This is a genomic window from Anoxybacillus ayderensis (assembly GCF_013761015.1).
Classification (GTDB): domain Bacteria; phylum Bacillota; class Bacilli; order Bacillales; family Anoxybacillaceae; genus Anoxybacillus; species Anoxybacillus ayderensis.
On sequence record NZ_JACDUV010000001.1, the window covers coordinates 1 to 115,343 of the forward strand.

At 41.0% G+C, this 115,343-nt stretch carries 115 protein-coding genes, 2 tRNA genes and 1 rRNA gene (1 of these 118 running past the window's edge); 85 read left to right on the forward strand and 33 right to left on the reverse strand.

What is annotated here, in order from left to right; genetic code table 11:
- The 8 genes from HNR63_RS00005 to dnaA form a co-directional block, all read right to left on the reverse strand.
- Positions 1-76: ribosomal RNA gene (locus HNR63_RS00005) — 16S ribosomal RNA — on the reverse strand; the annotation flags it as partial.
- Between the two features lie 150 nt (positions 77-226).
- Positions 227-1,312 carry an HD-GYP domain-containing protein gene (locus HNR63_RS00010; protein ID WP_042895275.1) on the reverse strand — a complete coding sequence of 362 codons (1,086 nt, stop codon included), beginning with the start codon at positions 1,310-1,312 and terminating at the stop codon, positions 227-229.
- A 46-nt stretch (positions 1,313-1,358) separates the two neighbouring features.
- The gene (gene gyrA / locus HNR63_RS00015; RefSeq protein ID WP_075039596.1) at positions 1,359-3,818 is read right to left on the reverse strand and encodes a DNA gyrase subunit A; all 2,460 of its coding nucleotides are present in this window, start codon (positions 3,816-3,818) and stop codon (positions 1,359-1,361) included.
- Positions 3,819-3,888: 70 nt separating this feature from the next.
- Positions 3,889-5,805, reverse strand: coding sequence for a DNA topoisomerase (ATP-hydrolyzing) subunit B (gene gyrB, locus HNR63_RS00020; RefSeq protein WP_395857449.1), 1,917 nt, complete (start codon positions 5,803-5,805; stop codon positions 3,889-3,891).
- A gap of 61 nt (positions 5,806-5,866) precedes the next feature.
- A complete protein-coding gene (recF, locus tag HNR63_RS00025) occupies positions 5,867-6,982 on the reverse strand; it encodes a DNA replication/repair protein RecF (protein WP_042536407.1) in 1,116 nt (371 codons plus the stop codon).
- A 15-nt stretch (positions 6,983-6,997) separates the two neighbouring features.
- Positions 6,998-7,210, reverse strand: coding sequence for a S4 domain-containing protein YaaA (gene yaaA, locus HNR63_RS00030; protein WP_181519392.1), 213 nt, complete (start codon positions 7,208-7,210; stop codon positions 6,998-7,000).
- 99 nt (positions 7,211-7,309) lie between these two features.
- Entirely contained in the window at positions 7,310-8,446 is a 1,137-nt protein-coding gene (dnaN, locus tag HNR63_RS00035; RefSeq protein ID WP_181519393.1) for a DNA polymerase III subunit beta, read from the reverse strand.
- 157 nt (positions 8,447-8,603) lie between these two features.
- On the reverse strand, positions 8,604-9,947 hold the full coding sequence (gene dnaA, locus HNR63_RS00040) for a chromosomal replication initiator protein DnaA (protein ID WP_042536410.1): 1,344 nt from the start codon (positions 9,945-9,947) through the stop codon (positions 8,604-8,606).
- Positions 9,948-10,416: 469 nt separating this feature from the next.
- Between dnaA and rpmH the strand changes: the two genes are divergently transcribed.
- The 11 genes from rpmH to HNR63_RS00095 all read left to right on the forward strand — a co-directional run bounded on the left by rpmH (position 10,417) and on the right by HNR63_RS00095 (position 19,908).
- Positions 10,417-10,551, forward strand: coding sequence for a 50S ribosomal protein L34 (gene rpmH, locus HNR63_RS00045; RefSeq protein WP_003397591.1), 135 nt, complete (start codon positions 10,417-10,419; stop codon positions 10,549-10,551).
- 63 nt (positions 10,552-10,614) lie between these two features.
- The gene (rnpA, locus tag HNR63_RS00050; protein ID WP_181519394.1) at positions 10,615-10,953 is read left to right on the forward strand and encodes a ribonuclease P protein component; all 339 of its coding nucleotides are present in this window, start codon (positions 10,615-10,617) and stop codon (positions 10,951-10,953) included.
- A 63-nt stretch (positions 10,954-11,016) separates the two neighbouring features.
- Positions 11,017-11,784 (forward strand): YidC family membrane integrase SpoIIIJ, encoded by a 768-nt coding sequence (gene spoIIIJ, locus HNR63_RS00055; RefSeq protein ID WP_181519395.1) that lies wholly within the window; start codon positions 11,017-11,019, stop codon positions 11,782-11,784.
- Complete coding sequence (jag, locus tag HNR63_RS00060) at positions 11,781-12,395, forward strand: RNA-binding cell elongation regulator Jag/EloR (RefSeq protein WP_085788916.1); 615 nt, start codon at positions 11,781-11,783, stop codon at positions 12,393-12,395. Before spoIIIJ ends, jag begins: the two co-directional genes overlap by 4 nt.
- 175 nt (positions 12,396-12,570) lie before the next feature.
- Complete coding sequence (gene mnmE / locus HNR63_RS00065) at positions 12,571-13,956, forward strand: tRNA uridine-5-carboxymethylaminomethyl(34) synthesis GTPase MnmE (RefSeq protein ID WP_181519396.1); 1,386 nt, start codon at positions 12,571-12,573, stop codon at positions 13,954-13,956.
- A gap of 11 nt (positions 13,957-13,967) precedes the next feature.
- Positions 13,968-15,857, forward strand: coding sequence for a tRNA uridine-5-carboxymethylaminomethyl(34) synthesis enzyme MnmG (gene mnmG / locus HNR63_RS00070; protein WP_181519397.1), 1,890 nt, complete (start codon positions 13,968-13,970; stop codon positions 15,855-15,857).
- 13 nt (positions 15,858-15,870) lie between these two features.
- Complete coding sequence (rsmG, locus tag HNR63_RS00075) at positions 15,871-16,584, forward strand: 16S rRNA (guanine(527)-N(7))-methyltransferase RsmG (RefSeq protein ID WP_042534872.1); 714 nt, start codon at positions 15,871-15,873, stop codon at positions 16,582-16,584.
- Between the two features lie 35 nt (positions 16,585-16,619).
- Positions 16,620-17,471: a nucleoid occlusion protein gene (gene noc, locus HNR63_RS00080; RefSeq protein WP_181519398.1), complete on the forward strand. Its 852-nt coding sequence runs from the start codon at positions 16,620-16,622 to the stop codon at positions 17,469-17,471.
- Between the two features lie 101 nt (positions 17,472-17,572).
- Entirely contained in the window at positions 17,573-18,334 is a 762-nt protein-coding gene (locus HNR63_RS00085; protein ID WP_042534876.1) for a ParA family protein, read from the forward strand.
- A complete protein-coding gene (locus HNR63_RS00090; RefSeq protein WP_181519399.1) occupies positions 18,327-19,190 on the forward strand; it encodes a ParB/RepB/Spo0J family partition protein in 864 nt (287 codons plus the stop codon). Before HNR63_RS00085 ends, HNR63_RS00090 begins: the two co-directional genes overlap by 8 nt.
- Positions 19,191-19,203: 13 nt before the next feature.
- A complete protein-coding gene (locus HNR63_RS00095) occupies positions 19,204-19,908 on the forward strand; it encodes a DUF554 domain-containing protein (protein WP_181519400.1) in 705 nt (234 codons plus the stop codon).
- On the opposite strand, the gene yyaC is transcribed toward HNR63_RS00095, so the two are convergent.
- Positions 19,900-20,490, reverse strand: coding sequence for a spore protease YyaC (gene yyaC, locus HNR63_RS00100; RefSeq protein ID WP_042534882.1), 591 nt, complete (start codon positions 20,488-20,490; stop codon positions 19,900-19,902). The genes HNR63_RS00095 and yyaC overlap by 9 nt on opposite strands.
- A gap of 181 nt (positions 20,491-20,671) precedes the next feature.
- Here yyaC and HNR63_RS00105 point away from each other — a divergent pair, with 181 nt between their 5' ends.
- The 25 genes from HNR63_RS00105 to HNR63_RS00225 all read left to right on the forward strand — a co-directional run bounded on the left by HNR63_RS00105 (position 20,672) and on the right by HNR63_RS00225 (position 42,779).
- Positions 20,672-21,547: a mechanosensitive ion channel family protein gene (locus HNR63_RS00105; protein WP_085788912.1), complete on the forward strand. Its 876-nt coding sequence runs from the start codon at positions 20,672-20,674 to the stop codon at positions 21,545-21,547.
- Positions 21,548-21,588: 41 nt separating this feature from the next.
- Entirely contained in the window at positions 21,589-21,765 is a 177-nt protein-coding gene (locus HNR63_RS00110) for a DUF951 domain-containing protein (protein ID WP_178378767.1), read from the forward strand.
- 20 nt (positions 21,766-21,785) lie between these two features.
- Positions 21,786-22,886 carry a redox-regulated ATPase YchF gene (gene ychF, locus HNR63_RS00115; RefSeq protein WP_021094404.1) on the forward strand — a complete coding sequence of 367 codons (1,101 nt, stop codon included), beginning with the start codon at positions 21,786-21,788 and terminating at the stop codon, positions 22,884-22,886.
- Positions 22,887-22,990: 104 nt separating this feature from the next.
- Entirely contained in the window at positions 22,991-23,278 is a 288-nt protein-coding gene (gene rpsF, locus HNR63_RS00120; RefSeq protein ID WP_009361077.1) for a 30S ribosomal protein S6, read from the forward strand.
- A 26-nt stretch (positions 23,279-23,304) separates the two neighbouring features.
- Positions 23,305-23,796 carry a single-stranded DNA-binding protein gene (gene ssb, locus HNR63_RS00125; protein WP_085788910.1) on the forward strand — a complete coding sequence of 164 codons (492 nt, stop codon included), beginning with the start codon at positions 23,305-23,307 and terminating at the stop codon, positions 23,794-23,796.
- Between the two features lie 32 nt (positions 23,797-23,828).
- Positions 23,829-24,065, forward strand: a complete 237-nt coding sequence (gene rpsR, locus HNR63_RS00130) for a 30S ribosomal protein S18 (RefSeq protein WP_003397568.1) — start codon at positions 23,829-23,831, stop codon at positions 24,063-24,065.
- 60 nt (positions 24,066-24,125) lie between these two features.
- Positions 24,126-25,058, forward strand: coding sequence for a DUF2232 domain-containing protein (locus HNR63_RS00135; protein WP_181519401.1), 933 nt, complete (start codon positions 24,126-24,128; stop codon positions 25,056-25,058).
- A 21-nt stretch (positions 25,059-25,079) separates the two neighbouring features.
- Positions 25,080-27,053 carry a DHH family phosphoesterase gene (locus tag HNR63_RS00140; protein ID WP_181519402.1) on the forward strand — a complete coding sequence of 658 codons (1,974 nt, stop codon included), beginning with the start codon at positions 25,080-25,082 and terminating at the stop codon, positions 27,051-27,053.
- Positions 27,050-27,499, forward strand: a complete 450-nt coding sequence (gene rplI / locus HNR63_RS00145; protein WP_055440862.1) for a 50S ribosomal protein L9 — start codon at positions 27,050-27,052, stop codon at positions 27,497-27,499. Before HNR63_RS00140 ends, rplI begins: the two co-directional genes overlap by 4 nt.
- 77 nt (positions 27,500-27,576) lie before the next feature.
- The gene (dnaB, locus tag HNR63_RS00150; RefSeq protein ID WP_009361072.1) at positions 27,577-28,941 is read left to right on the forward strand and encodes a replicative DNA helicase; all 1,365 of its coding nucleotides are present in this window, start codon (positions 27,577-27,579) and stop codon (positions 28,939-28,941) included.
- Between the two features lie 116 nt (positions 28,942-29,057).
- Positions 29,058-30,344 carry an adenylosuccinate synthase gene (locus HNR63_RS00155; protein WP_181519403.1) on the forward strand — a complete coding sequence of 429 codons (1,287 nt, stop codon included), beginning with the start codon at positions 29,058-29,060 and terminating at the stop codon, positions 30,342-30,344.
- Positions 30,345-30,441: 97 nt separating this feature from the next.
- Positions 30,442-30,517: transfer RNA gene (locus HNR63_RS00160), tRNA-Asp, on the forward strand.
- A 102-nt stretch (positions 30,518-30,619) separates the two neighbouring features.
- A tRNA-Phe gene (locus HNR63_RS00165) sits at positions 30,620-30,692 on the forward strand.
- Between the two features lie 101 nt (positions 30,693-30,793).
- Positions 30,794-31,498, forward strand: coding sequence for a response regulator YycF (yycF, locus tag HNR63_RS00170; protein WP_085788906.1), 705 nt, complete (start codon positions 30,794-30,796; stop codon positions 31,496-31,498).
- 4 nt (positions 31,499-31,502) lie between these two features.
- Complete coding sequence (gene walK / locus HNR63_RS00175) at positions 31,503-33,317, forward strand: cell wall metabolism sensor histidine kinase WalK (protein ID WP_181519404.1); 1,815 nt, start codon at positions 31,503-31,505, stop codon at positions 33,315-33,317.
- A gap of 5 nt (positions 33,318-33,322) precedes the next feature.
- Positions 33,323-34,651 carry a YycH family regulatory protein gene (locus HNR63_RS00180; protein WP_181519648.1) on the forward strand — a complete coding sequence of 443 codons (1,329 nt, stop codon included), beginning with the start codon at positions 33,323-33,325 and terminating at the stop codon, positions 34,649-34,651.
- The gene (locus HNR63_RS00185) at positions 34,638-35,423 is read left to right on the forward strand and encodes a two-component system regulatory protein YycI (protein WP_181519405.1); all 786 of its coding nucleotides are present in this window, start codon (positions 34,638-34,640) and stop codon (positions 35,421-35,423) included. Before HNR63_RS00180 ends, HNR63_RS00185 begins: the two co-directional genes overlap by 14 nt.
- Before the next feature lie 5 nt (positions 35,424-35,428).
- Positions 35,429-36,217 (forward strand): MBL fold metallo-hydrolase, encoded by a 789-nt coding sequence (locus tag HNR63_RS00190; protein ID WP_021094394.1) that lies wholly within the window; start codon positions 35,429-35,431, stop codon positions 36,215-36,217.
- Between the two features lie 112 nt (positions 36,218-36,329).
- The gene (locus tag HNR63_RS00195; protein WP_181519406.1) at positions 36,330-37,538 is read left to right on the forward strand and encodes a S1C family serine protease; all 1,209 of its coding nucleotides are present in this window, start codon (positions 36,330-36,332) and stop codon (positions 37,536-37,538) included.
- 54 nt (positions 37,539-37,592) lie between these two features.
- Entirely contained in the window at positions 37,593-37,748 is a 156-nt protein-coding gene (locus HNR63_RS00200; RefSeq protein WP_009361064.1) for a CxxH/CxxC protein, read from the forward strand.
- Between the two features lie 83 nt (positions 37,749-37,831).
- A complete protein-coding gene (rlmH, locus tag HNR63_RS00205) occupies positions 37,832-38,311 on the forward strand; it encodes a 23S rRNA (pseudouridine(1915)-N(3))-methyltransferase RlmH (protein WP_039938461.1) in 480 nt (159 codons plus the stop codon).
- Positions 38,312-38,839: 528 nt separating this feature from the next.
- Positions 38,840-39,520: a DNA-methyltransferase gene (locus HNR63_RS00210; RefSeq protein ID WP_181519407.1), complete on the forward strand. Its 681-nt coding sequence runs from the start codon at positions 38,840-38,842 to the stop codon at positions 39,518-39,520.
- Between the two features lie 170 nt (positions 39,521-39,690).
- Complete coding sequence (locus HNR63_RS00215; protein WP_181519408.1) at positions 39,691-40,575, forward strand: DNA adenine methylase; 885 nt, start codon at positions 39,691-39,693, stop codon at positions 40,573-40,575.
- Complete coding sequence (locus tag HNR63_RS00220; protein WP_181519409.1) at positions 40,575-41,615, forward strand: DNA adenine methylase; 1,041 nt, start codon at positions 40,575-40,577, stop codon at positions 41,613-41,615. The genes HNR63_RS00215 and HNR63_RS00220 overlap by 1 nt, the downstream gene beginning before the upstream one ends.
- A 3-nt stretch (positions 41,616-41,618) precedes the next feature.
- Entirely contained in the window at positions 41,619-42,779 is a 1,161-nt protein-coding gene (locus tag HNR63_RS00225; protein WP_181519411.1) for a TRM11 family SAM-dependent methyltransferase, read from the forward strand.
- A 3-nt stretch (positions 42,780-42,782) separates the two neighbouring features.
- Here the strand turns inward: HNR63_RS00225 and HNR63_RS00230 are convergent, their stop codons facing one another.
- Both HNR63_RS00230 and HNR63_RS00235 read right to left on the reverse strand, forming a co-directional pair.
- Positions 42,783-44,192, reverse strand: coding sequence for a hypothetical protein (locus tag HNR63_RS00230; protein WP_181519412.1), 1,410 nt, complete (start codon positions 44,190-44,192; stop codon positions 42,783-42,785).
- Between the two features lie 325 nt (positions 44,193-44,517).
- The gene (locus HNR63_RS00235; protein WP_181519413.1) at positions 44,518-45,987 is read right to left on the reverse strand and encodes a hypothetical protein; all 1,470 of its coding nucleotides are present in this window, start codon (positions 45,985-45,987) and stop codon (positions 44,518-44,520) included.
- A gap of 86 nt (positions 45,988-46,073) precedes the next feature.
- Here HNR63_RS00235 and HNR63_RS00240 point away from each other — a divergent pair, with 86 nt between their 5' ends.
- The 4 genes from HNR63_RS00240 to radC all read left to right on the forward strand — a co-directional run bounded on the left by HNR63_RS00240 (position 46,074) and on the right by radC (position 48,698).
- Entirely contained in the window at positions 46,074-46,616 is a 543-nt protein-coding gene (locus tag HNR63_RS00240) for a hypothetical protein (RefSeq protein WP_181519414.1), read from the forward strand.
- A gap of 67 nt (positions 46,617-46,683) precedes the next feature.
- On the forward strand, positions 46,684-47,256 hold the full coding sequence (locus tag HNR63_RS00245) for a hypothetical protein (RefSeq protein WP_181519415.1): 573 nt from the start codon (positions 46,684-46,686) through the stop codon (positions 47,254-47,256).
- A gap of 16 nt (positions 47,257-47,272) precedes the next feature.
- Positions 47,273-48,142 carry a recombinase zinc ribbon domain-containing protein gene (locus HNR63_RS00250; RefSeq protein ID WP_425485156.1) on the forward strand — a complete coding sequence of 290 codons (870 nt, stop codon included), beginning with the start codon at positions 47,273-47,275 and terminating at the stop codon, positions 48,140-48,142.
- 40 nt (positions 48,143-48,182) lie between these two features.
- Entirely contained in the window at positions 48,183-48,698 is a 516-nt protein-coding gene (gene radC, locus HNR63_RS00255) for a RadC family protein (RefSeq protein ID WP_181519416.1), read from the forward strand.
- A gap of 114 nt (positions 48,699-48,812) precedes the next feature.
- Here radC and HNR63_RS00260 read toward each other — a convergent pair whose 3' ends face one another.
- The 9 genes from HNR63_RS00260 to HNR63_RS00300 all read right to left on the reverse strand — a co-directional run bounded on the left by HNR63_RS00260 (position 48,813) and on the right by HNR63_RS00300 (position 59,422).
- Positions 48,813-50,303, reverse strand: a complete 1,491-nt coding sequence (locus HNR63_RS00260; RefSeq protein ID WP_181519417.1) for a peptide MFS transporter — start codon at positions 50,301-50,303, stop codon at positions 48,813-48,815.
- 174 nt (positions 50,304-50,477) lie between these two features.
- Entirely contained in the window at positions 50,478-51,551 is a 1,074-nt protein-coding gene (locus HNR63_RS00265) for an ABC transporter substrate-binding protein (RefSeq protein ID WP_021094391.1), read from the reverse strand.
- Positions 51,548-52,327 (reverse strand): ABC transporter permease, encoded by a 780-nt coding sequence (locus HNR63_RS00270; protein ID WP_246316690.1) that lies wholly within the window; start codon positions 52,325-52,327, stop codon positions 51,548-51,550. Before HNR63_RS00270 ends, HNR63_RS00265 begins: the two co-directional genes overlap by 4 nt.
- A complete protein-coding gene (locus HNR63_RS00275) occupies positions 52,324-53,121 on the reverse strand; it encodes an ABC transporter permease (protein ID WP_181519419.1) in 798 nt (265 codons plus the stop codon). Before HNR63_RS00275 ends, HNR63_RS00270 begins: the two co-directional genes overlap by 4 nt.
- A gap of 1 nt (position 53,122) precedes the next feature.
- Positions 53,123-54,178 (reverse strand): ABC transporter ATP-binding protein, encoded by a 1,056-nt coding sequence (locus tag HNR63_RS00280; RefSeq protein WP_181519420.1) that lies wholly within the window; start codon positions 54,176-54,178, stop codon positions 53,123-53,125.
- A gap of 71 nt (positions 54,179-54,249) precedes the next feature.
- Positions 54,250-55,281 (reverse strand): Ger(x)C family spore germination protein, encoded by a 1,032-nt coding sequence (locus HNR63_RS00285; protein ID WP_246316691.1) that lies wholly within the window; start codon positions 55,279-55,281, stop codon positions 54,250-54,252.
- 50 nt (positions 55,282-55,331) lie between these two features.
- Positions 55,332-56,432, reverse strand: a complete 1,101-nt coding sequence (locus HNR63_RS00290) for a GerAB/ArcD/ProY family transporter (RefSeq protein WP_181519422.1) — start codon at positions 56,430-56,432, stop codon at positions 55,332-55,334.
- 9 nt (positions 56,433-56,441) lie between these two features.
- Positions 56,442-57,911 (reverse strand): spore germination protein, encoded by a 1,470-nt coding sequence (locus HNR63_RS00295; RefSeq protein WP_181519423.1) that lies wholly within the window; start codon positions 57,909-57,911, stop codon positions 56,442-56,444.
- Positions 57,908-59,422, reverse strand: coding sequence for an FAD-dependent oxidoreductase (locus tag HNR63_RS00300; RefSeq protein ID WP_181519424.1), 1,515 nt, complete (start codon positions 59,420-59,422; stop codon positions 57,908-57,910). Before HNR63_RS00300 ends, HNR63_RS00295 begins: the two co-directional genes overlap by 4 nt.
- 140 nt (positions 59,423-59,562) lie before the next feature.
- Between HNR63_RS00300 and HNR63_RS00305 the strand changes: the two genes are divergently transcribed.
- The 6 genes from HNR63_RS00305 (at position 59,563) to pgmB (ending at position 65,851) form a co-directional block, all read left to right on the forward strand.
- Positions 59,563-60,813 carry a transcriptional regulator gene (locus tag HNR63_RS00305; protein WP_181519425.1) on the forward strand — a complete coding sequence of 417 codons (1,251 nt, stop codon included), beginning with the start codon at positions 59,563-59,565 and terminating at the stop codon, positions 60,811-60,813.
- 90 nt (positions 60,814-60,903) lie between these two features.
- Positions 60,904-61,131, forward strand: coding sequence for a hypothetical protein (locus HNR63_RS00310; RefSeq protein WP_021094383.1), 228 nt, complete (start codon positions 60,904-60,906; stop codon positions 61,129-61,131).
- Between the two features lie 175 nt (positions 61,132-61,306).
- Positions 61,307-63,910 (forward strand): bifunctional acetaldehyde-CoA/alcohol dehydrogenase, encoded by a 2,604-nt coding sequence (gene adhE / locus HNR63_RS00315; RefSeq protein WP_181519426.1) that lies wholly within the window; start codon positions 61,307-61,309, stop codon positions 63,908-63,910.
- 79 nt (positions 63,911-63,989) lie between these two features.
- Positions 63,990-64,469: a Cys-tRNA(Pro) deacylase gene (gene ybaK, locus HNR63_RS00320; protein ID WP_181519427.1), complete on the forward strand. Its 480-nt coding sequence runs from the start codon at positions 63,990-63,992 to the stop codon at positions 64,467-64,469.
- Between the two features lie 16 nt (positions 64,470-64,485).
- Complete coding sequence (locus tag HNR63_RS00325) at positions 64,486-65,193, forward strand: TrmH family RNA methyltransferase (protein ID WP_181519428.1); 708 nt, start codon at positions 64,486-64,488, stop codon at positions 65,191-65,193.
- The gene (pgmB, locus tag HNR63_RS00330; protein ID WP_181519429.1) at positions 65,186-65,851 is read left to right on the forward strand and encodes a beta-phosphoglucomutase; all 666 of its coding nucleotides are present in this window, start codon (positions 65,186-65,188) and stop codon (positions 65,849-65,851) included. The genes HNR63_RS00325 and pgmB overlap by 8 nt, the downstream gene beginning before the upstream one ends.
- A gap of 8 nt (positions 65,852-65,859) precedes the next feature.
- Here pgmB and pflA read toward each other — a convergent pair whose 3' ends face one another.
- Both pflA and pflB read right to left on the reverse strand, forming a co-directional pair.
- A complete protein-coding gene (gene pflA, locus HNR63_RS00335) occupies positions 65,860-66,588 on the reverse strand; it encodes a pyruvate formate-lyase-activating protein (protein ID WP_181519430.1) in 729 nt (242 codons plus the stop codon).
- A 48-nt stretch (positions 66,589-66,636) separates the two neighbouring features.
- Complete coding sequence (gene pflB / locus HNR63_RS00340) at positions 66,637-68,865, reverse strand: formate C-acetyltransferase (RefSeq protein WP_425485157.1); 2,229 nt, start codon at positions 68,863-68,865, stop codon at positions 66,637-66,639.
- Between the two features lie 301 nt (positions 68,866-69,166).
- Here pflB and HNR63_RS00345 point away from each other — a divergent pair, with 301 nt between their 5' ends.
- From HNR63_RS00345 to HNR63_RS00355, 3 genes are all read left to right on the forward strand, one after another.
- Entirely contained in the window at positions 69,167-69,967 is an 801-nt protein-coding gene (locus tag HNR63_RS00345; RefSeq protein WP_181519432.1) for a basic amino acid ABC transporter substrate-binding protein, read from the forward strand.
- A gap of 66 nt (positions 69,968-70,033) precedes the next feature.
- Positions 70,034-70,687 carry an amino acid ABC transporter permease gene (locus tag HNR63_RS00350; RefSeq protein ID WP_181519650.1) on the forward strand — a complete coding sequence of 218 codons (654 nt, stop codon included), beginning with the start codon at positions 70,034-70,036 and terminating at the stop codon, positions 70,685-70,687.
- Positions 70,684-71,406: an amino acid ABC transporter ATP-binding protein gene (locus HNR63_RS00355; protein WP_085788586.1), complete on the forward strand. Its 723-nt coding sequence runs from the start codon at positions 70,684-70,686 to the stop codon at positions 71,404-71,406. The genes HNR63_RS00350 and HNR63_RS00355 overlap by 4 nt, the downstream gene beginning before the upstream one ends.
- Positions 71,407-71,443: 37 nt before the next feature.
- Here the strand turns inward: HNR63_RS00355 and ald are convergent, their stop codons facing one another.
- Positions 71,444-72,574: an alanine dehydrogenase gene (ald, locus tag HNR63_RS00360; protein WP_042894337.1), complete on the reverse strand. Its 1,131-nt coding sequence runs from the start codon at positions 72,572-72,574 to the stop codon at positions 71,444-71,446.
- Between the two features lie 120 nt (positions 72,575-72,694).
- Positions 72,695-73,918, reverse strand: a complete 1,224-nt coding sequence (locus tag HNR63_RS00365) for a PucR family transcriptional regulator (protein WP_181519433.1) — start codon at positions 73,916-73,918, stop codon at positions 72,695-72,697.
- 105 nt (positions 73,919-74,023) lie between these two features.
- Between HNR63_RS00365 and HNR63_RS00370 the strand changes: the two genes are divergently transcribed.
- The 15 genes from HNR63_RS00370 to HNR63_RS00435 all read left to right on the forward strand — a co-directional run bounded on the left by HNR63_RS00370 (position 74,024) and on the right by HNR63_RS00435 (position 87,152).
- Positions 74,024-74,989, forward strand: a complete 966-nt coding sequence (locus tag HNR63_RS00370) for an aminoimidazole riboside kinase (RefSeq protein WP_181519434.1) — start codon at positions 74,024-74,026, stop codon at positions 74,987-74,989.
- A gap of 128 nt (positions 74,990-75,117) precedes the next feature.
- Positions 75,118-76,059, forward strand: coding sequence for a DNA-binding transcriptional repressor DeoR (gene deoR, locus HNR63_RS00375; protein WP_021094370.1), 942 nt, complete (start codon positions 75,118-75,120; stop codon positions 76,057-76,059).
- Between the two features lie 183 nt (positions 76,060-76,242).
- Positions 76,243-77,457 (forward strand): NupC/NupG family nucleoside CNT transporter, encoded by a 1,215-nt coding sequence (locus HNR63_RS00380; RefSeq protein WP_085788594.1) that lies wholly within the window; start codon positions 76,243-76,245, stop codon positions 77,455-77,457.
- Between the two features lie 17 nt (positions 77,458-77,474).
- Positions 77,475-78,143, forward strand: coding sequence for a deoxyribose-phosphate aldolase (gene deoC, locus HNR63_RS00385; RefSeq protein ID WP_412674707.1), 669 nt, complete (start codon positions 77,475-77,477; stop codon positions 78,141-78,143).
- A 15-nt stretch (positions 78,144-78,158) separates the two neighbouring features.
- Positions 78,159-78,329 (forward strand): XapX domain-containing protein, encoded by a 171-nt coding sequence (locus HNR63_RS00390; protein ID WP_003397112.1) that lies wholly within the window; start codon positions 78,159-78,161, stop codon positions 78,327-78,329.
- A gap of 25 nt (positions 78,330-78,354) precedes the next feature.
- On the forward strand, positions 78,355-78,750 hold the full coding sequence (locus HNR63_RS00395) for a cytidine deaminase (RefSeq protein WP_019416459.1): 396 nt from the start codon (positions 78,355-78,357) through the stop codon (positions 78,748-78,750).
- A gap of 97 nt (positions 78,751-78,847) precedes the next feature.
- Entirely contained in the window at positions 78,848-80,044 is a 1,197-nt protein-coding gene (locus HNR63_RS00400; protein ID WP_181519435.1) for an MFS transporter, read from the forward strand.
- A gap of 62 nt (positions 80,045-80,106) precedes the next feature.
- Entirely contained in the window at positions 80,107-80,922 is an 816-nt protein-coding gene (locus HNR63_RS00405; protein WP_181519436.1) for a glycosyltransferase family 2 protein, read from the forward strand.
- Between the two features lie 12 nt (positions 80,923-80,934).
- The gene (locus tag HNR63_RS00410; protein ID WP_181519437.1) at positions 80,935-81,168 is read left to right on the forward strand and encodes a hypothetical protein; all 234 of its coding nucleotides are present in this window, start codon (positions 80,935-80,937) and stop codon (positions 81,166-81,168) included.
- A gap of 234 nt (positions 81,169-81,402) precedes the next feature.
- Positions 81,403-81,966: an alkyl hydroperoxide reductase subunit C gene (gene ahpC, locus HNR63_RS00415; protein ID WP_035050260.1), complete on the forward strand. Its 564-nt coding sequence runs from the start codon at positions 81,403-81,405 to the stop codon at positions 81,964-81,966.
- A 14-nt stretch (positions 81,967-81,980) separates the two neighbouring features.
- On the forward strand, positions 81,981-83,510 hold the full coding sequence (gene ahpF / locus HNR63_RS00420) for an alkyl hydroperoxide reductase subunit F (RefSeq protein ID WP_181519438.1): 1,530 nt from the start codon (positions 81,981-81,983) through the stop codon (positions 83,508-83,510).
- A gap of 353 nt (positions 83,511-83,863) precedes the next feature.
- The gene (locus tag HNR63_RS00425) at positions 83,864-85,246 is read left to right on the forward strand and encodes a glycine--tRNA ligase (protein WP_043967925.1); all 1,383 of its coding nucleotides are present in this window, start codon (positions 83,864-83,866) and stop codon (positions 85,244-85,246) included.
- A 58-nt stretch (positions 85,247-85,304) separates the two neighbouring features.
- Positions 85,305-85,979 carry a uracil-DNA glycosylase gene (locus HNR63_RS00430; RefSeq protein WP_181519439.1) on the forward strand — a complete coding sequence of 225 codons (675 nt, stop codon included), beginning with the start codon at positions 85,305-85,307 and terminating at the stop codon, positions 85,977-85,979.
- Positions 85,954-86,160 carry a uracil-DNA glycosylase gene (locus HNR63_RS13810; RefSeq protein WP_246316692.1) on the forward strand — a complete coding sequence of 69 codons (207 nt, stop codon included), beginning with the start codon at positions 85,954-85,956 and terminating at the stop codon, positions 86,158-86,160. The genes HNR63_RS00430 and HNR63_RS13810 overlap by 26 nt, the downstream gene beginning before the upstream one ends.
- Positions 86,157-87,152, forward strand: coding sequence for a potassium channel family protein (locus tag HNR63_RS00435; RefSeq protein ID WP_181519440.1), 996 nt, complete (start codon positions 86,157-86,159; stop codon positions 87,150-87,152). The genes HNR63_RS13810 and HNR63_RS00435 overlap by 4 nt, the downstream gene beginning before the upstream one ends.
- Positions 87,153-87,169: 17 nt before the next feature.
- Here HNR63_RS00435 and HNR63_RS00440 read toward each other — a convergent pair whose 3' ends face one another.
- Positions 87,170-88,786, reverse strand: coding sequence for a glycoside hydrolase family 13 protein (locus tag HNR63_RS00440; RefSeq protein ID WP_181519441.1), 1,617 nt, complete (start codon positions 88,784-88,786; stop codon positions 87,170-87,172).
- 98 nt (positions 88,787-88,884) lie between these two features.
- On the opposite strand from HNR63_RS00440, the gene HNR63_RS00445 reads away from it, so the two are divergent.
- Both HNR63_RS00445 and HNR63_RS00450 read left to right on the forward strand, forming a co-directional pair.
- A complete protein-coding gene (locus tag HNR63_RS00445) occupies positions 88,885-89,121 on the forward strand; it encodes a YwdI family protein (protein ID WP_181519442.1) in 237 nt (78 codons plus the stop codon).
- Positions 89,122-89,133: 12 nt separating this feature from the next.
- Positions 89,134-89,496: a DUF423 domain-containing protein gene (locus HNR63_RS00450; protein ID WP_042888235.1), complete on the forward strand. Its 363-nt coding sequence runs from the start codon at positions 89,134-89,136 to the stop codon at positions 89,494-89,496.
- A 26-nt stretch (positions 89,497-89,522) separates the two neighbouring features.
- Here the strand turns inward: HNR63_RS00450 and gerQ are convergent, their stop codons facing one another.
- The 4 genes from gerQ to HNR63_RS00470 form a co-directional block, all read right to left on the reverse strand.
- Positions 89,523-89,966: a spore coat protein GerQ gene (gene gerQ, locus HNR63_RS00455; RefSeq protein ID WP_021094358.1), complete on the reverse strand. Its 444-nt coding sequence runs from the start codon at positions 89,964-89,966 to the stop codon at positions 89,523-89,525.
- 14 nt (positions 89,967-89,980) lie between these two features.
- Entirely contained in the window at positions 89,981-90,403 is a 423-nt protein-coding gene (locus tag HNR63_RS00460; RefSeq protein ID WP_181519443.1) for a cell wall hydrolase, read from the reverse strand.
- Positions 90,404-90,525: 122 nt separating this feature from the next.
- On the reverse strand, positions 90,526-91,272 hold the full coding sequence (gene hemQ, locus HNR63_RS00465; RefSeq protein WP_009361007.1) for a hydrogen peroxide-dependent heme synthase: 747 nt from the start codon (positions 91,270-91,272) through the stop codon (positions 90,526-90,528).
- Positions 91,273-91,339: 67 nt separating this feature from the next.
- Positions 91,340-91,903 (reverse strand): YqaA family protein, encoded by a 564-nt coding sequence (locus HNR63_RS00470; protein WP_181519444.1) that lies wholly within the window; start codon positions 91,901-91,903, stop codon positions 91,340-91,342.
- Between the two features lie 197 nt (positions 91,904-92,100).
- On the opposite strand from HNR63_RS00470, the gene pta reads away from it, so the two are divergent.
- Complete coding sequence (gene pta, locus HNR63_RS00475) at positions 92,101-93,084, forward strand: phosphate acetyltransferase (RefSeq protein ID WP_021094354.1); 984 nt, start codon at positions 92,101-92,103, stop codon at positions 93,082-93,084.
- Positions 93,084-93,908: an octanoyl-[GcvH]:protein N-octanoyltransferase gene (gene lipL / locus HNR63_RS00480; protein ID WP_181519445.1), complete on the forward strand. Its 825-nt coding sequence runs from the start codon at positions 93,084-93,086 to the stop codon at positions 93,906-93,908. The genes pta and lipL overlap by 1 nt, the downstream gene beginning before the upstream one ends.
- Positions 93,909-93,933: 25 nt before the next feature.
- On the opposite strand, the gene HNR63_RS00485 is transcribed toward lipL, so the two are convergent.
- Positions 93,934-94,605, reverse strand: coding sequence for an RsfA family transcriptional regulator (locus HNR63_RS00485; RefSeq protein ID WP_009361003.1), 672 nt, complete (start codon positions 94,603-94,605; stop codon positions 93,934-93,936).
- Positions 94,606-94,750: 145 nt separating this feature from the next.
- On the opposite strand from HNR63_RS00485, the gene HNR63_RS00490 reads away from it, so the two are divergent.
- The 3 genes from HNR63_RS00490 to HNR63_RS00500 all read left to right on the forward strand — a co-directional run bounded on the left by HNR63_RS00490 (position 94,751) and on the right by HNR63_RS00500 (position 96,947).
- On the forward strand, positions 94,751-94,975 hold the full coding sequence (locus HNR63_RS00490) for a YuzB family protein (RefSeq protein WP_181519446.1): 225 nt from the start codon (positions 94,751-94,753) through the stop codon (positions 94,973-94,975).
- Positions 94,976-95,099: 124 nt separating this feature from the next.
- Positions 95,100-96,422 carry an HD domain-containing protein gene (locus HNR63_RS00495; protein WP_181519447.1) on the forward strand — a complete coding sequence of 441 codons (1,323 nt, stop codon included), beginning with the start codon at positions 95,100-95,102 and terminating at the stop codon, positions 96,420-96,422.
- A gap of 12 nt (positions 96,423-96,434) precedes the next feature.
- Entirely contained in the window at positions 96,435-96,947 is a 513-nt protein-coding gene (locus HNR63_RS00500; RefSeq protein ID WP_181519448.1) for a YwgA family protein, read from the forward strand.
- A 10-nt stretch (positions 96,948-96,957) separates the two neighbouring features.
- Here the strand turns inward: HNR63_RS00500 and HNR63_RS00505 are convergent, their stop codons facing one another.
- Positions 96,958-97,146: a 2-hydroxymuconate tautomerase gene (locus tag HNR63_RS00505; RefSeq protein ID WP_003397075.1), complete on the reverse strand. Its 189-nt coding sequence runs from the start codon at positions 97,144-97,146 to the stop codon at positions 96,958-96,960.
- 131 nt (positions 97,147-97,277) lie between these two features.
- Here HNR63_RS00505 and HNR63_RS00510 point away from each other — a divergent pair, with 131 nt between their 5' ends.
- Both HNR63_RS00510 and HNR63_RS00515 read left to right on the forward strand, forming a co-directional pair.
- On the forward strand, positions 97,278-97,946 hold the full coding sequence (locus HNR63_RS00510) for a site-2 protease family protein (protein ID WP_021094348.1): 669 nt from the start codon (positions 97,278-97,280) through the stop codon (positions 97,944-97,946).
- Between the two features lie 17 nt (positions 97,947-97,963).
- Positions 97,964-98,470, forward strand: coding sequence for a YwhD family protein (locus tag HNR63_RS00515; RefSeq protein WP_085788611.1), 507 nt, complete (start codon positions 97,964-97,966; stop codon positions 98,468-98,470).
- 138 nt (positions 98,471-98,608) lie between these two features.
- On the opposite strand, the gene HNR63_RS00520 is transcribed toward HNR63_RS00515, so the two are convergent.
- Positions 98,609-100,660 carry a transglycosylase domain-containing protein gene (locus tag HNR63_RS00520; protein ID WP_181519449.1) on the reverse strand — a complete coding sequence of 684 codons (2,052 nt, stop codon included), beginning with the start codon at positions 100,658-100,660 and terminating at the stop codon, positions 98,609-98,611.
- A 175-nt stretch (positions 100,661-100,835) separates the two neighbouring features.
- On the opposite strand from HNR63_RS00520, the gene speE reads away from it, so the two are divergent.
- The 5 genes from speE (at position 100,836) to argS (ending at position 105,224) form a co-directional block, all read left to right on the forward strand.
- On the forward strand, positions 100,836-101,663 hold the full coding sequence (gene speE, locus HNR63_RS00525) for a polyamine aminopropyltransferase (protein WP_009360997.1): 828 nt from the start codon (positions 100,836-100,838) through the stop codon (positions 101,661-101,663).
- A 12-nt stretch (positions 101,664-101,675) separates the two neighbouring features.
- Complete coding sequence (speB, locus tag HNR63_RS00530) at positions 101,676-102,548, forward strand: agmatinase (RefSeq protein WP_181519450.1); 873 nt, start codon at positions 101,676-101,678, stop codon at positions 102,546-102,548.
- A 113-nt stretch (positions 102,549-102,661) separates the two neighbouring features.
- Positions 102,662-103,030 (forward strand): hypothetical protein, encoded by a 369-nt coding sequence (locus tag HNR63_RS00535; protein WP_009360996.1) that lies wholly within the window; start codon positions 102,662-102,664, stop codon positions 103,028-103,030.
- A gap of 89 nt (positions 103,031-103,119) precedes the next feature.
- Positions 103,120-103,557, forward strand: coding sequence for a YwiB family protein (locus HNR63_RS00540; RefSeq protein WP_035049333.1), 438 nt, complete (start codon positions 103,120-103,122; stop codon positions 103,555-103,557).
- Positions 103,554-105,224, forward strand: a complete 1,671-nt coding sequence (argS, locus tag HNR63_RS00545; RefSeq protein ID WP_085788616.1) for an arginine--tRNA ligase — start codon at positions 103,554-103,556, stop codon at positions 105,222-105,224. The genes HNR63_RS00540 and argS overlap by 4 nt, the downstream gene beginning before the upstream one ends.
- A 32-nt stretch (positions 105,225-105,256) precedes the next feature.
- Here the strand turns inward: argS and cls are convergent, their stop codons facing one another.
- Positions 105,257-106,435, reverse strand: a complete 1,179-nt coding sequence (gene cls / locus HNR63_RS00550) for a cardiolipin synthase (protein WP_181519451.1) — start codon at positions 106,433-106,435, stop codon at positions 105,257-105,259.
- Positions 106,436-106,522: 87 nt separating this feature from the next.
- Between cls and HNR63_RS00555 the strand changes: the two genes are divergently transcribed.
- The 7 genes from HNR63_RS00555 to icmF all read left to right on the forward strand — a co-directional run.
- Positions 106,523-108,661: a (Fe-S)-binding protein gene (locus tag HNR63_RS00555; RefSeq protein ID WP_181519652.1), complete on the forward strand. Its 2,139-nt coding sequence runs from the start codon at positions 106,523-106,525 to the stop codon at positions 108,659-108,661.
- Between the two features lie 166 nt (positions 108,662-108,827).
- Positions 108,828-110,009 carry an acetyl-CoA C-acetyltransferase gene (locus HNR63_RS00560; protein ID WP_181519452.1) on the forward strand — a complete coding sequence of 394 codons (1,182 nt, stop codon included), beginning with the start codon at positions 108,828-108,830 and terminating at the stop codon, positions 110,007-110,009.
- Positions 110,010-110,023: 14 nt separating this feature from the next.
- Positions 110,024-110,869 (forward strand): 3-hydroxybutyryl-CoA dehydrogenase, encoded by an 846-nt coding sequence (locus tag HNR63_RS00565; RefSeq protein ID WP_425485152.1) that lies wholly within the window; start codon positions 110,024-110,026, stop codon positions 110,867-110,869.
- Positions 110,870-110,882: 13 nt separating this feature from the next.
- On the forward strand, positions 110,883-112,034 hold the full coding sequence (locus tag HNR63_RS00570; RefSeq protein ID WP_181519454.1) for an acyl-CoA dehydrogenase: 1,152 nt from the start codon (positions 110,883-110,885) through the stop codon (positions 112,032-112,034).
- Positions 112,031-113,170, forward strand: a complete 1,140-nt coding sequence (locus HNR63_RS00575; RefSeq protein WP_009360988.1) for an acyl-CoA dehydrogenase — start codon at positions 112,031-112,033, stop codon at positions 113,168-113,170. The genes HNR63_RS00570 and HNR63_RS00575 overlap by 4 nt, the downstream gene beginning before the upstream one ends.
- 10 nt (positions 113,171-113,180) lie before the next feature.
- On the forward strand, positions 113,181-113,804 hold the full coding sequence (locus HNR63_RS00580) for a TetR/AcrR family transcriptional regulator (RefSeq protein ID WP_009360987.1): 624 nt from the start codon (positions 113,181-113,183) through the stop codon (positions 113,802-113,804).
- A 20-nt stretch (positions 113,805-113,824) separates the two neighbouring features.
- Positions 113,825-115,343: the start of a fused isobutyryl-CoA mutase/GTPase IcmF gene (icmF, locus tag HNR63_RS00585; protein WP_085788620.1), read on the forward strand. Its footprint extends 1,736 nt past the window's final position; only the first 1,519 of its 3,255 coding nucleotides appear in the window; the start codon lies at positions 113,825-113,827; the stop codon falls past the right edge of the window.

The following is a 115,343-nucleotide window of genomic DNA, read 5'->3' on the forward strand; positions in this document are numbered from 1 at the left end:
GAATCGTCCGCTCGACTTGCATGTATTAGGCACGCCGCCAGCGTTCGTCCTGAGCCAGGATCAAACTCTCCATAGAAAAGTTATCCTTAGCTTTTACGCTGCTGTTTTGTTCAGTTTTCAAAGAACATCAAGCACAAGACATATCATACAAGATGCTTTTTTTATTGTCAACACTTTTTATGCTATTTTTTATTAAAAAATTAAATGACAACGGCAATAACCATTGTCATTTTATAATCTCTTCAATGAACAAATCCTTTTTATCTTTGAGTGAAATAATTTTGTTTGTTTCAATTATCTTAACCATCGGATGATTTGGTGAATCTTGTTCAAAAAAGATGATTTCCCCGATTTGTTCATTTGATAATTTCACTCTTGCCCCGATTGAAAGAGTCATTAAAAGAGAAGCCAACGCTCGAACAACAGAAAGATCAAATTTTCCAAAGCAATCTTTATGAATTTGTTCAAATACTTTAAAAGGAGATTGCTTATTACGATAAGGCCGCTCAGAAATCATCGCATGGTAAACATCTGCCACAGCAACAATTTTGCTATACGGGTGAATTTTTTCTTCTTGAACACTAAGTAAATACCCGCTGCCGTCATTGCGCTCATGATGTTGCAAAATAGCGAGCTTCACTCCTTCTTGTAGCGCGGTAATTTTTTGAACCATTTTATATCCATAAACGGTATGTTGGCGCATATCTTTATATTCCATTGGTGTAAGGGCTGTGCTTTTGTACAGTATTTTCGGATCGACTTTAGCCATACCGCAATCGCTCAATAATCCAGCAATTGCGACTTGATAATAGTCTCCTTTTGCATATTGCAATTTTTTCGCCAATACACCTGAGAGAAGGCCAACCGTTACTGCATGATGGAATAAATACTCTGATTTTGTAGAGTAGTGGTGAAAAAAGAGCAATTCTTTTTCCGATTCCAATACTTTTTCGAATAAAGGCATAAACATGTGACGCACTTTGCCGATGTCGATCGGCAACCCAGACTGCCAACCTTGAAACATTTGTTTATACTGCTGAACAGCTTCTAAATATAATGTCAATATATCTTTGTTATCGGTTACTTTTGTTTTTGGCGCATCTTCTTGAATAATTTCACTTGGTCGAAATGTACTCCCATCGACAAGAACTGACTGTACACGCACTTGAGTAACGAGAAACTTTTGTAATACAGTTAAAAGTTTCGGAGTTAACACAGTGTTTTTCGGAACAATGACACGATTCGATTTCCCAATAACATCTTCCGCTAAGATGCATCCTTCTTGCAATTGAGCTGTTTTTACTAACAACACGTCTTTCTCCCCGCCTTTGTAAGAACGTAGAGGGGGAATTTCCCCTCTACTCTTCTTGCAATTGTTCTTGTTCTTTTTCTTCTTCTTTCGGCACTTTGGCTACTGTCGCAACATACTCTTGCTCGTTTTCTCCATCAAGACGCATTAACTTGACTCCTTGGGTGTTTCGTCCCATGACAGAGATATCGCTTACCGCCATACGAATCATCACACCACTTGCAGTCATTAACATTAAATCTTCTTCACCTGTAACTGTTTTTACCGACACAACTTCACCATTTTTTTCAGTAATGTTACACGTTTTAATCCCTTTTCCTCCACGGCTTTGAATACGATATTCTGAAGCTGGTGTCCGTTTCCCGTATCCGTTTTTCGTCACAATTAAAATTTCCTCATTCCCATTCAAACTCTCCATACCAACTACTTCATCACCCGGACATAACGTAATTGCTTTCACACCTGCAGCTGTTCGTCCCATCGAACGAACATCTGTCTCCGGGAAACGAATTAACATCCCATTTTTCGTCCCTACAATGATATGCTTATGACCATCTGTCAGTTTTACGGATATTAATTCATCTCCTTCATGCAAATGAATAGCAATTAAACCGTGGTTGCGAATGTTAGCAAATGACGATAGCGGTGATCGTTTTGCAATTCCTTGCTTTGTTGTGAAAAATAAAAATGCATCTTCACGAAATTGATCAATTGCAATCACTGTATTAATTACTTCATCTTTTTCAATGTTTAATAAGTTAACAATCGGAATTCCTTTCGCTGTTCGGCTAAACTCTGGAATTTCATATCCTTTTGCTTTATACACTTTCCCTTTGTTCGTAAAAAATAAAACAATGTCATGTGTAGATGTAATGACTAAATGTTCAACAAAATCGTCTTCATTCGTATTCATTCCTTGAATGCCGCGTCCACCTCGGCGTTGGCTTCGGTATGTTGAAACAGGGAGACGTTTAATATACCCTCTATGTGTCAATGTAACAACGATATTTTCGCGAGTAATTAAATCTTCGTCATCAATTGTTTCTAAACCGCCATTCACAATTTCTGTACGACGATCATCGTTGAACTTCTCTTTAATTTCAAGTAATTCGTCGCGAATAATTTGTAAAACTTTTTGTTCATCAGCTAAAATGGCTTTTAAATGCGCAATGAGCTTCACTAGCTCCGCATATTCTTGTTCAATTTTTTCGCGTTCCAATCCCGTTAAACGTTGTAGACGCATATCTAAAATGGCTTGCGCTTGTTTTTCGCTTAACTGGAACTTCGTCATTAATCCTTCTTTCGCTACGTCTACAGTCGCAGATTGACGAATAAGCTCAATCACTTCGTCTAAATGATCAAGGGCAATGCGTAACCCTTCTAAAATATGGGCACGAGCTTCTGCTTTGTTTAATTCAAACTGCGTCCGACGACGAATGACAATCTTTTGATGGTCTAAATAATGTTGTAAACATTGTTTTAAGTTCAACACTTTTGGTTGACCGTCAACAAGGGCAAGCATATTAATACCAAAGCTTGTTTGTAGAGCTGTTTGTTTGTATAAATTGTTGAGCACCACATGGGCACTTACATCTCTTCTTACTTCAATAACGATGCGCATGCCGCTCCGATCAGATTCATCACGCAAATCCGTAATACCCTCTATTTTCTTTTCACGTACAAGTTCAGCAATTTTTTCAATCAACTTTGCTTTATTTACTTGATAAGGCAATTCTCGGACAATAATTGTTTCTTTTCCGTTTTCTTTTTGTTCAATCTCTGCTTTCGCGCGTAATGTAATCGAACCCCGTCCTGTTTCATACGCTTTTCGTATACCGCCTCTTCCGATAATTTGCGCGCCTGTTGGGAAGTCAGGACCAGGCAAATACTCCATTAGTTCAGCAATGGTCATATCAGGATCTTTCATCAACTCTAATAAAGCATCAATGACTTCCCCAAGTTGATGCGGCGGAATGTTTGTCGCCATTCCGACCGCAATACCTGAAGATCCATTCACGAGTAAATTCGGAAAACGAGCTGGCAACACAATGGGCTCACGTTCTGATCCGTCGTAGTTATCTTGGTAATCAATCGTGTCTTTGTTAATATCCCGCAACAGCTCCATCGAAATTTTCGACATTCTCGCTTCCGTATAACGCATAGCTGCTGCGGCATCTCCATCAATTGATCCGAAGTTTCCGTGACCATCAACGAGCATATATCGATAGTTAAAATCTTGTGCCATCCGCACCATCGTATCGTACACCGCTGCATCGCCATGTGGATGGTACTTCCCGATCACTTCACCGACAATACGTGCGGACTTTTTGTAAGGCTTGTCCGCTGTCATTCCTAAATCGTGCATCGCATATAAAATTCGGCGATGTACCGGCTTTAGTCCGTCACGCACATCAGGAAGTGCACGCGATACGATGACGCTCATAGCATAGTCGAGAAACGATGCACGCATTTCTTGACTAATACTTATTTCTTTTACACGTTCAGACATATAGACGAACCTCCCTTACTTAACAAAATAATAAAACAAGGGGAGGGTGAACAAACACTCTCCGACATACTTAAATATCAAGATTTTTTACATACTTCGCGTTTTCTTCGATAAACTGTCTACGTGGTTCTACTTTATCTCCCATTAAAATCTCAAATGTTTCGTCTGCTTCCATCGCATCTTGCAAACTCACTTTTAGCAACGTTCTCGTTTCTGGGTTCATCGTCGTTTCCCAAAGTTGTTCTGGGTTCATTTCTCCAAGACCTTTGTAACGTTGAATAATCGGTTTTGGTTGTTCTGGTAAACGTCCTAATATTTCCTCAAGTTGTCGATCACTATATGCATACTCAATTCGTTTCCCTTGCTGAATTTTATATAAAGGTGGCTGAGCGATATAAACGTAACCTTGTTCAATGACCTCGCGCATATAGCGGTAGAAAAATGTCAGCAACAGTGTACGAATATGCGCCCCGTCGACATCCGCGTCTGTCATAATAATAATTTTATGGTAACGAGCTTTTGTAATATCAAACTCTTCTCCAATTCCTGTACCAAGAGCTGTAATAATGGCACGCACTTCATTGTTTGATAAAATTTTATCTAATCTTGATTTTTCAACGTTAATAATTTTTCCACGCAACGGTAAAATCGCTTGAAAATGACGATCACGTCCTTGTTTTGCAGAACCACCCGCTGAATCTCCCTCAACGACATACAGTTCGCATATCGATGGATCCTTCGAAGAACAATCCGCTAATTTCCCAGGCAAACTTGATACTTCAAGCGCATTTTTTCTTCTCGTCAATTCTCGCGCCCGTTTAGCTGCGAGACGTGCCCGTGAAGCTAAAATTCCTTTTTCAACAATTTTTTTGGCGACTGATGGATTTTCAAGTAAAAACTTTTCAAATTGCTCCGCAAAAATAGACTCTGTCGCGGTGCGAGCATCGCTATTTCCGAGTTTTGTTTTCGTTTGTCCCTCAAACTGTGGAGACGGATGTTTTACGGAAATGATTGCTGTTAATCCTTCCCGCACATCTTCTCCTGTTAAATTGGCATCTTGTTCTTTAAACATATTGTTTTTTCGACCATAATCATTAATGATTCGCGTTAACGCCGTTTTAAAACCTAATTCATGCGTACCGCCTTCATGCGTATGAATGTTATTAGCAAATGAATATATATTACTCGTATAGCCATCGTTATATTGCAAGGCGATTTCGACTTGGATCCCGTCTTTTTCTCCCTCAACGTAAATCGGTTCCTCGTGAAGTGTTTCTTTCGTCCGATTTAAATGTTTGACGTATGAAGAAATTCCACCTTCGTAATAATATTCGTTGCGCCGCTTTTCGCCACGTCGATCTTCTAGCGTAATGCGAATCCCTTTATTTAAAAAAGCAAGCTCTCGTAAGCGATGTGCGAGCGTATCATAATCATACTCAGTCGTTTCTACAAAAATTTCTGGATCTGGTTTAAAATGAATGGTTGTCCCTGTCCGATCTGTCTCGCCTACAACTTGCAAATCAGAACAAGGCACGCCGCGCGTATATTTTTGATAGTGAATTTTCCCATCACGATGCACATATACTTCTAATTCTTCTGACAACGCATTTACAACAGATGCCCCAACTCCGTGTAAACCGCCAGACACTTTATATCCACCGCCGCCGAATTTTCCACCGGCGTGTAACACAGTCATAATTACTTCAACAGCTGGTCTCCCCATTTTTTCATGGATGCCAACAGGAATCCCACGGCCGTTATCGATTACTGTAATGCTGTTATCTTCTTCAACAATGACGTTAATTTCCGTACAAAATCCAGCTAACGCTTCATCAATGCTGTTATCAACGATTTCCCAAACGAGATGGTGTAATCCTTTTGGACCGGTTGATCCGATATACATCCCTGGTCTTTTTCGTACCGCTTCTAACCCTTCGAGAACTTGAATTTGGCTTTCATCATAAACGACTTGTTCTCTTTGTTCCATCGTCATTATTGATCACCTACGCTTTCCTTTTCGAACAATACGTTCGAGGTTTATAGAAAAACTATCGTTTCGTCATTTGTCCAGAGACAACTTCATACACATCTGCCTCACGAATGACGCGATGCTCGATTCCATCTATGCTCGTTGTCGTTACAAATGTTTGTACTTTGCCTTGGATAGCATTTAACAAATGCGTTTGGCGAAAATCATCAAGCTCTGATAGTACATCATCAAGTAAAAGAATAGGGTACTCGCCAATTTCTGAAAAAATTAAATCAATTTCAGCTAGTTTCAATGAAAGAGCTGTCGTTCGTTGTTGACCTTGTGAACCGAATGTTTGTACATCTTTCCCGTTAATCGTAAACGATAAATCATCTCGATGTGGCCCAATGAGCGTTGTACCTCGTTCTATTTCTTTTGTTTTTATTTTTGCGAACTTTTCGTTATACACTTCTACTATTCTCGACCATTGTTGTTCGTCTAATACATCAACTGAAGGACAATAATGAATCCCTAATTGTTCATTGCCCCGGCTAATTTCAGCATGGATTGGTTTTGCCCACGTTTGTAACAATTCAATAAATTCATATCTTTTTAGAGTGATTTTTGCAGCGAGCTCCACAAGCTGTTCCGTAAGCACATCAAGAAACGTTTCGTCCGTCTGTTTTTTCGACTGAAGCAGTTTCAAATATTGATTTCTTTGTTGCAACACTTTTTGATATTGTCCGAGCTCGTGCATATAAACAGGTGATACTTGGCCAATTTCCATATCGATAAAGCGTCTTCGAATTTGTGGGCTCCCTTTGACAAGGTTTAAATCTTCAGGGGCAAACATGACAACGTTCATATGGCCAACGTAGCTGCTTAATTTTGCCTGTTCAATATAGTTTAATTTTGCTTTTTTTCCTCTCTTCGACACGATCAACTGTAAAAAAATTTGACCGTTTTTCTTTTCTACTTTACCTTCTATTTTAGCATAATCTTCTTCCCAACGAATTAAATCTTTATCGTTTGTTGTTCGGTGTGATTTCGCCATCGACAAGACGTAAATGGATTCCATAATATTCGTCTTACCTTGAGCGTTTTCTCCTAAAATGACGTTTACATTATTTCGAAATTGCCAACAACCTTGCTCATAGTTCCGATAATTTTTTAAAGTTAATTGTTCTAAAAACAAAGGTGCCCCCCGCCTTTACGAACGAATCGTAAATGTACCGATTGTTTCAATATGAACAACATCTCCTACTGTCAACTTCCGACCGCGGCGTTGTTCCCGTTCACCATTAACGAGCACATCGTTTGTTTGTAAAAACCATTTCGCCATTCCACCTGTTGAAATGACGTTTGCTAGTTTTAAAAATTGTCCAAGCGTAATTGTTCCCGTTGAAATTTTTATTTCTTTCATGCATCATCCGCTCACTTTCTGTAAAAGTGTCCATTTTTTCATTGTACTAAAAAAGAAGGGGGAAGAAAAGGAAAGCTGCTAGATCTTCTAGCAGCTTTTTTAGTATGTGCGTACAGGCAAAATTAACTGAAGCATAGAATCGTCATGAAGTGGTCGAATGACAAACGGCCGCATGGCACCAGTAAAACTAATTTTAATTTCCGCCCCTTCTAACGCTTTTAATGCATCCATCATATATTTTGCGCTGAAAGAAATTTTTAATTCTTCACCTTCTACCTGCTCACATTGTACTTCTTCGACCACTTTTCCGATTTCAGGTGAGTTCGACGAAATTTCAACGACTTTGTCAGACAATGTTGATAAACGAACAACGTTATTTCTTCCTTCACGTGCTAGCAACGATGCACGATCGATTGCTTGTAAAAACTCTTTTGTTTTGACAATCATATCTGTTTGGCTTTCTGCTGGAATTAGCCGAGATGTATCTGGATAGTTTCCGTCTAACAACCTTGAGAAAAACAATAAATGTTTTGTTTTGAATAACACTTGGTTTTCAGTTACGACAATATGAACAGGCTCATTTGATTCTTCAAGAATTTTATTTAACTCGTTTAAGCTTTTGCCTGGAATGACAATGTTGTAATACGCTTCTGATTCCGTTTCTACTTTTGCTTTCCGCATTGCTAGTCGATGACTATCTGTTGCAGTACACACCAGTTCATTATTTTCAATCCGCCAGTTTACACCTGTTAAGATCGGGCGTGTTTCTGAGGTGGACACCGCAAATACCGTTTGGCGAATAACATGTTTTAGCAAATCAGCTGGTACTTTAAACATGTTTTCTTCTTGAATTTGTGGTAGCCGTGGATATTCTTCTGGATCTAATCCATTCAAATGAAATTCGGTTTTTCCGGATCGGATCGTCGTGACGAATTTGTCTTTTACTTCGATTTCTATCGTTTCTTTCGGTAACTTACGAACAATTTCACTAAAAAATCGTGCTTGTAAGACAACGCTACCTTGGGTAATGACGTCTACAATGACTCGATCTTCTTCCTCAGCTGGAATGAATGATTCGATCGAAATATCCGAATCACTTCCTGTTAAAGTAACACCTTGTTTCGAGGCAACAATTTTAATTCCAGTTAAAATCGGAATCGTTGTGCGAGATGATACAGCTTTCATCACATCTTGTACACTTCTCACTAAGTGATCGCGATCAATAATAACTTTCACAAAGAAAACCTCCCTAATTTATTTATTATATTTTTTTAAAAAACTATTAATCATAGTACTAGGCGCTGTGATTATGTGGATAAGTGAATAAAACAAAGGAAGCACAGACTATCCACATGTGGACAGACTGTGCACAAACATAAAGCAGTTATTCACATTATTTCAGTTTCTCCATAATTTCTTTCAGCTGTTTTTGTAATTGAACGTCTGTTTGGATGAGTGCTGAAATTTTCTCGTGAGCATGGATGACAGTCGTATGATCACGCCCTCCAAATTCCTCACCAATCTTCGGAAGTGAGCAATCCGTCAGCTCGCGCGAAAGATACATTGCAATTTGGCGCGGAAATGCAACCGATTTTGTCCGTTTCTTTGCCTTAAAATCTTCGAGTTTCAAGTTGAAATGCTCCCCAACAACGCGTTGAATGTCTTGGATTGTAATGACTCTTGGTTTGGAGCTTGGAATGATATCTTTTAATGCTTCTGCTGCTAAATCTGCGTTAATTTCTTTGTTAATTAAAGAGGAGTAAGCAACGACCCGAATGAGTGCACCTTCCAATTCACGAATGTTCGAATCGATTTGATTGGCGATGTACAACATCACTTCGTTCGGGATGTCGAAGCCTTCCGCCTTTGCTTTTTTACGCAAAATGGCAATTCTCGTTTCTAAATCAGGAGGAGTGATATCCGTAATTAATCCCCATTCAAAACGAGAACGAAGGCGATCTTCTAACGTCGGAATTTCTTTTGGAGGTCGGTCACTCGATATGACAATTTGCTTACTTTCTTCATGTAATGTATTAAACGTATGGAAAAACTCCTCTTGCGTCTGTTCTTTTCCCGCAAGAAATTGAATATCATCTATTAACAGTACGTCCACGTTACGATATTTGTTGCGAAAATCATCTGGACGATTATCGCGAATGGCATTAATAAATTCATTTGTAAACTTTTCCGAAGATAAATAAACAACTTTTGCTGACGGATTATGTTCAAGAACGTAATGGCCGATTGCGTGCATGAGGTGCGTCTTGCCTAGGCCTACACCACCATAAATGAAAAGGGGGTTGTATGCTTTGGCCGGTGCTTCTGCTACTGCCAAAGATGCAGCGTGGGCAAAGCGATTGCCAGATCCAATGACAAAAGTATCGAATGTATACTTTGGATTCAGCATACTTTGTGGAAATTCTGTTTGTTCGTCATCGTGTTTTCGCGGTTTGCTCGATGGTTTTAGATCAAATTCCTCTAGTGTTTGATGATTAGGGATCGTGCATTTAATTTTTAACTCTTCTCCGGTAATGTCATAGAGCGTTTGCTCAATGAGCCGTGTGTAGCGCGATTCGAGCCAATCTTTTGTGAATTCATTTGGAACGGTAATAATAAGTATGTCGCCTTTTAGCGAATGAGCAGATGTCGATTTTAACCACGTTTCAAAGCTCGGTTTGCTAATTTTTTTCTCAATCTCGGCTAAAGCTTTATTCCATAAGTCCGAAATATTTTCCACGCCGCTCTCCCTCCTTCTCCGCGCGGGTGTTCAACATTTGTACAACTTTGTCTATAAAAAAATTTTTTTTCGACAGTTTTCACCGGTTGTGGACAAATATTTACACAGGATGTGGACGGAACTGTCCACACATTATCCACATTTTGTGGATAATGAAAAAAACTTATAGAATTATCCAGAGTAAAAACAACAATATAATAGCAGATAAATACTTATGTTGCAATGGGTTTAAAAGATTATCCACAAAACGAAAAAGATGTGAAAAAAATTTATCCACAAGGTTATAAGATGTGAAAAACTTGTCGATAAATGTTGTGGATACGAAAAAAACGACAAAAATTTTATCCACAACAATAATCACAACATAGTCAAAAAAAGATACTCCTGGAGTAGTTGACATTTCTCTAAATTTCTCACTATAATTAGAAAGACTGTCTTTTAACAGTTATTCCTCAGGGAGGTGTCATATATGAAAAGAACGTATCAACCAAATAAGCGGAAGCGTAGTAAAGTACACGGTTTCCGTGCGCGCATGAGCACAAAGAACGGAAGAAAAGTTCTTGCTCGCCGTCGTCGTAAAGGAAGAAAAGTATTATCTGCATAGGCCACTGAACGATCAGTGGTCTTTTTTCTAACGGGAGTTACGATCGAGGTGTGATTGGGACACATGAAAAAAAAATATCGCATAAAAAAAAATGATGAATTTCAAGAAGTATTTCAACGAGGAACATCGGTAGCGAATCGGCAGTTTGTCGTATACGTTTTAGATCAGCCGGGACAATGTTATTTTCGTATCGGATTATCCGTTAGCAAAAAGATCGGAAAAGCAGTCGTTCGAAATCGCGTGAAACGATATATTCGCCAAGTGTTTCACGAAGAACGTGATCGGATCGAAGCGGGAAAAGATTATGTCATTATTGCGCGAATGCCAGTAGCTACGATGGGGTATGAAGAGGTAAAAAAAAGTTTATTGCATGTTTTGAGGCGGGCGAACGTTTTTCATTAAATGTTTGGACGAGCGATATGTTAAAATATTTCGTGGAACGTATGAAGTAAGGGGGAAAAACGAGTGAAAAAAAGGCAAGTCGCATGGCTGTTTTTACTTCTTGCTGTTGTGTTAGCAGGATGTTCAGAAATTAACCAGCCAATTACTGCAGAAAGTAAAGGATTTTGGAACGAGTACATCGTTTACCCACTATCTTGGTTAATCACATACATGTCTGAGTTGTTTGGCTCCAATTACGGTTTAGGGATTATTGTCGTTACGATTTTAATTCGCTTAGCTATCTTGCCGTTGATGATTCAACAAACGAGAAGTTCCAAAGCAATGCAAGCGTTACAACCAGAACTACAAAAACTTCGTGAAAAATATAGTTCAAAAGATGCGCAAACGCAACAAAAACTGCAACAAGAAACGATGTTGCTTTTCCAAAAGCACGGTGTGAATCCGTTAGCAGGGTGTTTGCCGTTATTCATTCAAATGCCGATTTTAATTGGATTTTACCACGCTATTATGCGTACAGAAGAAATTGCACGCCATAACTTTTTATGGTTTGACTTAGGGGAAAAAGACCCGTTCTTTATCCTGCCGCTTGTCGCAGGGGTAACGACATTTATCCAACAAAAGATGATGATGGCGGGCACGGAACAACAAAATCCGCAAATGGCAATGATGCTTTGGTTAATGCCAATTATGGTCGTTGTATTTGCGATTAACTTTCCAGCTGCCCTCTCACTTTATTGGGTTGTCGGAAACTTATTTATGATTGCACAAACGTATTTCATTAAAGGACCAGACTTAAAAGCAACAAAACAAGCTGGGGGAACAGGAAAGTGAAACGAGTGACGATGGGTGGCCAAACGGTAGAAGAGGCAGTGGAAAAAGCGTTAGCGCAATTACATGTGCCGAAAGAAGCGGTCGATATTGTTGTTGTTCAACAAGAAAAAAGGCCGTTTCTTGGCTTGTTCGGTGGAAAAGAAGCGGTCGTTGAAGTAACGATTAGCAACCCGTTTTTTTGTGTGGAATCGTTTTTAAAACATGTGATTGAACAAATGAATGTACGTGTCAATCTTTCTTGTCAAGCGGAAGGAGACCGTTTCGTTGTCTCGCTTTCGGGGCAAGATGTAGCACGAGTAATCGGAAGACACGGTCAAACACTTAATGCTTTACAATTATTGGCACAAGGAGTTTTAAACCGTTGCACCGATCGTCCGCTTCATGTTGTGATTGATGCGGAAGGGTATCGGAAACGAAGAGAAGAAACGCTCGTTCGTTTAGCGAAGAATATGGCGAAAAAAGCAATCCAAACGGGACAAGATATTTCGTTAGAGCCAATGAGTGCATGGGAACGGAAAGTCATTCATACAGCGTTAAGCGATGATGAAAGGATACAAACGTTTTCAGCTGGGGCGGAGCCGTATCGTCATGTCGTTATTTCACTAAAATGATAAACATTCTCTAGGGGAAGTCGTTCCTAGAGAATTTTTTTTGTCAATTGAAACGTTACGTGTATGTTGTTATTCACATGTGGATAAGTTAAAATTTATTTGATTATCATTGTGAGGAAAACATACATGATATAGATTGTGGATATTTTTGTTTTTATGAAAGAAGGTGAACAAGATGGAATTTGATACAATTGCAGCGATTTCAACTCCGATGGGTGAAGGGGCGATTGCGATCGTCCGTTTAAGTGGGGATGAAGCGATAAAAATTGTTGATCAACTGTTTGTCGGTGTTAGGGGGAAGAAACTAAAAGACGTCCCGTCTCACACAATCCATTACGGGCACATTGTGCATCCAGAGACGAAAGAAATTGTTGAAGAAGTGATGGTCACAGTGATGAGAGCTCCAAAAACGTTTACACGTGAAGATGTTGTTGAAATTAATTGCCACGGGGGGCTTGTTTCTGTTAATCGCGTGCTTCAGCTCGTGTTAGCACATGGAGCTCGTCTGGCACAACCCGGAGAATTTACAAAAAGAGCTTTTTTAAACGGGCGTATCGATTTATCACAAGCAGAAGCGGTAATGGATTTAATTCGCGCAAAAACCGACCGAGCGATGGCTGTCGCATTGAACCAAATGGAAGGACGTTTATCGAAACTCATTCGTCGATTACGTCAAACGATTTTAGAGACGTTGGCACATGTCGAAGTAAATATTGATTACCCCGAATACGACGATGTCGAAGAAATGACGCATCGATTGTTGCTTGAAAAGGCAACAGAAGTGAAAAACGAAATTGAGCGACTGTTACAAACAGCACAACAAGGAAAAGTGTTACGAGACGGATTAGCGACAGTCATTGTCGGGCGACCGAATGTTGGGAAATCATCGCTATTAAACAGCTTGGCCCACGAAAACCGAGCGATTGTCACCGACATTCCAGGTACAACAAGAGATGTCATTGAGGAGTACGTCAACGTTCGCGGTGTACCGCTCCGTCTATTAGATACAGCAGGTATTCGTGAAACAGAAGATATTGTTGAACGAATTGGGGTCGAGCGATCACGGAAAGTGTTAAAAGAGGCAGACTTAATTTTACTCGTCCTCAACTATAACGAACCGTTAACGGAAGAAGATGAACGATTGTTCGAAGCGGTCGAAGGGATGGATGTTATTGTCATTGTTAATAAAACAGATTTACCGAAACGAATTGATATGGAGCGAGTACAGCAATTGGCGCAAGGCGCACCAATCATTACAACATCGCTGTTAGAAGAAAAGGGAATCGACCAACTAGAAGAGGCGATTGCCTCATTATTTTTCAGCGGAGATGTGGAAGCGCGGGACTTAACGTATGTATCAAACTCGCGTCATATTGCGTTATTGACGCAAGCGAAAAAAGCGATCGAAGAAGCGATTCACGGCATCGAAGCAGATATGCCAATCGACATCGTGCAAATTGATTTAACGAGAGCGTGGGAATTGTTAGGGGAAATCATTGGAGATACGGTGCACGAAAGCTTAATTGATCAATTGTTTGCACAATTTTGTTTAGGAAAATAAGGAGGGTATTTATGCATTACGAGGCAGGATCTTATGATGTCATCGTTGTAGGTGCTGGGCATGCAGGATGTGAAGCAGCGCTTGCTGCTGCGCGCATGGGAGCAAGTACGTTAGTGATCACACTCAATCTCGATATGATTGCTTTTATGCCATGTAACCCATCGATCGGTGGCCCTGCAAAAGGTATCGTCGTTCGCGAAATTGACGCATTAGGCGGAGAAATGGGGAAAAATATCGACAAAACGCATATTCAAATGCGTATGTTGAATACAGGAAAAGGGCCTGCTGTGCGGGCGTTACGGGCACAAGCAGATAAATTTTTATATCAACAAGAAATGAAAAAAACGCTAGAAAATCAAGAGAATTTAACATTATTGCAAGGAAAAGTAGAAAAATTAATCGTAGAAGATGGTGTATGTAAAGGAGTTATTACGCATACAGGTGCTCGCTATTATGCCAAGGCTGTCGTCATTACGACAGGAACGTTTTTACGCGGTGAAATCATTATCGGGGACATTAAGTATTCGAGTGGCCCAAACAATCAGCAACCATCAATTAAGCTTTCAGAACATTTAGAGGAACTCGGTTTTGAGCTTGTTCGTTTTAAAACGGGGACGCCACCGCGTGTCAATAGCCATACGATCGACTACAGCAAAACAGAAATTCAGCCAGGCGATGAAGTGCCGCGCGCATTTTCATATGAGACGACACAATATATTACCGATCAGCTCCCTTGTTGGCTTACTTATACGACAGAGGAGACGCACCGAATTATCGACGAAAATTTACATTTGTCACCGATGTATTCAGGGATGATTAAAGGGACAGGTCCGCGCTACTGCCCATCGATTGAAGATAAAATTGTTCGTTTCCATGACAAGCCACGTCACCAAATTTTCCTTGAGCCAGAAGGAAGACATACGCAAGAAGTGTATGTACAAGGTTTGTCTACAAGCTTGCCGGAGCATATTCAACGCCAAATGTTAGCGACAATACCGGGGTTGGAAAAAGCGCAACTCATGCGAGCTGGCTATGCGATTGAATACGATGCGATCGTTCCAACGCAACTGTGGCCAACGTTAGAAACGAAGGTCGTTCAACGGTTATATACGGCAGGACAAATTAATGGGACATCAGGATATGAAGAGGCGGCTGGTCAAGGGCTTATTGCCGGCATTAATGCGGCATGCAAAGCGCTCGGAAAAGAGGAGTTAATTTTAAGTCGCTCAGAAGCATATATTGGCGTTTTAATTGACGATCTTGTTACAAAGGGAACGAACGAGCCGTACCGCCTGTTAACATCTCGTGCGGAATATCGTCTTTTATTGCGTCATGACAACGCAGATTTACGGTTAACGGAGATTGGTTATAAACTCGGACTAATTTCCCAAGAGCGATATGAAAAGTTTATAGCAAAAAAAGAAGCGATCGAAGCGGAAAAGAAACGTTTAAAATCGTACATTATTAAACCGACGCCGCAAGTGCAAGAAATGATTCGCAACGTTGGGGGAAGCGAGTTAAAAGACGGCATTCGAGCAGCTGACTTGTTAAAGCGTCCAGAAATGACGTATGAGCATATTCAAATGATTGCACCGGCGGAACAACCGATCGATCCTGAAGTAGCGGAACAAGTGGAAATTCAAATTAAGTACGAAGGGTATATTGAAAAATCGCTACAACAAGTTGAAAAATTAAAGAAAATGGAGAATAAAAAAATTCCAGAAGACATTGATTACGATGCGATTACAGGGTTGGCGACAGAGGCGCGACAAAAATTAAAACAAGTTCGTCCGCTTTCAATTGCACAAGCATCGCGCATCTCGGGAGTCAATCCAGCGGATATTTCAATTTTATTAGTTTATTTGGAGCAGGGAAAAATCGCACGCGTGTCAAATGAATAAAGAGGGATGAATGATGGATGTAAATGTATTTAAACAAATGTTAGAGGAGAAAGGAATTTTGCTTTCTCCTCAACAACTCGCTCAATTCGAAACATATTATCAATTGCTTGTCGAATGGAATGAAAAAATGAACTTAACGGCTATTACAGACAAAGAAGGCGTATATTTAAAACATTTTTTCGATTCCATTACACCTGCTTTTTATTATGATTTCTCGCGGCCGTTATCCATTTGCGATGTTGGGGCGGGAGCAGGGTTTCCGAGCATACCGTTAAAAATTTGCTTTCCTCACTTACATGTATCAATTGTCGATTCATTGCAAAAACGAATTACGTTTCTAAATCATTTAGCTGCACAACTTCAGCTTGAAGGAGTAGCTTTTTATCACGATCGTGCTGAAACGTTTGGACAAAAAACGGTTCGAGAGTCGTTTGATGTCGTGATGGCTCGTGCGGTTGCTCGTTTGTCTGTGCTAAGTGAACTTTGTTTACCGCTTGTAAAAGTAGGCGGGACGTTTATCGCGATGAAAGGAGCGTCAGCACACGAAGAGCTTGAGCAAGGGAGTACAGCGATCCGCGTGCTAGGCGGCGAAGTGACAAAAGTAGAACAATTTTTATTGCCGATTGAGGAAAGCGAACGAGCGATTGTTTTTGTTGAAAAGAGACGAAAAACACCGAAGAAATATCCACGCAAACCAGGGGTACCAAACAAACTTCCAATTGAATGAATGTTTTGAGTTCTCAAAGGTGGTGTCAGGGGGAAATGAAGCATCCTTTTTCGCGCTTTTTTAGCTTTGGTGAGAAAGAGCAAGAAGAAATCGTTGTACCAAATGAAGAAATAAAGCGAATCGCTATTTCACAAATTGTCCCAAACCGTTTTCAGCCGCGGACCATTTTTGTTGAAGATAAAATTGACGAGCTTGCTCAAACGATTCGAACACATGGAATGATTCAGCCAATTGTCGTTCGAGAATGTGAAGATGGGAAGTTTGAAATTATTGCCGGGGAACGAAGATGGCGGGCGGCACAAAAGCTTGGCTGGACGGATATCCCTGCCATTATTAAAAATTTAAACGATACGGAAACAGCTTCTGTTGCTTTAATTGAAAACTTACAGCGGGAAGAATTGACCCCGATTGAAGAGGCGATGGCTTATGCTCGCTTGCTAGAATTGCATCATTTAACGCAAGAAGCGTTAGCGCAACGGCTCGGAAAAGGACAATCGACGATTGCTAACAAACTTCGCTTATTAAAGCTGCCTCAAGAAGTACAAGACGCATTATTACAACGTCAAATTACAGAAAGGCATGCTCGTGCTTTAATTGTGTTAAAAGATTACGATAAACAGTTAAAGTTGCTTGAAGAAATTATCGAAAAGCAACTAAACGTGAAACAAACAGAAGATCGAGTCGCAAAAATGCTAGAAGGAGATGCAAATGAAAAACGCCCGAAACCGAAGCGGAAATCGTTGAGTAAAGATATGCGTATCGCTGTCAATACGATTCGTCAGTCGTTAACGATGGTCGCTGATAGTGGTGTAGCTATTGATTCAGAAGAAGAAGAGTTTGAAGACTATTACCAAATTACAATCCGCATCCCGAAAAGACAAAAATAACACCTCATCAAAAACGACGATGAGGTTTTCTTTTTGTATATGAAAATATTGAAAAATTCATGATACAATAAAAGTATTATAGGTAAAGGATGGGGAGCGTTGTGGGGAAAATTATTGCGATTGCCAATCAAAAAGGCGGTGTTGGCAAAACGACAACGGCGGTAAATTTATCGGCGTGTTTAGCTCATATGGGAAAGAAAACGTTACTTGTCGATATTGATCCGCAAGGAAATGCGACAAGTGGCATTGGTGTGGAAAAACATGAAATTGAACAATGTGCATATGACTTATTAGTTGAGGAAGTGGATGTACGTCAAGTCATTCGCCCGACAAATATTGAGCGATTGCATATTATTCCTGCCACCATTCAATTAGCAGGAGCTGAGATTGAACTCGTTCCAATCGTTTCAAGGGAAGTGCGCTTACAAAAAGCATTAAGTCCGGTGAAAGATATGTATGATTTTATTATTATCGACTGTCCACCTTCCCTCGGATTGTTGACGATTAATGCGTTAACTTCAGCAGATACAGTATTAATTCCTGTGCAATGTGAATATTACGCATTGGAAGGATTGAGTCAACTATTAAATACGATTCGTCTCGTGCAAAAACATTTAAATTCGAATTTACGCATCGAGGGTGTATTGCTCACGATGTTTGATGCGCGCACAAATCTTGGTATTCAAGTGATTCAAGAAGTCAAAAAGTATTTCCGTGAAAAAGTGTATGAAACGATTATCCCGCGCAATGTACGACTAAGTGAGGCACCAAGCCACGGGAAGCCAATTATTTTGTATGATGCGAAATCGCGGGGAGCGGAAGTATACGCAGACTTTGCCAAAGAGGTGATCGCAAATGGCTAAAGGGCTCGGAAAAGGCATTCATGCTCTTTTTACTAACTTGGAAGCAGAAAAAGGGGAAACGGTTCAAGAAATCGATATTCAACAGCTTCGTCCTAACCCATATCAACCGCGCAAAACGTTCGATGAACAAGCGCTAGAAGAATTAAAGCAATCGATTATGGAACATGGGATCGTCCAACCGCTCATCGTTCGTCAGACGATCAAAGGGTATGAAATTGTCGTCGGTGAGCGGCGCTTTCGAGCGGCGCAATTAGCAGGAATGAAAACTGTTCCAGCGGTTGTGCGTGAACTTTCGGATGAAAAAATGATGGAGATTGCATTACTTGAAAATTTACAACGTGAGGATTTAAACCCAATTGAAGAAGCAACAGCATATCAATTATTGCTTACGCGATGCAAACTAACGCAAGAAGAGCTGGCAAAAAGGTTAGGAAAGAGCCGTCCGCATATTGCTAATCACCTTCGACTTCTTTCACTTCCAAGTGATGTTCAGCAAATGATTGAGGAAGGTACATTATCGATGGGACACGGTCGGGCGTTACTTGCATTAAAAAACAAACAAAAGCTTGCAGCTGTTATTCAACGAGTCATTCAAGAATCGCTTAATGTCCGACAACTCGAGGCACTTATTCAGCAACTAAACAAAAATGTTCCACGTGAAACATCGAAAAAGAAAGAGGAAAAAAATTTATTTTTGGCACAAAGTGAAGCGTTATTGCGCGAGCGTTTAGGAACAGCGGTATGTATTAAAAAGCATCGAAAAAAAGGGAAAATTGAAATCGAATTTTTCTCAGAAGAAGATTTGACGCGTATTTTGCAACTGTTAAATGCGTACGATGAACAAATGGACGAATAGGATGTGAAATTAGTTGGCTTTACTCGGTACGCTTGTTAACGGAATATGTATTATTATTGGATCTCTGTTAGGTGCTATGTTCAAAAATATCCCAGAACGCGTAAAATCAACGGTAATGAACGGAATTGGGCTTTCCGTCATCGTGCTCGGCGTAAAAATGGGATTAGAAAGTGATCAATTTTTAATTGTCATTATTAGTTTAGTTTTTGGTGGAGTGCTAGGGGAAATATGGGATATTGAAGAAAAGCTTGAAAGGTTAGGAAAATGGGTGGAAAGAAAAATAGGATACGGAGCAGAAGGGGCAATCTCTAAAGGGTTTGTTAGTGCCACGCTTCTGTTTGTCGTTGGTTCGATGGCTATCGTCGGTGCGCTACATAGCGGGTTAAGAGGCGATCATCTTGTACTATATACAAAATCGATTTTAGACGGCTTTGCGAGCATCATCTTAACCGCTACGTTTGGCATCGGCGTTATTTTCTCAGCCATTCCCGTTGTCGTTTATCAAGGATCGATTGCCTTACTGGCTACGCAAATTAATCATTTCATTCCATCAAGCGCCCTTGAAGCATTTATTGCTGAATCGACCGCAACAGGCGGAATTTTAATTATTGCGATTGGGTTAAATATGTTAAATCTTACATCTGTTCGTGTCGCAAACTTATTACCAAGTATTTTAATCAATGCGTTAATTGTTGCTTTCATGCATATGTTATTCTGATAGTTTATATTTCAGTTCGTTCACTTTCAACGACGCAAACCGTTGTTGTTTTTTCAGTTGCATTCCAGCTTCATAAATGCCTGTTGCAATTGTTTCTGCCATATTCATTACTAAATGAAGTCGGGTGTTTTGTAGCACGAAAAATTCCATAAATCCGCTCACATTGACAATTCCGGTAATGTGGGCATCACCGACAGAAGGGAGATTTTTATTGACAGCCGCTCCTGGTTTTAATGGACCTTTTTCAATTGTAACCATCCCGATGTTTTTCACGCGCCCGAGACAAGCATCAACAGCGATAATGAATGCCTGTTTATGTTGTTGTTGAATGTCTTTTAGCTTTTCTTCTAAATTAACGGCATGAATTGGATCTTTTAACGTTCCATACACATAAAACGGCAACGACCCTTTTTGCTCGAGCATTGTGCCGACAAGTGGACCGAGCGAATCGCCAGTCGAACGATCGGTACCGATGCAAATGATGACGACAGGTGTATGTGTAGAAGTTGGAAGCAAATATAAAATCGATGATGCAAGTTGGGATGCCGCATTCGGTTCATCGTAAAAAAATTTGTTTTGCATACGTCCGTTCCCTCCTCCGATTAAATGACATGGTAACAGTATACGGAAAAATGTGAATATATATACATTGAACGTCCTAGAAAGTTCACGCGCTACAAATGTAAGCAAAATACTGTTACAATAACTTATGCGTAAACAAGGGAGCTTGTATAGGTCATTTTGCCACGGTGGAGGTGTTTAAATGGAGCAAATCAAAAAAATATACGTTCGTGTTGTTGAGAAAATATTGGAAGGTGACTGGCTCGTCACAGTCGGTGTCAGTTTGTTTAAAATTATGGCGATCATTCTCGTAGCATCAATTTTGCTGAAGGTTGTCAAATTAACGATCGCGAAGTTTTTTGTCGTCCGGCAAAAAGCACCGATTCGGTTATCTGAACGAAGAGAAGCAACATTGATGCGCTTATTGAACAATATGGCTACGTATAGCATTTACTTTATTACGTTTATGATGATTTTAGATGCTGTTGGCGTCGATATTCGTGCCATTTTAGCTGGCGCTGGCATCGTTGGGCTTGCTGTTGGTTTCGGAGCACAAAACCTTGTTCGCGATATTATCACGGGGTTTTTTATTATTCTTGAAGATCAATTTGCGGTTGGAGATTATGTACGTATCGGGACATTTGAAGGACATGTAGAAGAAATCGGTTTGCGTACGACGAAACTGAAAAGCTTTACGGGTGAAGTGCATATTTTGCCGAACGGGACGATTACGCAAGTGACAAACTTTTCTTTAAATAATAGCGTAGCAGTTGTTGATGTAAGTATTGCTTATGAAGGTGATTTAGAGAAGGCGGAAGCTGTGATTCGCGAAGTATTACAAGAAATGCCAAGCAAATATGAAGATATTGTGAGCCCACCAGAATTGTTAGGCGTACAAAATTTAGGACCGTCTGAAGTGGTCATGCGCATTACGTGCGAAACGAAGCCGATGCGCCATTGGCATATTGCTCGCGCCTTGCGAAAAGAAATTAAGCTTCGTTTGGACGAGCGTGGCATTGAAATTCCGTTTCCTCGTTTAGTTCTTTATAATCGTGAACAACAAGCGGAACGTGCTTAAACATCGGAAAGGAGTGTGCTATATTGAATAAAGAGTATGGCATGCATGATATCGTCGAAATGAAAAAGGCGCACCCTTGTGGGACAAATCGTTGGAAAATCATTCGAATGGGCATGGATATTCGCATTAAATGTGAAGGATGCGGGCACAGCGTTTTGTTACCGCGGAAAGAATTCGAGCGAAAAATGAAAAAAGTGCTTGTCAAACATGAGGAGTAGATGAAGAGAGGAGTATGATGATGGGTTTAACAGCAGGAATTGTTGGTCTTCCAAACGTCGGAAAATCAACGTTGTTTAATGCGATTACAAAAGCAGGTGCCGAGTCTGCCAACTATCCGTTTTGTACGATTGAACCAAACGTCGGGATCGTTGAAGTGCCAGATGAGCGGCTAAAAACGTTGACAAAACTATTTAATCCAAAACGTACTGTTCCAACGGTATTTGAGTTTACGGATATTGCTGGAATTGTAAAAGGTGCGAGCAAAGGTGAAGGATTAGGGAATAAGTTTTTATCTCACATTCGTCAAGTCGATGCGATTTGCCAAGTTGTTCGTTGTTTTTCAGATGAAAATATTACGCATGTGGCTGGAAAAGTCGATCCGATTGCCGATATTGAAACGATTAATTTAGAGCTTATTTTTGCCGATTTAGAAACAGTAGATAAGCGAATCGATCGCGTTGGAAAAATGGCTAAACAAAAAGATAAAGAAGCGGTATTCGAATACGACATTTTAAGTCGCTTAAAGGAAACGTTTGAAGCAGGAAAACCAGCTAGAACGCTTTCGTTTACAGAAGAAGAAATGAAAGTCGTAAAGCAATTGCATTTACTAACAATTAAACCAATGTTGTATGTTGCGAACGTTGGGGAAGAAGATTTAGCTGATCCGAACAACAATGAATACGTCCAACAAGTAAAAGCATTCGCAAAAGAGGATAACGCAGAAGTGATCGTCGTTTGCGCAAAAGTTGAGGCCGAGATGGCGGAGCTAGACGATGAAGAAAAAGAAATGTTTTTACAAGAGCTTGGCATCGAACAATCCGGTTTAGACCAACTTATTCGTGCATCATATAGCTTGCTTGGACTAGCAACATATTTTACAGCGGGTGAGCAAGAAGTGCGTGCATGGACGTTCCGTAAAGGAATGAAGGCACCGCAATGCGCAGGCATTATTCACTCTGATTTTGAACGAGGATTTATTCGTGCAGAAACAGTATCGTATGAAGACTTAGTTGCAGCAGGATCGATGGCTGCTGCTCGTGAAGCAGGAAAAGTACGATTAGAAGGCAAAGATTACGAAGTGCAAGATGGCGATATTATTCATTTCCGTTTCAACGTCTAATCTTGCATATGAAAGATGTTCGTGATATAATCATCAAATGTGAGTAATGATATATTGCTCCTTGCTCTGTACAGAGCCGTGTAGACCAAAAGGAGGTGACTGTGATGAGAAAGTACGAAATTATGTACATTATCCGTCCGAACATGGAAGAAGAAGCGAGAAAAGCAGTTGTTGAGCGTTTTAATAACGTGTTAACTGAAAACGGTGCGGAAATTACAAACGTAAAAGAATGGGGTAAGCGTCGTCTCGCTTATGAAATTGAAAAATTCCGTGACGGTTACTACATGATTTTGAACGTTGTTGCGAAGCCAGCGGCAGTTCAAGAGTTTGACCGTTTAGCACGCATCAGCGAAGATATCATTCGTCATATCGTCGTGAAGGAAGAAGAATAATTTCCTCATGAATAGGAGTGGTTCTGATGATTAATCGCGTAATTCTCGTCGGAAGACTGACGAAAGATCCAGAATTACGCTATACTCCAAATGGAGTTGCTGTTGCCACGTTTACGCTAGCGGTGAACCGAACATATACGAACCAGCAAGGTGAACGTGAAGCAGATTTCATTAACTGTATCGTTTGGCGCCGGCAAGCTGAAAATGTGGCAAACTACTTAAAAAAGGGTAGTTTAGCTGGAGTAGAAGGTCGAATTCAAACGAGATCATACGAAAACCAAGAAGGAAGAAAAGTGTATGTGACAGAGGTTGTCGCTGATAGCGTGCAGTTTTTAGAGCCGCGAGGTGGCGGTGAGCAACGTGGCATGGCATCAGGCAGCTATGGCGAGCCGTTTCCATTTGGATCAAATCAGAACCCGAACCAAGGACGTAGCAGCGGATTCAGTCGAATTGATGATGATCCATTTGCGAACGATGGACAACCAATCGATATATCGGATGATGATTTGCCGTTTTAATATACACACGATCAATGAAAGGAGGATATACGATGGCAGGACGTAAAGGTGGACGCACAAAACGTCGTAAAGTTTGTTACTTTACAGCAAACGGAATTACACACATCGACTACAAAGATGTAGACACATTAAAGAAATTTATTTCTGAGCGTGGTAAAATTTTACCTCGTCGCGTAACAGGTACGAGCGCAAAATATCAACGTAAATTAACAATTGCAATCAAGCGTGCTCGTCAAATGGCTTTATTACCATACGTTGCGGGCGAATAAAAAGAAAAGCAGTAAGGGGGACGGAGCCTTACTGCTTTTTGTTTTCGAGGAGGGAAAAAAGTGAAAAACGCGCGTGTATTAACAGAAGGGGCTGTGCAACTCGCCATTTTTACTGTGCTCCTTTTACTTAGTTTATATATGCCTGTATTCGGGATGGTTGCTACGTTTTTTTTAGCGATTCCATTTCTTTTATTTACGATGCGCCATACATATAAAAATGGCTTATTTTTACTTGCTGCATCATTTATTCCGTCCATTTGGTTCGGTTCACTTTTCTCTGTTCCGATGACGTTTATGTTTGCAAGTAGCGGAGTAGCCATGGGGCATGTATGGCGAAAACATGGTGGGAAATACGCGGTTTTACTCGTTGGCACGCTCTCTTTTTTAGTCAGTATGATCATCATTTATGCGAGTTCTGTTTTGTTTTTTGACATTCACATTGGCAAACAAATTGAAGAAATTATGCAACAATCATTTCAAAGTGCACAAACCATATTAGAAACAATCGGGCAACCAGCAAACGAACAATTTGAAAAAACGATGAAACAAACGATGAATGTTATCATCGATTTATTGCCGACGGCGTTCGTTTTCGCTGCTGCATGTTTTGCTTGGATTACTCAACAAGCTGCCTTGCCTATTTTAAAGCGATTAAATATGCCGATTGGCAACTGGCAACCGTTCCGGGAACTCGTTTTACCAAAAAGCTTATTGTGGTACTATTTAGCGGCGATGCTTTTATTATTTTTTCCGATCGGGCACGGCTCATTTCTTTATGTTGCGCTCATCAATTTATTTCAAATTTTACAGTTGCTTATGATGATCCAAGGGTTCTCGTTCATTTTCTACTGGATGCATCATAAACATATGGGACGTAAAGGCGCTATTGCGATTGTTGTTCTATCTCTATTTTTCCCTTTTTTACTTCACCTCGTGCGAATATTAGGTATAATTGATTTAGGATTTGATTTGCGAAAGAGGTTGAAAGATTAATGACGCAAGGAGCTGACGTTCATGTCCAGTTTGTATGAAAAGCAGAGGCATCGCTATCCCTTGTATGTTTTGATCGGTATTACGTTCATATTGCTTGTTATCGTGACGTACTTTGAATGGGTAATTGGGATAGTTGCTGCTGTGCTCCTTGGACCTACGTTATTCCACGTATTTCGATCGTATAAAGTCGCCCAAGAGGAAATTGAAGATTATATTTCTACTCTTTCTTACCGCATTAAAAAAGTTGGTGAAGAAGCGTTAATGGGTATGCCAATTGGCATTATGCTCATTAACGATGAGTTAGAAATCGAGTGGACAAACACCTTTTTATCCTCTTGTTTTGGAGTTGATACGTTAGTCGGCCAATCGTTATATGATGTTGCTGAGCAACTCGTTCCGTTCATGAAAAAAGAAGCGACAGAAGAAGTCATTACGTTACGTGACCGAACGTTTAAAGTAATCATTCGGCGAGAAGAGCGGTTACTTTACTTTTTTGACATTACTGAACAAGCAGAACTAGAGAAAAAATACGAGCAAGAAAAAATCGTATTAGGCGTCATTTTTCTCGACAATTACGATGATGTGACGCAAGGGATGGACGATCAAAAGAAAAGCCAGCTCAATAGTCAAGTGACGTCCATTTTAAACAGATGGGCAAGCGAATATGGGTTATTTTTAAAACGGACGTCGTCAGATCGATTTGTCGCTGTGTTAAACGAACATATTTTACAACAGCTCGAGAAAAATAAATTTTCCGTTTTAGATGAGGTGCGTGAACAAACAGCGAAAAATCATGTGCCGTTAACGTTAAGTATCGGTATTGGAACAAACTCTCCTTCTTTGCCGGAATTAGGGGCATTGGCTCAGTCAAGTTTAGATTTAGCGCTTGGGCGTGGTGGCGACCAAGTAGCGATTAAACAACCAAATGGCAAAGTAAAATTTTACGGTGGGAAAACGAATCCGATGGAGAAACGGACAAGAGTCCGAGCCCGTGTCATATCGCATGCGCTAAAAGAGCTCATTTTAGAAAGTGAGCAAGTGTTTATTATGGGACATAAATATCCCGATATGGACGCCATTGGTGCTGCCATCGGTATTTTAAAAGTAGCCCAAATGAATCAAAAGGAAGCGTTTATTATTATTGATACGAGCCGTATTGACTCTGGAGTACAACGGTTGCTTGAGGAAGTGAAAAAGCAGACGGAACTTTGGTCTCGCTTTATTTCTCCTGAGCAAGCATTAGAGTTAGCGACAGAAGATACGTTGCTTGTTGTCGTAGATACACATAAACCTTCCCTAGTGATTGAGGAACGGTTATTGTTGCGACTAGATCGGGTTGTAGTCATTGATCATCATCGTCGCGGTGAAGAATTCATTCAAGATCCGATTCTCGTTTATATGGAACCGTATGCGTCATCAACGTCAGAGTTAGTGACGGAATTGTTAGAATACCAACCGAAACGTTCGAAGCTTTCTATGCTTGAGGCGACAGCTTTATTAGCTGGCATTGTTGTTGATACGAAAAGTTTTACGTTGCGCACAGGATCGCGGACGTTCGATGCCGCTTCATATTTACGTGCGCAAGGGGCGGATACAACACTTGTCCAAAAATTGTTAAAAGAAAATATTGAGCATTACGTTAAACGTGCTAAAATAATTGAGAACGCTATCATCGATGAGCACGGTTTCGCGATTGCGAAAGGAAATGTGAACGAAACGTATGACCCTGTTTTAATTGCTCAAGCAGCGGATACGTTATTATCTTTGCATGGCGTTGTCGCTTCGTTTGTCATCTCGAAGCGAAACGATCAAACGATTGGAATTAGCGCTCGTTCATTAGGAGATGTCAACGTTCAGTTAATTATGGAAAAGCTTGATGGCGGAGGCCATTTGACGAATGCTGCGACTCAGCTCGCCAATGTAACGATGGACGAAGCGGAAAAACGATTGCGAGCAGCCATTCGAGAATATATTGAAGGAGGTAAAGAAACATGAAAGTTATCTTTTTAAAAGACGTGAAAGGAAAAGGGAAAAAAGGAGAAGTAAAAAACGTTGCTGATGGTTATGCGCAAAACTTTTTATTTAAACAAGGGTTGGCGATTGAAGCAACTCCAGCGAACTTAAAAGCGTTAGAAGCGCAAAAAAATAAACAAAAGAAAGAAGCGGAAGAAGAATTAGCTCGCGCAAAACAATTGAAAGAAAAAATTGATACGTTGACAGTCGAGTTGTTTGCGAAAGCTGGTGAGGGAGGTCGTTTATTCGGTTCGATCACAAGCAAACAAATTGCTGAGGCGCTCCAGCAACAACATGATATTAAGATTGATAAACGGAAAATTGAATTAGATGATGCGATTCGAGCGCTAGGATATACGAATGTACCAATCAAGCTTCATCCAGAAGTGACTGCAACATTAAAAGTACATGTGCAAGAGCAAAAGTAATGAAATGTGATTTTATGCCGGATTTTTTTCCGTGCATATAATCACATTTTTCTTATGAGAAAGGATGGTGAGCGTATATGAACGACGTATTTGCTGATCGACTCCCCCCACAAAATATTGAAGCTGAGCAAGCTGTGCTCGGAGCGATTTTATTGGAGCCATCCGCGCTCACGACCGCTTCAGAAATATTAATTCCCGAAGATTTTTATCGAGCTGCCCATCAAAAAATTTTCCGAACGATGTTGCAACTATCTGATCGTGGTGAACCAGTCGATTTAGTAACCGTTACATCTGAACTAGCAGATGCGAATGCCCTTGAAGAAATAGGGGGCGTTTCATACTTAACCGAGCTAGCGAATGCTGTTCCGACGGCGGCAAACGTACAATATTATGCGAAAATTGTAGAAGAAAAATCTATTTTACGCCGTTTAATTCGTACAGCTACATCTATTGCTCAAGACGGTTATACACGGGAAGATGAAGTAGAAGATGTGTTAAATGAAGCGGAGCGAAAAATTTTAGAAGTATCGCAACGAAAAAATACGAGCGGATTTCAAAATATAAAAGATGTGCTCGTTCAAGCATATGACAATATTGAAATGCTCCATAATCGTAAAGGTGAAATCACCGGAATCCCAACCGGTTTTATTGAGCTTGATCGAATGACAGCTGGATTTCAACGAAGCGATTTTATTATTGTTGCTGCTCGTCCATCTGTCGGAAAGACGGCATTTGCATTAAATATTGCGCAAAATGTGGCGACGCGTACAGGTGAGAATGTGGCCATTTTCAGCTTAGAAATGGGAGCGCAACAGCTTGTGATGCGTATGCTTTGTGCGGAAGGAAACATTAACGCTCAAAACTTGCGGACGGGCAAACTGACACCGGAAGACTGGGGAAAGTTGACGATGGCGATGGGAAGCCTTTCGAATGCTGGTATTTTTATTGATGATACGCCGAACATTCGCGTAAGTGAAATTCGTGCCAAGTGTCGTCGCTTAAAACAAGAACAAGGACTTGGAATGGTATTAATCGACTACTTACAGCTTATCCAAGGAAGTGGACGAAACCGCGAAAATCGTCAACAAGAAGTATCGGAAATTTCTCGCTCATTAAAAGCGTTAGCTCGTGAATTAGATGTTCCTGTCATTGCTTTATCACAGCTTTCTCGTAGCGTAGAGCAGCGCCAAGATAAACGCCCGATGATGTCTGACTTGCGTGAATCGGGAAGTATTGAGCAAGATGCGGATATTGTTGCTTTTTTATATCGCGATGATTATTACGATAAAGAATCGGAAAACAAAAACATCATTGAAATTATTATCGCAAAACAACGGAACGGTCCGGTTGGTACTGTACAGCTTGCTTTTGTTAAAGAGTATAACAAGTTTGTCAACTTAGAGCGCCGCTTCGATGATGCGAACGTTCCGCCTGGAGCTTAATTGAATACGAATAAAAAACATAAAATCATATATAAACGTTCGGTTTTTTATTGATTTTTCGTAGTTGATTTGGTACACTTACTTTGTTTGGAATTGATGAAGCGGAGGTGCTCGCCATGTCTTCAGTTGTTGTTGTTGGAACACAATGGGGCGATGAAGGAAAGGGAAAAATTACAGACTTTTTATCACAACATGCAGAAGTGATTGCACGATATCAAGGTGGAAATAACGCCGGACATACGATTGTATTTAACGGCGAAAAGTATAAATTACATTTAATTCCTTCTGGCATTTTTTATAAAGATAAAATTTGTGTCATTGGAAACGGAATGGTTGTTGATCCGAAAGCGCTTGTGCAAGAATTAGCGTATTTACACGAGCGTGGTGTAAGCACGGAAAATTTGCGCATCAGCAACCGTGCCCATGTGATTTTGCCTTATCATTTAAAGCTTGATGAAGTAGAAGAAGAACGAAAAGGGGCTAATAAAATCGGAACGACGAAAAAAGGAATTGGCCCTGCTTATATGGATAAAGCGGCACGTGTCGGCATCCGCATCGCAGATTTGCTCGACCGTGAAGTATTTGAAGAAAAATTAGCCCGTAATTTAGCGGAGAAAAACGTACTTTTTGAAAAAGTGTACGGTGTTGAAGGATTTAAACTAGAACACATTCTTGATGAATATTATGAATATGGGCAACAAATCGCAAAGTATGTTTGTGATACGTCCGTCGTATTAAACGATGCGCTCGATGAAGGACGTCGTGTTTTATTTGAAGGCGCCCAAGGCGTCATGTTAGATATTGACCAAGGAACGTATCCGTTCGTTACTTCATCTAACCCTGTGGCTGGTGGGGTAACGATTGGTTCAGGTGTTGGTCCGACAAAAATTAAACATGTTGTTGGTGTAGCTAAAGCATATACAACACGTGTCGGTGACGGTCCGTTTCCAACGGAGTTAAACAATGAAATCGGTGACCGCATTCGTGAAGTAGGCCGCGAGTATGGAACGACGACAGGGCGCCCACGTCGTGTCGGTTGGTTCGATAGCGTTGTTGTTCGCCATGCACGCCGAGTTAGTGGGATTACAGATTTATCTTTAAACTCAATCGATGTATTAACAGGTATTGAGACGTTAAAAATTTGCGTCGCTTATCGATATAAAGGACAGATCATAGAAGAGTTTCCTGCAAGCTTAAAAGTGCTAGCGGAATGCGAACCTGTATATGAAGAATTGCCAGGGTGGACAGAAGATATTACTGGCGTAAAAAGCTTAGACGAACTTCCAGCTAACGCACGCCGTTACGTTGAACGCATTTCGCAATTGACAGGTATTCCACTTTCTATTTTCTCTGTCGGGCCAGACCGTTCTCAAACGAATGTTGTCCGTAACGTATATGCATAAGAAAAAACGTCGATGACTCGTTCGTCGACGTTTTTTTAAAAAAACTATTGCCTTATTACTAATTATATAATAAAATAATAGATGTCTGTTAGAATACGGTTCCGTGGTGTAGGGGTTAACATGCCTGCCTGTCACGCAGGAGATCGCGGGTTCGAATCCCGTCGGAACCGCCATTTTTTTATAATCATGGGCGCACATCTTGCGTAAGCAAACCGAGAGCGGGACGAAGGACGTTTGGTTTTTGAATAAATAAAGTATGAAGCTACAATTCATATGGCTCGGTAGCTCAGTCGGTAGAGCAAAGGACTGAAAATCCTTGTGTCGGCGGTTCGATTCCGTCCCGAGCCACTTGTAAGCATAGATACATATATGTGTCTATGCTTTTTTATTTTATAATAGTGACATGGTACACTATATGTAAATACGCCTTTTTGGGGGAGTGAACATAAATGGAGAAAAAAATTTTAGTTGTTGATGATGAAAAACCGATTGCTGACATTTTGCAATTTAATTTAAGAAAAGAAGGATATGACGTATATTGTGCATACGACGGGATGGAGGCACTACAAAAAGTAGAGGATATTCAACCTGATTTAATTTTATTAGATATTATGCTTCCACAAAAAGATGGTATGGAAGTATGCCGCGAAATTCGTAAGAAATACGATATGCCGATCATTATGTTGACAGCGAAAGATTCTGAAATTGATAAAGTGCTTGGACTAGAGCTCGGTGCGGACGATTATGTCACGAAACCATTTAGTACGCGCGAGTTGCTGGCGCGCGTGAAAGCTAATTTGCGTCGCCATCAACAAAGACAAGAACAAGATGTAAAGGAAATGAGCGAAATAAAAATTGGTTCGCTCACCATTCATCCAGACGCTTATATTGTATCTAAACGAGGCGAGGAAATTGAATTAACTCACCGCGAGTTTGAACTTCTTCACTACTTAGCGAAACATATCGGTCAAGTGATGACACGTGAACATTTACTTCAAACGGTATGGGGATACGATTATTTTGGCGATGTGCGTACCGTTGATGTAACGGTTCGACGTTTGCGTGAAAAAATTGAGGACAACCCTTCGCATCCGACGTGGATTGTGACGAGACGAGGGGTAGGATATTATTTACGAAATCCGGAACAGGAGTAACCGCATGAGAAAAGTAAGTATATTCCAATCAATTCACGTGAAATTTGCCTTGATTTACATTTTGCTTATTTTAATTGCGATGCAAATTATCGGGGCTTATTTCGTGCGCCAATTAGAAGCGCAACTCGTTGAAAACTTTAAAAACTCTTTGAATGAGCGCGTAATTTTGCTTGCTTATAATATTGAACAAGAAATGAATAAAGAACGCGATAAAAAAAGTCCTACAATAGAAGAAGAAATTCGCGCGATTTTACAAGATTTCGTGTCACAAGATATTTCTGAAGTGCGCGTTATTGATAATAAAAGTAAAGTATTAGGCACATCGAACCCATACAATCAAAATATTGTCGGAAAACGTACGACAGATTTACTAATTAAACGAACGTTAGTCGCGGGCGAAATGACAGAAAAAATGCTTGTCGATCCGAAAACAGGTCATCGCATGTATATTTCCTCGACTCCAATTAAAGTAAAGAACGAAATAAAAGGCGCTATTTATGTTATCGCCTCGATGGAAAATGTTTTCGCACAGATGAGGCAAATTAATAACATTTTAGCGACCGGAACAGGAATCGCTTTAGTCATTACAGCGTTGCTAGGCATTTTACTAGCGCAAACGATTACCCGTCCAATTTCAGATATGCGTAAACAAGCATTAGCGATGGCCAAAGGTAATTTTTCACGGAAAGTAAAAGTATATGGGTATGATGAAATTGGACAACTTGCGCTCAGCTTTAACAACTTAACGAAAAAATTGCAAGAAGCGCAAGCGACGACCGAAGGAGAGCGCCGCAAGTTAGAATCGGTATTAACGCATATGACGGATGGTGTAATTGCAACAGATAAAAAAGGGAGAATTATTTTAATTAATGATGCAGCGCTAAACATTTTAAATGTTTCACGTGAAACAGTGTTGTCTGCTCCTATTGTGAGCGTATTAGGATTAGATGAACAATACACATTTGAAACGCTGCTTGAAGAGCGTGAAACGTTAATTTTAGATTTTAGTACAGAGGAAGAAATGTACATTTTACGTGCTTCTTTATCTGTTATTCAAAAAGAAAAAGGGTTTGTAAACGGTTTAATCGTTGTGTTGCACGATATTACAGAACACGAGAAAATTGACCGCGATCGTCGAGAATTCGTTGCGAATGTATCACATGAACTACGGACACCGTTAACGACAATGCGCAGTTATTTAGAGGCGCTCGCAGACGGGGCGTGGCGCGATGAGGAAATTGCCCCACGGTTTATTGAAGTGACACAAAATGAAACAGAACGAATGATTCGTCTCGTCAACGATTTGTTGCAGCTTTCTAAGCTCGACAGTAAAGACTACAAATTGAAAAAGACACGCGTTCATTTTATTCCATATTTTCATAAAGTGATCGATCGATTTGAACTAACGAAAAAAGAAAACGTGTCGTTCGTTCGAGACTTTCCAGACGAAAAAATTTTTGTTCATATGGACGAAGATAAAATTACACAAGTGCTTGATAACATTATTTCTAACGCCTTAAAATACTCTCCTCAAGGAGGAAAAATTACGTTTCGCGTAAAGAAAAAAGAGGAGCATATTGAAGTAAGTGTGAAAGATGAAGGGGTGGGCATTCCTAAATCGGATTTATCGAAAATTTTTGAGCGCTTTTACCGTGTCGACAAGGCACGCTCACGGAAGCTCGGTGGAACGGGGCTAGGTCTTGCGATTGCAAAAGAAGTTGTCGTTGCACATGGTGGGCGTATTTGGGCTGAAAGTCAAGAACGGAAAGGGACAACGATTTACTTTACTTTGCCGATTGAACAACAGAAAAAAGGATGAAAATGATGAGATACGAAACGATTAAATCGATTGTATTGACGATTCTTGTATGTACGAGCGTTTTTTTAACGTGGAGTTTATGGACGTATCAGCCGAAATATGACTTCATTGAAAACGCAAAATACATTCAAAACGTCCCTGTCAGCAATGTTGCGGTCGATTATGGAACAGTTGTTCAGCCGCGTTATATTTTTATTCATAAAGATGCACAACATTATGGGATGACACATCATTCGGACATTTATAAATTTATGAAGGAAATGAAAAATTGGACGTTCGATCATTTTGAAAATATATCAGACACAGTGAAAAAAGAACAATTTCTTTCATTTATCCATGGGAAAGGAAAAATAGAAATTATTTATCCAGATGATATACCAATCGAAATGTATCGCACGATTTTTCAAATAGACGATACAGATGTTGAAAAAGTTCGCTTTGATCGCATCATTATTCCGATGAATGAAGACGAAGAAGAAATTCACGTATATTTCGTATCTGCCAATGAAAAGCGTATATATAAAGCGGTCGCTCAAGATGTGTCGATTGAGAATTTGAAGCAAACATATTATGCACGCGCAGAGCGTTATACACCGTTTTTATCGTACGACATAAGCGAAACAAAATCATTATTTTTACCAGCTCGTCCACTCGTATTAAACCGATTGCAATATTATATGGATGAATTAAGTGCAGATCGTTTTAAAGATGCGTTATTTACAGATCCAAGTTTTGTGAAAAAAGATGTCCTCAATTTTGGAGAAGAATATACAGATGGTTCGCGTTTAATGGATGTCGATTTATCTAAAAAGTTACTATTGTATGTCAACCCAGCGGCTCGTGGCGAAACACAAACGTTTGATCCAACGATTTTGCAAAAAAGCATCGATTTTGTGAACGATCACGGCGGTTGGACGGATACGTATTATTTTGATCGCTTAGACGAAAACGGTAGAAAAGTAACTTTTCGTTTGTTTGCCAATGGTTATCCTGTATTTAATCGTTACGGTATGGCAGAAATTATACAAATATGGGGAGAAAATGAGATTATCAATTACCAACGCCCGTTATTTACATTAGCTATTCCCGATCGGGTGAGCTTGCCAATTACACTTTCGTCTGGATACGAAGTCATTGATCAGTTGAAAAGACAAAAAAATATTCAACATGAGTTAATTGATGATATTGCCATCGGTTATGAGCTCATTCGTGATTCGGAGCGGGAAAATATCGTCATGTTAGAACCAGCTTGGTACTGTTTATATAGCGGAACGTGGCGCAAAATTGTGATGATGACAGATGAACGAAGAGGGGATATCATTGGATTGGAGTAAAACGAAGACGATTTTTATTATTACATTTCTCATTCTCGATATATTTTTAGGGTACCAATTTATTCAGAAAAAAAATAGTAGCCAGCTTGATGTTATTTTAGAAGCGACAATTGAAGAGCAACTTGAAGCGGATGGCATTACGTATGTCGATTTGCCGAAGGAGATCACGAAAGCGACATATGTAAGTGGGAAAAGTAAAACGTTTACGGAGGAAGAAGTTAAAAATTTGCCAAACCAGCAAGTAGAAACGGCAAACGAAACCGTTTTGCAAGCGCATTTTATTAAACCTGTTCCGCTACAAGACCCAAAAGACGGTTATCGTTTAACAGAGTTTTTAAGGCAAAATATCATTGCGGGTGATCAATATGCGTTTTGGAAGTACGACGAAGATTTACGAGCGCTCATTTATTTTCAACAATACGAAGGCAAGACGATTTATAAAAACATAAGCAGTATGTTGCTTATTTATGTGAACGATCAAAATGAAATGGTCGGTTATGAACAAACGTTGCTCATTGATTTAGAAAAAAACGAGAAAAAACAAGAAATTTTGCCAGCAATTAAAGCGTTAGAGACGTTGTATAAGCGAAATTACTTAAAGCCAGGTGATCAAGTAACGAAAATCGATCTTGGCTATTACGCGCTTGTCCAATTCACGACTTCGCAAGTATTAACACCGACATGGCACGTTGTTGTGAATGGAAAAACAGATTATTATGTCAATGCATTTGAAGGACAAGTAATTAGCGATGAAAATAAAGTGTTGGAGTGAATAACATGAGGTTTAGCGTTTTGGCGAGCGGCAGTACGGGTAACGCCTTTTACGTAGAAACGGAACGTGAACGGTTGCTTGTTGATGCAGGGTTAAGCGGCAAACAATTAGAGCAACTATTTGCTCATATTGATCGCCACATTCAAGATGTCACAGGTGTTTTAGTGACACATGAACATAGCGACCATATTAAAGGTTTAGGCGTCATTGCTCGGAAGTATCGCCTTCCGATTTATGCGAATGAAAAAACATGGAAAGCGATGGACGGGCTCATTGGTGACATTCCATCTGAACAAAAATTTATTTTTCCAACTGGTACCGTTCGGACGTTTGGAGATATAGATGTTGAGTCATTTGGTGTATCGCACGATGCCGCTGAGCCTATGTTTTATGTATTTCATTATGAGGGAAAAAAGCTAGCGCTTATCACAGATACAGGTTATGTTAGCGAACGAATGAAAGGTGTCATTTGTCATGCGGATGTATTTGTATTTGAAAGCAACCATGATGTAGAAATGTTACGTATGGGGAAATATCCATGGAACATTAAGCGACGTATTTTAAGTGACGTCGGACACGTATCGAATGAAGATGCCGGTCTCGCCCTAGCGGATGTGATCGGTGACAAAACAAAACGCATTTATTTAGCTCATTTAAGCCAAGATAACAATATGAAAGAATTAGCGCGAATGACAGTTGCTCAGACGCTTGAGAAAAAAGGGATGATCGTCGGGGAATCTTTTCAACTATATGATACGGATCCGGTTCGTCCGACAGCGCTCGTTTCCGTATAAATTTCACCGTTTTTTCACCAACATACCGTATGTATATTATTAGATGATTGGCGAAAAAACAGGTTATAATGGAAAAGGGGTCAATCTTTGATATAGAAAGGACGGGTGAAAAATGGGCTATTATGATGATCATTATGCACATGTTCGTCAAAAACAAAAAGGGAACCGCGGAGGAACGTTTTTAGCAGGTTTAGTCGGAGCCGTTTTAGGCGGAATGCTTGTCATCGTCTCTATTCCTTCGCTAGTGAAATGGGACGTGTTACCTTATTCACTTGAACAAGCGGAAGAAAAACAGACGATGGTGACAGAGCAGCCAAAAGTAGATAAAAGTGTAGCAGTGAATGTCGTGACTCAAGTAACGAAAGCAGTCAACAAAGTATCTAATGCGGTTGTCGGCATTGTAAATATTCAAGAAGCAAGTTTTTGGTCAGAGGGCGGGGAAGCCGGAACAGGTTCAGGTGTTATTTATAAAAAAGAAGGGAATAAGGCATATATCGTCACTAACCATCACGTCGTTGAAGGTGCGAGCCGTGTCGAAGTGAGCTTAAGCGACGGAACAAAAGTGCCAGCTCGTCTTCTTGGAAGCGATGTATGGACGGATTTAGCAGTATTAGAAATCGATGCGAAACATGTCACAAACGTAGCTGAATTCGGTAACTCAGATGTCGTGAAGGTCGGGGAGCCAGTGATTGCAGTTGGAAACCCGCTTGGTTTACAATTTGCAGGTTCTGTGACGCAAGGAATTATTTCTGGGGTAAACCGTACGATTCCAATTGATATTGATCAAGATGGCATCCCTGATTGGCATGCAGAAGTATTACAAACAGATGCTGCGATTAACCCAGGAAATAGCGGAGGAGCGCTCGTAAATATCGAAGGTCAAGTCATTGGAATTAACTCGATGAAAATTGCGCAAGAAGCGGTGGAAGGCATCGGATTATCTATTCCGATTAATTACGCAAAACCGATCATTGCGGATTTAGAGAAGTTTGGACAAGTTCGCCGACCATATATGGGAGTAGAACTCCGTTCATTAAGCGATATTCCAGCATATCATTGGCAACAGACGCTTCATTTGCCGGCAAACGTGAAAGAAGGGGTTGCTATTTTACAAGTCGTGCCGGGATCACCAGCTGCCCAAGCCGGTTTACGTGAATTTGATGTCATTGTCGCGTTAGATGACGAAAACATTCCAGATGTCATCGCTTTAAGAAAGCACTTATATAATCGCAAACAAATTGGCGATACGATGAAAGTGACGTTTTATCGTGATGGCAAAAAACAAACAGTGACATTAAAATTGGCCAAACAATCACTATAATGAAACGGCAGGGCATTCCCTGTCGTTTCATTCGTAAACGAGGAGTGGTATGCTTTGTGGAAATGTTGTGAACAACATGTCGAACTTGCGATTGATATGTATGTGGATGAAAAACAACAAGCACCTGAGATATCAACAGTTTCTGTGGATAAAAAAGAAGAAATGTGCGATTTTTGTGAACAACGTGCGGTATATATAGTAGGGAACTAATGTTTCTACACAATATGTGGATTTGTATTGTGGATATGTGGATAAAACCTGTGGATATTATGTTTGTAAAGTGGGGATCACTTGTGAATATATATATTATTGCTGTGGGTAAGTTGAAAGAAAAATATTTAAAACAAGGGATCGAAGAATATACGAAACGACTGTCATCCTATGCAAAAATCGACATCATTGAAGTAGCGGATGAAAAGGCGCCAGAGCAGTTAAGTGAACAACAAATGGAGCTCGTAAAAAAGAAAGAAGGCGAGCGTATTTTAGGTAAAGTAACAGACGATATGCACGTCATTGCTTTAGCGATTGAAGGAAAAATGATGTCTTCTGAACAATTCGCTCAAACGCTCGATCGGTTAGCGACATATGGAAAAAGTAAAGTGGCTTTTGTCATCGGCGGGTCTCTCGGCTTAAGCGATGACGTCATGAAACGAGCAAACGAATCGCTTTCATTTTCAAAAATGACGTTTCCTCATCAACTCATGCGCCTCATTTTAACCGAGCAAATTTACCGCGCTTTTCGCATTAACCGGGGGGAACCGTACCATAAGTAACGGTAAACCAACTTCATATAAGCGAGAAGAAACCTTAGTTGATATCGAATTTCACTAAGGTTTCTTTTTGTTGCTTACAGTCAGCTTAAAGTATTTCTAACAATACAAGTTATATATTATACATATGATGCCTATGCTGATAGGCAGTCCATGCATGGGAAAAGGGACATACAAAGGATCATAAAATTAAGTTTTATTAAGAAATTACTTATATTTCTAATATTGAATCTAATTTATGAATAACAAAAAATTTAAATTAGTTAAAACGACTCGACAGCTTTGATGTTTAATTAACGCAAGATTTCATTTCTTTTTCTAACATCTGTTTAAAATAAAAACGTTGGTACCACCATATATTTCTATAAATGAATAACTACTATCATCAATTTAATTGATGTTAAAATATATGTTAGTATATAATAAGCCATGTCATTTATTGTCGAATTTATTATATGCAGTCGAAGAGGAGGGATTAAACTGCTTTCCAATATTCTTAATAAAACATATTGCCTTGATTGTGTAGAAGGAATGCGAAATTTATTAAATAATTATGGCGAATGTATTGATTTAATTATAGCTGACCCTCCTTATGTAGTCTCAAAAGAGTCAAATTTTCATACGATGAGGGATAGAAAAAATCAACGCACGGGAACACATTTTGGGAATTGGGATATCGAGTTTGATAACAATGAATGGATTTCTTTTGCCTACAAAGTATTAAAACCTGGTGGTTCGTTAATTGTCTTTAATGATTTTAAAAAAGCAACTATTATATATGATATAGCTGAGCGATGTGGTTTTGAATATAAAGATACACTAATCTGGCATAAAACCAATCCAATGCCTAGAAACAGGGATAGAAGATATATTCCAAATGTGGAAATGATACAATGGTACGTAAAAAAAGGCAAATGGACATTTAATCGACAGAATGAAAAATATGAAGGATGTATCTTGTCTTATCCGTCAGAAAGTGGCGGAGGTTTTAAGAGGTATCATCCTACCCAAAAGCCTGTAAAGCTAATTGAATATTTAATTAGAATCCACAGTAACGAAAATGATATTATACTCGATCCTTTTATGGGATCTGGAACAACCGGTGTTGCAAGTCTAAACCTAAATAGGAATTTTATTGGCTTTGAGATAAATGAGGAGTACGTACAGATTGCAAATGAAAGGATTAAAAATATTCAACTATCTCTAATATAAATAACATCGGTCTTTGCCGAGGAAAACTAAATTTTCATTAACTTAGAAATGATGCATATAATAAATTTAGAATATCCATAAAGGGGAGCCCTCCTCTCCTCGGCTCATATTTATATATGAGCTTTTTTATTTTTTTAATAAAAATTTTACTTTTCAAGGAAGGGAAAGTTATGCAAACAACAAAGGTAAAGTATATAAAATCTCCATTGAATTATACAGGAGGTAAATTTAAGTTACTTGATCAGATATTACCTAAATTCCCGAAGCGAATAGATACGTTTGTTGATTTATTTTGTGGTGGTTGTAATGTTGGGATTAATGTTAGTGCAAACAAAATCATATGTAATGATATCATTGATTATCTTATTCAATTACTTAAATATTTTCAGACACACTCCATAGACCATATCCTAAGTCATATTGAGACAAGAATTCAGGAGTATAATTTGAGTAAAAGTAACAAAGAAGGTTATCTTGCTTTAAGAGATTATTATAATAAACATCGTTTTATTTTAGATCTGTATGTTCTTACATGCTACTCATTCAATCATGTTATACGGTTTAATAGTAAGCATGAATTTAATGCTCCATTCGGTCAAAATCGCAGCCATTTTAACGATACTTTAAAAAAGAAGTTAGTTGATTTTGTAAACGAAATACATTCAAAAAATATAGTTTTTACTAATAATGACTTTGAAATCTCTCTCGATGAATTCGGGCCAAATGACTTCTTTTACTGTGACCCTCCTTATTTGATTAGTCAAGGAGTCTACAATGATGGAAAAAGAGGATTTAAAGGGTGGGATGAGGAACAAGAAATAAGGTTGCTAAATTTTTTGGACAGGCTCAATGAAAAAGGAATTAAGTTTGCTCTATCTAACGTCTTTGAAAATAAAGGGTTAAGAAATGATTTATTAATTCAATGGTGTGAAAGGAATGAATATTTCGTATACCCTATATCTTCAAACTATAGTAATAGCAGTTATCATAGAAAAGACCGTAACACTTCTTTAGAAGTTTTAATTACAAACTACGATGTTAGGAGTATAAACTAATGAGATATATCGGCAGCAAAGTATTATTGCTAGATAAAATAAATGAAGTAATTGAGGAAAATGTAGATAATGCTGAATCTTTTCTTGATATTTTTTCAGGTACTGCTTCTGTGGCAAGATATTTTAAAAATAAGTATAAGGTTTATTCAAACGATCATTTATATTTCTCCTATGTATTACAAAAAGCAACTATAGAAAATGATTGTTATCCCACATTTGATAGACTTAAGAAAGTAGATATCTATGATCCGTTTTCTTATTTGAATAATTTTCCTATAGATAGCTATGTGTTTGATGAAAATAATTCGTTTATTTATAGAAATTATTCTCCAAATGAAAATTGCGAAAGAATGTATTTTACCAATGAAAATGCAAAACGAATTGATTTTATTAGAACTAAAATAGAAGAGTGGTTTAATAATAATTTACTTACAGAAAATGAATATTTTTATTTGATTGCTGGATTAATTGAAGCAGTACCTTTTGTATCAAATGTTTCGGGAACGTATGGTGCATATTTAAAACACTGGGATAAAAGAGCATTCAAGCCACTAGAGCTAATAAAATTAGATGTAACAATAAATCATAAAGAAAATAGATCCTTTAATAAGGATAGTAATGAACTTATTAGGGAACTTGAAGGCGATATTATTTATATCGATCCTCCATACAACTCTCGTCAATACGTGCCAAATTATCATATTCTTGAAACCATTGCCCGTTATGACTCTCCTGAAATATATGGAGTGACTGGGTTAAGACCCTACAAGGAGTTTAAATCAAAGTATTGCAATAAAAAACAGGTTGAAAAGGCGTTTGCAGACTTAATTGAAAATGCCAATTTTGAACATATTGTTGTGAGTTATAGTAACGAGGGAATAATGTCTGAAGAAACAATATTAGAAATACTTTGTACTTATGCTGTTGCCGATAGCGTTAAGGTTTATAAATACCCTTATAGAAGGTATAAAGGCAAATTATCAGCAAAAGAGCATAACCTCCACGAACTTATATTTTACGCTAAAAAAAGGAAGTTATGATGTATGAAATTTCTTAATGAAGAAGAGTTAAAAAAAGTAATAGAAAAGAAAAAACTTTCTAGTTATTCAGATGAAATTTTAAATCAATTAAATGAGGTTATTAAACAAAACTTAAACTTAATTCTAAAGAGTTATAAAAATAAGGAAAAACTTGCAAAAAGTAATTCTGAGAAAGATAGTATACCATTTCTTGACGCTTATCCTGATTATAATCTTTCTCAATTACCTAGTTGGGTTAGAGAAAACATAAATGAAGCAATAGTTGTTGGAAGTTCAAAAAAAGTAGTGCAAATCAATGATGGTAGGAAATACCATTTAGATAACTCTTTAAATGATTTATCTGGACAAGAGTGGACTTTCTTTACTTGTTCAGTTATCAACACTAGGTATCCTACGCAAGGGAAAGAGGGTTATGCACATCATATTCGTAAGGTTCACCCTTCTCCCAAGCCGCCACAACTCACTAAAGAAATTATTTCATTCTTTACTAAAGAAAATGAGTGGGTTCTTGACTACTTTATGGGAGTCGGAGGCACCTTGCTAGGAGCTTCTTTATGTAACAGACGCGCAATAGGTATAGATTTAAATGGATTTTATATCGAAAAGTATAAAGAAGCTGCAAAAGCATTAAACTTGGATCTTCAGCATACAATTCAGGGGGATGCTATTGAGATTCTAGCTAATAAACAGTCATTAATCAGCGACATATTAAAAGGAGAAAAAGTTTCGCTTGTTTTAATAGATCCACCCTATGGAGATATGATGTCGCGAAAAAAAACAGGCGAAGCAATAAAGAAAAAACAAGACTCATCTGCTACTCCTTTTACCGATTCACCTAAAGATTTAGGTAATATGGAAGCAGCTGACTTCTATAAAAATCTTAAGAATAGCGTCCAAAACTCATTAAAATTTTTAAAAGAAGGAGGACATGTTGTAATCTTTATTAAGGATATTCAACCGAAAGGCAAACAATTAAATCTACTTCACGCAGACCTAATTTATCTAATAAATGAGATAGATGAACTATATTACCTAGGTACAAAAATATGGGCCGATCATTCAGTAAATCTATTCCCTTATGGGTATCCTTTTAGTTACGTTTCAAACCAAATTCACCAATATATTCTGATATTTAAAAAGAAAACTGAAAAAGCTAACCGTTAGAGGTTAGCTTTTATCTTGCCCTATTTGTGTTGTTTTCTTTAATAAATTTAATATATAATCTGGTGCATTATCATTTATATAAATATTACCTTTATTATTTATATATAGAAGAACCTTTTCATGAGGAATAGTATGATGATTATCTCCATATAATGTAATCCATCTGTCAATACGAACTCCTGGATAATACTTTTTAATTATCTCTTCCTCTATGCTGGCATAGTTATTAATATCTTCTAACCCTTGTTTTAGAGTTGAGTACATTTTTCCCTCAATTAAGGAAATATGGTGAGTTTTACTATCGTATAAAATTAAATCTGGTATATAGAGGTTTTCTCCTTTACTATCTTTTTTAGGAATTACAATATTTTGTCCTTTTGCTGATTTAAAGTAACCCCTTTCACAACCTGCGTGATTTTCGTAGATACTTTTTATTCCATTATATTCTGCAAGTATGTGTAAAAATATGGTTGATATTTTTTCTGAACGTCTTTCGTAATGCCAATACTTATCATGAATTTTCGCAGGTGGTGGCATAATAATCCCATCGAGTTTTAATCCTAAAAGATTACAGATGTATAAGAATTTATTTTTTCCCTTTGTTTTATTAATATATTCCTGACTAACACCATGATGGGTAATAATGATATCCTTTTGCCAACCTAAATGTCTTATTGTTTTAGCAATTAACGAAAGCGCTCCTATGTTAGGGTCATGCCCAATATTTCCCGCATCCTTTGGTTTGGCTAGCCTACCTGAGATTTCTATTCGATCATCGTATTTTTTAATTTCCATAGGAACATTACCAGCAGGTGGTTTCCTCATACTATTCTTAAATGATATTAACTCATCTAAACTATTGAACTTTGAGAACCATTTATCAATTCTCTTACCGACAATATCAACACCTAATGTTAACAACATATTAGTACCAAATATACTAGTATCGCTTGGTTTTTTTCCTACTTTATCTTCGAGTTGATCATTATATAGCATGATTTTTTTTACATCTTTATAAAATAAATCGATATAAACAAATTTAGAGGCTCTCTGATAAACCCCTGTATTTCTGGATTCGCTATCGCTTGTTTTGGTTTCTTCAATGGCAAAAATTAGGTTCCTGTTTTTAGGATTATCTTCATCAGGTTCATGGGGTTGGTAAAATACAAGAAAATCAAAAAAGCTTGAGTTTCCACTTACAGTTTTTATATAGATATTTTTAACCCCGTCAACTTGAACTCCTTCTACATCATAAATAAAATCGAAGATAAGTGACGAAGAAATACGAGGTTTAATCTTAATGCCCGACTCAATTACTTTAACATTGTATTCGTTTTTGTAAATAGATATAATCTCTCTTATGACTGAAACTTTAGGTCTCTCCTCAGTGAGAATCCATAAGTTACTCAACATAATACCTCCCTAGACGTTCTTAATGTTATTTTAACATAATTGATAGTAGTTAAATCACCGAATTTCATGTGAAATAATTTGGGGAATAATTGGGAGGAATGATTTTATAGGAGAAGGAATTGGTGGAGAAACTATCTTTTTTTATAAACAAGAGGTAGACTGGTATACTAAATCTCATTTCAGAATCCTGATTTTAAAGATTTTATTAAAAGGGGACATAGTGACCTAAATAATAATGAAATAATTAAATCTTTTTACGATAAAATTTATAATCCCAATGATTTAAAATAGCCCCTTTACCTAATAAGGTAAAGGGGCTATAAATTTATTTAAAAATTTCTTTTATCCATTCAGGCGCATTTTCATTCAAAATTATTTTTCCATCACTGCACAATTGTAATAGCACTTTTTTGTCAAGGTTTTCTATCTCAGAACTAACACCACCAAATAAGATTACATAGCGATCAACTTTAATACTGTCTAAATCATAACCACTTTTTTGAAGAACAGCACTTTTAAATATGTCATACGATTTTAGTGTGCTTAACCCTTCAAGAACTTTTTCTTCCTTTTTTGCCTCTAGCAATAAAATATTAGAAATTGCTTCGTTATCTGCTAATACTAAATCTGGGATAGGTATTTTTACTCTCCCTTTACTATCTTTAAAATTCTCTCTTAATTCACAATCTACATCATTTATTAAATCAGGGTCAACAGTTTTAGGAACTGGTACTTCTTCTCCAGACGAATTAAAGAAGTATCCTCTTTCGCTTCCAGCATGGTTTTCATAAAGATGTTTTTTCCCTTTGGAAATTGCCTGTAGATGTAAGAAGATGGACACCATTTTTTCAGAAGAATCCTCATATGTCCAATAATCTCCCTGAAGATCATTTAAAGGAGAAATCTTTAGACCATCTAAAGTTGCATTTATTTCTGGAGATGTTATTATTCTTAAGAGTTTGTTGCCCCTAGTTTTATTAAGATATTCCTGTGAGACGCCATGATTTGTAATAATAATACGTTTTTCAGTACCTAACTTTCTTAATGTACTTGTTATAAGCGAAACTGCACCAATATTAGGGTCATGACCTATATTATAAGCTTCAACCGGGTTAGATAACCTTGCCGAAATTTCTATTTTATCGTCAAATTCTGTTATTTTTATAGGAACGTTACCTTCTGGAGGATCGCTCATTTTTTCTTTGAATTTTATCAGTTCCTGTACTGAAGTGAAGGGGTCGTATCGATCATCTAAAGTTCTACCAATAATTTCAACACCTAGTGTTCTTAGCATTTTTATTCCAAAAATATTTGTATCACTTGCAGATTCAGAGTCTTTCATAGAATTATTATATAACATTATCTTCTTAACACTATCATCTTTAAAATATAAATCTAAGTAAACAAATTTAGAGCCTCTTTGATACACCCCACTATTTCTTGAATCGCTATCTCCTGTTTTTGTTTCCTCTATTGCAAAAATTAAATTATTGTTTGAATCACCAGGAATCGGCTCATTTTCCTGATGAAATACTAGATAATCAACAAAGCTGGATCTGTTTGAAGATCTTGCAATTTTTATATAAACCTTCTTAATTAAACTAGATTCTATACCTTCAACATCAAAAATAAAATCAAAATACATATTATTTTTAATTTTTCTGATCCTTGGTATAATTTTGATGTCCCTGTCTTCTAAATTTCCATTATACTCCTGATAAAATATTTCAAGTATAGTTTTTATTACATCTTCTTTTGGTCTTTCTTCGCATAATAACCATAAATTTTCTGACATAATTCCCCTCCTAATAAATCATACTTATATGAAAATAGTACATCATTTATATTAAAATGGGAATTATAATGTTAGGGGTGTGAAGTATGATTTTAAAAGATATATATTATCTAAGCAATCAATTAGTAAATGAAGCTCTTGAATATGCAGAGCTATCAAAAAGATACACTTCTAATCGACACGATTTCCATGAAGGGGGATTGTCAAATAAGAAACAAAAAATGTATGAAGGCAAGTTAGGTGAAAAGATTTTTAAGACATTTTTATTAGAAAACAGAATTAAGTTTGAGGAAGACAAGAGTAGATATGATGAAGCCGATCTTTTTGATTTTATTCTCCCTGATGGTACGACTATTGATGTAAAAACGAGAACAAAACCGTTTCATATAAGGACACTCGAACTTGTTGAGCAATTTCAGAAAAATGCGAAGGATATTTATGTATCAGTTAGATTATTTGATAACTTAAGGAGCGGGAAAATTTTAGGTTGGGTGTCAAAGGAAGACATTCTCAGAATAAATAGGATTGAAAATCATGGATATTTAGATAATTATACAATTTATGATAACGAGTTACGAAGTATGACAGAACTATGGGATCTATATCTAAATAAACATATTCAAAATTAAAATAACTTGTCAGCAAAATCATTAAAACTGCATATCAAAAGTATATGGAATGAGAGAAGGCATGCTTATGAATAAGATTTCATCAAAGGTTAGAAATGAGATTTATAAATTCTTAGGTTTTGAATTTAATAAGATAGAACCAGATAATTTAAACTACAGCAGTATTATTAAAGCTATTAATATGGGAATTAAATTTGAAGAGATATGTACACAACTAAGTCTAGATCCTGAAAAAGTAAGTAAGTATTTAATAAAGTATGTACTTCATCAATTATATATTTATTCGTTAACATTATCTTCAGAAGAACTAAAAATGGTGGATAAGTTTGAAGATGAGCCTATTGGTAACACTACATTTGAAGATATTATAATTGAAGAGTTTTTCTCTAATCCGAAAGAGTGCATTGATTATTATTCAAATCCCCTATTTAAAAATATCAGTGATTTAAAAAGGGAGAATATAGCCACCAATCTTTTCCTAAAAGATATTGTCTATGAACCATTAGAAGACGATAAAGTCTGGTGCCAGTATTTCAGAAAATCAGGTACTTTTTTTCTATTGTATGCGGATTATTGTAAAAGGTATCGTAAGGTGCTAAACAAGCAAGTGTATAAAATCACCAATTTAGATTTGGAGTGAGAAACGAAGAAAAGGAATCAATAAAAATCCTATTATTGTTCAAGGAGAGCATGAACCAATCATAACTCCGGAATTATGGGAAAAAGTTCAAAAACTTTACAGCCAAAGATCACACAAACCAATTAGAAATTTCAGCGGCTCGTATCCTTTGACAGGAATATTAAAATGCCCAATATGCGGTTCTTCAATGGTAGCAGGTCGGGTTAAGAAAAAGCAAAAAGATGGGAGTTATATCTTACATAGATATTACCATTGTGGAGCATGGAGAAACAAGGGGATAGCCGCTTGTCGGTCTAATGGAGTGAGAGTAGATGTAGTGGAAGAATTTGTTTTTAATAAAATAAAAGAAACACTTTTCAACAAGACGGTTTTAAGAGATATAGTTGACCATATGAACACGAAGCGAAAGGAAGTCATAAAACCTTTAGAAGATCAGCTAAAGCATATTGATAAAGCTTTGTTTGGTTTTGAAAATAAAAAGAGTAAGCTGTTTGAGTTGTATGAAGATGGTGTTATCGGAAAAGATGATTTATCCAAAAGACTGAAGCAGATATCAAATAGCATAGAAAGTAGTTTAGCTGAAAAAGAAGCTATTAAGAAAAAGTTAGAGCAAAATAATTCACAACCTATCGGCTACGAGCTGGTTAGCGGGTTAATGGCTAAGTTTAACGACATACTGAATAAAGCGGATCATGAAAAGAAAAAGTTTATCTTACATCTGGTTATAAAAGAGATATTGTTAAACCCTGAAAAAAGTGTAAAATCAGTTGTACTACATTTTAACGAGAAAACCAAACAATTCATGTTTAATGAAAAAGAGGATGAATCTTCTAATGAGGATTCATCCTCTTTTTATTTTGTTTTGGAGTTAAACATGGACTGTTGAATAAAAAAGCACTACTCATATTTTATAGGAGGTATGACCAATGAGAAATTACTCAGTTTGTAAACAGGAACAATTAGAATTAATTAATTTAGGTATGGAAAACAAGCAACAACAATCTGCAAAAAGAGTAAATATCATCAGTCTAAAGGTAGTTAGAGAAAAGAGTTTTTTATATCCGGAAAGACGTATTAAATCACCGGAGGATGCCTACAATTTAGTGAAGCGTTTCTTAGTTGACGTTGATCGGGAATATTTTCTGGTTATTTGTTTAGATACAAAAAGTCAACCAACAGCAATTAACATATGCCATGTGGGAAGTCTAAACGCTAGTATTGTCCATCCGAGAGAAGTCCTAAAGCCCGCTATTCTTTCAAATTCAGCATCTATTATTGTGGCTCATAATCATCCAAGCAGTGATCCTACACCAAGCCGCGAAGATATAGAGGTAACTAAAAGGTTACGTGAAGCTAGCAAAATCATTGGTATTGATCTATTAGATCATCTTGTAGTGGGGGTAGATAGATATATTTCTTTAAAGGAAAAAGGATATGTATGAGCACAAACTTTGTGAGATAATTATTTAAACGATTTGGGAAATTAGGAGGGTTTATCGTTGAGTATGTAACGGTGAGCCGTATCATAAATAAAATAAGCGGCTTCATTTCGCCGCTTATTTTACCCCTTTCATAAAGCTTTCAATTTTTGGCGAGATGATGAAAAGAATGATACTAAAGACGATGGCGATTCCGCCGATTGTTCCGAAATAAGTCATTTCTGTTTCAGGTGTATAAAACTTCACAATTTGTGCGTTAATGGCTTGGGCAGCTGCGCTTGATAAAAACCATAAACTCATCGTCTGTGCTGAAAACGCTGCAGGAGCAAGCTTTGTTGTTGCTGATAAACCGACTGGCGATAAACATAGTTCGCCAAACACAACGATTAAGTAGCTTAGCACGAGCCAAAGAGGGCTCACTAATGAGTCGTTTCCGCCGAGATAAGCTGGTAATAAAATGACGACAAACGATAAACCAGCAAACAATAGTGCTAAAGAAAATTTCTTTGGAATGGACGGCTGTTTATCCCCTAATTTCACCCATAGCCAAGCAAAAATCGGTGCAAATGTAATGACAAATAATGGGTTCAACGATTGGAACCAAGCTGGCGAAAGATCAATACCAGCAAAATGTAACTGCGTTCGTTTATCCGCATATGTTGCTAAGATGGTCGAACCTTGTTCTTGAATAGACCAAAACATGGCTGATGCAATAAATAGTGGAATATAGGCGATAATGCGTGAGCGCTCAACATCTGTCGTTTTCGGACTACGATACATAACTACGAAATAAATAGTTGGAATGACAATACCGAAAATGCCGACAAGTGATACAAACAGATCAATTGTTAATACGTTTGTCCATGAGCCAACGAAAACGAGCAAGGTGATGACCGTTGCGCCAATTGTCCCCCATGTAAACACTTTTTTCTTTTCATCTGCGGATAATGGATTTGGGACATGTGTTCCCGCAAGACCAAGATTTCTTTTTTTCGTTCCGATAAAGACGAGAAGGCCAAAAAACATACCGATCGCGGCAATCCCAAAACCGAGATGGAAGTTATATTTCATCCCAACCGTTCCAACAACGAGCGGAGCTAAAAATGCACCAAGGTTAATCCCCATATAAAAAATGCTAAATCCTGCATCGCGACGGTGATCCCCTTCAGCATATAAATCGCCAACAACGCTCGAAACGTTTGGCTTAAGCAATCCTGTTCCAAGAACGATTAAAACCATTGAAACGAAAAACATTGTGACACTTCCTGGAATCGCTAAAGCCATATGACCGAGCATAATTAAAATCCCGCCGTAAAAAACAGATTTGGCCGTTCCGAACAATCGGTCAGCAAACCATCCGCCAATAATACCAGACATATAAACGAGTGAACCGTAAATGGACATAATCGCTAAAGCAGTTGTTTCATCTAGCCCTAGCCCACCTTTTGATACTTCGTAATACATGTAAAATACGAGAATGGCACGCATGCCATAGTAAGAGAAACGTTCCCAAAACTCAGTAAAAAATAACGTAAAAAGTCCTTTCGGATGGCCGAAAAAACCACGTTGAGGAACGCTGTCAACCATTTGTTGTTTACTTTGTGACATAATGAGACACCTTCCATTTTCGAAAATAATAATTTTTATTTTCAGTATTTTCTACATGAAACCAATCCATAGTGATAAAGAGGATTCACAAATCATAATTTTAAACGAATAGACATATTAAGTAAATAAAAAATTTTCTAAAATAATATAAGAGGATAGCTTTTCGCCATCCTCTTATTTGCGATGCATTTTAAACTGTAAAAACAATTCATTGTAGTATGCAAGCATGCTTTTCCCCAGGTTTTCATACACTTCAAGTTTGTTTGCCAGTTGTTCGCTCGGGTAAAAACGCTCATCTTCAACAATTTCCTTCGGCAAATATTCGAGCGCTTTTTTATTTGGTGTTGAGTAGCCGACGTATTCGGCATTTTGGGCGGCATTTTTCGGATCAAGCATAAAATTAATAAATTGATGGGCACCTTCAATGTTTTTTGCCGTCTTTGGAATGACCATATTATCAAACCATAAGTTTGTTCCTTCTTTTGGGATGACATAATCGAGCCGTTCATTTTCCCACATAATTTCTGCCGCATCGCCTGACCAGACGATGCCGATCGCTGCTTCTTCGTTCGCAAGAAGCATTTTAATTTCGTCGCCGACGATCGCTTTGACGTTTGGCGTGAGGGCATCTAGTTTTTGTTTTGCTTGTTGTAAATGCGTTTTGTTCGTATCATTGAGCGAATAATGTAAACTATTTAACGCCATACCTATAATTTCGCGCGCGCCATCGACAAGTAAAATTTGATTTTTAAACGCCGGATCCCATAAATCGTTCCAACTTGTAATTTCTTTCCCACCAAGCAGGGCGCGGTTGTAGACGATGCCGACCGTTCCCCAGAAGTAAGGAATGGAATATTGATTGCCCGGATCAAACGATAAGTTAAGAAAACGCTCATCAATATAGCGTAAGTTTGGGATTTTGGCATGATTGATGGGAAGTAACAACCCTTCTTCTTTCATTTTGCTGATGGCGTACTCCGAAGGGACAGCAACGTCAAATGTCGTGCCACCTTGCGCAATTTTTGTCATCATCGCTTCGTTCGAATCAAACGTTTGGTAAATGACTTTTAAGCCTGTTTCTTTTTCAAATTTTTTAATGAGTGCGGGGTCAATGTAGTCGCCCCAGTTATAAATTGTTACGGTATTATTTCCTCCATACCCTTTAGACGATTCGATTGTTTTTGTAACATAAAGCAAGCTAAAAGCAACGAGCCAAACAAGTAAAAAAAGCGACACTACTTTTTTCATTTTTGTCCCCCCTTGACGCTAGCCCGTTGTGTCATGACGTAATACACAACGACAAGGAAAAGCGTAAATAAGAAAAGAAGGGTAGATAAAGCATTGACTGATAACGAAATCCCTTGTCGTGCCCGCGAATAAATTTCAACAGACAACGTCGAAAAACCGTTTCCCGTCACGAAAAACGTAACAGCAAAGTCATCAAGCGAGTACGTGAGTGCCATGAAAAAACCAGCGAAAATGCCAGGGGTAACGTACGGGAGAACGACTTTTGTCAATACGTTCCATTCATTTGCCCCTAAATCGCGTGCCGCATCAATTAGCGTTGGGCTCATTTCTTGTAGCTTGGGCAACACCATTAACACGACAATCGGAATGCTGAAAGCAATATGCGACAGGAGAACGGACGTAAATCCGAGCTGAATGCCAGCGATCGTAAATAAAATGAGAAACGATGCCCCGATAATGACGTCAGGGCTGACAATTAAGATGTTATTTAACGTAAGCAACGTTTGTTTCCAACGATGTTTTGCGTAATAAATGGCAATTGCTCCGAAAACGCCAATGATTGTCGCTAGCGATGACGATATTAATGCAATAATCATCGTGTGCAACACGATGACAAGCAAGCGTGTATCGTCAAACACTTCTTTATACCAATCGAGCGTAAACGATTCAAAATGATGCATCGTTCCGCCGCTATTAAACGAATAGTAAATTAAATAAAAAATAGGCATGTATAACACGAAAAACACAAACGCTAAGTAGAGGCGAGAAACTTTCATTGTCTCACCCCCCATTTTTTATTCCCTGTCAACGCCATTATACTAGCCATGGCGATCATTAAAAAGACAGCGATTGTCGCACCCATTCCCCAGTTTTGCGTCACGAGAAAATGTTGCTCAACAGCTGTACCAAGCGTAATGACGCGGTTTCCAGCGATCAACCTCGTCAACATAAAGAGCGAAAGCGACGGAATAAACACGGCTTGACACCCTGCTTTTACGCCATCAAGCGTAAGCGGAAAAATGACGCGACGAAATGTCGTCCATTCGCTCGCTCCTAAATCGCGTGCTGCATCGATCAACGAAGGATTCAATTTTTCAAGCGCATTAAAAATCGGCAAAATCATAAACGGAATAAAAATATAGACGGATACGAAAACAAAACTAAAGTCTGTAAACAATAACTGTTTCGTGCCGATCCCAAGTGCTTCAAATAGCGCGTTCACTGCGCCATACGTGCCGAACAATCCGAGGAAAGCATACGCTTTCAACAATAAATTGACCCATGTCGGCAAAATAATAAGCAACAACCAGAGCTGCTTATGCTTCGTTTTTGTCAACAAATAGGCGGTTGGATAAGCGATAAGAAGCGAAATGGCTGTAATTAAAAAGGCATACCAAAACGAATTGAACGTCATTCGTAAATACACAGGTGTGAAAAAAGTTTCATAGTTAACGAGCGAGAAATGGCCTTCAATATCGAAAAACGAATAATAAACAATAAGAATAATCGGTGCAATGACGAACAATCCGATCCATAGCCAATATGGGATAGCATAAGCGTAACGGCGCATGTTATTCCCCTCCGCCCTGCTTCATGACATGGATCGCTTCTGGTTCAAAATGAAGGCCAATTTCTTCCCCGATGTCCGCCTTTTTTGTTGAGTGAACGAGCCACTCGTTTCCATGCGTATCATAACAACAAAGCTCATAATGTACGCCGCGAAATAAAACGGAATCGACGCGTACACGCAATTTGCCTCGCTCAACCGTTGTTAATTCTAAATCTTCAGGTCGGATGACAATATCCACTTGTTCGTTTTTCGCAAATCCGTGATCGACGCACGTAAATTGTTGATTTGCAAATTCCACAACAAAATCGTCAATCATCGTTCCCGTAATGATGTTTGACTCCCCAATAAAATCAGCGACAAAGCGGTTGACAGGCTCATCATAAATGTCTTTTGGTGTACCGCGTTGTTGAATCTTTCCTTTATTTAACACAAAAATTTCATCTGACATCGCAAGCGCTTCTTCTTGATCGTGAGTGACGAAAATAAATGTAATGCCAAGTCTTCGTTGCAGTTCGCGCAACTCATATTGCATTTCTGTTCTCAGCTTTAAATCGAGCGCAGAAAGCGGTTCATCTAATAAAAGGACGTCTGGTTCGTTGACGATCGCGCGGGCGATGGCGACACGTTGCCGTTGTCCACCCGACATTTCATGAATGGCGCGTTGTTCGTATCCTTCTAAGTTGACGAAACGAAGCGCTTCTTTTACTTTTCGTTCAATGTCTGCCTTTGGCATTTTTTTTATACGCAAGCCAAAAGCAACGTTTTCAAACACGTTTAAGTGAGGAAAAAGCGCATAGTCTTGGAACACCGTATTTACTTGTCGTTTATTTGCTGGAACATGGTTTATTCGTTTTCCGTGGAAATAAATATCGCCTTTCGTCGGTTCGATAAAACCAGCGACTAAACGAAGAATGGTCGTTTTTCCGCAGCCGGAAGGACCGAGAAGCGTATAAAATTTGCCGCGCTCCATTTCAAAGCTGACATCATCGAGTACAGGAAGATCATCATCGTACTGTTTCGTCACATGGTCAAAGCGAATGATGACGCGATCGTCCATATTGTTTTTCCCACCTCATTTAGCTATTTTTTAAATTCATTATGAACGATCCGTCTGTATTCAGCAACTTTTTATTGAAGAACGCCGTAGCTAATAATTTCAACCGTTGGATGAATATCGATCTTTGCTTTCGCGAATGCTTTTGGCCAGCTTTTTACCTTTTGAAACTGTTTGTATTCGTAAGCGCGGGCATACAAACCAAATCCGACTGGATCGACTTCGTATTTTTGCATTTTTTTAACGACGGATTCCAGTTGTTTTTGTATTTCTTTTGCAAGCCATTTCTCGACCTTTTTCTTTTCTTTTTTCATATCGATGTATGTTGTTGACTCAGTGACGATCACGCCGAGCTTCATACGAACGTCAAAATGGAACGCCCCGTTTCGAAATGACGGTTTATATGAAAAATCACCATGTTCAACCGAAATGCTGACATATTCTTTTTGTTTTTTCGTTTGAAACGTAAGCGATGTAGCAGGTTTAACATTTTTTTTCAATATCGCAAAATACGGACTTTCTTTTTGGGAAAGGCTACCGACATATTTTCGTTGTTCATTAAATAAAGCAATGCCACCCGCTATTAAGTCGCCTTTATGCACTTTTAAAATAGGTGCAAATGAAGTTTGGGCACGATCGAGCGATAAACGCCGAAAATCAAGCATATTAATTTTTGTCGTTTGTTTGCCGGCATGGGCCGTTAATATAACATCGCGAATAGCGACAGATAAACGCGGTTTATCGTTGAGACGAACGTACATTAAATCTTTTAATGGGCCATCGAAAACGATAAAATTCGCTGTTGTTGAGTTTTTCGGATCGCGGTAAAACACATCCAAATAGGAAAACATGTCGTGTTTTTTCGCGAGCGTTTTACTGACGATAATGTTTTGCGCTTTTCCACCAACAATTTTTCCAGACGCAAACGCGTTTGCTTTTGAACGTCCGTCGCGCGGTGTCATTCCAACTGTACGAATGACTTCGTAAATGTTTTTTGCTTCTTTATTAAATACCGGGCTAATCGAGTAAATGAGTAAATTTCCATTTTTCCCCTCATCTAAACCGACCGTCAATGCGAGTGTTAATTCGTCAAGTTGTGTTTTCATTCCACATCCAGTAGCTATAAAAAAGCAAAGTATGGCATATATACACTTTTTCATTTCTTTTTCCCTCCTTGAAACCATCGTGCAATGGAGGTGTAAATAAATAAACCGATAGGGAAAAAGTAAGCTCCCCATAGACCGTATCTTTCCCACCACGATCCCATCATTTGAATATGGGAAAAAGGTGGGGTGTATAAAAAGGACGTGAAAATAAATATACAAACGGCAACGAGTAGCACAATCGTATGATCTTTTTTGCCAATGAGTTGACTAATGCCGAAAACAGTTGTAAAAATGTACGGGATACCTGTCGTTGACATAACAAACAAATAAAACGATAAAAAAATCACTTCAAATCGTTCGATAAACGAAAATTCAATCGTTTTTAGTAGCGACAACGTCGGCCAAATAAGCGAAGGAGTTTCATCTGGGCTAAAAAAAATAAAACATGTGATCGTAATTAATAAAAACGTAAAGCCCGATATGCTGTTGGCGATGACCATCGCTTTTACGGCATGCTTTTTTTCTTTTAAAAACGGGTAAAACACGAATGCTAACTCAAAGCCTAAAAAAGATAAAACCGTCGTTTTCACCGCTTGAATAATCGGAGCCCATCCTTCTTTTAAAATAGGAAGCATATGCAAAATCGTTCCCTTTTGTAACGGCACAGCGATAAGAATAGGCATCCAAAGCGTTAAATAAAAGACAACTTCAGCATAACGACCAAGTATGCGCACACCATTTCTCGTAATGAAAAAGCCAGGGAGCATAAATAACATCATAATAAGATAGTTCGGTGTGTTTGGTAAAATCCATACTTGTGTAATATGAATGGCAGTAAAAACGACGGTGATTGACGCTAATAAAGCGTAAGCGACAAAAGCGATATGGATCAAAGTTCCAAATATACGACCGAAGTAGCGACGAGAAAGATCAAAAATCGTATCTTGCTGATGCTTTTCCATCGTTTTAATAATGATCGTACTGGCGATGATCGAAATGATCCAACCGATGACAATGGCGATCCATCCATCTGTATTGGCGATATCGGCAAGTTGGGCTGGAAGTGATAAAATGCCGATGCCAACTTGTGTACCCGAAATAAGAAAAATATATTGCATCGTTGTTATTTCGTTAAATTGATATCGTTTCATACGCACCACTTATTTGCGAAATTTTTTTTGTCTCGTCAGTTGCGTTGGGCGGGCGGATAATGGCCGCGTGCGCATCATCCAAAGCGGGAAGCGTAAAAGTGTATCTTTCCAATCGCGCAACCGTGCCGGAGCAAACGGGCTCCCTGCAGGTGTGCCAAGCGACTCTAATGAAATTAAATGGCCGATAATAAGCATGAATCCGATCACCATTCCGACTAAACCAAACAAAGAAGCAGCAATCATCATTGGAAAACGCAATAAACGAATCGACTCGGACATATCTGGGTTTGGAATAATAAACGATGCAATCGCTGTTAACGAGACGATGACGACCATGATGTTGCTGACGATACCGGCTTCAACGGCCGCTTGTCCAATGACGACACCCCCAACAATGCCGACCGTTTGTCCAATTGGCGCAGGTAAACGCAAACCCGCTTCACGCAACATTTCAATCGCAAGTTCCATTAAAATGGCTTCTAAAATCGGTGGAAGCGGGACGCGTTCTCTTGACTCTGCAACCGTAAGCAATAAATTGAGCGGAATAATTTCGTAATGAAACGAAAGTGCTGCAATGTAAGCGGACGGTAAAAAAATCGCCATAAAAAAGGCAAGCAACCGCAAAAGTCGCAAAAACGAGGCGATCATCCAACGTGTACTGTAATCATCAACGGTTTGGAAAAACGTAATAAACGTCATCGGACCGATCATGGCGCTAGGCGAGCGGTCAACAACGATAACGATGCGACCTTGCAGTAAGTTGCTTACCGCAGCATCTGGTCGCTCCGTCAACAAAAATTGCGGAAACGGTGAAAACGGATTATCTTCAATATGTTGCATCAGTTCCCCGGTATTGACGATCGTATCGACATCAACTTGTTCAATCCGATCTTTTAACTCTTGCAGCACTTCTGGATGGGCGATGTCTTCTAAGTACAATAATACGACAGGGGTATGTCCGCGTCTCCCGACGGTCGTTTCTTCAATTTTTAATTGTTGGTGCGGCAAATAACGACGAATTAACGCAATATTTTTTTCACACGTTTCAATAAAACCTTGGTGCGACCCTTTAAGCGACGATTCCACTTGCGGTTCTGCAATGGCGCGTTGCGGCCATCCTTGCGTATCCAAAAGCAATACGTGGTCGTCACCGTCTAGAAATAGTGCGGTTTCCCCTTGAAACACTCGTTGAATGACATGTTCCCATTTTGTCGTATATGATTTTGAGCCGATTGGCAGTTGAATATCCGCGATCGTGTGAATTTGTTTCGTTTCAAATAAAAGCGGATCAATAATGTTATTATTAATCGAGTTTTTATCCACGAGCGTATTGAGATAAATAAGCAACGCTCGCTTTTTTGGTTCCCCAATAAATAGATGGCAATATATGAGATCAGGCGTTTTTGTAAAATAATCACGCAACGTTTGTTCGTTCATATCGAGCGAGTGCGTGACGGTTTGTTGTATGCCGTTCATCATTCATCCCCTTTAAGCTGTTGAAGTGGTTCGATAGCTGGTCCTTCTAGCACTTTTCCAGTAAAACAGAAGCGTGAACCGTGGCACGGGCAGTCCCATGACCGTTCGCTATTGTTCCATTCGAGTTCACAACCCATATGTGTACATGTCGTATCGATGACATACAGTGTGCCTTGTTCATCGCGGTAGGCACCTGCCCGTTTTCCGTCCACATTGACAACGGCTCCTTCTCCTTTCGATATGTCGTGCGGAGTACGAAGAGCATATTCAAGTTTTCCAGTTAAAAAATGTTTAGCGACATCAATGCCCTCAGTAAACAAATTGTTTAGTGATGGGTCAGCGATAAATCGTGACGGAGTAAATAAATGTGCGTAACGATGTTCTTTTTGTAACGCTAAATCTGTCAAAAGACGAGCTGCGACCATACTTGTCGTCATCCCCCATTTTCGATATCCTGTCGCGACAAGAATGTGCGGGAGACTTGTGCGAATCGGACCGATGTATGGAAGATTGTCTAGCGTGATGAGATCTTGCGCCGACCAACGATATAGCACATGTGATAAACCGAACGTATGTTCACAAAATGATTGTAACGCTTCATAGTGTTGAATCATGTTGATCCCTTGTCCGACTTTATGCGACTCGCCACCGATTAGAAGAAGCGGCTTGCCGTCCATCGTTGTGCAGCGAAGCGACCGCTTCGGTTCATTTGCGCTCAAATACATGCCTTGCAATCGTTCATGAGCTTCGACCGCAATGACGTAAGATCGCTCTGCATGCAAGCGTGCAAAGTAAAAAGCAGGGTCAAAAAACGGAAAGTGGGTACAAATGACAACAGTGTCACATGTGATCGTTGCTCCATTTTTCGTTCGTACAATCGGCCGCCCCGTTGTCTCGATATGTTGTGCGACAGTTTGTTCGTAAAAAGATGCCCCGTATTTTACTGCAAGCTCCACTAATGTTTTTATATAATGGAGCGGATGAAATTGCGCTTGGTTACGCATCATGACTGCACCTTGGATGGAGAAAGGAAGCGACAGTTGATCGACATATGCCCCGTCGATGCCGAGCGTTTCATACGCTTTCCATTCCGCCTCAAGCTTATATAATTGCGTTTCTTCAGTCGTATACACGTATGCGTCTTCTACCGATAAGTCGCAATGAATATCGTGTTCTTTTACGATATGCAAAATCGATTGCAGCGCTTCTTTATTTGCTTCGTAATATTGACGAGCGCTATCTTCACCGAAGTGGGCTATCAGTTCATGATAAATGAGATCATGCTGGGCAGTCATTTTTGCAGTCGTATGCCCTGTTGTGCCGTGACATAGCCGATCTGCTTCGATGACGGCGACGCGCACGCCTTGTTTAGCGAGCAAATAAGCCGTCGTAATGCCTGTTATTCCTCCACCAATAATCGCTACATCTGTTTCAATCGGTTGCGTCAGAGATGGAAAAGACGGAATCGTTGTTGTTTGTAGCCAATACGATTGTGATAACTTTGGTAAAGACATGTTTTTGTTCCTCCATAACCATGTTTTTCTTAATTTTCCCCAAATCGAAAAGTTTATGATGAACATTTGTAAAGATGATAAAATGGAAATAGACGAGTATCGAAACGTTTTTATAACATAACGTAAGAGGGAGATCGAAAGTGAATAAAGATGCAAACATTCGTTTACAAGATAACGTGGTGTTAGAACATTATGGGCTTAATGAATTGCATTTAGAATCTGTTCGTCATTATCGCGAACAATTTGCAAAAGCAAAGCCAAACCATCCGTGGAACGGGTTAGAAACGAAAGATTTTTTATATAAAATTGGGGCATGGGGAAAAATACGAGATACAAACAAAGAAGGGCTCACATTAGCAGGGCTCCTTATGTTCAGCGAAGAGCGAATGATTACAGAAGTTTTACCACAATACTTTTTAGAATATCGCGAACATGACGACAATGATATGCATTGGACAAATCGTTTCACTTCACAAGACGGAACGTGGTCGGGAAATATTTATGATTTTTATTTTAAAGTGATGAACGAGTTTAAAGATGTAGCTACATTTGAAAAAGAAGCTGTGCATGAAGCGCTCATCAACGCGATTGTCCATGCCGATTACAACGGTGATGGAGGCGTTATTGTTGAACGGCAGCGATCATATATACAATTTTCTAATCCTGGGCTTTTCGGCATTCCTTTAGAACAAGCGTATAGCGGCGGGATTAGCCATTTGCGCAATCCGAATATGTTTAAAATGTTTATTTACATTCAATTTTGTAAACGTGCTGGAGTCGGTTTAAAAACGATAGAGACGATTTGTTTACAGCAACTTGCTGTCGAGCAATATGATTTTCAAAAACGAACGGTCGTTACATTGCCTATTGTGTCCTTCTCAGAAAGACACGAACATATAGAGGAGATCGAGGCAGTAAGTGATTGGACGGATGATGTGCCATTATTGGACTCCGTAAATAAAGACGAAAACTCCTATAATATCGAACAAAACTCCTTAAATAGCGAGCTAAACTCCGTAAGCAAAGGGCTTAACTCCATAAATAATAAGGATAGCTCCATAAATAAAGACGAAAACTCCGTAAATATCTCTTTCGACTCCGTAAATAAATCGGATGAGGAAGAAGAAATAAATGTCGATCAGGAGCTATGGAACATTGCTGAAATTGCACGTAAGAAAAAAAGGCTTGCACCGACTAAAATGGAAGAAATCATTTTGCAACTATGCGCTCATCGACCGTTAATGTTAAAACAATTAGCGTATTTATTAGATCGAACGCCAGACGGTTTACGAAACAACTATTTAGGAAAGTTATTAGCAGAAGGAAAAATGAGGTTAAAGTATCCAGAACAACCAAATCATCCGAAACAAGCATATATGACGAATAAGTAATATTCATGATTTGTTCAATATTTCACAATCTATAATAGAGAAAAGAATGTTACAATGATGGTAACAAAAGAAAAGTTGAGGTGACAAACAATGCTTGTATGCGAATGGAGAAACTTTTCAACAGATGCGGAAACATATACACTAGAGCTATTTGAAGAAATGATTGGCGATGAATTTGAAGCGATGATGTTTGAAGATGATCAAGAAATTCCGTCTTATATATGGACAGTAAACTATGTTGTCATTGTCAAACGAAATACGCGTATGTACAACGATATTTCGTTTACGAAAATTCCGCGCAATCCAGTATGTGAGTAACCGCCTTCTTTATGAAGAAGCGGTTCTCTTATAAAACATACTTGCTCAACATTTCACAAAGTTGACACACATGAACGAAATTCCTTTCGCTATAATGAAAATGTGAAAACAATCACAATTTTATTTTCAATTAACTTGTGAAAAATTTCACAAGAACAATACAGGAGGGTCTTATATGGCTGTTGATGAAAAAGTATTAGACCAAAAGAAAGAAGTTACGAAAATGATCGACACCCTTGTGGCGAATGCGCAAAAGGCGTTAAAAGCATTTCGTGATTACGATCAAGAAGCGATTGACCATATCGTCAAGCAAATGGCGTTAGCTGGACTTGATAAGCATATGTATTTAGCAAAATTAGCGATCGAAGAAACAAAACGTGGCGTGTATGAAGATAAAATTATTAAAAACATTTTTGCGACAGAATACATTTACCATAACATTAAATACGATAAAACGGTTGGCGTCATCCGAGAAAATGAACAAGAAGGCATCATTGAAATTGCCGAGCCTGTTGGGGTGATTGCTGGGGTTACACCGGTAACAAACCCAACATCAACAACGATGTTTAAGGCGCTTATTTCAATTAAAACGCGCAACCCAATCATTTTTGCGTTCCACCCATCTGCGCAAAAATGTAGCAGTGAAGCAGCGCGTATTTTACGCGATGCAGCCATTGCAGCTGGCGCGCCAGAACATTGTATTCAATGGATCGAAACGCCTTCTGTCGAAGCGACTCAACAATTGATGCATCATCCTGGCGTTTCGCTTATTCTTGCGACAGGTGGAGCAGGCATGGTTAAAGCGGCATATAGCTCAGGAAAGCCAGCATTAGGGGTTGGACCTGGTAACGTGCCTTGCTATATTGAGAAAACCGCAAATATAAAACGTGCCGTGAACGATCTTATTCTATCAAAAACGTTTGACAACGGCATGATTTGTGCATCTGAACAAGCGGTCATTATTGATAAAGAAATTTATGATGCTGTGAAAAATGAGATGATCGCAAACAAATGTTATTTCTTAAATGAAGAAGAAAAGAAAAAAGTTGAAAAGCTCGTCATTAATGAAAATACGTGCGCAGTCAATCCGAATATCGTCGGTAAACCAGCATATGAAATTGCGAAAATGGCAGGCGTTGATGTGCCAGTTGATACGAAAATTCTTGTGGCAGAACTAAAAAGCGTCGGTCCGCAAGAGCCACTTTCTCGTGAAAAATTAAGCCCGGTATTGGCGTGCTATAAGGTGAATAGTACAGAGGAAGGATTAAAACGAGCAGAAGAAATGCTTGAATTCGGTGGACTTGGCCACTCGGCTGTCATTCATTCAGAAAATCAAGAAGTCATTCTTGAATTCGGTAAGCGAATGAAAGCAGGACGGATCATTTCGAACGCCCCATCTTCACAAGGAGCGATCGGAGATATTTACAACGCATACATTCCGTCATTGACGCTCGGTTGCGGTACGTTCGGTGGCAACTCTGTTTCGACAAACGTTGGGGCGACACATTTAATTAACATTAAAAAATTAGCGAGAAGGAATGTAAACATGCAATGGTTTAAAGTTCCGCCAAAAATTTATTTTGAAAAACATGCGACACAATATTTAGCGAAAATGCCAAACATCTCGCGTGCCTTTATCGTTACAGACCCAGGCATGGTGAAGCTCGGCTATGTTGATAAAGTGTTGTACTATTTACGCAAACGCCCAGATTATGTGCATTGCGAAATTTTCTCAGAAGTTGAGCCGGATCCATCGATTGAAACAGTCATGAAAGGTGCCGATATGATGCATGCGTTCCAACCAGACGTCATCATCGCTCTCGGTGGTGGTTCGGCGATGGACGCGGCGAAAGCGATGTGGTTGTTCTATGAACATCCGAATACAGACTTCAATGGGTTAAAACAAAAGTTTTTAGATATTCGTAAGCGTGTATTTAAATATCCAAAACTCGGCCAAAAGGCGCAATTTGTGGCGATTCCAACAACGTCTGGTACAGGTTCAGAAGTGACATCGTTTGCGGTCATTACAGATAAGAAAAATAACGTCAAATATCCGCTTGCTGATTATGAGTTAACACCAGATGTCGCCATCGTTGACCCACAATTTGTTATGACGATGCCAAAACATATTACAGCGGATACAGGTATGGACGTATTAACGCATGCCATTGAGGCGTACGTATCGAACATGGCGAACGACTATACAGACGGATTAGCGTTAAAAGCAATTCAGCTCGTTTTTGAATACTTGCCACGCGCATACAAAAACGGCAACGATGAAGTAGCGCGCGAAAAAATGCACAACGCATCAACCATTGCTGGGATGGCATTTGCGAACGCCTTCTTAGGCATTAACCATAGTTTAGCGCATAAACTTGGTGCAGAATTCCATATTCCGCACGGACGGGCAAATACGATTTTAATGCCGCATGTCATTCGTTACAATGCGCAAAAACCGAAGAAGTTTACAGCGTTTCCGAAGTACGAACATTTCGTAGCTGACGAACGTTATGCTCAAATTGCGCGCTTGCTCGGCTTGCCAGCAAGAACGACAGAAGAAGGAGTAGAAAGCCTCGTTCAAGCGGTCATTAAGCTCGCAAAAGAACTCGACATGCCATTAAGCATCGCAGCAACAGGCGTCAGCAAAGAAGCATTCGAAAGCAAAGTTGACCAACTTGCTGAATTAGCTTTCGAAGATCAATGTACAACAGCTAATCCAAAATTGCCATTAGTCAGCGACCTTGCCGACATTTATCGCCAAGCGTATAAGGGAGTGTAAGATGATTAGGGACGTCCGATGAAGGATGTCCCTTCTTTTTGTTTATGGTACACTAATAGAGGAAAGCGAGGGACGGATCATGAAGCAAGCAAAGACGAATGCTGTGCGCATGCTTGAGCGCGCGCGTGTGCCATATGAACTGTTGACTTACGACTATACGGATGGGCAAATTGATGGAATATCGGTTGCGAAAAAAATTGGGCAACGTGAAGAAATTGTATATAAAACGCTTGTGACAGAAGGGACGAGCGGACAACTTTACGTATTCGTCATCTCTGTCGCAGCGGAGTTGCATGTAAAAAAAGCAGCGGCCGTTGTTGGAGAAAAAAGCGTGCATCTGTTGCCTGTGGCAGACATTGAAAAAATGACAGGGTATGTGCGTGGCGGTTGTTCGCCAATTGGAATGAAAAAGATGTATGACACGTATGTTGACGAATCCGCCCTTGCGCACGAGCAAATCATTGTGAGCGCAGGGAAAATTGGCATGCAAATGAAACTTTCTGTTCGAGATTTATTAAAGCTGACAAATGGAAAAACTGCACATGTCGTCAAAGAGTAGAAAGGAGAATTTTCGCATGCGAATGACAAGAGAGGAAGAACTACACATCGAAGAAGGATTGTTGGATGATGACAATCGGTTGCTTGCGGAAATGATTTTGCCAAGTCGGTTAAAGCGCATGTATGATGTGCTAAGTGCACGAACAAGGTATATTACTATTTTGACGGAAGCGGTAGACGACCCGCACAATCAGGCAGCGGTATTGCGTTCAGCGGAGGCATTTGGCATTCAAGATGTTCATGTCGTTACCGGAGCGGCTCCGTTTGAGCCGAACAAATGGGTGACGCGACATGCGGACAAATGGTTAACGGTGCATAAACATTCATCGATTGAACGGGCGATTCGCCATCTCCAACAAAAAGGCTACCAAGTATATGCAAGCTACCTCGGAGAAGGGACGATTCCGCTTGAACAAATTGACGTATCGAAACCGACGGTGCTTTTGTTCGGAAATGAGCATCGTGGGGTATCCGAAGAAGCGCTTGCTTTAGCGGACGGAAAGTTTATCATTCCGATGAACGGATTTGTGCAAAGTTTTAATATTTCTGTCGCGGCAGCGATTTCCCTTTATGAAATCACGAAGCGGGCGAAACAAGTGGCAGGGGAGCGTTATCATTTATCGCTAGCAGAAAAGAAAGAAATATACGAACATTGGATGAAGCTTTCGCTTAGCCCACGGCTAAGAAAAATGGTGGAAAGTAAAATAGGAGGACGCAATGATTGAAGCGGTGATTTTTGATTTAGATGGCGTCATTGCTGATACTGTTGAACTGTATTATATTGCGACAAAACGTGTCGCCGATGAAATTGGGGTACCGTTTGATCGACAGCTCAATCAAAAGCTACAAGGGATGAGCAGACAGGCGATGGTTGAGACGCTTCTCGGTGAAAAGGCGCATGAATGGTCGGAGGAAGAAAAACGAGCTCTTGGTGACCTTCGCGGTCAATATTATCGCGAGTTGATCGAGCAATTGTCGTCAAGTGACGTGTTGCCGGGAATGAGGGAGCTTCTTTGCGACATTCAGCGCGACGGTGTCCCGATGGCGCTCGCGTCGTCAAGCTCAAACGCACGTGTCGTTGTCGAGCGGCTCAACGTGCGCTCTTTTTTCGATGTCATTGTGGATGTCAAAACGATTACGCGCATGAAGCCAGATCCGGAAATTTTTTTAACAGCTGCGAGACAACTTCGTGTCGACCCATCTCATTGCATTGCTATTGAAGACGGGGAAGCGGGAATGAAAGCGATCAAACAGGCGAATATGTTTTCCGTCGGCATCGGTGAGCATTTAGCTTCGCTGTCTCCCGATTGGCTCGTTCAACGGACAACGCAATTGACATGGGACGAGTTAAAAAAGCGATTTATGCAAAAAGCTGGTCAATGACGACCAGCTTATTTTGCGCCTAATATTTCCTTTGCTTTTTCGACAAGTTCTTCTGATGGCGTCGGGATGCCTTCAAGTGGATACGTGAGTCCAAGTGCTTTCCATTTGTATACACCGAGTTGATGATACGGAAGAACTTCAACTTTTTCGACGTTGTGCAACGTACGAATGAAGTCAGCTAAGCGATGTAAATCTTCTTCATCGTCTGTGACGGTCGGAACGAGCACATGGCGAATCCAGACAGGTACGTTTCGTTCTGATAATAGACGTGCAAACGCTAAAATATGTTCATTCGTTTTTCCTGTTAGTTTACGATGTTTTTTTTCATCAATATGTTTTAAATCAAGCAAAATTAAATCTGTGTATTGAAGCAATTCATTTAATTTTTTTTGAAATGATGCTTCCGTCGTATAACATCCGCCAGACGAATCAATCGTTGTATGAATGCCAAGCTGTTTACAACGGCGAAATAGCTCAATTAAAAAATCGATTTGTAAAAGCGGTTCTCCGCCACTAACCGTTATTCCGCCGCCGGATGCTTGCATAAAAGGCAAGTACGTCTTTGCATCAGCAATAACTTCATCAACAGACATTTGTTTTCCTTTGCCAATCTCCCACGTATCTGCGTTGTGGCAATATTGGCAGCGCAATAAACAGCCTTGAGTAAAAATGACGTAACGAATGCCGGGACCATCCACCGTTCCGCACGATTCGATTGAATGAATAAATCCGTTCATGTTGTTTCCTCCTAGGTAGAAAGCTCCCACGATGCGTGGGAGCTTCCATTACATTGTTTCATGGAACGTCCGATTAATGACGTCAATTTGTTGTTCGCGTGTTAATTTAATAAAGTTGACCGCATAACCTGATACGCGAATAGTCAATTGCGGATATTTTTCAGGATGTTCCATCGCGTCAAGCAACGTGTCGCGGTTAAAGACGTTGACGTTTAAATGATGACCGCGTTTTTGCGCATAGCCATCTAAAATCGCGACAAGGTTTTGAATGCGTGTCGCTTCATCTTTCCCGAGCGCTTTTGGTACGATCGAGAACGTGTTCGAAATACCGTCTAATGCATATTCATACGGTAATTTTGCGACAGAGCTTAACGATGCAAGCGCTCCTTTTGTATCGCGACCGTGTAATGGATTCGCACCAGGGGCGAACGGTTCACCAGCGCGACGACCATCTGGTGTATTTCCTGTCTTTTTACCGTATACGACGTTTGATGTGATCGTTAAGATGGATGTCGTATGTTTCGAATCGCGATACGTTTTATGTTTGCGCAATTTTGTCATAAAGCGTTCAACAATATCGACCGCAATCGAATCAACGCGATCATCGTTATTTCCGTATTTCGGAAAGTCGCCTTCAATTTCAAAGTCGACAGCTAAGCCGTTTTCATCACGAATCGTTTTTACTTTCGCATATTTAATCGCACTTAATGAGTCAGCGACAACCGACAACCCAGCGATACCAGTTGCCATCGTGCGCAAAATGTGCGTATCGTGGAGCGCCATTTCGATTCGTTCATAACAATATTTATCATGCATGTAATGGATGACGTTTAATGTATTAATATACAATTCTGCTAGCCATTCCATGACGTTGTCAAATTTGCGCATCACTTCATCGTAGTCTAAGTATTCAGATGTGATTGGCGCAAACTCTGGGCCGATTTGCACTTTTAATTTTTCATCCACGCCGCCGTTAATTGCGTATAATAATGCTTTTGCAAGGTTTGCACGCGCGCCGAAAAATTGCATTTGTTTGCCGATGCGCATCGCGGATACGCAGCATGCGATGCCGTAGTCGTCGCCGAACTCAGGTCGCATTAAATCGTCATTTTCATATTGAATGGAGCTTGTTTGAATCGACATTTTCGCGCAATATTTCTTAAACGCTTCTGGCAACTGTGTTGACCAAAGCACCGTTAAGTTTGGTTCTGGCGCCGGGCCTAAGTTATCGAGTGTATGCAAGAAGCGGAATGAGTTTTTCGTCACAAGCGGACGACCGTCAATCGCGACACCGCCAATGGACTCTGTGACCCACGTTGGGTCGCCGCTAAATAGCTCATTGTATTCTGGCGTTCTTGCAAATTTGACGAGACGCAATTTCATGACGAAATGGTCAACAAGCTCTTGCGCTTCGCGTTCTGTTAATGTTCCTTCTTGCAAGTCGCGCTCGATATAAATATCTAAAAATGTAGAGACGCGACCTAAGCTCATGGCTGCACCGTTTTGTTCTTTAATCGCCGCAAGGTAAGCGAAATATAACCATTGGAACGCCTCATGTGCGTTGCGCGCCGGTTTAGAAATATCGTATCCGTAGCTTGCAGCCATTTCTTTTAATTCTTGAAGAGCGCGAATTTGTTCCGTTAATTCTTCACGAAGACGAATGATGTCTTCGCTCATTGTACGCGCACCTGTATTGCGTAAATCTTTCTTCTTCTCTTCAATTAAGCGATCCACACCGTATAAGGCAACGCGACGATAGTCACCGATAATGCGACCGCGTCCATATGCGTCAGGAAGTCCTGTAATAATTCCTGCTTTGCGCGCTGCTTTCATTTCATCCGTATATACGTCAAATACGCCTTGGTTATGCGTTTTACGATATTGCGTAAAAATTTTCTTTACTTCATCGCTTACTTCATATCCGTAAGCTTCGCATGCTTGCTCCGCCATGCGAATACCGCCAAATGGCATAAGCGCCCGTTTAAACGGTTCGTCTGTTTGAAAACCAACAACTTTTTCAAGTTCTTTATTCAAATAGCCAGGTCCATGCGATGTAATGGTTGATACGATTTCTGTATCCATGTTGAGAACGCCGCCTCTTTCGCGTTCTAGTTTTGAAAGTTCCATCACTTGTTCCCAAAGCTTTTTCGTCGCTTCCGTCGGACCTTGTAAAAACGATTCATCCCCTGTGTAAACGGTTACGTTATTTAAAATAAAATCACGAACGTCAATTTCTTCTTTCCATTTTTCACCTTTAAACGTTCTCCAAGCGTCCATTAACGCTTCATGTACAGTCAGTAGCGCCATTATAATCTCCTCCCATTCGTTAAGGAATAGTAAAAAATATCCCCTATATAAAGAATACTACTTTTTGACAAGACGAGGAGAAGGGAGGATTGACGAATTTGTGAAAAGTTGATCAAAAACATTTTTTAAAATAAAGATTTTTCCAAAAATTATTTTTATAAAATTTGTTGCATAAAAACAAAAAAGCTGATAATATGTGAAACATGAGGGGCATAACATGTTTATACACAAGCATTTATTATTTTACAACAAATAGTAAGGGGGATTAACAATGATAAAAAAAGGAATGATTGCAACGCTTGTTTTTATGCTTATGTTTGCGCTTGTTGGATGCGGTAGTTCGACAGAAAAAACGGCGACAACAGAAAAGAAAGTGACTGTCGTCACAGATGCGGCGTTTGCCCCATTTGAATACATGGATAAAGGGGAAATTGTCGGCTTTGATGTCGATTTATTAAAAGCTGTCATGAAAGAAGCTGGACTAGAATATGAATTAAAAAACATCGGCTGGGATCCATTGTTTGCGGCTATTCAAGGGAAAACAGCGGATATGGCCGTTTCAGGAATTACAATTAACGATGATCGAAAAAAAACATATGACTTTTCTATTCCTTACTTTGAATCAACACATATGATTCTTGTTAAAGAAGGAAGTTCGATTAAAAGCGCGAAAGATTTACAAGGAAAAGTTGTCGGTGTCCAAAATGGTACAACTGGACAAGAAGCGGTTGAGAAGATTTTAGGAAAAGAGAATAAAAATATTAAAAAGTTTGAGAATACGGTCGTTGCGATTATGGACTTATTAAACGGCGGTGTGGAAGCTGTTGTTACAGATAATGCCGTGGCGAACGAATACGTAAAAAATAATCCAGATGCTAAAATTGTAGCATTTGAGGATCCAGAACATTTTGAATCTGAATTTTACGGCTTTATGTTCCCGAAAGGAAGCGAATTAAAACAAAAAGTAGACGAAGCGTTGAAAAAAGTCATCGAAAATGGCACGTACACAGAAATTTATAAAAAATGGTTTGGTACAGAACCGAATATTGAATCATTACAACAACAGCAATAACGTTGATGTAAAAATTGCGTAACTGCTAAGGTTACGCAATTTTTACAAAGGGAAAGGTGATTGATGATGGATTTTCGTTTCAATATCATTGTTGAATATGCCCCGTTTTTTTTAAAAGGGGTGTTATGGACGATCGGCTTATCGTTAGTCGGTATCTTTTTCGGGACGATTCTCGGTTTAGCCATTGGGCTCGGAAAAATGGTTCGAAACCGCCTCATTCGTCTTCCTTTTGATTGGTACGTCCATTTTTTCCGTGGCACGCCATTGTTCGTACAAATTTTACTTATTCATTTTGGCGTGATGCCGATTTTTACCGCTCAACCGAACCCGCTCGTATCTGGCGCCATTTCTTTATCTTTAAACGCAGCGGCGTATATTGCGGAAATTTTCCGTGCTGGCATCCAGTCCATTGATCGCGGTCAAATGGAAGCGGCTCGTTCGCTTGGAATGACGCACGTACAAGCGATGCGTTACATCATTTTGCCACAAGCCATTAAACGAATGATTCCGCCGCTTGGCAATGAATTTATCGTTCTCATTAAAGATTCTTCTCTTGCAGCAATTATTGCAGCGCCTGAACTGATGTATTGGGGACGAGCGATGCAAGGTCAATATTATCGCGTTTGGGAACCGTACTTAACTGTTGCGCTCATTTACTTAGTGCTTACCCTCTCGTTAAGCAAGTTGCTACATCGGTTAGAAAGAAGGTATGACGCATGATTCGGGTTACAAATTTAAAAAAATCGTTCGGATCGCTACAAGTGTTAAAAGGAATTGATGTGCACATTCATGAAAAAGAAGTGGTTGTCGTTATCGGCCCTTCTGGTTCAGGAAAGTCGACATTTTTACGTTGTTTAAACTTGCTTGAAGATTTTGATGAGGGGGATATCGTCGTTGACGGATTTCATTTAAAAGATCCGAAAACGGATTTAAATAAAGTGCGTGAAGAAGTTGGTATGGTGTTTCAACGATTTAATTTATTTCCGCATATGACGGTGCTTAATAATATTACACTCGCCCCGATGAAAGTGCGCAAATGGTCGAAAGAAAAAGCGACAGAAAAAGCGATGCAACTGCTTGCGAAAGTCGGCTTACAAGATAAGGCACACGTATATCCGGATTCATTATCTGGTGGACAGGCACAGCGTGTCGCTATTGCTCGTGCGCTTGCGATGGAGCCAAAAGTTATGTTATTTGATGAGCCAACATCTGCGCTCGATCCAGAAATGGTTGGGGAAGTGCTTGCCGTCATGAAACAACTAGCAAAAGAAGGAATGACAATGGTCGTCGTGACGCATGAAATGGGATTTGCGCGTGAAGTCGGGGATCGTGTTCTCTTTATGGACGGTGGAGTGATCGTGGAGGAAGGAACGCCACAACAAATTTTTGATGCACCACAACATGAGCGAACGAAGTCATTTTTATCCAAAGTGTTATAAGAAAAAGGTGTCCCGTGTGTCAGGACACCTTTCGTTTTTATGCTAATAATTGTTTCTCTAATGCCACTTCGACAGGAACGTAGTCGTAACCGAGGTCGCGTGCGACAGCTTCGTATGTGATTTCTCCGTTTGCGACGTTTACACCAAGGCGTAATGCAGGGTTGTCTGCGACCGCTTTGTGTACGCCTTTATTTGCAATTTGTAGTGCGTATGGCATTGTGACGTTTGTGAGCGCAAGTGTTGATGTGCGCGGCACAGCTCCAGGCATGTTCGCTACTGCGTAGTGAACGACGCCGTGTTTCACATATGTTGGGTTGTCGTGCGTTGTTACATGGTCGCTCGTTTCAACAATACCGCCTTGGTCGATCGCTACGTCAACGATGACCGAGCCTGGTTGCATCGCTTTTACCATTTCTTCTGTCACTAATTTTGGCGCTTTTGCTCCTGGAATTAATACTGCACCGATCACAAGGTCAGACTCCGCAACAGCTTGTGCGATGTTCATTGGGTTAGACATAAGCGTATTAATTTGGCTTCCGAAAATATCGTCAAGTTCACGTAAACGTTCTGCGCTTAAGTCGATAATCGTGACGTTTGCACCTAAGCCGATCGCCACTTTTGCTGCGTTCGTTCCGACGACACCGCCGCCAATGATCGTTACTTTTCCGCGGCTAACGCCTGGAACACCGGAAAGAAGAATACCTTTTCCGCCTTTTGTTTTTTCAAGGAATTGAGCACCAATTTGTGCTGCCATGCGTCCTGCTACTTCGCTCATCGGTGTCAAAAGCGGTAACGTACGACCAACTTGTACCGTTTCATAAGCGATGGCGATGACACCTTTTTCTTTTAGCGCACGCGCTAATTCTGGTTCAGCAGCGAGGTGTAAGTATGTGAACAATACTAATCCCGGACGGAAGTATTCATACTCGCTTGGTAGCGGTTCTTTTACTTTCATCACCATATCCGCTTGCGCCCATACATCTGCGGCGCGTTCAACGATTTGTGCGCCTGCCTGAACGTAAGCTTCATCTGTGAAACCGCTTCCAATTCCTGCATTTTTCTCAATTAATACAGTATGTCCATTGCTGACGAATGACATAACGCCAGCTGGTGTAATCGCTACACGATTTTCATTATTTTTAATTTCCTTTGGAACACCAATAATCATGTGTTGTTTCCCCTTTCATGTTGTCTTTCATTATTATCTACAGTATAAATGTTTTTTATCATTTGTTGTTTGTTTAGAAAAGAGAAAGAAAAAACAAGCTTTTGTGGATTTCCACAAAAGCTATGTTGTCCGATATTTGTCTAATTTCATATCGATATATAGTTTTACTTTTTCGCTCATATTGCTTAAGTCAATGTTTCCAATTTCACTTATTCGCTTCAGACGGTAAGCGAGTGTATTCGGATGAATATTGAGCGTTTTCGCCGTTTCATTGACGTTGCTGTCACAGTCAAGATACGTTTCAATCGTCTCCACTAAGTTTGTATGATGTTGGGCATCGTATTGCTTCAGCTTTTCGAGCGCGGCGTTGTGGAAATCCCCATGTCGTTTTTGTTCAAAAAGCAAATCAAAAAATTGATACATGCCAAGATGTTGATAGCTTTGAATATTCGCAAGTTGATGAGGAAAGGCGCGTTTCATTTTTAATACCGTTTGTGCTTCTTCATAACTTTTTGCAATTTTTGTGTAGCACTCATACACATTTCCGAACGCCCCCATCATAATGTCGACGCGAAATCGTTCTTTCATTTGCGTCATAAACGAGCGGAAAAATCGCTCAATGTGCGCTTCCCCGTAGACGTTCGAGCTTGGAGCGACGAGCACGATGAGCCGCTGATGGTCGATCGTATAAAGCGGAATAGCGAGTTGTTGTGTCGTCTTTAATAAATAATCAATTTGCCGCTCCACTTGCGTTTGAATCTGTTGTTGAAATTGAAAAATGCCAACAGAAAAAAAAGGATATACATGCACGTTTAATTGATGGCATTGTTCAACGATGTCATGAGGAGAAGAAACGTGTCCCGTTAATAGCTTCCAAAAAAACTCTTGAATGCGCTCTTCTTTTTTATGTTTGCGAATTTGTAGTTGTGACAACAAATTTTTCGCTGCTTTCGCTGCTTGTTTTAACAAATGAAACTGCTGCTCTGTCCACGGCTCATTCATTTCAATTGCCCAAATAAACCCGAGCACCTCTTTATTTTTCCAAATCGAAATGGCGATGCGATTGCCGAGTCCTACTTCTGAAATTTCTGTGACACGAACAGGCTCTTCGCTCTGCAAAAGTTTTGGAATTACCCCTTCACGCCATAAACTATTAATGACCCGCTCTGGCACGCGACGATGGATGATTGTCGCCGTGCGAGCCGGATCGGTGTAATGCTCATGTCCACTATAAGCAATTAAGCGATGGTTTGCATCTTCAATCGTAATCGGACATTGTAATAACTCGCTCACACGATCTGCAAACTCCTCTAAACTTTCAAAGTGAGTGGCAAAAGGATTCATGACATCCACTCCGTTTCTTACGTTGTTTTTTACGATTATTGTAGCACGTTTTATATTGTGCATTGCATTTGTATCATTGTACATATTACGATGGAGTGGGAGGGAATGACGATGAAGAAAGGAATTATTAGTCTTGGTGAAGCGTTAATTGATTTTATTCCACTTGATGCGACAAATCGGGCGTATCAAAAAAGTCCGGGGGGAGCGCCGGCAAATGTTGCGGTTGGTGTCGCACGCCTTGGTGTTCCATCGACGTTTTTAGGGAAAGTTGGTCGCGATGTGCTAGGCGTTTTTCTAAAAGAAACGCTTGAGGCATACGGAGTGAACACATCTTTCCTTCAATTTAGTGATGATGTTCGCACAGGTGTCGTTTTTGTGACGTTAGCGGAAAATGGAGAGCGAAGCTTTGATTTTTACATTAACCCGAGCGCTGATCGCTTTTTATGCGAAGAAGAAATTGATGAGTCGTTATTTCGCACTCATCGCATTCTTCATTTTGGCTCGATTTCACTGATTAGTGAACCTGCACGAAGCGCTACAAAGCGGGCTGTTATGCTAGCGAAAGAAAACGGCATGATCGTTTCATATGACCCAAATTTACGCCTCGGTTTGTGGGAAAGTGAACAACAAGCTCGCGAAATGATTATGTCAATGTTACAAGAGGCAGATGTACTTAAAATTTCTGAAGAGGAATTGACGTTTATTACGGGGGAGAAAGATATTGGGAAAGGTATCGATGCCCTCGCCCCATACAATATTCCTCTCATTGTCGTCACGCTAGGGGAAAATGGCAGTTATACGTTTACGAAAGAAGGGTCGGTATTTACTCCGGCACTCAAAGTACAGGCAGTAGATACGACAGGAGCCGGTGATGCTTTCGTTTCTGGCATGCTGTATTGCTTACATGAAAGAGAAGGAACAATCGATTCGTTATCCCTTGCGGAAATTGAACAAATGGCGCGCTTTGCGAGCGTTTCTGGCGCGTTAGCTGCATCGACGAAAGGGGCAATGACAGCGTTGCCAACACGCGATGAAGTCGAACGTATTTTACGCGAAGGTTGGTCGAAATAATAGAAATTATGTTAAAACTTTTTCTTGTCAAATGTTCAGTTTTTTTCGTATGATGAAAGAAAAGGGAGTATTCCTTCAAATATGGAAGGTTGCTCCTTTTTCATTCATAAATAAAAGGTGATGAAGCGATGGAGCAAGATAAGCTAAAAAAAGTTGTTGAAGCAGCAAAGTTGTATTATTTGTTAGACTACAATCAAAACGACATTGCAAAAAAGCTTGGCGTATCGCGTCCGACGGTGTCGCGCCTACTACAGCAAGCAAAAGAAGAAGGAATTGTAGAAATTAAAATTAACGATCCAGCCGAAGATATTCAACAGTTGGCGAAACAGCTTGAACAAAAGTTCAACCTAAAAAAAGCAATTGTTGTATCGGTCCCTGAACATCAAGATGGCATTATTAAAAAATATGTAGGAAAAGAAGCCGCGGAATATTTACGCTCGATCGTCAAAGACGGCGATGTGATCGGTGTGACGTGGGGAACAACGTTGTATCACGTTGCATTACAGCTAAAGCATAAACATGTCAAAGACGTGAAAGTTGTGCAATTAAAAGGTGGCGTTAGTTTATCAGAAACGAATACGTTTGCGTCAGATATTTTACACTTGTTTGGAAGCGCCTTCAATGCAACGGTGCACCATTTGCCGCTACCTGCAATCGTGGATCATGTCGTTGTTAAGCAGGCGATGGAGGCGGACCGCCACATTCGCAAAATTCTTGATCTCGGTCGGCAAGCGAATATTGCTGTATTTACGATTGGACCAATTAAATCAGAGTCACTATTGTTCCAGCTTGGTTATTTTACAGAAGAAGATTTGCAAACGATTTATTCAAAAGCTGCTGGTGACATTTGTTCACGTTTTTTTGATCAAAATGGAAAGCTATGTAGCGAAGAGTTAAATGCGCGTACGCTCGGCATCGAGTTAGAAGATCTCAAAAAGAAAGAATATTCGATTGTCATTGCAGGAGGCATTCATAAAGTCGCTGGCATATACGGCGCGTTAAAAGGAAAATATGCGAACGTATTAGTGACGGATCAATTCACTGCCGAATGTTTGTTAGAAAAAGAATAAAAAAAAGACAAATGGGGGAAAAGAAAAAAGCCCCCTTTTATTTATGTATTTATGCAAAAAGGAAGAAACATTTAGCGAAACCATGAATTTTCTTTGACATTTGTTCATGTTAACGTTTACATATGTTCGTTTTCCTGTTATATTGATTACGTAATCAAAATTCAACTTATAGGAGTGTTCAACATGAATATCGTTTGGGGACTTGTCGGTATTGTCGTTGTCCTTGGGATCGCTTTTCTTTCTTCAAACAATCGCAAAGCGATTAATCCGCGAACGATTTTAGGTGGTCTCGCGATTCAAGTCGCTTTCGCGTTTATCGTTTTAAAATGGGAAGCAGGGAAAGCAGCATTGCAGTGGTTGACAAATGGTGTCACAAGCATTATTAACTATGCGAATGAAGGAATTAACTTTTTGTTTGGCGGTATGTTTGCGGCAAAAGGAATTGGATTTGTGTTTGCGTTCCAAGTGTTGCCGGTCGTCATTTTCTTCTCCGCGTTAATTTCTGTTCTTTACTATATTGGTGTGATGCAATGGATTATTAAAATGATTGGTGGGCCGCTTGCGAAATTGCTCGGAACGAGCAAAGCGGAGTCCATGTCAGCCGCGGCAAACATTTTCGTCGGTCAAACCGAAGCGCCTCTTGTGATTCGTCCGTATTTGTCTAAAATGACACAATCGGAATTGTTTGCAGTTATGACGGGTGGATTAGCGTCTGTTGCTGGTTCTGTGCTCGTTGGTTACTCGCTTTTAGGTGTTCCGCTTGAATATTTACTTGCGGCAAGTTTCATGGCAGCGCCAGCAGGATTAGTTATGGCGAAAATGATTGTGCCTGAAACAGAGCCGATTAAAGAAGATGAGCATTTTGAGATGGAAAAAGACGAAGAATCAACAAACGTCATTGATGCAGCTGCACGCGGAGCAAGCGACGGCTTGAAGTTAGCGTTAAATATCGGTGCGATGTTGTTAGCGTTTATCGCTCTGATTGCGTTAATTAATGGGTTGCTTAGCGGCATCGGCAGTTTGTTTAATTACGAAGGTTTGACGCTTCAAAACATTTTAGGATTCCTCTTTGCACCTATTGCGTTTGCGATCGGTGTACCGTGGTCTGAAGCGGTGACAGCTGGTGGATTTATCGGACAAAAATTAATTTTAAACGAATTTGTTGCGTATTCATCATTTGCGCCACAAATTCCAGATTTATCTGCAAAAACGGTAGCGATCGTTAGCTTTGCGCTATGTGGATTTGCTAATATTTCTTCGATGGGTATTTTACTTGGTGGATTAGGAAGCTTAGCGCCAAATCGTCGTAGCGACATTGCGCGCATGGGCTTAAAAGCTGTCCTTGCTGGTATGCTTGCTTCATTGTTAAGCGCATCCATTGCGGGTATGTTTATTTAAAAAACAAGGAGGAATGAATGATGAACATTGCTAGCATGATTGATCATACGTTATTAAAACCGGAAACAACGAAAGCACAAATTGAAAAATTAGTGGAAGAAGCGAAAAAATATGAATTTGCGTCTGTATGTGTCAATCCGACATGGGTGAAATTCGTTGCTGAACGTTTACAAGGAACGAAAGTAAAAGTGTGTACAGTCATCGGCTTTCCGTTAGGAGCGACAACACCAGAAGTCAAAGCGTTTGAAACAAAACAAGCGATTGAAAACGGTGCGCAAGAAGTCGATATGGTCATCAATATCGGTGCGTTAAAAGACGGCGATGATGAGCTTGTAGAGCGCGACATTCGCGCCGTTGTCGATGCAGCAAAAGGAAAAGCTTTAACAAAAGTGATTATTGAAACAGCGTTGTTGACAGATGAAGAAAAAGTGCGTGCATGCGAAATTGCCGTTCGTGCTGGTGCAGATTTCGTTAAAACATCAACAGGATTCGCAAGCGGTGGGGCAACAGTAGAAGACGTCGCATTAATGCGCAAAACAGTTGGTCCAAACGTTGGCGTAAAAGCATCTGGCGGCGTGCGCAGCGCAGCGGACGCGAAAGCGATGATTGACGCAGGCGCAAACCGCATCGGTACAAGTTCTGGACCAGCAATTATGGAAGGAACGACTTCAAACGAAGCATACTAATGGAGGCATTGACCTATGAAAGAAGTATTACTTAGCTTACTTGCTGGGCTTGTTGTCGGGATTTTGTTTAAGTTTTTACGTTTGCCATTGCCAGCTCCACCTGTATTGGCAGGAATGATGGGGGTATTTGGCGTATATTTAGGTGGCGTCGTTGCCGATTGGTTAATGAAGACGTTTTTTAACTAAACAGCCCAAGAAGGGATGATCAACAATGAATAAACAACAGTTAATTGAAGCGGCAAAACAAGCGAGGGAGCGGGCGTACGTTCCGTATTCAAAGTTTAAAGTTGGAGCAGCACTATTAACGAAAGATGGAAAAGTGTACGGTGGCTGCAACATCGAAAACGCATCATACGGTTTATGCAACTGCGCTGAGCGTACAGCTTTATTTAAGGCGTACTCCGAAGGCGATCATGAGTATGCGATGTTAGCCGTTGTTGCGGATACGGAGCGACCAGTTCCGCCGTGTGGCGCATGCCGTCAAGTCATTGTTGAATTATGTGATCCAAATATGCCTGTCATTTTAGCGAATATGAAAGGCGATATGCAAGAAACAACAGTAAAAGAACTTCTTCCTGGAGCGTTTTCAAAAGAAGACTTGCGATAAGCGTCGGTTTTTCCCGACGCTTTTTGCATTGATACATAACAAAAAAGGAAATATAATCATGAGGAAGACATTTGACAGCTGACAACGGAGGGATGACATGAGTAAAGACGTATCAAGAAACAAATTGCTTTGGGTTGCCGGGCTTGGCTGGTTGTTTGATGCGATGGATGTAGGGATGCTTTCGTTTATTATTGCCGCATTGCAAAAGGAATGGAATTTAACGGCCGAGCAAATGGGTTGGATCGGAAGTATCAATTCGATCGGCATGGCCGTCGGTGCGCTCGTTTTTGGATTGTTAGCTGACCGCATTGGGCGAAAACAAGTTTTCATCATTACGCTTTTATTATTTTCCATTGGTAGCGGACTATCAGCGCTTGCGACAACGTTAACGGTCTTTTTAATTTTACGTTTTTTTATCGGTATGGGACTTGGTGGCGAACTGCCTGTTGCGTCAACGCTCGTATCGGAAAGCGTTGCTGCACATGAACGTGGCAAAGTCGTCGTTTTATTGGAAAGCTTTTGGGCAGGCGGTTGGTTACTAGCAGCGCTTATTTCATTTTTCGTTATTCCAGCGTATGGATGGCAAATGGCGCTTATTTTAGGAGCTGTACCAGCGTTATATGCCATTTATTTGCGCATTAACTTACCAGATTCGAAAAAGTTTATGGCGACAAAAACGGAGCGCCGTTCCGTTTGGAAAAATATAACAGACGTTTGGGCAAAACCGTACGCAAAACAAACGACAATGCTTTGGATTTTATGGTTTTCAGTCGTCTTCTCGTACTACGGCATGTTTTTATGGCTACCGAGCGTCATGGTTATGAAAGGATTTAGTTTAATTAAAAGTTTTGAATACGTGCTCATTATGACATTAGCGCAATTACCGGGTTATTTTAGCGTCGCATGGTTAATTGAACGCATCGGTCGAAAAGCAGTACTGACCATTTATTTAACTGGTACCGCATTAAGTGCTTATTTCTTCGGAAATGCTGACTCAGCTGCGGCGTTAATGACGTTTGGGGCATTGTTATCGTTTTTCAACCTTGGGGCATGGGGAGCGCTTTATGCCTATACACCAGAGCAATATCCAACTGCCATTCGCGCGACGGGAGCAGGCATGGCTGCTTCATTCGGACGCATTGGAGGTATTTTAGGACCGCTTCTCGTCGGCTATCTCGTCGCACAAAAAGTATCAATCACGATAATTTTTGCGATTTTTTGTATCGCCATTTTCATCGGGGCGCTCGCTGTTCTTTTCCTTGGCAAAGAAACGAAACAACAAGAACTCGCATAATCATACGAAAAGAAGCTATAATGGTATCATTGTAGCTTCTTTTTTCGAAAGGGGATTTTCTTTTGGGTGTTTCCGTAGTTATCGCGACATATAACCGATTACTTCCATTAGCAGAATTGTTAGAGTCGTTAAGCAAACAAACGTATAAACCAACGCAAGTCATTATTGTTAATGATGGTGGCTCATCTGTGCAAGCTGCTGTCGATGCGTATCCTGAGCTTTCTATTGAACTCATTGAATTGCGTGAAAATGTTGGTCATGTCGAGGCTCGTAATCTCGGTGTACGTACCGCCACAGAAGATTTTATTATGCTTTGTGATGATGACGATTTGCTATTGCCATGCCATATTGAGCGAATGATTGCTAATATGAACGATGCCGATTTTGTATATTCGGACGTAGAAATTTTTCATTATCGTATTGAAAATGGAGTGCGCATCCCGACCGATCGCTTTTTATTTGCATATGAGTTCGATTTACAAGCGATGCGTTCATTTTCGACGTATGTTCCTTCAGGGAGCATGTATCGGCGTACAATTCATGATACAATTGGATATTTTGATCCGTACGTTCATAACTATTGGGACTGGGATTTCTTTTTGCGCGTGGCGAACGAGTTTCGTGTGAAACGTGTAGCGACAGCGAGCGTCCTCTATGCTTTTTCAAATGAAGGCGATCATTTATCAAAGCAAATGAATGAAACGAGACAAATGTATTTAAATCGATTAAGTGAGAAACATCAGCTCGGGGATTTACCGACAAAAAACTTTTGGCTTCTTTTGTCAGAACCGGAAGTAAAAAAGCGACAAGCAACGAGCGAAGTCATATGGAACGGTGAACCGTTTCGTTCCCGTCTTGCTCATCTTATTCATTGTTAGGGGAGAGTTGAAATGTATTGGTGGAGCATTCAGCAATTATTTCTTTTGCTTTTGTTTTCACCGCTTCTTACTCGTCACGTATTTTATGGGCGCGTCAGCTCGTTTTTATCTTTTGTTTGCTTCGCTTTTGGAACGACCGTATTTGCGGAATATATGGTAAAGAAAAAAGGAAAACAAACATGGCTATTTGTCGTTGCGCTACTATGTAATGTGTGTGTTTTACTCGCCGTTGCTTTTGTTATATGAGAAAGCAGAGTCTTTGTGGAGGCTCTGTTTTTTTGTTTATGAAAAAGGAATAAAAAGAAACATGGCGAAAAACTAAAACAGTTGTATAGTTTTCACTTGACAAATAAACATTCCTATATGATAATTTATATCGAATTATAATTGTTATAATTTAATTTTGTTTTCAGTCATATTTTTCGTATGGCTGAAGCATACTACTAACATGCAAAAAAAGATGTAGGAGGATGATTAACAATGCCATTAGTAGGAAAACAAGTACAACCATTTAAAGCGATGGCGTACCATAACGGTGAATTTATCGAGGTAACAGAAGAAAACTTAAAAGGAAAATGGAGCGTCGTTTGCTTCTATCCAGCTGACTTTACGTTCGTTTGCCCAACAGAATTAGAAGATTTACAAAACGAATATCCAAAATTAAAAGAGCTTGGTGTAGAAGTATACTCCGTTTCAACAGATACACATTTCACGCATAAAGCATGGCACGACCATTCACCAGCGATCAGCAAAATCGAATATGTGATGATCGGTGACCCTTCTCAAAAATTATCACGCATGTTCGAAGTGCTTGATGAAGAGACAGGCCTTGCACAACGCGGTACGTTCATTATCGATCCAGACGGCGTTATTCAAGCTGTTGAAATTAACGCTGACGGCATCGGCCGTGATGCAAGCACAATCGTAAACAAAATTAAAGCAGCACAATACGTGCGCAACAACCCTGGCGAAGTATGCCCAGCAAAATGGCAAGAAGGTGGAAAAACATTAAAGCCAAGCCTTGACCTTGTAGGTAAAATTTAAGGAGGCTTACGTAAATGATATTGGATGCTGAAATTAAAGCACAGCTCGCCCAATATCTACAATTGATGGAAAATGACATTGTGTTAAAAGTGAGCGCGGGAGACGATGAAGTTTCCCGCGATATGCTTGCTTTAGTCGATGAACTTGCGATGATGTCATCGAAAATCAAAGTAGAAAAAACAACGCTAGAAAGAACACCAAGTTTTAGCGTCAATCGCGTTGGGGAAGAAACAGGCGTTGTATTTGCGGGCGTGCCTTTAGGACATGAATTTACTTCTCTCGTGCTTGCATTACTTCAAGTGAGTGGAAGACCGCCGAAAGTCGATCAAGCGGTCATTGAACAAATTAAAAACTTAAAAGGGACGTATCGTTTTGAAACATACGTCAGCTTAACGTGCCATAACTGCCCAGATGTCGTTCAAGCGTTAAACGTCATGAGCGTATTGAATCCGAACGTTTCACATACGATGATTGATGGGGCTGCATTTAAAGAAGAAGTCGAGCAAAAAGATGTTATGGCTGTGCCAACGGTCTTTTTAAACGGCGAACCGTTCGTAAGCGGTCGCATGTCGCTCGAGGAAATTCTTGCGAAGTTAGGAAGCACGCCGGATGCTTCTACTTTTGAGGAAAAAGATCCGTTTGATGTGCTCGTCATCGGTGGAGGACCTGCCGGTGCAACAGCTGCCATTTATGCAGCGCGTAAAGGCATTCGCACAGGAATTGTTGCTGAACGCTTCGGCGGTCAAATTTTAGATACGTTAGGCATTGAGAACTTTATTAGCGTGAAATATACAGAAGGTCCGAAGCTTGCTGCGAGCCTTGAGGAACATGTGAAACATTACAATGTTGATATTATGAACTTGCAGCGTGCAAAACGGCTAGAAAAGAAAGACCTTATTGAAGTAGAACTTGAAAATGGGGCGATTTTAAAAAGCAAAGCGGTCATTATCGCCACAGGTGCACGTTGGCGCAATCTCGGTGTCCCAGGCGAAGCGGAGTTTAAAAATAAAGGCGTCGCTTACTGCCCACATTGTGACGGCCCTCTATTTGAAGGAAAACATGTCGCGGTCATTGGTGGTGGAAACTCTGGCGTCGAGGCAGCAATTGACCTTGCGGGAATTGCTAAGCATGTGACGGTGCTTGAATTTGCGCCAGAATTAAAAGCGGATGCTGTATTGCAAGATCGTTTATACAGCTTACCGAACGTTACTGTGATCAAAAACGCGCAAACGAAAGAAATTACGGGCACAGATAAAGTGAATGGTATCACATATATTGATCGCGCAACAGGCGAAGAGCACCATATTGAACTTCAAGGTGTATTCGTGCAAATCGGACTTGTACCGAATACTGAATGGTTAGAAGGAACGGTAGAGCGCAATCGCTTCGGCGAAATTATCGTCGATAAGCGCGGAGCGACAAACGTCCCTGGCGTCTTCGCTGCTGGCGATTGTACAGATAGCGCATATAAACAGATTATCATTTCCATGGGCTCAGGCGCAACAGCTTCTTTAGGAGCGTTTGACTATTTAATTCGAAATTAATATAATCAACCCCTTAACTCACTTTGACCCGCTTTACTGCTTATGTAAAGCGGGTTTTGCTTCTCCCCTTGACTGTCGTATTGCGGTTTGATACAATATCAACCAAATGAAATACAGGTGCAACGATGAAAGATGGATAGTAGCTAAGGGAGTTCTTTTATAGCGAGCTAGGGGTGGTGGAAGCCTAGTAAAGACGCTTAGCGAAACGGCAGTCTGGAGTTGCTTCACGCAAAAGTGGATGCGTTATGCATCAACTAGGGTGGAACCGCGGGAGTTACGCTCTCGTCCCTAGGCGAAAGGCCTAAGGATGAGAGCGTTTTTTGTTTACATTTTATTATTAAGGAGGATGGACGATGTCAGTAACGATGGATCAAATTGTAGCACACGCGAAGCATCGCGGCTTTGTTTTTCCAGGTTCAGAAATTTATGGCGGATTAGCGAATACGTGGGATTACGGTCCGTTAGGGACAGAATTAAAAAATAACATTAAGCGTGCATGGTGGAAAAAGTTCGTTCAACAATCGCCGTACAACGTCGGGTTAGATGCGGCCATTTTAATGAACCCACGCACGTGGGAAGCATCTGGTCATTTAGGAAACTTCAACGATCCGATGATTGACTGTAAACAATGTAAAGCGCGTCATCGGGCGGATAAGTTAATTGAAAGCGCGCTGGAAGCGAAAGGGATTGAAATGGTTGTCGATGGGCTTCCTTTTGAAAAAATGGAGCAGCTCATTCAAGAGCACGACATTGCTTGTCCAGATTGCGGCAGCCGCGACTTTACAAACATTCGTCAATTTAACTTAATGTTTAAAACGTTCCAAGGTGTGACCGAGTCGAGCGCAAACGAAATTTACCTTCGCCCTGAAACAGCACAAGGCATTTTTGTAAACTTTAAAAACGTACAACGAACGATGCGCAAAAAATTGCCGTTCGGTATTGCGCAAATCGGAAAAAGCTTCCGAAACGAAATTACACCAGGAAACTTTACGTTCCGCACACGTGAATTTGAACAAATGGAGCTTGAGTTTTTCTGTAAGCCGGGCGAGGAATTACAGTGGTTTGATTATTGGAAGCAATATTGTGAGCAATGGCTTTTATCGCTTGGTATGAAGCGTGAAAACATTCGTTTGCGCGATCATTCGGAAGACGAATTATCCCACTACAGCAACGCCACAACAGATATTGAATATAAATTCCCGTTTGGTTGGGGCGAGCTATGGGGCATTGCATCGCGTACCGATTACGATTTACGTCGCCATATGGAATATTCAGGTGAAGACTTCCACTACCTTGATCAAGAAACGAACGAACGTTTCATTCCGTACTGCATTGAGCCTTCACTTGGGGCAGATCGCGTCACGCTCGCATTTTTGATCGATGCGTATGAAGAAGAGCAACTGGCAGACGGTACGACGCGCACAGTGATGCACCTTCACCCAGCATTAGCGCCATATAAAGCGGCTGTATTGCCACTATCGAAAAAGTTATCAGAAGGTGCGCGTGCGATCTTTGAACAACTTTCACAACACTTTATGGTCGATTACGACGAGTCCGGTTCGATCGGAAAACGATATCGTCGTCAAGATGAAATTGGAACACCGTTCTGTATTACGTATGATTTTGATTCAGAACAGGACGGCATGGTTACCGTGCGCGACCGCGATACGATGGAACAAACGCGCATTCCAATTGCGGAATTAAAAAGCTTCTTAGAAGAAAAAATTCAATTTTAAGCAAAAACAGGCTATCCTATAAAGTAGGGTAGCCTTTGCATTAGAAAGGAGTGCGGTGATGAGCATATTGAAAAACGATTGGGCTCCTTTATTACAAGAGGAGTTTCAAAAACCGTATTATGTGAAATTGCGTCAATTTTTAAAAGAAGAATATCGAACGAAAACGATTTATCCTGATATGCACGACATTTTCAACGCTCTTCATTACACCCCGTATGCGAACGTAAAAGTCGTCATTTTAGGACAAGACCCGTACCATGGGCCAAATCAAGCGCATGGATTAAGTTTTTCCGTCAAACCGGGCGTCGCTTTGCCTCCATCGTTATTAAACATTTTTAAAGAGTTACAAGATGACCTAGGGGGCTATATTCCAAACAACGGCTACTTATTAAAATGGGCAAAGCAAGGTGTATTGCTTTTAAATACAGTATTGACAGTACGACGTGGAGAGGCGAATTCGCATAAAGGAAAGGGGTGGGAACATTTTACCGATCGCGTCATTGAACTTGTGAATGAAAAGCGTGAACCCGTTGTTTTCATTTTATGGGGGCGTCATGCGCAAGCGAAAAAAGAGCTCATCACAAATGAGCATCATTATATCATTGAAGCGCCGCATCCGAGTCCATTTTCTGCAGCACGAGGCTTTTTCGGAAGCCGCCCTTTTTCAAAAACGAATACTTTTTTACAACAGACAGGGAGAGAGCCAATTGACTGGCAAATCGAAAACATATAATGAGAGAGTAAATTGTTATGCATGCAAGCATTTTTATGTGACATGGGATGCGCAAATGCCGCGTGGTTGTCGGGCATTCGGTTTTAAAAGCGTGCTGTTGCCGTCTATTGTCGTCAAGCAATCATCTGGTGTGCCTTGCATGAAGTTTGTACAAAAAGAACATAAGGGGAGAAACGGATGAGTTCATCGCGCTCGATCGTCGTTTCCGTCATCGCGATGATTGTCGCCATTATCGCAGGAACGATCGGATTTATGTTTTCGGAACAATTAACGTTTTTTGATGCGCTTTGGTTGACAGTTGTTACGATTTTAACGGTTGGCTATGGCGATACAGTGCCACAAACGTTTTATGGCAAACTGTTTGCCCTCATCATTATTCCAGTTGGTATTAGCATTGTGACATATGCGACAGGGGCAGTCGTGTCGATGATGATGGAAGGAGAATTTTCAAAAACGGTTCGGAGGCGAAAAATGAAAAAGAAAATTGAAGCGATGACAAACCACATTATTGTGTGTGGGTTCGGACGCGTCGGAGAGCAAGTCGTGCGCGAGCTTGTCAAAAACGGGACAGCCGTCGTTGTCATTGAACGGAATACAGATTGGCTGGAAGAAATGAATGATCCGATTCCGTACATCGAAGGGGATGCGACAGAAGATGACGTGTTGATTGCCGCAGGTATTGAACGAGCTGCAGGATTAGTTGCAGCACTGCCTTCTGATGCTGATAACGTCTTTATCTCCCTCACAGCAAAAGGGTTAAATCGCGACATTCAAATTGTCGCGCGCGCCGAGCGACCGGAGTCGGAGGAAAAGTTGCGTCGTGCAGGTGCTGATAAAGTCATTAACCCATCGTTTTTGAGCGGTCGACGTATGGCGATGACGATGTTAAAGCCTGTCAGTGTCGATTATGTCGATACGATTTTTCACGGCCATGCAGAGCAATACGCGATTGAAGAAGTGACAATTGAGCCGCATTCTTCATTTGTTGGGACATCTGTCCGCGATCAAGCGGTGCGCACGCGCTTTCGTGTGACGATTATTGCGATTCAACGTCAAAACAACATGATTGGTAACCCAACGCCAGAGGAGCGGTTTTTCGTTGGCGATGTCCTGATCGTATTCGGTGAAAAACGAGCGCTAGAGTCGTTTGAACAGGCGGTAAATCAAAAATAAGCAGCCGAATCGGCTGCTTATTGTAATGCATAAATTCTCGCTTCGTGCGGACGCATATGAAGCGTTGTGCCTTCTTCTTTTACATCTGTATAATTGCCGAGCAAAAGATGGCGGTGAGCGGAAGCAAGCTCTTCTGGTAACTCATATACGTTGTCGTTGTCGCAATGGTTTAAGACGATGAGCCAGCGGACGCCATCAAGCTCGCGCGTGTAGGCGTAAATGTACGGATCATTTTCCGAAAAATCGCGGAACGTTCCGTACACCATGACTGGATGTTGCTTGCGCAGTTGAATGAGCTTTTTATAGTAATAATATACAGAGTTCGGATCGGCTAACGCTTGCTTTACATTGATTTCTTTATAGTTCGGATTCACTTTTAGCCAAGGTGTTCCTGTTGTAAATCCAGCATGTTCGCTATCATCCCACTGCATTGGCGTACGCGAGTTATCTCGGCTTAGTAGCTGCAAGCTTTCAAGCACTTCTTTCGGATCGCGACCTTTTGCCACTTCTTCTGCGTATTTATTTTTCATCGCAATGTCGTTATAGTCGTCGATCGAGTCAAACTTGACGCCAGTCATGCCAATTTCTTCACCTTGATAAATGTACGGTGTTCCAGGCAACGTATGCACGAGCGTAGCGAGCAATTTCGCTGATTCGACGCGGAATTGTTTATCGTTTCCGTAGCGCGTCACTTGTCGCGTATGGTCGTGATTGTTTAAAAACTGCGAGTTCCACCCTTTGCCCCACAATCCTTCGTACCAACGTTTTTGAATTTGTTTAAAACGAATCGGGTCCCATGTCGGCATTTCGTCGCACACTTCAAAGTGGAACAAAGTATGTAGTTCATTTCGGTCTTCCCCGACATATTTTAATCCTTCCTCTGGCGACACGAAAGCGACTTCTCCAACGGTGAAAATATCATAATGTTTTAATACTTTTTCATTCATTTCTTTTAAATAATCATGCACGCCTGGATTGTTTGTTAAATAACGAATGTCATACGGATTTTCGGCATCTGGGAATCCGTCAGGTTTTGCGAGTAAGGCAATGGCGTCTAAACGGAACCCGTCGATCCCTTTATCTAACCAAAAACGCATCATTTTATAAATTTCTTCACGAACTTCTTTGTTTTCCCAGTTCAAATCTGGCTGTTCTACCGCAAACGAATGGAAATAATATTGTCCTGTGTTTTCATCATATTCCCATGCGGATGGAGTAAAGTACGAGCGCCAGTTATTCGGTTTGTCGCGCCATATGTACCAATCGCGTTTCGGATTGTCTTTTGACGAACGAGATTCAAGAAACCAAGGATGTTGATCGGATGTATGGTTCACGACAAGGTCCATAATTAATTTCATTCCGCGTTTATGCACCTCGTTCAACAAGCGTTCAAACGTCCCCATATCCCCTGCTTTGTCCATGATGCGATAGTAATCAGAAATGTCGTATCCGTTATCTTTATCAGGCGACTCATAGCACGGATTGAGCCAAATGACATCCACCCCTAAGTCGCGAATGTAATCGAGCTTTTGAATAAGCCCTTCTAAATCACCGTATCCATCGCCGTTTGAATCAAAAAAGCTGCGCCAATATACTTGATATACGACGGCTTCTTTCCACCATGTCCGTTTCATTTGTTGTCACTCCTTTTTTAAGCGTTTTCAATTTGAAAAGTTGCTATGTATAAGATACCATTGTTGTAAAGGAAAAAGAAGTAGGGAGTGAAAACGTTTTGGACATATCGGTGACAAATGTATTCGCAAAAATAGAAGAAGAAATCGCAAAAGCAAAACAAGCATCATCACCGCAAGCGGTGCGTGAACATATATATGCTGTTCGCGCGTTGTGCGACATTATTTTGCAACAACCATCACCAAACAAACAGGAAGTGACTTTGTCGCAACCAGCAACAACCGAACGATTAGACATCGGTGTCGATGCGAACGGACCGTCATTACTTGATTTTTAGGAGGGGGACAACATGAAACTATTTACAATTATCGCTTCAATTAGTGCAGCATTATGTGTGGCGCTAGGGGCGTTCGGGGCGCATGTGTTGGAAGGAAGAATTCCAGATCGATATATAGACACGTGGCAAAAAGCTGTTCAATATCAAATGTTCCATACGATTGGTTTGTTTCTCGTTGCGCTGCTGGCAACAAAATGGCCCCAAGTGACGCCTGTTGGTTGGTTTATGCTTGCAGGAATCGTTTTATTTTCAGGTAGTTTATACGTACTAAGCTTAACGCAAATAAAAATACTCGGGGCGATTACGCCGTTTGGGGGCGTATCGTTCATCGTTGCGTGGCTATTTTTAGCATATATCGCGATAAAACAAATGTAAAACGAGGCGCTGTGGACGCCTCGTTTTTAACGTGGAGCATATGTGCTTAATCCGACACCAGATGCAAATGGGTATTCATAATTAATTTCTTCATCGAATGTCACATAGTCGAGATAAATCATTGGCAATAAATAACGCATTCCTGTTTGCGGATCGCTTAAAATGAGATGATCGCGACCAGCTGCTTCAATGACACCGCGGAAAATTTTCGCGTTCCATTCACGATTGTTTTCAAACGTCATATAAACGGTCGCAATTTTCCCTTTGTTTAAGCGCAAAATGTTTTCAATGTACGATTCTTCGATCGGAAGCATGCCAGGAAGCGGCTGACTGGCCGTTGTCGGCGTTTGCATCGCCCCTGTTTGTGGTGTAAATGTTGGTGTAGGCAAGCCAAACGGATATGTCGGCATTTGGTATGGATAGTAGTACGGATACGAATAATATGGCATTTGTTGACGTTCATCACTCATTGAAACCCCTCCTTTTAATATACGCGTGGACAATTAGAACTCGTCGGTGCATAAAAACAATGTGCCTTAAAACGTCCGGCATTCCATTGATTAAACCATTGCGGTGGGCAACTGCCATCTGGCCGGAAAAACCAAAGCGAATTCGTTGCGGGATGAAAACGTTCCCCGCGGATGACGCGGCGGGCAAGACGAATGTCTTCTTCACGCGCCCGTTGATAAAAATACCCTTTTTGTACTGCTTCAAATCCTCCAGGGCTTTGAAATACCATTTGACGAATGGTACGAAGCCCTTCAAAGTCTAAACAGTTTGCGCGCACACGGTTCACTCCAACGTTTCCAACCATCAACATACCGAGCTGTCCGTCTTCCTCTGCCTCTGCGCGCATAAGACGGGCAAGCAATTTGACATCTTCTTCTGTATACGCAATAACAGCCATCCCTTCACCTCACTTTATGAAAATCGCTATTAGCCTATGATGAGACATACGAAAATGTGAGGAAAGTCGTCATTGTTATATGTATGAAAGAGATGATAAAAAAAGACCTCCAAATCGGAGGCCTACACATGTAAAAACTGTTCCATTTTTTCTTTCGGTAAAATGTTGCCGACGAAGAAAGAGCCGAATTCACCAAAACGTGCGCTCACTTCATCGAAACGCATTTCGTACACAAGCTTTTTAAATTGAAGTACATCATTTGAAAAGAGCGTGACGCCCCATTCATAGTCATCAAAGCCGACCGAACCGGTAATGATTTGTACGACTTTTCCAGCATATTTTCTTCCCGTCATGCCGTGTGCACGCATTAAATTGCGACGCTCTTCCATCGGAAGCATGTACCAGTTGTCGTTTCCTTGACGGCGCTTGTCCATCGGATAAAAGCAAACATGGTTTGTTTTCGGTAAGATCGGATATAAACGGCGACGCACTTCTGGATTTTCGTACGGGTCGCCTGCTTCTGCTGGCAAGTAGTTGCTTAATTCAACGACAGAGACGTATGAATAAGCAGGTACGAGATATTCAGCGAGCTTTGTTTTATTGATTGCCGTTTCAATTTCATGAAGCTCTTCCATCGTTGGACGTAAAAGCATGAACATCAAATCTGCTTTTTGCCCCATAATGGTGTAAATCGCATGGCTGCCTTCATTTGCCGCTTCTGTTTTTTCCCATTTTTCCACTAATGTGAAAAACTCTTGTATTGCTTCTTGGCGCTCTTCATTTGTGAGCGTTTTCCAAGCCGCCCAATCAACCGTGCGGAAATCATGCAGACAATACCAACCGTCTAGCGTTTGTGCTGCTTCGCTCATGTCCAACACTCCTTTTGTTATGTACTACCGAAATTGTATCATATGTGTTTCGTTTATGCCAAACGCACTATTTGAACCGTTTGTAAATAAGAAAAGCAATGATAATGACAATGCCACCAACGATTGTGATCGTTGTAAAATGTTGTTCAATAAATGTTTTCGCTTGAGCGCCTAACATGAAAATAATAAGCCCTTCTGCGAAAAAGCGCGCCCCACGACCGATGAACGACCAAAAAAGCAACGTGCGAATGTTGACGTTAGAAATTCCGGAGAAAATAGTGAACACTTTATACGGAATCGGGGTGAAACCAGCGATAACGATCGCCATTGCCCCGTATTGTTGAAAATATTGTTCTACTTTATCCATCTTTTCATCAGAGATAAAATAACGCAAAATCGGTCTGCCGAATTTTTTCCCAATGTACCATCCAAGCAGCGCACCGAATACGGAAGCGACCGTTGTTAAAAAGGAAAACCATAACGCTTTCTCCGGCTGGGCAATGCTTAACGGAATTAATAACACATCAGGCGGAATCGGAAAAAATGAAGATTCTGTAAACGAAACGATAACGAGACCGATGACGCCAAATTCAAGCAACCATTGTTCAATATGATGAATCCATTGTGACATATATAATAACGCTCCTTTATTTGTACATGTTCCTTAACAAATATATCACTTTTTAGGCTATATATCACTCAAGATAAAAAACAGAATTGTTATAAAAAAAAGACTATTTTCGTTTATGGTGTAATTCATTGCTTTTCGTCTCAATAAGAGTATTCTAATAGATAGACGAATTTTTTTAAACTAAGGAGGAACATTTCGTGAGTGATTTATTTGCAGCCTTAAAACAAAAGGTGGCAGGAAAAAATGTAACGATCGTGTTTCCGGAAGGACTAGATGAACGTATTTTGACAGCGGTCGGACGTCTAGCGGCAGAAAATGTATTGCATCCGATTGTCATCGGCGAGCAAGAAGCTGTCGTCCAGAAAGCGAAAGAGCTTGGTTTGACGCTTGGGAAAGTAGAAATCATCGATCCACGTACGTACGAAGGAATGGAGGAAATGGTTGCCGCGTTTATTGAACGTCGCAAAGGAAAAGTGACGGAAGAAGATGCGCGCAACATTTTACTTGATGAAAATTACTTCGGTACGATGCTTGTGTATATGGGGAAAGCGCATGGGCTTGTGAGCGGTGCCGCGCATTCGACAGCGGATACAGTTCGCCCTGCGTTACAAATTATTAAAACAAAGCCAGGTATTCGCAAAACGTCTGGCGTGTTCATTATGGTGCGCGGCGATGAGAAATACGTATTTGCTGATTGCGCCATTAACATCGCTCCAGATAGCCAAGATTTAGCGGAAATCGCTATTGAGAGCGCACAAACAGCGAAAATGTTTGATATTGAGCCACGTGTAGCGATGCTTAGCTTCTCCACGAAAGGATCGGCGAAATCGCCAGAAACAGAAAAAGTGATTGAAGCGGTGCGCATCGCAAAAGAAATGGCCCCAGAGTTAACGCTCGATGGCGAGTTTCAATTTGATGCCGCATTCGTTCCGTCTGTGGCGAAAAAGAAAGCGCCAGACTCTGTCATTCAAGGCGATGCGAACGTCTTTATTTTCCCAAGCTTAGAAGCGGGAAATATCGGATATAAAATTGCACAACGTCTCGGCAATTTTGAAGCGGTCGGTCCAATTTTACAAGGACTAAATCAACCGGTGAACGATTTATCGCGCGGATGTAACGCCGAAGATGTGTACAAGCTATCACTCATCACAGCAGCGCAGGCGCTTGCGGCGATGGAATAATGAGCGAATTGTTGCGACAACAAACGTGGCGAATAATTGACCACACAACCCTTGGGCCATCGTTTGATGCGAAGCAGTCATTTGCGTTTGATGATGCGCTTTGCGAATCGGTTGGAAACGGTGAATCGCATCCGATCGTTCGCTTATGGGTCCATCATCAGACCGTTGTGCTTGGCATTCAAGATACGAAATTGCCGTACATTGAAAAAGGACTCGCCTACTTACATGAGCACGGTTGGCGTACGATCGTTCGCAACTCTGGTGGGTTGGCGGTCGTATTAGATGAAGGGGTTTTAAACGTTTCACTTATTTTTCCTGATACAAAAAAAGGAATTGACATTGATCGTGGGTATGAGGCAATGGCCGCGCTCATTGCGCGCATGTTGCCAGAAGCGCACGTGCAAGCGGGGGAAGTTATTGGCTCGTATTGTCCAGGAAGTTTTGATTTAAGCATTGATGGAAAAAAGTTTGCGGGCATTTCACAGCGCCGCATTCGAGGCGGTGTCGCTGTGCAAGTGTATATATGTGCAAACGGAAGCGGCGCAACACGAGCGGAGTGGATTCGTCAGTTTTATGAGCGCGCGCTTGCGGGAGAACAAACGAAGTTTACGTATCCGACGATTGTTCCACATACGATGGCGTCGCTTAGTGAATTACTCTGCAAAGAAATGACAGTTTCTACGCTTATCATTCGCCTATACGAAGCGCTCCAATCGCTTGGAAGTAGGCTCGAGCCATCGTCGCTCACCCCAAAAGAATGGGAGCGGTATAACATGTATTTTCAACGTATGATTGATCGAAACGAGACGATGTTGCCGAAATAAAAAAGCTGTCCGATGCGACAGCTTTTTACTCGGCAATCTTTTCGATTTTTTCTAAGTTTCCGTTACGATCCATTTTGAAAATAGGTGGTTTAAACTCATCCTCTGAAATTTCCATTTGTCTTGCACGGTTAATGATGCGTGCCATCGTTCCGTAATCCTCGCGTAATTCTTCATTTTCTTTTTGAAGTTTTGTAAATTGTTGTTCTAGTTGTTTATATTGTTGTTGTAGTTGTTCGAGCTCAATCTTCAGTTGTTTATTTTCCACTAGCGCTGTTTCTTGTCCGATATACGATTGTTTTAAAGAGTGTAAAAAAGCAATAACATGGTCAAGCGTTAAATGATTTGTTTCGACATGTTCATATTCATTTGCTTGCACTTCTAACGGTTCCATTCCTAACTCTTCAAGCGAAGGAACAGGTGGTGTATAAAGCGGCCGCTTTCGCAATGCGTGTTTATTTCCAAGGGCACGCTGCCGTTGTTTTCGGAACTTTTTCGCCATTTGTAACGATTCTTCATATTGTTGGCGAACGACCGCATTCCAGCGAAACCCGCATGCCGCTGACGTACGATTCAATTTATCGCCTACTTCTTCAAACGCATTTAATTGCGTGCTCCCTTCGCGCACGTGGCGCAACACCGTTTCAGCTAACAATAAATCTTCTTCTTCAGTCCAAGCATCTTGTCGTTTTTTTGTCATGAAAAAAACCCCTTTCGCATTCTTTTACTTTCATAATCACCAAAAAACGAGAAATATATACTATTTTTCAAAGGAAATAGATGCAGCTTGCATTGTTCGCGTATACGCGTTAGAATACTCGTTAGCGAAAAGGAGTGAGGACGGTATGCAAAATGAATTTCGCGTCTGTGACGACTGTCAAGCAACGAATTTAAAAACGTTGTTGCCAAGGTTAAAAAAATTAGATCCGAACGCAACAATCGAAATTGGCTGCCAATCGTATTGCGGTCCAGGTCGAAAAAAAGTATTTGCGTTCGTCAACAATCGACCTGTATCAGCGATGACGGAAGAAGAGTTAATCGAAAAAATTGCTGCGAAGTTGAAAAAATAAGGTGGCTGTCACCGATCAAGGGGCATTCTATGAGAAAGGAATGCCTTTTTTGTTTGATTTTAGTGCATATCATTGAAGGAAGTCTTTGTTTTTTTAAAAGAACGCTCTATAATAAAGCTATGTTATGAACGGAAGAGAGGGAGAACGATTGTATCCCAACGAAAAATTGAGCGAAGAGAAAGTGTTCAAAGATCCGGTGCATCGGTATGTGCATGTGCGTGATAAAGTCATTTGGGATTTAATTGGTACAAAAGAATTTCAACGGTTGCGTCGCATTAAACAGCTCGGTACGACGTATTTGACGTTTCACGGTGCGGAACATAGCCGCTTTAACCATTCGCTTGGCGTATATGAGATCGTGCGCCGCATCGTTGACGATGTGTTCGCTGGTCGTGCGGATTGGGATGAAAACGAGCGGCTGCTTTGTTTATGTGCTGCGCTTTTGCATGATTTAGGACATGGACCTTTTTCCCATTCGTTTGAAAAAGTGTTTCATCTTGACCATGAACAATTTACGCGCGCGATTATTTTAGGCGATACAGAAGTAAACGCGGTACTTCGTCGTGTATCGTTAGACTTTCCGAAAAAGGTTGCGGAAGTCATTGCGAAGACGTATGAAAATAAGCTCGTCGTTAGTCTTATTTCAAGTCAAATCGACGCGGATCGCATGGACTATTTATTGCGCGATGCATATTATACAGGCGTCAGCTACGGGCATTTTGATATGGAACGCATTTTGCGTGTGATGCGTCCACGCGAGGAGCAAGTCGTCATTAAACGAAGCGGCATGCACGCAGTAGAAGACTACATTATGAGCCGATACCAAATGTATTGGCAAGTGTATTTCCATCCCGTGACGCGCAGTGCAGAAGTCATTTTGACGAAAATTTTGCATCGTGCGAAACATTTGTATTTGACAGGCTATACATTTCAAACACCTCCTGTTCACTTCCAATCTCTTTTTCATGGACACTCGCAACTAGAAGACTACTTAAAGTTAGATGAGGCGGTGACATTATTTTATTTTCAACAATGGCAAGAGGAACGAGATGCGATTTTAAGCGATTTATGCCGCCGTTTTATGAATCGCAATTTATTTAAATACGTCGAATTTCAACCGACGAATGAAGAAATGAAAAAGTTGATGGAACTGACGACGTTGTTTAAAAAAGCGGGCATTGATCCGGATTATTATTTAGTCGTTGACTCCTCATCGGATCTTCCGTACGACTTTTATCGTCCGGGGGAAGAGGAGGAAAGGCTTCCGATTTATTTGTTAATGCCGAGCGGGGAGTTGCGCGAATTGTCGCGGGAATCGACGATCGTTGATGCGATTTCAGGCAAACGTCGCACCGATCATAAACTATATTTTCCACAAGATTTTCTTGACGACTTATCGACAAAACGAAACGTGAAGAAAAAAATAAAACAACTTTTATATGAATAGGAGATGGGGACGTTGCTTTTCGAGCATGCGAAAATGTTGAAAGCGTTAGCGGCAGTCGGGGAAATTGTTGGACGAAAGAAGCTACAAAAAATGATTTACATTGCGAAAAAAATGAACTTTCCTTTTTACGAAAAATTTGATTTTCATTTTTACGGTCCGTATTCGGAAGAGTTGACTTTGCGCATAGAAGAGCTATGTAACGTCGGCTTTGTGCAAGAAATGAAAGAGAAAAAAGGTGGGTATTATCAATATCGTTATGCGTTGACGGAAGCAGGGGAGCAATTTTTAACGCATTACAATTTGGACATGCCTGATTTAGATGTTTGTTTGCGCAGTTTAAATGAACAAAGCGCGAGATTTTTAGAGCTCGTTTCTACGATTCTATACTTTGAAGATTTAAGTAAAGATGAAGTGAAAGAAAAAGTATTTACATTAAAAAGTAAACAACGATATACGGAAGAAGAAATAGAAGAAGCGTATCGTTATATCGAGCAGTTACGCGAACAAGCGTACATAAAAAGCTGACAGCCCCCTGTCAGCTTTCGTCGCTTAATCGCTTTCCGCCAATGGCATAATGATTTTTAGACATTTCTTCAATAAAAACGACGATTTTTTCTTTTGGTGCACCTGTTGTTTCCGCAACAGCTTCTGTTACTTTTTCCACGAGCGCTCGTTTTTGTTCTTCTGTGCGACCTTCAAGCATTTTTACTGTTACATATGGCATCGCCATCGCCCCTTTCTCCTTTATTCGACAACTGTTATTATATCACGCATCGACCGTTGTCAGTAGTGCTTCCGCCCGTTTTTCGTGTATAATAATCAAAAAATGAAAAAAGTTTGAAAAGGAGAAGGAACGTGGACCAATTTTTAGCATATCCAATTCGAGAAATACCGTATGTCGTATTGGCGCTTGCGATTGCGTTTTCTGTCCATGAGTTTGCGCATGCATACGTAGCGTATAAATTTGGTGACCCGACAGCGAAACAACAAGGGAGGCTAACGTTGTCGCCGCTTGCTCATTTAGACATATTAGGAACGTTGCTTATTTTCATTGCCGGATTTGGTTGGGCGCGTCCGGTACCCGTGAATCGCGGTTATTTTCGTCACCCGCGTTTAGCCGGCATTCTCGTTTCTGTCGCCGGTCCGCTCAGCAACTTGTTGCTTGCGGCTATCGGTTTCGCTTTATGGTATGCGATGATTCGCATCGGTGTATTTGATTTTATTCCGATATGGTTTCGTGACGGATTGTATCAGTTTTTTGAAATTTATATCGGACTGAATATTTTATTGTTCGTTTTTAACTTATTGCCGTTTCCACCGCTTGATGGATATCGCATCGTCGAAGACTTGGCGCCGATGCATGTGCGCGCGAAAATGACGCAATTTGAAAATTACGGGGCGCTCATCTTTTTAATTCTTATTTTTACGCCGTTAGATCGATATACAATTCAGCCGATTTTTCAAATCGCCATTCCATCCGTTGCTCAATGGCTACAAAGTATATTTTCAACGCTTATTTTATAATGAAAGGATGAACGATCGTGGAAGAGAAAAAAAAGCCGATGTTTAATATTATTAAAAAAGAGCCGAAAGTGCACGGAACGTTCGGGACAGGGGTACTCAGTCTCGCGAACGTTTCGCCAGTCATTATTGATGTCGAAGCTGGCGAGGCGTTTATTGATATGGGAGCGATGCATGCGCGCAGCTCCGTTGAAAAAGGAATTAAATTTACGCCAAACCGCGATGAAGTACCAAACGGCAAGCCGTATTGGCTCGTATGGGTGACGGTCGATCAGGCGGAGGAAGGGGCGTATTATGCGGGGGTAACAGCGTGCGAAATGACGGTTGATCGCGAAGCGCGCCGCGGGTATAAATCGCTTCCTGAGCACGTCAATCGCATGGACAAATCGTTAAAGCGCCATATTATTGTTGACCATATGGATGAGCGGTCAAAAGAAGTATTAGTTTCATTTTTACAGCAGCATAACCGCGACATGTGGGACCGTTCGAGCGAGGAGTTAAAACGACAACTTCAAAATCATGGATAAAATGTGACGGTTTTGTGAACGAAAACAGGTCTATACTTGTCGTTGAGTGGGAAAAGGAGTAAACTAAAGGTACAAATGTAACACATGATAAAACTAGGACACATAAACGCCCAAGCATATGAGCTTGGGCGTTTATGTTTAAAACCAATCGAACAGCCGTTTAAACCACGAATCTTTTTCTTTTTGTTTTTTCTTCTTTTTCTTTTCAGCTGGGTGGTCTTTGCAGTAGTCGGTCGGTTCGGTGCCGACGACGTAATATGTCAATCGCTTTGTCGGACAAGCGGTTGTCGCAAGTTTGCCGCTATGAGGATCGACATATACGCCAACGACTCCTTCTGGCGGTTCGAATGTCGCGACCTTTCTTGCGCGTAAACTATCCTCCATAAAATTGACCCAAATATGCTTCGCGTATTGTTTTTCATCTGTGCGATCAATCGTTTCATCGCGGTCATATCCCGTCCAAACGGCTGTGACGAGCTGCGGCGTATAACCGATCATCCAACTATCTGTTTTCGTCGTCCCTGATTTTCCAGCATACGGGCGAGTCATGCGGGAAATGATCGATTGTCCTGTCACAGAAGCATAGTCGTTTAACGTTGGGTCAAACATGCCTGTCATTAAGTGCGTCGTCACAAAAGCAAGCGCTGGGTCGAGTATTTGTTCATCGCTTCGCCGTTGTTCGTATAGCACTTTTCCTTCGTAGTTTGTCACTTTTTTTATAAATATCGGCTCGACTTTTTTTCCGCCGTTGGCGATCGTGCTGTAGGCGCGCGCCATATCAATAACTTTAACGGGCGATGTGCCGAGGGCAAGCGACGGCACTTGTTTTAGTTTGCTTGTAATGCCGAGTTGTTTTGCGATGGAAACGAGTTTTTCTTGTCCGAGTAACAAATGCGTTTTTACGGCGTATACGTTATCTGAAAGGGCAATGGCTTGGGCAAGCGTAATCGTATCGTTCGCGTAGTAGTTGTTAAAGTTGCGCGGTGTATACGTCGAGCCGTCTTCTAGCGTAAACGTCGTTGCCTCGCTGCGCAATAGCGTCGATGGTGTAAATCCGTGTTGGAGGGCGACATAATATAAAAACGGCTTAAACGTTGAGCCGGGTTGGCGTTCTGCTTGTGTCGCGCGATTAAATGGACTTTTTTCATAGTCTCGTCCTCCGACGAGCGCCTTTACTTCGCCTGTTTTTGGCTCCATCGCGACAAGGGCTACTTGAATGTTTGATTGCGAATGAATCGTTTCTTTTATTTTTTCCTCTGCGATTGCTTGCATGTTGATATCGAGCGTTGTGTATACGCGCAATCCGCCCATTTCAATCGTTTCTTCATCGAGCCCAAGCACCGTTTTTAACATATGTTTAACGGCGTCTTGGAAATATGGGGCAATTGTTTTTGTTTTCATTTGCTCGCCGTTTGAGAAATGAAGCGGCTCGTTCGCAGCTTGTTTTGCTTCTTCTTTTGACAAAACATTCGTCTCAACCATCGCTTGCAAAACGATGCGCTGGCGCTTTTTTGCGCGCTCCATATCGACAAGCGGAGAATAGTAGCTCGGTCCTTTCGGAATGCCGGCAAGCATCGCCGCTTCCGCCACCGTCAATTCACGGGCGGATTTTCCGAAATAAAAATTTGCGGCTGCCTCAATTCCGTATACGCCATGTCCGTAGTAAATCGTATTTAAATACCCTTCTAAAATGTCATTTTTCTCGTAGTTTGCTTCTAGTCGAATCGTATATAGCGCTTCTTGTATTTTGCGCCACCACGTCTTTTCGTAGCTTAAAAATAAATTGCGTGCATATTGTTGCGTAATCGTGCTTGCCCCTTGCACTTTCGCCATTGCTTTAATATCTGCGATGATCGCCCCGGCAATTCGTTTCAAATCGAACCCGTAATGGTCAAAAAATTTTCGGTCTTCTATCGCAATCGTTGCATCAATGGCATGTTGCGACATGTCGGATAATTTAATCCAATATCTTTTTCCGCCGTAATGGTTTTCGCCAATTTTTGTGCCATCTTCTGCATAAAAAATCGTTGATTGCGGAACGGCTAAAGGGGGAGGACCTTGCCATTTGGCAAATATAATGAGCCCTGCGATCGTGAGCGTGCATAATAAGCTGCTAATAAAAGCGAGCCAAAGAAATAGCCGCATATATTTAAACGTTCGTTTCCATCGTTCGATGGCAATCATCTCCATAGCCATCACCTCATTTTTTACGTTTAAAATTAGTATGAAAACATTTTTATTTTTTTAAACGTTTTCTAGCAATTTTTACTTGAAATTTTGCTAGATTGCTCTATACTTTTTCATGTTTAGCATTTTATTTTTTGGGCATGATAAGCGGTGCATTATTGACGAAAGGGTGTTCAATATGGAACTTTGGTTTACTGAAAAACAGACGGACAACTTTGGGATTACAGCACGAATTAAACGCACTTTACATACAGAGCAAACGGAATTCCAAAAGCTCGATATGGTCGAAACAGAAGAATTCGGGAACATGCTTATTTTAGACGGAATGGTGATGACAACGCAAAAAGATGAGTTCGTCTATCATGAAATGGTTGCGCACGTTCCGCTATTTACGCATCCGAATCCAGAAAACGTTCTTGTTGTTGGCGGTGGAGACGGCGGCGTCATTCGCGAGGTGTTAAAGCATCCGAGCGTGAAAAAAGCGACGCTTGTTGAAATTGACGGAAAAGTTATCGAGTATTCGAAAAAGTATTTGCCAGAAATCGCTGGGCAATTAGACGATCCACGTGTTGAAGTGAAAGTGGACGACGGTTTTATGCACATTGCGCAAAGCGAAAACGAATACGACGTCATCATGGTTGACTCGACAGAGCCAGTCGGTCCAGCGGTTAATCTATTTACAAAAGGGTTTTATGCAGGCATTGCGAAAGCGTTAAAAGAAGACGGCATTTTTGTCGCGCAAACAGACAATCCGTGGTTTAAAGCGGATTTAATTCGCACTGTTCAACGCGATGTGCGCGAAATTTTCCCGATTACACGTCTATATATCGCAAACATTCCAACGTATCCGAGCGGCATGTGGACGTTTACACTCGGTTCGAAAAAATATGATCCGCTTGAAGTGAGCGAAGAGCGCTTCCACGACATTGAAACGAAATACTATACAAAACAGCTTCATAAAGCGTGCTTCGTATTGCCGAAATTTGTTGAAGACTTAGTGAAGTAAGGGGAGAAAACGATGCGATTTGATGAAACGTATTCTGGCAACGTATTTATTAAAAGCCATCCAAATTTTGAAGAAAGTCAAGCGGTTATTTATGGGATGCCAATGGACTGGACAGTTAGCTATCGTCCTGGCTCTCGCTTCGGCCCAGCGCGTATTCGCGAAGTGTCGATCGGGCTTGAGGAATACAGCCCATATTTAGACCGTGAGCTCGATGAAGTGAAATATTTTGATGCGGGTGACATTCCTTTACCGTTCGGTAATGCGCAACGCAGTTTAGATATGATTGAACAGTTTGTCGATCGCATATTGGAAGCCGGGAAATTTCCACTCGGTCTTGGCGGAGAGCATTTAGTGTCGTGGCCGGTGATGAAGGCGGTATATAAAAAGTATCCTGATTTAGCGATTATTCATATGGATGCGCATACGGATTTGCGCGAGCATTATGAAGGTGAGCCGTTGTCGCATTCTACGCCAATTCGTAAAATTGCGGAACTCATTGGGCCGAAAAACGTATATTCTTTCGGCATTCGTTCAGGAATGAAAGAAGAATTTGAGTGGGCGAAACAAAACGGGATGTACATTGCGAAATTTGACGTGCTTGAACCGTTAAAAGAAGTGCTTCCGACGCTTGCAGGTCGTCCGGTATATGTCACGATCGATATTGACGTATTGGATCCAGCGCATGCGCCGGGAACGGGAACAGTTGATGCTGGCGGCATTACGTCAAAAGAACTATTAGCTGCGATTCACGCGATCGCTCGTTCCGACGTGCGCGTTGTCGGGGCAGATTTAGTCGAAGTTGCGCCGGTATATGACCATTCTGAACAAACAGCCAACACAGCAAGCAAACTCGTACGCGAAATGCTTCTCGGTTGGGTGAAATAAAGACGAAAATCTCTGTCTGCGCGACAGGGATTTTTTTTCATAAAAGTATTGCCAACGTCATACATTGAAAGTAACATTTACATAGTGCAAATGTTTGAAAGGAGGTGAGAAAAATGGGCATTCGATTAATTAAAATTTCTGCTGTGTATTTCGCAATCGGTGTCTGTTTAGGGCTTTATATGTCAATGACACACGTGTTTACATTTACGCCTGTTCACGTTCATATTAATTTGCTCGGTTGGACAGCGTTAACGCTTGCTGGTATTTTATATCATTTATTCCCTCATATTGCGGAAACAAAAACAGCGAAAGCGCACTTTTGGCTTCATAACATCGGCTTACCGGCGATGATGATCGGCTTAGCGTTTGTCGTTTCTGGAAACGAAGCGTTCATTCCGCTTACAGCGCTCGGAGGCACTCTTGTGACGTTGGCAGTGCTAACGTTTGCATGGAATGTAGTAAAAAACTTAAAGCAGGCATAACATGTTAGGCGGTCTCTAAAAAGAGGCCGCCTATTGCATGTATTCCCCTCTTTTTCTATACTTAACTACAGCACAACAACAGCGAGGGTGTGGGGAAGGTGAACGGAATACCGATACGACTAAAGCAAGTGACGGAAATTCGTGATGGCGCGCGAAAAGAAATTGTTGTCATCGAGGCAAATGGTTTATACTACTTAAAAGGAGATGCGACGTATGTGACGTTTGAAGAGACGCATGAAGGAGAAACGATTAAAAACGTCGTAAAAATCGCCAATGATGAAGTTGTCGTGCTTCGCTCTGGGGCCATTTCGATGCGCCATACGTTTCGTAAACAGTCGGAAACGATCGGCACGTACGAAAGTCCAGTGGCGCGCTGGGAAATGAAAACAAAAACAGAACAAGTATTGTATCAGTATAACGAGAAAACGAAAAAAGGGCAGTTGTTTTTTTCTTACATACTTCACTTATCAGGGAAACATGTTGGTCGTCATGCAGTGACGATTTCGTTTAAGGAGGCAAAGAAATGAATATTGTTGAACAAATGAAACAAAAGTTAAAAGAAGAAATAAAAGAAGCGGTCATTCGTTCAGGGGTCGCGACAGAAGCGGACGTTCCAAACGTCATTTTAGAAACGCCGAAAGATAAAGCGCACGGCGACTATTCAACAAATGTCGCGATGCAATTAGCGCGCGTGGCGAAAAAGGCGCCACGTATGATTGCGGAAGACATCGTTCGTCATTTTAACGGTGAAGCGGTATTCGTTAAAAAAGTAGATATTGCTGGACCAGGATTTATTAATTTTTACATGGACAATCGTTATTTAACAGAGCTTGTTCCTGCGATTTTACAAGCAGGGGACGCATACGGTGAAACAAATGTCGGTCAAGGTCAAAAAGTGCAAGTCGAGTTTGTTTCGGCAAACCCGACAGGTAGTTTACATTTAGGACATGCCCGTGGAGCAGCGGTTGGCGATTCATTATGCAACATTTTGAAAAAAGCAGGCTTTGATGTCACGCGTGAATATTACATTAACGATGCCGGCAATCAAATTGCCAACTTAGCGAAATCGGTAGAAGCACGCTATTTTCAAGCGCTCGGAATCGAGAAAGACATGCCGGAAGATGGATATTTCGGTGAAGATATTATTGAATTAGGGAAAAAGCTAGCGGAAGAACATGGCGACAAATTTGTCGCGCTCGATGAACAAGAACGGCTTCAACAGTTCCGGGAATACGGATTAGCGTTTGAAATGGATAAAATTAAAAAAGATTTGGCGGACTTCCGCGTCACATTTGACGTTTGGTATTCGGAGACGTCGCTTTATCATAACGGAAAAATCGATAAAGCGCTTGAAACGTTACGTGAAAAAGGTCATATTTATGAACAAGATGGCGCGACATGGTTCCGCTCGACGACATTCGGCGACGACAAAGACCGTGTGCTCATTAAGCAAGATGGAACGTACACATATTTATTACCAGATATCGCATACCATCAAGATAAACTTGAGCGCGGCTTTGAAAAAATTATTAATATTTGGGGAGCGGATCATCACGGTTACATTCCGCGTATGAAGGCGGCGATCGCTGCGCTCGGATACGATCCGGATGTATTAGAAGTTGAGATTATTCAGCTCGTTAGCTTATATCAAAACGGCGAAAAAGTGCGCATGAGCAAGCGAACAGGAAAGGCGGTGACGTTGCGCGACTTAATGGAAGAAGTCGGACTAGATGCAACGCGCTATTTCTTCGCGATGCGCTCATCGGATACGCATTTAGATTTCGACATGGACCTAGCGGTGTCGCAATCGAACGAAAACCCTGTATATTATGCGCAATATGCCCATGCACGCGTATGCAGCATGCTTCGTCAAGGGGAAGAACAAGGATTATCTTATAATGGTGAACTATCTTTCACATACGAATTAGCGGAAAAAGAAATTGACTTATTGAAAAAGTTAGGGGAGTTTCCTTCCGCTGTGGCAGAGGCAGCTGTAAAACGTTCACCACATCGCATGACGAACTACATTTTTGATCTCGCATCGGCGCTTCATAGTTTTTACAATGCCGAAAAAGTGCTTGATGCAGCGAACGTTGAAAAAAGCCGTGCCCGCCTAGCGCTCATGAAAGCGGTGCAAATTACATTGAAAAATGCTTTAGCGCTCGTTGGAGTACATGCGCCAGAAAAAATGTAATACGAAAGCCCTTCTCCGCCGAGAAGGGCTTTTTATAATAATGGAGACAACATCGTTGCAACGGCTTCTTTGAAGCGATGAAGCCATGATTGCTTACGAAAATATTCCGCTGTCAACCATGTAGATGTGTCGATATCGCGAGCGATCGTTTGTTTTACATGTTGAATAAACGGTTTGTCATATATATAACAATTCATTTCGTAATTAATAAACAAGCTGCGGCGGTCGAAATTTGCGGTGCCAATATCACATATGTCATCATCAATGACGATCACTTTTGTGTGGTAAAACCCGTTATAAAACTGATAAATATGAGCACCTGCATGAAGAAGCTGACGAAAATAAGGGAATGAAGCTTCTTTTACAAACGGATGATCGGCTTGGATCGGTGCGATAATCGTCAGTTGAACGCCGCGTTTTATTGCTTCAAAAAGAGCGTCCATGATTTTTTTACTTGGGATAAAATACGGAGTACCGATGATGATTTCTCGTTTTGCGTGTTTGATGAGTTGAATAAACTCCTCTTCCAAATACGCTCCGTCTGTCGGAACAAATCGATGTTTCACCGCTCCTTTTTGGAGAGGTGGGAAATATCGTTCATCATCTCCAAACGTTTGTCCCGTCGCTTCTTTCCAATCTTCTGCGAACTGCCGTTGTAAATCAGCCACCCCTTCCCCCGTTATTTTTAAATGATAGTCGCGCCAATGGCCAAACTTTGGATCTTGACCGATATATTCTTTTCCGATGTTAAATCCGCCTAAATAGCCGATTTTTCCGTCAATGACCGTAATTTTGCGATGATTTCTCTCGTTTAGCTTATAGAAAAAAAACGGCAATGTCGGACGGTTCGCAAAGGCGAATTGCCCGCTTTTTTGTCGAAGGGAAGACGGTAGCCCGAAGCTTCCGACCCAATCGACGAGCACACGCACTTCTACCCCTTCATTTACTTTTTGTTCAAGCAAAGAAAAAAAGCGTTTTCCTATTTCATCATCGCGCACGATATAAAATAAAATGTGGATATGATGTTTTGCTCGTTCTAACTCTGCAAAGTAATCATCGAACAGCGTTTCCCCCGTCGTAAATAGCGTTATATCGCTTTGTCGCTCGACGCCGATTTTTTTCCGTGCCGCAGCTTTTGAAACTTTGTTGCCCCAATTGTAATCGAGAAAAAGAAGAAACAATAAAATGATGACAATCACGAGCCAGCGCATGCCTTCACTCCTTTCGTTGTTGTAGTGTCCCCAAAAAGAAAATAAAAAATAAGAAAAAATATTGACTGAATGCTCATTCATTATATAATGAAAGTAAGTTTGTTCAGAAAATTTATTTTATTTTTACAACAAAGGGGGAAGGGTATCGTGCTTTGGTTGAACTGGATCGCTTTTTTACTTGTGACAGCGTACGCCGTTCATTTATTCGTGTATCTCGTCAAAACACGCATCGCCTATATTAAACTAGGGAAAAAAGTGGAGTTTGACGGAAAAGTAAAAGAGCGTTTGCAAAACATATGGGTGAACGTCTTTGGGCAAAAAAAGCTGTTAAAAGATAAAAAAAGCGGCATTATTCACGTCATGTTCTTTTACGGCTTTATTCTCGTACAGTTTGGCGCCATTGATTTCATCATTAAAGGGCTTGTCCCAGGGGCGCACTTGCCGCTCGGACCGTTATATCCAGCGTTTACGTTTTTTCAAGAAATTGTGACATTACTTATTTTAGTGGCCGTTTTATGGGCGTTTTATCGCCGTTACATCGAAAAGCTTGTTCGTTTAAAACGCGATTTTAAAGCAGGGCTTGTCCTTATTTTTATCGGCGGACTCATGCTTTCCGTGTTGTTCGGTAACGGTATGGGACGCATTTGGCATAACGAAGGAACATCATGGAGCGAACCTGTCGCTTCTGCGATTGCACTTGCGTTTAGTTGGGTAGGAGAAACAGGAGCAGCGGTATTGTTTTTTGTCGCTTGGTGGGTGCACTTGCTTATTTTATTGACGTTTTTAGTGTACGTGCCGCAATCCAAACATGCGCATTTAATCGCTGGACCAGTGAACGTCTTTTTCAGCCGATTAACGAGACCGAAGCTTGAGAAAATCAATTTTGAAGATGAAACACAAGAATCGTTTGGTGTTGGGAAAATCGAAGACTTTAAGCAAACACAACTCATCGATTTATATGCCTGTGTAGAGTGTGGACGCTGTACAAACATGTGTCCAGCAACAGGGACAGGAAAAATGCTATCCCCAATGGATCTTATTTTAAAATTGCGCGACCATTTAACAGAAAAAGGTGCAGCCATTACATCGAAGGCGCCTTGGGTGCCGACGTTTGCGTTTGCGAATACAAAAGGAAACCAGCTCGCTTTGATGGCGCAAGGGATGCAAGAACAAGCCGCAACGATCGAAATGCCGAACTTAATTGGTGATGTCATTACAGAAGAAGAAATTTGGGCATGTACGACGTGTCGCAACTGTGAAGACCAATGTCCGGTCATGAACGAACATGTTGATAAAATTATTGACTTACGTCGTTATCTCGTATTAACAGAAGGAAAATTAAATGCTGATGCACAACGGGCGATGACAAATATCGAACGTCAAGGCAATCCGTGGGGATTAAACCGAAAAGAGAAAGAAAACTGGCGCGAGTTGCGTGAAGATGTACGCATTCCGACAGTGAAAGAAATGCAAAAAGCAGGCGAAGAATTCGAATATTTATTCTGGGTTGGTTCGATGGGATCGTTTGATAATCGAAGCCAAAAAATTGCGTTAGCTTTTGCGCGCCTATTAAATGAGGCGGGAGTAAAATTTGCGATTTTAGGAAACAAGGAGAAAAACTCTGGCGATACGCCGCGTCGTCTAGGAAACGAATTTTTATTCCAAGAACTAGCGACCGCAAACATTGCTGAATTTGAAAAAGCAGGCGTGAAAAAAATTGTGACGATCGATCCACATGCGTACAACACATTTAAAAATGAATATCCAGATTTCGGATTTGAAGCAGAAGTATATCACCATACAGAATTACTAGCAAAGCTTGTCGAAGAAGGGCGCCTCGTTCCAAAATATGAAGTCAACGAAGTCGTGACGTTTCACGATTCATGCTATTTAGGTAGATATAACGACGTATACGATGCACCGCGTCAAATTTTGAAGGCGATTCCAGGCGTGAAGCTCGTGGAGATGGCGCGCCATCGTGAGACAGGCATGTGCTGCGGTGCTGGTGGCGGATTAATGTGGATGGAAGAAACGACGGGTACGCGCATTAACGTGGCGCGCACAGAACAGGCGCTAGAAGTGAATCCGACAGTCATCAGCTCTGGCTGTCCGTACTGTTTAACGATGTTATCGGATGGAACGAAAGCAAAAGAAGTAGAAGAAAAAGTCGGCACGTATGATGTTGCGGAGCTGTTAGAAAAAGCTGTATTTGGACCTGTTCATTAAAAATTCTAAAAAAAATAAATAGTTTTATTTTTAAGATATTTTCAGTATAATGAAAGCAACAGGAAGGTGTACGATTTTCGTGCGCCTTCTTTGCCCGTCCATTGTTGAACGAGCGTTCGCTCAATATTTTTGAAAGGGCTTTCTTATGACGAAAAGGGGGAGAAACATGGGGAAAACGGTCATTGTTAGCGGGGTACGTACGCCATTTGGGAAATTCGGAGGAAGTTTAAGTGCATTGAGCGCAGCACAACTTGGAGGCATTGCGATCAAAGAAGCGTTAGTGCGCGCACATGTGAATGCAGAACATGTCGATGAAGTCGTATTTGGTACCGTATTGCAAGGTGGACAAGGGCAACTTCCATCGCGTCAAGCGGCTAGAGAAGCAGGCATTCCGTGGGAGACGAAAACAGAAACGATCAATAAAGTATGCGCCTCTGGTATGCGCAGCGTCACGCTTGGCGATCAAATGATTCGCGCTGGTGATGCGGACGTCATCGTGGCGGGTGGAATGGAATCGATGAGCAATGCGCCGTATATGTTGCCGAAAGCGCGCTGGGGTTTGCGCATGGGCGATTCGACAGTAAAAGATTTAATGGTGTATGACGGATTAACCTGCAGCTTCACAGGTGTGCATATGGGTATTTACGGAAGTGAAACAGCGAAAGAATTAGGTATTACGCGCGAAGAGCAAGACCGTTGGGCGTATCGTAGCCATCAATTAGCGATTGCGGCGATCGAAAGCGGAAAGCTGGCAGAAGAAATCGTCCCTGTTGCCATTCCGCAACGAAAAGGAGAGCCGATCACGGTAGCGATTGATGAATCGCCACGAAAAGATACATCGCTTGAAAAATTAGCGAAACTCGCGCCCGTGTTTGATCCAACAGGCACGATTACGGCAGGAAATGCGCCGGGCGTAAATGACGGAGCTTGCGCGCTTGTATTAATGAGCGAAGAGCGCGCGCAAAAAGAAGGACTTACTCCGCTTGCGACGATTGTTGCTCATACGGCCATTGCGGTCGAGGCAAAAGATTTCCCAAAAACGCCAGGCATCGTCATCAATGAATTGTTGCGCAAAACAGGAAAAACCGTACATGACATTGATTTATTTGAAATTAACGAAGCGTTTGCAGCGGTCGCTTTAGCAAGCATGAAAATTGCTGATTTGCCAGAAGAAAAAGTGAACGTCAACGGTGGTGCCATTGCGCTCGGCCATCCGATCGGTGCAAGCGGTGCGCGCATTATTATTACGTTAATTCATGAATTAAAACGCCGTGGTGGCGGCACGGGCATTGCAGCTATTTGCAGCGGCGGCGGTCAAGGCGACGCAATCATGATTGAAGTTCATTAATGGGGGATGGGAAGATGAAAAAAGTGATGGTTGTTGGCGCTGGGCAAATGGGCTCAGGTATTGCCCAAGTGTGCGCAACGGCAGGATATGATGTCATTTTAAACGATGTGAACGAAGAGCGCGTCCAGTGGGGGCTTAACAATATTAAAAAAAGCATAAACAAATTTGTTGAAAAAGGATCGTTAAGCGAACAACAGCGCGATGAAACGATGGGCCGTATTCGCCCCTCGACAAATGTGCGCGATGGAAGCGATGTTGATATCGTGATCGAAGCGGTCGTTGAAAATATGGACGTGAAAACAGCGTTATTTGCACAACTAGATGAAATCACACCTCTGCATGCCATTTTAGCAACAAATACGTCCTCATTACCGATCACAGAAATTGCCGCAGCAACGAAACGACCAGAAAAAGTGATTGGCATGCATTTTATGAATCCGGTACCGGTCATGAAACTCGTGGAAATTATTCGCGGTCTCGCAACAGCTGATGAAGTGTATGAAGCGATTGAACAAATGACAAAAACGTTAGGAAAAGTGCCGGTTGAAGTAAACGACTTTCCAGGATTTGTTTCCAATCGTGTATTAATGCCGATGATTAACGAGGCGATTTATTGTTTATATGAAGGGGTTGCGACAAAAGAAGCGATTGATGAAGTGATGAAGCTCGGGATGAATCATCCGATGGGCCCGCTCACCTTAGCCGATTTCATCGGATTAGATACGTGTTTATACATTATGGAAGTGCTTCATGATGGACTTGGGGATGACAAATACCGTCCGTGTCCGCTTTTACGTAAATATGTGAAAGCAGGCTGGCTCGGACGAAAAACGGGACGAGGATTTTACACGTACGAATAAAGGGGTTAGCGTCATGAATTTACATTTTACAGAAGAACAACAAATGATGCGTCAAATGGTGCGCGAGTTTGCCGCAAATGAAATCGCACCGTTTGTCGAGCGCATGGAGCGGGGAGAGTTTCCGCGCCCCATCCTTGAAAAAATGGCGGAGCTCGGTCTTATGGGCATTACCGTCCCTGAACAATATGGTGGGGCAGGAATGGATTTTACGTCATACATTATCGCCATTCATGAAATTTCAAAAGTGAGTGCAACGGTTGGGGTCATTTTATCTGTCCATACGTCTGTCGGCACAAATCCGATTTTATATTTCGGAACGGAAGAGCAAAAGCAAAAATATGTGCCGAAGCTAGCGCGAGGAGAATATTTAGGGGCGTTTTGTTTAACAGAGCCAGGATCAGGATCCGACGCAGCAAGCTTAAAAACGACGGCTGTTCGCGATGGTGACCATTACGTATTAAACGGCTCAAAAGTATTTATTACAAACGGTGGAGAAGCGGATACGTACATCGTGTTTGCCCGCACAAATCTAGAAGAAAAGGGAAGCAAAGGAGTTAGCGCATTTATTGTTGAAAAACAGACGCCTGGGCTTGTTATCGGAAAAGACGAGAAAAAAATGGGGCTTCACGGATCGCGCACAGTACAACTGTCGTTTGAAGATATGCGTGTGCCAGCAGAAAACTTGCTCGGTCAAGAAGGGGACGGATTTACAATTGCGATGGCTAATTTAGATGTCGGGCGCATTGGAATTGCGGCGCAATCGCTCGGCATTGCCGAAGCAGCGCTGGAACATGCGACGAGCTATGCGAAAGAACGCATGCAGTTCGGCAAGCCAATTGCCGAGCAACAAGCAATCGCTTTTAAACTAGCAGATATGGCAACGAACGTCGAAGCGGCAAAACTGCTCGTGTATCATGCTGCCTTTTTGCGTTCAAACGGCATGCCGTGTGGAAAAGAAGCATCGATGGCGAAGCTGTTTGCATCAAAAACAGCGATGGAAAACGCTATCGAAGCGGTACAAATTTTTGGCGGAAACGGCTACACAGAAGACTATCCGGTTGAGCGGTTATTCCGCGATGCAAAAGTATGTGAAATTTACGAAGGGACGAGCGAAATTCAACGGCTTGTGATTAGTAAACATTTGTTAAAGGGGATGGGAAAATGAATTTTCAACTAAGTGAAGAACATGAAATGATACGAAAAATGGTGCGCGACTTTGCGAAAAATGAAGTGGCACCGACAGCGGCGGAACGCGATGAAGAAGAACGATTTGATCGCAGCATTTTTAACAAAATGGCGGAGCTCGGTTTAACGGGCATTCCGTGGCCAGAACAATACGGTGGCATCGGCAGCGACTATTTAGCATACGTCATCGCTGTCGAGGAGCTTTCCAAAGTGTGCGCCTCGACAGGAGTGACGCTATCAGCTCACATTTCGTTAGCGAGCTGGCCGATTTATAAATTTGGGACAGAACAACAAAAACAAACGTATTTACGGGCGTTAGCGACAGGTGAAAAGCTTGGCGCATACGGTTTGTCTGAGCCAGGGGCAGGTTCTGACGTTTCAGCGATGAAAACGCGTGCAGTTCGCGATGGCGACCATTACGTACTAAACGGCTCAAAAGTATGGATTACAAACGGCGGAGAAGCGGACATTTATGTCGTGTTTGCGGTCACGGACCCAGAGAAAAAGCATCGCGGCATTAGCGCATTTATTGTTGAAAAAGGAACGCCTGGGTTTTCGATCGGGAAAAAGGAGAAAAAGCTCGGCATTCGTTCATCGCCAACGACGGAGCTTATTTTTGAAGATTGCCGCATTCCGAAAGAAAATTTACTCGGCGAAGAAGGGGAAGGATTTAAAATTGCGATGATGACGCTCGATGGCGGACGAAACGGCATTGCGGCGCAGGCGGTTGGAATCGCGCAAGGGGCGCTAGATGCGGCGGTTGAATATGCGAAAGGGCGCGTTCAATTCGGCAAGCCAATCGCAGAACAACAAGGCATCGCTTTTAAACTAGCGGATATGGCAACGGCCATCGAAGCGGCGCGTTTATTAACATATCAAGCAGCATGGCTCGAATCAAACGGCTTACCGTACGGAAAAGAATCAGCGATGGCGAAATTGTTTGCAGGGGATACAGCGATGAAAGTTACCGTTGAAGCGGTGCAAATTTTCGGCGGTTACGGCTATACGAAAGACTATCCAGTAGAACGTTTTATGCGCGATGCAAAAATTACGCAAATTTATGAAGGCACGCAAGAAATTCAGCGCATCGTTATTTCAAGAATGTTAACGAAATAGGAGTGATGTAATGAAGAAGCGTGAAGTGCCCGCGTCTGTGAAAGACGAACGGCTTGTGAAAAAAAGGCGCAATCAAATGATTAAAGGGGCGATTTCGTTATTTAAACAAAAAGGGTTTCATCAAACGACGACGCGCGAAATTGCCCGCGCTTCTGGCTTTAGCATCGGAACGTTATACGAATACATTCGCAAAAAGGAAGACGTTCTTTATTTAGTGTGCGACCGAATTTACGATGAAGTACGCGATCGAATGGAGCAAGCCATCGATACGACAAAAGGGGATTTAGACGGATTAAAATTAGCGATTGATTACTATTTTCGCGTTGTTGACGAGCTGCAAGACGAAGTGCTCGTCATGTATCAAGAAGCGAAGTCGCTCGGCAAAGAATCGCTGCCGTACGTGTTAAACAAAGAATTGCAAATGGTGGCGATGTTTGAACATATTTTACGGCGCTGTGTCGACAACGGGGTATTTTCGCTTACAGAACAAGAAATTCAATTGTTTGCACATAACATTTTCGTTCTCGGTCAAATGTGGGGGTTCCGTCGGTGGGCGTTGAAAAAAATGTATACGCTCGATGAATATATTGAATGGCAAACAAAGCTATTGCTCGAAGGTATTATGAAGCGGTAGCGAAAGGGGATGGGAGAAAGATGGCGCACATTTATCGTCCAAAACATCACGTTCGCTTTGTGACGGCATCGAGTTTGTTTGATGGGCACGATGCGGCCATTAACATTATGCGCCGCATTTTACAAGCGAGTGGAGCGGAGGTTATTCATCTAGGCCATAATCGTTCAGTAGAAGAAATTGTGAACGCTGCGATTCAAGAAGACGTACAAGGGATTGCTGTATCCTCGTATCAAGGCGGACATATGGAATTTTTTAAATATATGTACGACTTATTGCAGCAGCGAGGCGCTTCGCATATTCGCATTTACGGTGGCGGTGGCGGCGTGATTATTCCAAGGGAAATAAAAGAATTGCACGCGTATGGTATCGCTCGTATTTTTTCACCAGAAGACGGGCGGCGTTACGGGTTGCAAGGAATGATTAACATCATGATGGAAGAATGCGATTTCCCAACGGTCAGAGAAATAACAGATGAAGTGGAACGATTAGCAAACGGAGACGTTCAAGCGGTGGCGCGATTAATTACTGTGTGTGAAAACCGCGTGAATGCCCATAGTGAAGTAGCTGCGACAGCAGAAGCGGTTTTACAACGGGTTAAAGCGATGGCCAAGCGCGTTCCCGTCGTCGGGATTACCGGAACAGGTGGAGCCGGCAAAAGCTCGCTCACAGATGAGCTCGTCCGTCGCTTTTTAAATGAAATTCCTGAGAAAAAAGTGGCGATTTTATCGGTTGATCCGACAAAACAAAAAACGGGCGGTGCATTGCTTGGTGACCGCATTCGCATGAATGCGATTTCTTCCCCGCGCGTCTATATGCGCAGCTTAGCGACGCGCAGTTCGCGTTCGGAATTGTCGCTTGCGATTCAAGATGCAATTGAAGTCGTCAAAGCGGCAGGCTTTGATTTAGTGATCGTAGAAACGAGCGGCATCGGTCAAGGCGATGCAGCGATTAAAGATATTTGTGACATTGCGATGTATGTGATGACGAGCGAGTTCGGCGCCCCATCGCAGCTCGAAAAAATCGATATGATCGACTACGCCGATCTCATCGTCATTAATAAATTTGAACGCAAAGGTTCAGAAGATGCGAAACGCCAAGTGCAAAAACAATATCAACGAAGCCATCAATTGTTTGATCGCGATGTGAGCGAAATGCCTGTATTCGGCACGATCGCAAGCCAATTTAACGACCCGGGAACAAATACGCTCTTTGTCGCATTAATCGATTTAATTAACGAACGAATGGGAACGAATTGGACGACGACGTTGCAAAAAGTGGATCATGTCGAAAAACAAAATGTGATCATTCCGAACGAACGGCGCCATTATTTGCGCGAAATTGCTGATACGATTCGACAATATCATAAACGCGTCAATGAGCAATGTGACATCGCTCGCCGCGTATTTCAGCTTGAAGGCGCCATTGAAACGATGAACGAGCGCCATGATGAACAAGCGTTGGCAGCTTTGCAAGAGGCTAAGCGAGCATATGAAGAAAAATTAACACCAGAGTCAAGAAAGTTATTAGCTTCATGGGAAG

What these genes read in the sequence shown, in the direction of transcription:
- gerQ (WP_021094358.1), bottom strand. Translation starts at nt 89,966, where the DNA reads ATGAGTGATGAACGTCAACAAATGCCATATTATTCGTATCCGTACTAC.
- rsmG (WP_042534872.1), top strand. Translation starts at nt 15,871, where the DNA reads ATGGATGTAAATGTATTTAAACAAATGTTAGAGGAGAAAGGAATTTTG.
- HNR63_RS00140 (WP_181519402.1), top strand. Translation starts at nt 25,080, where the DNA reads ATGTCCAGTTTGTATGAAAAGCAGAGGCATCGCTATCCCTTGTATGTT.
- HNR63_RS00265 (WP_021094391.1), bottom strand. Translation starts at nt 51,551, where the DNA reads ATGAAAAAAGTAGTGTCGCTTTTTTTACTTGTTTGGCTCGTTGCTTTT.
- HNR63_RS00245 (WP_181519415.1), top strand. Translation starts at nt 46,684, where the DNA reads ATGAATAAGATTTCATCAAAGGTTAGAAATGAGATTTATAAATTCTTA.
- HNR63_RS00490 (WP_181519446.1), top strand. Translation starts at nt 94,751, where the DNA reads ATGCAAAATGAATTTCGCGTCTGTGACGACTGTCAAGCAACGAATTTA.
- HNR63_RS00495 (WP_181519447.1), top strand. Translation starts at nt 95,100, where the DNA reads ATGAACGGAAGAGAGGGAGAACGATTGTATCCCAACGAAAAATTGAGC.
- rpsR (WP_003397568.1), top strand. Translation starts at nt 23,829, where the DNA reads ATGGCAGGACGTAAAGGTGGACGCACAAAACGTCGTAAAGTTTGTTAC.
- HNR63_RS00395 (WP_019416459.1), top strand. Translation starts at nt 78,355, where the DNA reads ATGAATAAACAACAGTTAATTGAAGCGGCAAAACAAGCGAGGGAGCGG.
- HNR63_RS00575 (WP_009360988.1), top strand. Translation starts at nt 112,031, where the DNA reads ATGAATTTTCAACTAAGTGAAGAACATGAAATGATACGAAAAATGGTG.
- HNR63_RS00300 (WP_181519424.1), bottom strand. Translation starts at nt 59,422, where the DNA reads ATGTCTTTACCAAAGTTATCACAATCGTATTGGCTACAAACAACAACG.
- yycF (WP_085788906.1), top strand. Translation starts at nt 30,794, where the DNA reads ATGGAGAAAAAAATTTTAGTTGTTGATGATGAAAAACCGATTGCTGAC.
- HNR63_RS00485 (WP_009361003.1), bottom strand. Translation starts at nt 94,605, where the DNA reads ATGACAAAAAAACGACAAGATGCTTGGACTGAAGAAGAAGATTTATTG.
- HNR63_RS00560 (WP_181519452.1), top strand. Translation starts at nt 108,828, where the DNA reads ATGGGGAAAACGGTCATTGTTAGCGGGGTACGTACGCCATTTGGGAAA.
- HNR63_RS00190 (WP_021094394.1), top strand. Translation starts at nt 35,429, where the DNA reads ATGAGGTTTAGCGTTTTGGCGAGCGGCAGTACGGGTAACGCCTTTTAC.
- mnmE (WP_181519396.1), top strand. Translation starts at nt 12,571, where the DNA reads ATGGAATTTGATACAATTGCAGCGATTTCAACTCCGATGGGTGAAGGG.
- deoR (WP_021094370.1), top strand. Translation starts at nt 75,118, where the DNA reads ATGGAGCAAGATAAGCTAAAAAAAGTTGTTGAAGCAGCAAAGTTGTAT.
- HNR63_RS00410 (WP_181519437.1), top strand. Translation starts at nt 80,935, where the DNA reads ATGTATTGGTGGAGCATTCAGCAATTATTTCTTTTGCTTTTGTTTTCA.
- ychF (WP_021094404.1), top strand. Translation starts at nt 21,786, where the DNA reads ATGGGTTTAACAGCAGGAATTGTTGGTCTTCCAAACGTCGGAAAATCA.
- HNR63_RS00225 (WP_181519411.1), top strand. Translation starts at nt 41,619, where the DNA reads ATGAAATTTCTTAATGAAGAAGAGTTAAAAAAAGTAATAGAAAAGAAA.
- HNR63_RS00230 (WP_181519412.1), bottom strand. Translation starts at nt 44,192, where the DNA reads ATGTTGAGTAACTTATGGATTCTCACTGAGGAGAGACCTAAAGTTTCA.
- HNR63_RS00470 (WP_181519444.1), bottom strand. Translation starts at nt 91,903, where the DNA reads ATGTCACAATGGATTCATCATATTGAACAATGGTTGCTTGAATTTGGC.
- dnaB (WP_009361072.1), top strand. Translation starts at nt 27,577, where the DNA reads ATGAACGACGTATTTGCTGATCGACTCCCCCCACAAAATATTGAAGCT.
- HNR63_RS00285 (WP_246316691.1), bottom strand. Translation starts at nt 55,281, where the DNA reads ATGAAAACACAACTTGACGAATTAACACTCGCATTGACGGTCGGTTTA.
- HNR63_RS00235 (WP_181519413.1), bottom strand. Translation starts at nt 45,987, where the DNA reads ATGTCAGAAAATTTATGGTTATTATGCGAAGAAAGACCAAAAGAAGAT.
- pgmB (WP_181519429.1), top strand. Translation starts at nt 65,186, where the DNA reads ATGATTGAAGCGGTGATTTTTGATTTAGATGGCGTCATTGCTGATACT.
- HNR63_RS00440 (WP_181519441.1), bottom strand. Translation starts at nt 88,786, where the DNA reads ATGAAACGGACATGGTGGAAAGAAGCCGTCGTATATCAAGTATATTGG.
- HNR63_RS00105 (WP_085788912.1), top strand. Translation starts at nt 20,672, where the DNA reads ATGGAGCAAATCAAAAAAATATACGTTCGTGTTGTTGAGAAAATATTG.
- HNR63_RS00210 (WP_181519407.1), top strand. Translation starts at nt 38,840, where the DNA reads ATGCGAAATTTATTAAATAATTATGGCGAATGTATTGATTTAATTATA.
- HNR63_RS00155 (WP_181519403.1), top strand. Translation starts at nt 29,058, where the DNA reads ATGTCTTCAGTTGTTGTTGTTGGAACACAATGGGGCGATGAAGGAAAG.
- HNR63_RS00240 (WP_181519414.1), top strand. Translation starts at nt 46,074, where the DNA reads ATGATTTTAAAAGATATATATTATCTAAGCAATCAATTAGTAAATGAA.
- HNR63_RS00365 (WP_181519433.1), bottom strand. Translation starts at nt 73,918, where the DNA reads ATGAATCCTTTTGCCACTCACTTTGAAAGTTTAGAGGAGTTTGCAGAT.
- lipL (WP_181519445.1), top strand. Translation starts at nt 93,084, where the DNA reads ATGAGCGAATTGTTGCGACAACAAACGTGGCGAATAATTGACCACACA.
- adhE (WP_181519426.1), top strand. Translation starts at nt 61,307, where the DNA reads ATGGCTGTTGATGAAAAAGTATTAGACCAAAAGAAAGAAGTTACGAAA.
- HNR63_RS00180 (WP_181519648.1), top strand. Translation starts at nt 33,323, where the DNA reads ATGAGATACGAAACGATTAAATCGATTGTATTGACGATTCTTGTATGT.
- HNR63_RS00195 (WP_181519406.1), top strand. Translation starts at nt 36,330, where the DNA reads ATGGGCTATTATGATGATCATTATGCACATGTTCGTCAAAAACAAAAA.
- HNR63_RS00370 (WP_181519434.1), top strand. Translation starts at nt 74,024, where the DNA reads ATGACGATGAAGAAAGGAATTATTAGTCTTGGTGAAGCGTTAATTGAT.
- HNR63_RS00555 (WP_181519652.1), top strand. Translation starts at nt 106,523, where the DNA reads ATGAAAGTAAGTTTGTTCAGAAAATTTATTTTATTTTTACAACAAAGG.
- HNR63_RS00295 (WP_181519423.1), bottom strand. Translation starts at nt 57,911, where the DNA reads ATGATGAACGGCATACAACAAACCGTCACGCACTCGCTCGATATGAAC.
- ahpC (WP_035050260.1), top strand. Translation starts at nt 81,403, where the DNA reads ATGCCATTAGTAGGAAAACAAGTACAACCATTTAAAGCGATGGCGTAC.
- HNR63_RS00400 (WP_181519435.1), top strand. Translation starts at nt 78,848, where the DNA reads ATGAGTAAAGACGTATCAAGAAACAAATTGCTTTGGGTTGCCGGGCTT.
- gyrB (WP_395857449.1), bottom strand. Translation starts at nt 5,805, where the DNA reads ATGGAACAAAGAGAACAAGTCGTTTATGATGAAAGCCAAATTCAAGTT.
- HNR63_RS00435 (WP_181519440.1), top strand. Translation starts at nt 86,157, where the DNA reads ATGAGTTCATCGCGCTCGATCGTCGTTTCCGTCATCGCGATGATTGTC.
- rpsF (WP_009361077.1), top strand. Translation starts at nt 22,991, where the DNA reads ATGAGAAAGTACGAAATTATGTACATTATCCGTCCGAACATGGAAGAA.
- HNR63_RS00425 (WP_043967925.1), top strand. Translation starts at nt 83,864, where the DNA reads ATGTCAGTAACGATGGATCAAATTGTAGCACACGCGAAGCATCGCGGC.
- HNR63_RS00380 (WP_085788594.1), top strand. Translation starts at nt 76,243, where the DNA reads ATGAATATCGTTTGGGGACTTGTCGGTATTGTCGTTGTCCTTGGGATC.
- HNR63_RS00270 (WP_246316690.1), bottom strand. Translation starts at nt 52,327, where the DNA reads ATGAAAGTTTCTCGCCTCTACTTAGCGTTTGTGTTTTTCGTGTTATAC.
- ahpF (WP_181519438.1), top strand. Translation starts at nt 81,981, where the DNA reads ATGATATTGGATGCTGAAATTAAAGCACAGCTCGCCCAATATCTACAA.
- gyrA (WP_075039596.1), bottom strand. Translation starts at nt 3,818, where the DNA reads ATGTCTGAACGTGTAAAAGAAATAAGTATTAGTCAAGAAATGCGTGCA.
- cls (WP_181519451.1), bottom strand. Translation starts at nt 106,435, where the DNA reads ATGCGCTGGCTCGTGATTGTCATCATTTTATTGTTTCTTCTTTTTCTC.
- rnpA (WP_181519394.1), top strand. Translation starts at nt 10,615, where the DNA reads ATGAAAAAAAAATATCGCATAAAAAAAAATGATGAATTTCAAGAAGTA.
- HNR63_RS00460 (WP_181519443.1), bottom strand. Translation starts at nt 90,403, where the DNA reads ATGGCTGTTATTGCGTATACAGAAGAAGATGTCAAATTGCTTGCCCGT.
- HNR63_RS00110 (WP_178378767.1), top strand. Translation starts at nt 21,589, where the DNA reads ATGCATGATATCGTCGAAATGAAAAAGGCGCACCCTTGTGGGACAAAT.
- HNR63_RS00535 (WP_009360996.1), top strand. Translation starts at nt 102,662, where the DNA reads ATGGGCATTCGATTAATTAAAATTTCTGCTGTGTATTTCGCAATCGGT.
- HNR63_RS00430 (WP_181519439.1), top strand. Translation starts at nt 85,305, where the DNA reads ATGAGCATATTGAAAAACGATTGGGCTCCTTTATTACAAGAGGAGTTT.
- HNR63_RS00215 (WP_181519408.1), top strand. Translation starts at nt 39,691, where the DNA reads ATGCAAACAACAAAGGTAAAGTATATAAAATCTCCATTGAATTATACA.
- HNR63_RS00345 (WP_181519432.1), top strand. Translation starts at nt 69,167, where the DNA reads ATGATAAAAAAAGGAATGATTGCAACGCTTGTTTTTATGCTTATGTTT.
- ald (WP_042894337.1), bottom strand. Translation starts at nt 72,574, where the DNA reads ATGATTATTGGTGTTCCAAAGGAAATTAAAAATAATGAAAATCGTGTA.
- HNR63_RS00390 (WP_003397112.1), top strand. Translation starts at nt 78,159, where the DNA reads ATGAAAGAAGTATTACTTAGCTTACTTGCTGGGCTTGTTGTCGGGATT.
- HNR63_RS00520 (WP_181519449.1), bottom strand. Translation starts at nt 100,660, where the DNA reads ATGGAGATGATTGCCATCGAACGATGGAAACGAACGTTTAAATATATG.
- yyaC (WP_042534882.1), bottom strand. Translation starts at nt 20,490, where the DNA reads ATGCAAAACAAATTTTTTTACGATGAACCGAATGCGGCATCCCAACTT.
- ybaK (WP_181519427.1), top strand. Translation starts at nt 63,990, where the DNA reads ATGAAGCAAGCAAAGACGAATGCTGTGCGCATGCTTGAGCGCGCGCGT.
- HNR63_RS00220 (WP_181519409.1), top strand. Translation starts at nt 40,575, where the DNA reads ATGAGATATATCGGCAGCAAAGTATTATTGCTAGATAAAATAAATGAA.
- argS (WP_085788616.1), top strand. Translation starts at nt 103,554, where the DNA reads ATGAATATTGTTGAACAAATGAAACAAAAGTTAAAAGAAGAAATAAAA.
- HNR63_RS00570 (WP_181519454.1), top strand. Translation starts at nt 110,883, where the DNA reads ATGAATTTACATTTTACAGAAGAACAACAAATGATGCGTCAAATGGTG.
- HNR63_RS00275 (WP_181519419.1), bottom strand. Translation starts at nt 53,121, where the DNA reads ATGCGCCGTTACGCTTATGCTATCCCATATTGGCTATGGATCGGATTG.
- rpmH (WP_003397591.1), top strand. Translation starts at nt 10,417, where the DNA reads ATGAAAAGAACGTATCAACCAAATAAGCGGAAGCGTAGTAAAGTACAC.
- noc (WP_181519398.1), top strand. Translation starts at nt 16,620, where the DNA reads ATGAAGCATCCTTTTTCGCGCTTTTTTAGCTTTGGTGAGAAAGAGCAA.
- HNR63_RS00580 (WP_009360987.1), top strand. Translation starts at nt 113,181, where the DNA reads ATGAAGAAGCGTGAAGTGCCCGCGTCTGTGAAAGACGAACGGCTTGTG.
- HNR63_RS00310 (WP_021094383.1), top strand. Translation starts at nt 60,904, where the DNA reads ATGCTTGTATGCGAATGGAGAAACTTTTCAACAGATGCGGAAACATAT.
- HNR63_RS00280 (WP_181519420.1), bottom strand. Translation starts at nt 54,178, where the DNA reads ATGGACGATCGCGTCATCATTCGCTTTGACCATGTGACGAAACAGTAC.
- pflA (WP_181519430.1), bottom strand. Translation starts at nt 66,588, where the DNA reads ATGAACGGATTTATTCATTCAATCGAATCGTGCGGAACGGTGGATGGT.
- yaaA (WP_181519392.1), bottom strand. Translation starts at nt 7,210, where the DNA reads ATGAAAGAAATAAAAATTTCAACGGGAACAATTACGCTTGGACAATTT.
- HNR63_RS00090 (WP_181519399.1), top strand. Translation starts at nt 18,327, where the DNA reads ATGGCTAAAGGGCTCGGAAAAGGCATTCATGCTCTTTTTACTAACTTG.
- walK (WP_181519404.1), top strand. Translation starts at nt 31,503, where the DNA reads ATGAGAAAAGTAAGTATATTCCAATCAATTCACGTGAAATTTGCCTTG.
- HNR63_RS00290 (WP_181519422.1), bottom strand. Translation starts at nt 56,432, where the DNA reads ATGAAACGATATCAATTTAACGAAATAACAACGATGCAATATATTTTT.
- deoC (WP_412674707.1), top strand. Translation starts at nt 77,475, where the DNA reads ATGATGAACATTGCTAGCATGATTGATCATACGTTATTAAAACCGGAA.
- speB (WP_181519450.1), top strand. Translation starts at nt 101,676, where the DNA reads ATGCGATTTGATGAAACGTATTCTGGCAACGTATTTATTAAAAGCCAT.
- mnmG (WP_181519397.1), top strand. Translation starts at nt 13,968, where the DNA reads ATGCATTACGAGGCAGGATCTTATGATGTCATCGTTGTAGGTGCTGGG.
- HNR63_RS00505 (WP_003397075.1), bottom strand. Translation starts at nt 97,146, where the DNA reads ATGCCATATGTAACAGTAAAAATGCTTGAAGGTCGCACAGAAGAACAA.
- HNR63_RS00565 (WP_425485152.1), top strand. Translation starts at nt 110,024, where the DNA reads ATGAAAAAAGTGATGGTTGTTGGCGCTGGGCAAATGGGCTCAGGTATT.
- radC (WP_181519416.1), top strand. Translation starts at nt 48,183, where the DNA reads ATGAGAAATTACTCAGTTTGTAAACAGGAACAATTAGAATTAATTAAT.
- HNR63_RS00325 (WP_181519428.1), top strand. Translation starts at nt 64,486, where the DNA reads ATGCGAATGACAAGAGAGGAAGAACTACACATCGAAGAAGGATTGTTG.
- rplI (WP_055440862.1), top strand. Translation starts at nt 27,050, where the DNA reads ATGAAAGTTATCTTTTTAAAAGACGTGAAAGGAAAAGGGAAAAAAGGA.
- ssb (WP_085788910.1), top strand. Translation starts at nt 23,305, where the DNA reads ATGATTAATCGCGTAATTCTCGTCGGAAGACTGACGAAAGATCCAGAA.
- HNR63_RS00355 (WP_085788586.1), top strand. Translation starts at nt 70,684, where the DNA reads ATGATTCGGGTTACAAATTTAAAAAAATCGTTCGGATCGCTACAAGTG.
- HNR63_RS00260 (WP_181519417.1), bottom strand. Translation starts at nt 50,303, where the DNA reads ATGTCACAAAGTAAACAACAAATGGTTGACAGCGTTCCTCAACGTGGT.
- pflB (WP_425485157.1), bottom strand. Translation starts at nt 68,865, where the DNA reads ATGGACGCTTGGAGAACGTTTAAAGGTGAAAAATGGAAAGAAGAAATT.
- HNR63_RS00350 (WP_181519650.1), top strand. Translation starts at nt 70,034, where the DNA reads ATGGATTTTCGTTTCAATATCATTGTTGAATATGCCCCGTTTTTTTTA.
- speE (WP_009360997.1), top strand. Translation starts at nt 100,836, where the DNA reads ATGGAACTTTGGTTTACTGAAAAACAGACGGACAACTTTGGGATTACA.
- hemQ (WP_009361007.1), bottom strand. Translation starts at nt 91,272, where the DNA reads ATGAGCGAAGCAGCACAAACGCTAGACGGTTGGTATTGTCTGCATGAT.
- HNR63_RS00450 (WP_042888235.1), top strand. Translation starts at nt 89,134, where the DNA reads ATGAAACTATTTACAATTATCGCTTCAATTAGTGCAGCATTATGTGTG.